The organism is Sinorhizobium fredii, from assembly GCF_002944405.1.
In the GTDB taxonomy this organism is placed as follows: Bacteria; Pseudomonadota; Alphaproteobacteria; order Rhizobiales; family Rhizobiaceae; genus Sinorhizobium; species Sinorhizobium fredii_C.
Genome location: NZ_CP024307.1, coordinates 2,556,438 through 2,667,868, shown reverse-complemented (window position 1 = coordinate 2,667,868; position 111,431 = coordinate 2,556,438). Strand labels below are relative to the sequence as shown.

Annotated in this window: 110 protein-coding genes, 1 tRNA gene, 1 pseudogene and 1 riboswitch (2 of these 113 cut by a window edge); of the genes and pseudogenes, 62 read left to right on the top strand and 50 right to left on the bottom strand. The window is 63.0% G+C overall.

The window, feature by feature from the left end; genetic code table 11:
* Window positions 1-336 carry the 3' portion of an aldehyde dehydrogenase gene (gene adh, locus NXT3_RS13145; protein ID WP_097525248.1) on the top strand. Its footprint begins 1,173 nt before the window's first position, so only the last 336 of its 1,509 coding nucleotides appear in the window; its start codon lies beyond the left edge, outside the window; the stop codon is at window positions 334-336.
* 123 nt (window positions 337-459) lie between these two features.
* Window positions 460-831, top strand: coding sequence for a DUF779 domain-containing protein (locus NXT3_RS13140; RefSeq protein WP_423827922.1), 372 nt, complete (start codon window positions 460-462; stop codon window positions 829-831).
* A 63-nt stretch (window positions 832-894) separates the two neighbouring features.
* Here NXT3_RS13140 and NXT3_RS13135 read toward each other — a convergent pair whose 3' ends face one another.
* From NXT3_RS13135 to lgt, 6 genes are all read right to left on the bottom strand, one after another.
* On the bottom strand, window positions 895-1,827 hold the full coding sequence (locus NXT3_RS13135) for a ribose-phosphate pyrophosphokinase (protein WP_037415037.1): 933 nt from the start codon (window positions 1,825-1,827) through the stop codon (window positions 895-897).
* A gap of 203 nt (window positions 1,828-2,030) precedes the next feature.
* The gene (locus tag NXT3_RS13130) at window positions 2,031-2,939 is read right to left on the bottom strand and encodes a hypothetical protein (protein ID WP_097525249.1); all 909 of its coding nucleotides are present in this window, start codon (window positions 2,937-2,939) and stop codon (window positions 2,031-2,033) included.
* Window positions 2,940-3,038: 99 nt separating this feature from the next.
* The gene (locus tag NXT3_RS13125) at window positions 3,039-4,190 is read right to left on the bottom strand and encodes a M24 family metallopeptidase (RefSeq protein WP_037415040.1); all 1,152 of its coding nucleotides are present in this window, start codon (window positions 4,188-4,190) and stop codon (window positions 3,039-3,041) included.
* 1 nt (window position 4,191) lies between these two features.
* A complete protein-coding gene (gene pgeF, locus NXT3_RS13120) occupies window positions 4,192-4,986 on the bottom strand; it encodes a peptidoglycan editing factor PgeF (protein ID WP_037415042.1) in 795 nt (264 codons plus the stop codon).
* Between the two features lie 219 nt (window positions 4,987-5,205).
* Window positions 5,206-6,309, bottom strand: coding sequence for a class I SAM-dependent methyltransferase (locus NXT3_RS13115; protein ID WP_097525250.1), 1,104 nt, complete (start codon window positions 6,307-6,309; stop codon window positions 5,206-5,208).
* Window positions 6,310-6,321: 12 nt separating this feature from the next.
* The gene (gene lgt / locus NXT3_RS13110) at window positions 6,322-7,167 is read right to left on the bottom strand and encodes a prolipoprotein diacylglyceryl transferase (RefSeq protein WP_097538026.1); all 846 of its coding nucleotides are present in this window, start codon (window positions 7,165-7,167) and stop codon (window positions 6,322-6,324) included.
* Between the two features lie 183 nt (window positions 7,168-7,350).
* Here lgt and NXT3_RS13105 point away from each other — a divergent pair, with 183 nt between their 5' ends.
* The 4 genes from NXT3_RS13105 to NXT3_RS13090 all read left to right on the top strand — a co-directional run bounded on the left by NXT3_RS13105 (window position 7,351) and on the right by NXT3_RS13090 (window position 9,756).
* Window positions 7,351-7,635 (top strand): accessory factor UbiK family protein, encoded by a 285-nt coding sequence (locus tag NXT3_RS13105; RefSeq protein WP_037415293.1) that lies wholly within the window; start codon window positions 7,351-7,353, stop codon window positions 7,633-7,635.
* 428 nt (window positions 7,636-8,063) lie between these two features.
* Window positions 8,064-8,564: a type III secretion system chaperone family protein gene (locus tag NXT3_RS13100; RefSeq protein ID WP_037415051.1), complete on the top strand. Its 501-nt coding sequence runs from the start codon at window positions 8,064-8,066 to the stop codon at window positions 8,562-8,564.
* 1 nt (window position 8,565) lies between these two features.
* The gene (gene proC, locus NXT3_RS13095) at window positions 8,566-9,384 is read left to right on the top strand and encodes a pyrroline-5-carboxylate reductase (protein WP_037415054.1); all 819 of its coding nucleotides are present in this window, start codon (window positions 8,566-8,568) and stop codon (window positions 9,382-9,384) included.
* Window positions 9,385-9,414: 30 nt separating this feature from the next.
* Window positions 9,415-9,756, top strand: coding sequence for a tRNA-binding protein (locus NXT3_RS13090; protein WP_037415057.1), 342 nt, complete (start codon window positions 9,415-9,417; stop codon window positions 9,754-9,756).
* 155 nt (window positions 9,757-9,911) lie between these two features.
* On the opposite strand, the gene NXT3_RS13085 is transcribed toward NXT3_RS13090, so the two are convergent.
* The 4 genes from NXT3_RS13085 to NXT3_RS13070 all read right to left on the bottom strand — a co-directional run bounded on the left by NXT3_RS13085 (window position 9,912) and on the right by NXT3_RS13070 (window position 13,701).
* Window positions 9,912-11,291 (bottom strand): ATP-binding protein, encoded by a 1,380-nt coding sequence (locus tag NXT3_RS13085; RefSeq protein WP_037415061.1) that lies wholly within the window; start codon window positions 11,289-11,291, stop codon window positions 9,912-9,914.
* Window positions 11,292-11,362: 71 nt separating this feature from the next.
* Entirely contained in the window at window positions 11,363-12,064 is a 702-nt protein-coding gene (locus tag NXT3_RS13080) for a response regulator (protein WP_037387345.1), read from the bottom strand.
* A gap of 200 nt (window positions 12,065-12,264) precedes the next feature.
* Window positions 12,265-12,747: a MarR family winged helix-turn-helix transcriptional regulator gene (locus NXT3_RS13075; RefSeq protein ID WP_037415064.1), complete on the bottom strand. Its 483-nt coding sequence runs from the start codon at window positions 12,745-12,747 to the stop codon at window positions 12,265-12,267.
* 330 nt (window positions 12,748-13,077) lie between these two features.
* The gene (locus NXT3_RS13070; protein ID WP_097525253.1) at window positions 13,078-13,701 is read right to left on the bottom strand and encodes a DUF1236 domain-containing protein; all 624 of its coding nucleotides are present in this window, start codon (window positions 13,699-13,701) and stop codon (window positions 13,078-13,080) included.
* Between the two features lie 216 nt (window positions 13,702-13,917).
* Here NXT3_RS13070 and NXT3_RS31985 point away from each other — a divergent pair, with 216 nt between their 5' ends.
* Complete coding sequence (locus NXT3_RS31985) at window positions 13,918-14,079, top strand: hypothetical protein (protein WP_097525254.1); 162 nt, start codon at window positions 13,918-13,920, stop codon at window positions 14,077-14,079.
* An 87-nt stretch (window positions 14,080-14,166) separates the two neighbouring features.
* Window positions 14,167-14,808 carry an MBL fold metallo-hydrolase gene (locus NXT3_RS13065; RefSeq protein ID WP_037415069.1) on the top strand — a complete coding sequence of 214 codons (642 nt, stop codon included), beginning with the start codon at window positions 14,167-14,169 and terminating at the stop codon, window positions 14,806-14,808.
* A gap of 179 nt (window positions 14,809-14,987) precedes the next feature.
* Here NXT3_RS13065 and NXT3_RS13060 read toward each other — a convergent pair whose 3' ends face one another.
* From NXT3_RS13060 to NXT3_RS13050, 3 genes are all read right to left on the bottom strand, one after another.
* Complete coding sequence (locus NXT3_RS13060) at window positions 14,988-15,401, bottom strand: BA14K family protein (protein ID WP_037415071.1); 414 nt, start codon at window positions 15,399-15,401, stop codon at window positions 14,988-14,990.
* Between the two features lie 150 nt (window positions 15,402-15,551).
* Window positions 15,552-15,767, bottom strand: a complete 216-nt coding sequence (locus NXT3_RS13055) for a cold-shock protein (protein ID WP_037415073.1) — start codon at window positions 15,765-15,767, stop codon at window positions 15,552-15,554.
* 652 nt (window positions 15,768-16,419) lie between these two features.
* A complete protein-coding gene (locus tag NXT3_RS13050; protein WP_097538029.1) occupies window positions 16,420-17,322 on the bottom strand; it encodes a DMT family transporter in 903 nt (300 codons plus the stop codon).
* A gap of 132 nt (window positions 17,323-17,454) precedes the next feature.
* On the opposite strand from NXT3_RS13050, the gene NXT3_RS13045 reads away from it, so the two are divergent.
* The gene (locus NXT3_RS13045; RefSeq protein ID WP_104839481.1) at window positions 17,455-17,919 is read left to right on the top strand and encodes a hypothetical protein; all 465 of its coding nucleotides are present in this window, start codon (window positions 17,455-17,457) and stop codon (window positions 17,917-17,919) included.
* 9 nt (window positions 17,920-17,928) lie between these two features.
* On the opposite strand, the gene NXT3_RS13040 is transcribed toward NXT3_RS13045, so the two are convergent.
* From NXT3_RS13040 to NXT3_RS13030, 3 genes are all read right to left on the bottom strand, one after another.
* The gene (locus NXT3_RS13040) at window positions 17,929-19,113 is read right to left on the bottom strand and encodes a PQQ-dependent sugar dehydrogenase (RefSeq protein ID WP_104839480.1); all 1,185 of its coding nucleotides are present in this window, start codon (window positions 19,111-19,113) and stop codon (window positions 17,929-17,931) included.
* A gap of 133 nt (window positions 19,114-19,246) precedes the next feature.
* Complete coding sequence (locus tag NXT3_RS13035; RefSeq protein WP_104839479.1) at window positions 19,247-19,486, bottom strand: hypothetical protein; 240 nt, start codon at window positions 19,484-19,486, stop codon at window positions 19,247-19,249.
* Window positions 19,476-19,808 carry a hypothetical protein gene (locus NXT3_RS13030; protein WP_104839478.1) on the bottom strand — a complete coding sequence of 111 codons (333 nt, stop codon included), beginning with the start codon at window positions 19,806-19,808 and terminating at the stop codon, window positions 19,476-19,478. Before NXT3_RS13030 ends, NXT3_RS13035 begins: the two co-directional genes overlap by 11 nt.
* 390 nt (window positions 19,809-20,198) lie before the next feature.
* On the opposite strand from NXT3_RS13030, the gene NXT3_RS13025 reads away from it, so the two are divergent.
* Window positions 20,199-21,401 (top strand): pyridoxal phosphate-dependent aminotransferase, encoded by a 1,203-nt coding sequence (locus NXT3_RS13025; protein ID WP_104839477.1) that lies wholly within the window; start codon window positions 20,199-20,201, stop codon window positions 21,399-21,401.
* 370 nt (window positions 21,402-21,771) lie between these two features.
* Here the strand turns inward: NXT3_RS13025 and NXT3_RS13015 are convergent, their stop codons facing one another.
* Window positions 21,772-22,533: an SDR family oxidoreductase gene (locus NXT3_RS13015; protein ID WP_104839476.1), complete on the bottom strand. Its 762-nt coding sequence runs from the start codon at window positions 22,531-22,533 to the stop codon at window positions 21,772-21,774.
* A 114-nt stretch (window positions 22,534-22,647) separates the two neighbouring features.
* Here NXT3_RS13015 and NXT3_RS13010 point away from each other — a divergent pair, with 114 nt between their 5' ends.
* Window positions 22,648-23,538: a LysR substrate-binding domain-containing protein gene (locus tag NXT3_RS13010; RefSeq protein ID WP_097538586.1), complete on the top strand. Its 891-nt coding sequence runs from the start codon at window positions 22,648-22,650 to the stop codon at window positions 23,536-23,538.
* 47 nt (window positions 23,539-23,585) lie between these two features.
* Here the strand turns inward: NXT3_RS13010 and carA are convergent, their stop codons facing one another.
* A complete protein-coding gene (gene carA, locus NXT3_RS13005) occupies window positions 23,586-24,791 on the bottom strand; it encodes a glutamine-hydrolyzing carbamoyl-phosphate synthase small subunit (protein WP_037415095.1) in 1,206 nt (401 codons plus the stop codon).
* Between the two features lie 328 nt (window positions 24,792-25,119).
* Between carA and NXT3_RS13000 the strand changes: the two genes are divergently transcribed.
* The 13 genes from NXT3_RS13000 to NXT3_RS12930 all read left to right on the top strand — a co-directional run bounded on the left by NXT3_RS13000 (window position 25,120) and on the right by NXT3_RS12930 (window position 38,960).
* Window positions 25,120-25,569 (top strand): GatB/YqeY domain-containing protein, encoded by a 450-nt coding sequence (locus tag NXT3_RS13000; protein WP_104839475.1) that lies wholly within the window; start codon window positions 25,120-25,122, stop codon window positions 25,567-25,569.
* A 143-nt stretch (window positions 25,570-25,712) separates the two neighbouring features.
* The gene (dnaG, locus tag NXT3_RS12995) at window positions 25,713-27,692 is read left to right on the top strand and encodes a DNA primase (protein ID WP_037415099.1); all 1,980 of its coding nucleotides are present in this window, start codon (window positions 25,713-25,715) and stop codon (window positions 27,690-27,692) included.
* Window positions 27,693-27,929: 237 nt separating this feature from the next.
* Window positions 27,930-29,798 carry a DNA helicase RecQ gene (gene recQ, locus NXT3_RS12990; protein ID WP_104839998.1) on the top strand — a complete coding sequence of 623 codons (1,869 nt, stop codon included), beginning with the start codon at window positions 27,930-27,932 and terminating at the stop codon, window positions 29,796-29,798.
* 283 nt (window positions 29,799-30,081) lie between these two features.
* Complete coding sequence (locus NXT3_RS12980; RefSeq protein ID WP_104839474.1) at window positions 30,082-30,387, top strand: GIY-YIG nuclease family protein; 306 nt, start codon at window positions 30,082-30,084, stop codon at window positions 30,385-30,387.
* 326 nt (window positions 30,388-30,713) lie between these two features.
* Complete coding sequence (locus NXT3_RS12975; RefSeq protein ID WP_104839473.1) at window positions 30,714-31,901, top strand: glycine C-acetyltransferase; 1,188 nt, start codon at window positions 30,714-30,716, stop codon at window positions 31,899-31,901.
* Between the two features lie 43 nt (window positions 31,902-31,944).
* The gene (gene tdh, locus NXT3_RS12970; protein WP_037415106.1) at window positions 31,945-32,982 is read left to right on the top strand and encodes an L-threonine 3-dehydrogenase; all 1,038 of its coding nucleotides are present in this window, start codon (window positions 31,945-31,947) and stop codon (window positions 32,980-32,982) included.
* 443 nt (window positions 32,983-33,425) lie between these two features.
* Window positions 33,426-35,480, top strand: coding sequence for an RNA polymerase sigma factor RpoD (rpoD, locus tag NXT3_RS12960; protein WP_104839471.1), 2,055 nt, complete (start codon window positions 33,426-33,428; stop codon window positions 35,478-35,480).
* A gap of 313 nt (window positions 35,481-35,793) precedes the next feature.
* Window positions 35,794-36,087 carry a GYD domain-containing protein gene (locus NXT3_RS12955; protein ID WP_037387241.1) on the top strand — a complete coding sequence of 98 codons (294 nt, stop codon included), beginning with the start codon at window positions 35,794-35,796 and terminating at the stop codon, window positions 36,085-36,087.
* 175 nt (window positions 36,088-36,262) lie between these two features.
* Complete coding sequence (locus NXT3_RS12950; RefSeq protein ID WP_037415112.1) at window positions 36,263-36,832, top strand: transglycosylase SLT domain-containing protein; 570 nt, start codon at window positions 36,263-36,265, stop codon at window positions 36,830-36,832.
* Window positions 36,833-36,947: 115 nt separating this feature from the next.
* On the top strand, window positions 36,948-37,301 hold the full coding sequence (locus tag NXT3_RS12945) for a DUF1428 domain-containing protein (protein ID WP_037415115.1): 354 nt from the start codon (window positions 36,948-36,950) through the stop codon (window positions 37,299-37,301).
* Window positions 37,302-37,438: 137 nt separating this feature from the next.
* Complete coding sequence (locus NXT3_RS12940; protein ID WP_037415118.1) at window positions 37,439-37,861, top strand: secondary thiamine-phosphate synthase enzyme YjbQ; 423 nt, start codon at window positions 37,439-37,441, stop codon at window positions 37,859-37,861.
* A gap of 15 nt (window positions 37,862-37,876) precedes the next feature.
* Window positions 37,877-38,281, top strand: coding sequence for a ketosteroid isomerase-related protein (locus NXT3_RS12935; RefSeq protein WP_037415121.1), 405 nt, complete (start codon window positions 37,877-37,879; stop codon window positions 38,279-38,281).
* A gap of 310 nt (window positions 38,282-38,591) precedes the next feature.
* Entirely contained in the window at window positions 38,592-38,960 is a 369-nt protein-coding gene (locus tag NXT3_RS12930) for a hypothetical protein (protein WP_037387227.1), read from the top strand.
* 119 nt (window positions 38,961-39,079) lie between these two features.
* Here NXT3_RS12930 and NXT3_RS12925 read toward each other — a convergent pair whose 3' ends face one another.
* A complete protein-coding gene (locus NXT3_RS12925; protein WP_104839470.1) occupies window positions 39,080-39,865 on the bottom strand; it encodes an SIMPL domain-containing protein in 786 nt (261 codons plus the stop codon).
* A gap of 149 nt (window positions 39,866-40,014) precedes the next feature.
* Here NXT3_RS12925 and NXT3_RS12920 point away from each other — a divergent pair.
* Window positions 40,015-40,090, top strand: a tRNA-Ile gene (locus NXT3_RS12920).
* A 15-nt stretch (window positions 40,091-40,105) separates the two neighbouring features.
* On the opposite strand, the gene NXT3_RS12915 is transcribed toward NXT3_RS12920, so the two are convergent.
* On the bottom strand, window positions 40,106-40,990 hold the full coding sequence (locus NXT3_RS12915) for a helix-turn-helix domain-containing protein (protein ID WP_104839469.1): 885 nt from the start codon (window positions 40,988-40,990) through the stop codon (window positions 40,106-40,108).
* Window positions 40,991-41,061: 71 nt separating this feature from the next.
* Here NXT3_RS12915 and NXT3_RS12910 point away from each other — a divergent pair, with 71 nt between their 5' ends.
* The 17 genes from NXT3_RS12910 to nuoG all read left to right on the top strand — a co-directional run bounded on the left by NXT3_RS12910 (window position 41,062) and on the right by nuoG (window position 58,867).
* Window positions 41,062-41,283, top strand: a complete 222-nt coding sequence (locus NXT3_RS12910; RefSeq protein WP_104839468.1) for a hypothetical protein — start codon at window positions 41,062-41,064, stop codon at window positions 41,281-41,283.
* Window positions 41,265-43,268: an aldo/keto reductase gene (locus tag NXT3_RS12905; protein WP_104839467.1), complete on the top strand. Its 2,004-nt coding sequence runs from the start codon at window positions 41,265-41,267 to the stop codon at window positions 43,266-43,268. The genes NXT3_RS12910 and NXT3_RS12905 overlap by 19 nt, the downstream gene beginning before the upstream one ends.
* Window positions 43,269-43,406: 138 nt before the next feature.
* Complete coding sequence (locus NXT3_RS12900) at window positions 43,407-44,291, top strand: hypothetical protein (protein WP_037415138.1); 885 nt, start codon at window positions 43,407-43,409, stop codon at window positions 44,289-44,291.
* 217 nt (window positions 44,292-44,508) lie between these two features.
* Complete coding sequence (locus tag NXT3_RS12895; RefSeq protein ID WP_097525268.1) at window positions 44,509-45,009, top strand: NADH-quinone oxidoreductase subunit J; 501 nt, start codon at window positions 44,509-44,511, stop codon at window positions 45,007-45,009.
* Window positions 45,009-45,311 (top strand): NADH-quinone oxidoreductase subunit NuoK, encoded by a 303-nt coding sequence (gene nuoK, locus NXT3_RS12890; RefSeq protein ID WP_037415142.1) that lies wholly within the window; start codon window positions 45,009-45,011, stop codon window positions 45,309-45,311. Before NXT3_RS12895 ends, nuoK begins: the two co-directional genes overlap by 1 nt.
* Before the next feature lie 4 nt (window positions 45,312-45,315).
* Complete coding sequence (locus tag NXT3_RS12885) at window positions 45,316-46,779, top strand: monovalent cation/H+ antiporter subunit D family protein (RefSeq protein ID WP_104839466.1); 1,464 nt, start codon at window positions 45,316-45,318, stop codon at window positions 46,777-46,779.
* Window positions 46,776-47,030: a hypothetical protein gene (locus tag NXT3_RS12880; RefSeq protein ID WP_037415146.1), complete on the top strand. Its 255-nt coding sequence runs from the start codon at window positions 46,776-46,778 to the stop codon at window positions 47,028-47,030. Before NXT3_RS12885 ends, NXT3_RS12880 begins: the two co-directional genes overlap by 4 nt.
* Window positions 47,023-48,783, top strand: coding sequence for a Na(+)/H(+) antiporter subunit D (locus tag NXT3_RS12875; RefSeq protein WP_104839465.1), 1,761 nt, complete (start codon window positions 47,023-47,025; stop codon window positions 48,781-48,783). The genes NXT3_RS12880 and NXT3_RS12875 overlap by 8 nt, the downstream gene beginning before the upstream one ends.
* Before the next feature lie 8 nt (window positions 48,784-48,791).
* A complete protein-coding gene (locus NXT3_RS12870; protein ID WP_104839464.1) occupies window positions 48,792-50,267 on the top strand; it encodes an NADH-quinone oxidoreductase subunit M in 1,476 nt (491 codons plus the stop codon).
* On the top strand, window positions 50,264-51,697 hold the full coding sequence (locus NXT3_RS12865) for an NADH-quinone oxidoreductase subunit N (RefSeq protein WP_104839463.1): 1,434 nt from the start codon (window positions 50,264-50,266) through the stop codon (window positions 51,695-51,697). The genes NXT3_RS12870 and NXT3_RS12865 overlap by 4 nt, the downstream gene beginning before the upstream one ends.
* Before the next feature lie 145 nt (window positions 51,698-51,842).
* Complete coding sequence (locus tag NXT3_RS12860) at window positions 51,843-52,208, top strand: NADH-quinone oxidoreductase subunit A (RefSeq protein WP_037415296.1); 366 nt, start codon at window positions 51,843-51,845, stop codon at window positions 52,206-52,208.
* The gene (nuoB, locus tag NXT3_RS12855) at window positions 52,196-52,699 is read left to right on the top strand and encodes an NADH-quinone oxidoreductase subunit NuoB (protein ID WP_037415152.1); all 504 of its coding nucleotides are present in this window, start codon (window positions 52,196-52,198) and stop codon (window positions 52,697-52,699) included. Before NXT3_RS12860 ends, nuoB begins: the two co-directional genes overlap by 13 nt.
* The gene (locus NXT3_RS12850) at window positions 52,696-53,259 is read left to right on the top strand and encodes an NADH-quinone oxidoreductase subunit C (protein WP_104839462.1); all 564 of its coding nucleotides are present in this window, start codon (window positions 52,696-52,698) and stop codon (window positions 53,257-53,259) included. Before nuoB ends, NXT3_RS12850 begins: the two co-directional genes overlap by 4 nt.
* Window position 53,260: 1 nt before the next feature.
* A complete protein-coding gene (gene nuoD / locus NXT3_RS12845; protein ID WP_104839461.1) occupies window positions 53,261-54,475 on the top strand; it encodes an NADH dehydrogenase (quinone) subunit D in 1,215 nt (404 codons plus the stop codon).
* Between the two features lie 16 nt (window positions 54,476-54,491).
* Window positions 54,492-55,007 (top strand): NADH-quinone oxidoreductase subunit NuoE, encoded by a 516-nt coding sequence (nuoE, locus tag NXT3_RS12840; protein WP_104839460.1) that lies wholly within the window; start codon window positions 54,492-54,494, stop codon window positions 55,005-55,007.
* 4 nt (window positions 55,008-55,011) lie between these two features.
* On the top strand, window positions 55,012-56,277 hold the full coding sequence (gene nuoF / locus NXT3_RS12835) for an NADH-quinone oxidoreductase subunit NuoF (RefSeq protein ID WP_104839459.1): 1,266 nt from the start codon (window positions 55,012-55,014) through the stop codon (window positions 56,275-56,277).
* A gap of 19 nt (window positions 56,278-56,296) precedes the next feature.
* Window positions 56,297-58,867, top strand: coding sequence for an NADH-quinone oxidoreductase subunit NuoG (nuoG, locus tag NXT3_RS12830; protein ID WP_104839458.1), 2,571 nt, complete (start codon window positions 56,297-56,299; stop codon window positions 58,865-58,867).
* Window positions 58,868-58,898: 31 nt separating this feature from the next.
* Here nuoG and NXT3_RS12825 read toward each other — a convergent pair whose 3' ends face one another.
* Genes NXT3_RS12825 through nuoH form a run of 3 tightly spaced genes read right to left on the bottom strand, consistent with a single transcriptional unit; the run spans window position 58,899 to window position 60,970 of the window.
* Window positions 58,899-59,339 (bottom strand): CBS domain-containing protein, encoded by a 441-nt coding sequence (locus NXT3_RS12825; protein ID WP_037415170.1) that lies wholly within the window; start codon window positions 59,337-59,339, stop codon window positions 58,899-58,901.
* A 45-nt stretch (window positions 59,340-59,384) separates the two neighbouring features.
* Window positions 59,385-59,951: an NADH-quinone oxidoreductase subunit I gene (locus NXT3_RS12820; RefSeq protein WP_104839457.1), complete on the bottom strand. Its 567-nt coding sequence runs from the start codon at window positions 59,949-59,951 to the stop codon at window positions 59,385-59,387.
* A 32-nt stretch (window positions 59,952-59,983) separates the two neighbouring features.
* On the bottom strand, window positions 59,984-60,970 hold the full coding sequence (nuoH, locus tag NXT3_RS12815; RefSeq protein WP_037415175.1) for an NADH-quinone oxidoreductase subunit NuoH: 987 nt from the start codon (window positions 60,968-60,970) through the stop codon (window positions 59,984-59,986).
* 338 nt (window positions 60,971-61,308) lie between these two features.
* Here nuoH and NXT3_RS12810 point away from each other — a divergent pair, with 338 nt between their 5' ends.
* The 6 genes from NXT3_RS12810 to NXT3_RS12785 all read left to right on the top strand — a co-directional run bounded on the left by NXT3_RS12810 (window position 61,309) and on the right by NXT3_RS12785 (window position 65,788).
* Window positions 61,309-61,515 (top strand): CsbD family protein, encoded by a 207-nt coding sequence (locus tag NXT3_RS12810; protein ID WP_037387172.1) that lies wholly within the window; start codon window positions 61,309-61,311, stop codon window positions 61,513-61,515.
* Between the two features lie 136 nt (window positions 61,516-61,651).
* Window positions 61,652-62,092, top strand: a complete 441-nt coding sequence (locus tag NXT3_RS12805) for a helix-turn-helix domain-containing protein (RefSeq protein ID WP_234819727.1) — start codon at window positions 61,652-61,654, stop codon at window positions 62,090-62,092.
* 7 nt (window positions 62,093-62,099) lie between these two features.
* Complete coding sequence (locus NXT3_RS12800) at window positions 62,100-63,920, top strand: AfsR/SARP family transcriptional regulator (protein WP_176536492.1); 1,821 nt, start codon at window positions 62,100-62,102, stop codon at window positions 63,918-63,920.
* Between the two features lie 20 nt (window positions 63,921-63,940).
* On the top strand, window positions 63,941-64,165 hold the full coding sequence (locus tag NXT3_RS12795) for a hypothetical protein (protein WP_037415181.1): 225 nt from the start codon (window positions 63,941-63,943) through the stop codon (window positions 64,163-64,165).
* On the top strand, window positions 64,128-65,366 hold the full coding sequence (locus tag NXT3_RS12790) for a YcaO-like family protein (RefSeq protein ID WP_104839997.1): 1,239 nt from the start codon (window positions 64,128-64,130) through the stop codon (window positions 65,364-65,366). Before NXT3_RS12795 ends, NXT3_RS12790 begins: the two co-directional genes overlap by 38 nt.
* Window positions 65,367-65,554: 188 nt before the next feature.
* A complete protein-coding gene (locus tag NXT3_RS12785) occupies window positions 65,555-65,788 on the top strand; it encodes a hypothetical protein (protein WP_037415184.1) in 234 nt (77 codons plus the stop codon).
* 116 nt (window positions 65,789-65,904) lie between these two features.
* On the opposite strand, the gene NXT3_RS12780 is transcribed toward NXT3_RS12785, so the two are convergent.
* Complete coding sequence (locus tag NXT3_RS12780) at window positions 65,905-66,699, bottom strand: DUF1194 domain-containing protein (protein ID WP_037415187.1); 795 nt, start codon at window positions 66,697-66,699, stop codon at window positions 65,905-65,907.
* A 241-nt stretch (window positions 66,700-66,940) separates the two neighbouring features.
* Between NXT3_RS12780 and NXT3_RS12775 the strand changes: the two genes are divergently transcribed.
* Both NXT3_RS12775 and NXT3_RS12770 read left to right on the top strand, forming a co-directional pair.
* Window positions 66,941-68,269, top strand: coding sequence for a glucoamylase family protein (locus NXT3_RS12775; protein WP_104839996.1), 1,329 nt, complete (start codon window positions 66,941-66,943; stop codon window positions 68,267-68,269).
* A gap of 11 nt (window positions 68,270-68,280) precedes the next feature.
* Window positions 68,281-69,117, top strand: coding sequence for a ferric iron reductase (locus NXT3_RS12770; protein WP_234828042.1), 837 nt, complete (start codon window positions 68,281-68,283; stop codon window positions 69,115-69,117).
* A 70-nt stretch (window positions 69,118-69,187) separates the two neighbouring features.
* Here NXT3_RS12770 and NXT3_RS12765 read toward each other — a convergent pair whose 3' ends face one another.
* Together NXT3_RS12765 and NXT3_RS12760 are read right to left on the bottom strand one after the other, a co-directional pair.
* Window positions 69,188-69,973, bottom strand: a complete 786-nt coding sequence (locus NXT3_RS12765) for a CbtA family protein (RefSeq protein ID WP_104839455.1) — start codon at window positions 69,971-69,973, stop codon at window positions 69,188-69,190.
* A 177-nt stretch (window positions 69,974-70,150) separates the two neighbouring features.
* Window positions 70,151-70,327, bottom strand: coding sequence for a CbtB domain-containing protein (locus NXT3_RS12760; protein WP_014329031.1), 177 nt, complete (start codon window positions 70,325-70,327; stop codon window positions 70,151-70,153).
* Between the two features lie 40 nt (window positions 70,328-70,367).
* Window positions 70,368-70,644: riboswitch (cobalamin riboswitch) on the bottom strand.
* Between the two features lie 178 nt (window positions 70,645-70,822).
* Here NXT3_RS12760 and NXT3_RS12755 point away from each other — a divergent pair.
* Together NXT3_RS12755 and NXT3_RS12750 are read left to right on the top strand one after the other, a co-directional pair.
* Entirely contained in the window at window positions 70,823-71,302 is a 480-nt protein-coding gene (locus NXT3_RS12755; protein WP_097525282.1) for an anthrone oxygenase family protein, read from the top strand.
* Window positions 71,303-71,340: 38 nt separating this feature from the next.
* Window positions 71,341-71,691, top strand: a complete 351-nt coding sequence (locus NXT3_RS12750; protein WP_104839454.1) for a glyoxalase superfamily protein — start codon at window positions 71,341-71,343, stop codon at window positions 71,689-71,691.
* 26 nt (window positions 71,692-71,717) lie between these two features.
* Here NXT3_RS12750 and NXT3_RS12745 read toward each other — a convergent pair whose 3' ends face one another.
* A complete protein-coding gene (locus tag NXT3_RS12745) occupies window positions 71,718-73,001 on the bottom strand; it encodes a cystathionine gamma-synthase family protein (protein WP_037415202.1) in 1,284 nt (427 codons plus the stop codon).
* A 128-nt stretch (window positions 73,002-73,129) separates the two neighbouring features.
* Between NXT3_RS12745 and NXT3_RS12740 the strand changes: the two genes are divergently transcribed.
* On the top strand, window positions 73,130-73,588 hold the full coding sequence (locus NXT3_RS12740; RefSeq protein ID WP_097525283.1) for an Lrp/AsnC family transcriptional regulator: 459 nt from the start codon (window positions 73,130-73,132) through the stop codon (window positions 73,586-73,588).
* A 126-nt stretch (window positions 73,589-73,714) separates the two neighbouring features.
* Window positions 73,715-75,406 (top strand): alpha/beta hydrolase, encoded by a 1,692-nt coding sequence (locus tag NXT3_RS12735; RefSeq protein ID WP_104839453.1) that lies wholly within the window; start codon window positions 73,715-73,717, stop codon window positions 75,404-75,406.
* Window positions 75,407-75,412: 6 nt separating this feature from the next.
* Here the strand turns inward: NXT3_RS12735 and NXT3_RS12730 are convergent, their stop codons facing one another.
* Complete coding sequence (locus tag NXT3_RS12730) at window positions 75,413-76,273, bottom strand: LysR family transcriptional regulator (RefSeq protein ID WP_037415210.1); 861 nt, start codon at window positions 76,271-76,273, stop codon at window positions 75,413-75,415.
* 126 nt (window positions 76,274-76,399) lie between these two features.
* On the opposite strand from NXT3_RS12730, the gene NXT3_RS12725 reads away from it, so the two are divergent.
* From NXT3_RS12725 to NXT3_RS12715, 3 genes are all read left to right on the top strand, one after another.
* Window positions 76,400-78,847 (top strand): GcvT family protein, encoded by a 2,448-nt coding sequence (locus NXT3_RS12725; protein ID WP_104839452.1) that lies wholly within the window; start codon window positions 76,400-76,402, stop codon window positions 78,845-78,847.
* Window positions 78,844-81,291 carry a GcvT family protein gene (locus NXT3_RS12720; RefSeq protein WP_104839451.1) on the top strand — a complete coding sequence of 816 codons (2,448 nt, stop codon included), beginning with the start codon at window positions 78,844-78,846 and terminating at the stop codon, window positions 81,289-81,291. Before NXT3_RS12725 ends, NXT3_RS12720 begins: the two co-directional genes overlap by 4 nt.
* 184 nt (window positions 81,292-81,475) lie before the next feature.
* Window positions 81,476-83,020, top strand: a complete 1,545-nt coding sequence (locus tag NXT3_RS12715) for a trimethylamine methyltransferase family protein (protein ID WP_176536493.1) — start codon at window positions 81,476-81,478, stop codon at window positions 83,018-83,020.
* A gap of 7 nt (window positions 83,021-83,027) precedes the next feature.
* Here the strand turns inward: NXT3_RS12715 and NXT3_RS12710 are convergent, their stop codons facing one another.
* Window positions 83,028-83,471, bottom strand: a complete 444-nt coding sequence (locus tag NXT3_RS12710) for an Lrp/AsnC family transcriptional regulator (protein WP_234819730.1) — start codon at window positions 83,469-83,471, stop codon at window positions 83,028-83,030.
* A gap of 113 nt (window positions 83,472-83,584) precedes the next feature.
* Here NXT3_RS12710 and NXT3_RS12705 point away from each other — a divergent pair, with 113 nt between their 5' ends.
* Window positions 83,585-84,169: a cysteine hydrolase family protein gene (locus tag NXT3_RS12705; RefSeq protein ID WP_104839450.1), complete on the top strand. Its 585-nt coding sequence runs from the start codon at window positions 83,585-83,587 to the stop codon at window positions 84,167-84,169.
* On the opposite strand, the gene NXT3_RS12700 is transcribed toward NXT3_RS12705, so the two are convergent.
* The 8 genes from NXT3_RS12700 to NXT3_RS12670 form a co-directional block, all read right to left on the bottom strand.
* A complete protein-coding gene (locus NXT3_RS12700; RefSeq protein ID WP_097525289.1) occupies window positions 84,170-84,688 on the bottom strand; it encodes a hypothetical protein in 519 nt (172 codons plus the stop codon).
* 175 nt (window positions 84,689-84,863) lie between these two features.
* Window positions 84,864-85,016 (bottom strand): hypothetical protein, encoded by a 153-nt coding sequence (locus NXT3_RS31660; RefSeq protein WP_157213155.1) that lies wholly within the window; start codon window positions 85,014-85,016, stop codon window positions 84,864-84,866.
* Between the two features lie 356 nt (window positions 85,017-85,372).
* A complete protein-coding gene (locus NXT3_RS12695; protein WP_097525290.1) occupies window positions 85,373-86,800 on the bottom strand; it encodes a gamma-aminobutyraldehyde dehydrogenase in 1,428 nt (475 codons plus the stop codon).
* Window positions 86,801-86,825: 25 nt separating this feature from the next.
* Entirely contained in the window at window positions 86,826-87,641 is an 816-nt protein-coding gene (locus NXT3_RS12690) for an ABC transporter permease (RefSeq protein ID WP_037415236.1), read from the bottom strand.
* Complete coding sequence (locus NXT3_RS12685; RefSeq protein ID WP_037415239.1) at window positions 87,631-88,581, bottom strand: ABC transporter permease; 951 nt, start codon at window positions 88,579-88,581, stop codon at window positions 87,631-87,633. The genes NXT3_RS12690 and NXT3_RS12685 overlap by 11 nt, the downstream gene beginning before the upstream one ends.
* Complete coding sequence (locus NXT3_RS12680; protein ID WP_037415242.1) at window positions 88,578-89,576, bottom strand: ABC transporter ATP-binding protein; 999 nt, start codon at window positions 89,574-89,576, stop codon at window positions 88,578-88,580. Before NXT3_RS12680 ends, NXT3_RS12685 begins: the two co-directional genes overlap by 4 nt.
* 201 nt (window positions 89,577-89,777) lie before the next feature.
* Window positions 89,778-90,938, bottom strand: coding sequence for an ABC transporter substrate-binding protein (locus NXT3_RS12675; protein WP_097525292.1), 1,161 nt, complete (start codon window positions 90,936-90,938; stop codon window positions 89,778-89,780).
* A gap of 121 nt (window positions 90,939-91,059) precedes the next feature.
* Window positions 91,060-91,968, bottom strand: coding sequence for a LysR family transcriptional regulator (locus NXT3_RS12670; protein ID WP_037415247.1), 909 nt, complete (start codon window positions 91,966-91,968; stop codon window positions 91,060-91,062).
* 120 nt (window positions 91,969-92,088) lie between these two features.
* Here NXT3_RS12670 and NXT3_RS12665 point away from each other — a divergent pair, with 120 nt between their 5' ends.
* Window positions 92,089-93,024 (top strand): alpha/beta hydrolase, encoded by a 936-nt coding sequence (locus tag NXT3_RS12665; protein WP_097525293.1) that lies wholly within the window; start codon window positions 92,089-92,091, stop codon window positions 93,022-93,024.
* Window positions 93,021-93,434 carry an ACT domain-containing protein gene (locus NXT3_RS12660; RefSeq protein WP_097525294.1) on the top strand — a complete coding sequence of 138 codons (414 nt, stop codon included), beginning with the start codon at window positions 93,021-93,023 and terminating at the stop codon, window positions 93,432-93,434. Before NXT3_RS12665 ends, NXT3_RS12660 begins: the two co-directional genes overlap by 4 nt.
* 175 nt (window positions 93,435-93,609) lie before the next feature.
* Here the strand turns inward: NXT3_RS12660 and NXT3_RS12655 are convergent, their stop codons facing one another.
* From NXT3_RS12655 to NXT3_RS12605, 10 genes are all read right to left on the bottom strand, one after another.
* The gene (locus tag NXT3_RS12655) at window positions 93,610-95,607 is read right to left on the bottom strand and encodes a CocE/NonD family hydrolase (protein WP_104839449.1); all 1,998 of its coding nucleotides are present in this window, start codon (window positions 95,605-95,607) and stop codon (window positions 93,610-93,612) included.
* 86 nt (window positions 95,608-95,693) lie between these two features.
* Window positions 95,694-97,325: an ABC transporter ATP-binding protein gene (locus NXT3_RS12650; RefSeq protein ID WP_097538054.1), complete on the bottom strand. Its 1,632-nt coding sequence runs from the start codon at window positions 97,323-97,325 to the stop codon at window positions 95,694-95,696.
* Complete coding sequence (locus tag NXT3_RS12645; protein WP_037415257.1) at window positions 97,318-98,145, bottom strand: ABC transporter permease; 828 nt, start codon at window positions 98,143-98,145, stop codon at window positions 97,318-97,320. The genes NXT3_RS12650 and NXT3_RS12645 overlap by 8 nt, the downstream gene beginning before the upstream one ends.
* Entirely contained in the window at window positions 98,142-99,254 is a 1,113-nt protein-coding gene (locus tag NXT3_RS12640; protein WP_037415259.1) for an ABC transporter permease, read from the bottom strand. The genes NXT3_RS12645 and NXT3_RS12640 overlap by 4 nt, the downstream gene beginning before the upstream one ends.
* A gap of 2 nt (window positions 99,255-99,256) precedes the next feature.
* A complete protein-coding gene (locus NXT3_RS12635) occupies window positions 99,257-100,846 on the bottom strand; it encodes an ABC transporter substrate-binding protein (RefSeq protein ID WP_037415261.1) in 1,590 nt (529 codons plus the stop codon).
* A 211-nt stretch (window positions 100,847-101,057) separates the two neighbouring features.
* Window positions 101,058-101,840 (bottom strand): carnitinyl-CoA dehydratase, encoded by a 783-nt coding sequence (locus NXT3_RS12630; RefSeq protein ID WP_104839448.1) that lies wholly within the window; start codon window positions 101,838-101,840, stop codon window positions 101,058-101,060.
* A gap of 5 nt (window positions 101,841-101,845) precedes the next feature.
* Window positions 101,846-103,909: an acetate--CoA ligase family protein gene (locus NXT3_RS12625; RefSeq protein ID WP_104839447.1), complete on the bottom strand. Its 2,064-nt coding sequence runs from the start codon at window positions 103,907-103,909 to the stop codon at window positions 101,846-101,848.
* Window positions 103,910-104,188: 279 nt separating this feature from the next.
* Window positions 104,189-105,349, bottom strand: coding sequence for an acyl-CoA dehydrogenase family protein (locus tag NXT3_RS12615; protein ID WP_104839446.1), 1,161 nt, complete (start codon window positions 105,347-105,349; stop codon window positions 104,189-104,191).
* 244 nt (window positions 105,350-105,593) lie between these two features.
* Entirely contained in the window at window positions 105,594-107,084 is a 1,491-nt protein-coding gene (locus tag NXT3_RS12610) for a carnitine 3-dehydrogenase (RefSeq protein WP_104839445.1), read from the bottom strand.
* A gap of 231 nt (window positions 107,085-107,315) precedes the next feature.
* Window positions 107,316-108,218: a 3-dehydrocarnitine:acetyl-CoA trimethylamine transferase BcoG gene (locus NXT3_RS12605; protein WP_097538058.1), complete on the bottom strand. Its 903-nt coding sequence runs from the start codon at window positions 108,216-108,218 to the stop codon at window positions 107,316-107,318.
* Window positions 108,219-108,327: 109 nt separating this feature from the next.
* Between NXT3_RS12605 and NXT3_RS12600 the strand changes: the two genes are divergently transcribed.
* Together NXT3_RS12600 and NXT3_RS12595 are read left to right on the top strand one after the other, a co-directional pair.
* The gene (locus NXT3_RS12600) at window positions 108,328-109,299 is read left to right on the top strand and encodes a GlxA family transcriptional regulator (RefSeq protein WP_104839444.1); all 972 of its coding nucleotides are present in this window, start codon (window positions 108,328-108,330) and stop codon (window positions 109,297-109,299) included.
* 128 nt (window positions 109,300-109,427) lie between these two features.
* Window positions 109,428-109,754, top strand: coding sequence for a TfoX/Sxy family protein (locus NXT3_RS12595; RefSeq protein ID WP_097525303.1), 327 nt, complete (start codon window positions 109,428-109,430; stop codon window positions 109,752-109,754).
* Between the two features lie 50 nt (window positions 109,755-109,804).
* Here the strand turns inward: NXT3_RS12595 and NXT3_RS12590 are convergent, their stop codons facing one another.
* From NXT3_RS12590 to NXT3_RS12580, 3 genes and pseudogenes are all read right to left on the bottom strand, one after another.
* Window positions 109,805-110,566, bottom strand: a complete 762-nt coding sequence (locus NXT3_RS12590; RefSeq protein WP_104839443.1) for an SDR family NAD(P)-dependent oxidoreductase — start codon at window positions 110,564-110,566, stop codon at window positions 109,805-109,807.
* A gap of 4 nt (window positions 110,567-110,570) precedes the next feature.
* On the bottom strand, window positions 110,571-111,389 hold the full coding sequence (locus NXT3_RS12585; RefSeq protein ID WP_037415291.1) for an ABC transporter permease: 819 nt from the start codon (window positions 111,387-111,389) through the stop codon (window positions 110,571-110,573).
* Window positions 111,389-111,431: pseudogene (locus tag NXT3_RS12580) on the bottom strand (ABC transporter permease) (it continues 824 nt past the right edge of the window). The gene NXT3_RS12585 and the pseudogene NXT3_RS12580 overlap by 1 nt, the downstream one beginning before the upstream one ends.

Genomic DNA, 111,431 nt, shown 5'->3' with positions numbered 1-111,431 from the left:
ATGCGCATCTTCCAGGAGGAAATCTTCGGCCCGGTCGTGTCGGTGACGACCTTCAAGACCGAGGAGGAGGCGCTCGCGATCGCCAACGACACGCTCTATGGCCTCGGCGCCGGCGTATGGAGCCGCGATGCCAACCGCTGCTACCGCTTCGGCCGCGAGATCCAGGCCGGCCGTGTCTGGACCAACTGCTACCATGCCTATCCTGCGCATGCCGCCTTCGGCGGCTACAAGCAATCGGGCATCGGCCGCGAGACGCACAAGATGATGCTCGACCATTACCAGCAGACGAAGAACCTGCTGGTAAGCTACAGCCCCGAGGCGCTCGGCTTCTTCTGATCCCCGCCCCAGAATTGGAGCGGGAAGGCGGTAAACCGCTCGTCCCGCTGGTGCCGGCGATCCTCCCGGCATGCTCCCGGTGGCGTTCCACCGGGAGCATGCTGGCTTTTCAGGAAGGAGAGAATGATGACGGAAACAATCGGCGAGCCGCGCGTGCTTGCGACCGACGCGGCGATCGAACTCATCCGCGAAATCCGCGCCGATCATCCGGAGATCCTGTTCCATCAGTCAGGCGGCTGCTGCGACGGCTCGTCCCCGATGTGCTACCCGGCAGACGACTACATCGTCGGCGACAACGACGTGAAGCTCGGCGAGATCGACCGCGTGCCGGTCTATATCAGCGCCAGTCAGCATGAGGTCTGGAAGCACACCCAACTGATCATCGATGTGGTGCCGGGCAGGGGCGGGATGTTCTCGCTCGACAATGGCCGCGAGAAGCGCTTCCTCACCCGCTCGCGGCTCTTTGGAGGCGGCGAGGCCTGCGCCGTTCCGTAGTCAAAAACAAACGCCGGCAGTTAGAGCCGGCGTTGTGATTGGCTGAAGTCGGACGTTCCGCTCTCAGTCGAAAAGGCTCGACACCGATTCTTCCTGGCTGGTGCGGCTGATGGCTTCGCCGATTAGGCCGGCGGTCGAGATCACGCGGATATTGTGGGCCGATTGCACCGCCGTCGTCGGCTGGATGGAATCGGTGATCACCAGTTCCTTCAGCATCGATGAGGTGACGCGGGCGACCGCGCCGCCGGAAAGCACGCCGTGCGTGATATAGGCGGTGACGCTTGTGGCGCCGTTCTTGAGCAGCGCCTCGGCGGCGTTGCAGAGCGTGCCGCCGGAATCGACGATGTCGTCGATCAGGATGCAATCCTTGCCATGAACGTCACCGATGACGTTCATGACCTCCGATTCGCCGGGGCGATCGCGACGCTTGTCGACGATCGCCAGCAGACAGTCGAGGCGCTTGGCAAGCGCCCGGGCGCGCACGACGCCGCCGACGTCCGGCGAAACGACCGTGACGTTCTTGAGGTCGTAGTGCTCCTTGACGTCGCGGGCCAGGATCGGAACCGCATAGAGGTTGTCGGTCGGGATGTCGAAGAAGCCCTGGATCTGGCCGGCGTGGAGATCGAGGGTGAGGACGCGGTCGGCGCCGGCTTCGGTGATCAGATTGGCGACTAGCTTGGCGGAGATCGGGGTGCGCGGTCCGGGCTTGCGGTCCTGGCGGGCATACCCGAAATAGGGAAGCACGGCGGTGATGCGGCGGGCGGAGGAGCGGCGGACCGCGTCGATCATGATGAGCAGTTCCATCAGATGATCGTTGGTGGGGAAGGAGGTCGACTGGACGATGAACACATCCTCGCCGCGCACGTTCTCGCCGATCTCGACGAAGATTTCCTGGTCGGCGAAGCGCCGTACGGTGGCTCTGCCGAGCGGCAGGTTGAGATAGTTGCAGATCGCTTCGGCCAGCAGCCGGTTCGAATTGCCTGCGAAAACCTTCATAGACGGTCCGCCTTGAGCTGGCGCGGCCACCGTCCGGTCCAGTCCGGGGCAGGATCGTCCGCGCAAAATCCCTGAGCCATTCCGATCGCGGGCAATCGCTGCGATGGCCGCTGTCAGAGCTGATCGGCCGCTTTTTAGCGTCCTTGAAGGTGAATGCAAGGGGATTGCTGCGGCGCAGCGCCTATTATCCTAAAATCTTTGCGTCAACCGCGTTGGGACTGACGCCATTCGAGATAGGCGTCGATCGTCTTTTCGGCGATCGCCTGCATTGTTTCCGGCGGAATGGCGCTCCAGGGTTCGGCAGCGCTGCTTTCCACCGTGTCCTGCCCCTGGATGCGGTGCAGGCGATTGCCGCCGCCGTCGAGAATGTCCCAAACATAGACGACCGTCGTCTTGCCGCTGTCGTTGAGCGCCGAGAAATAGCCCTTGAGAATATGGTCGCTCGACGTGTCGGTGGAGCTCTTGATGGTGATCCCCTGCGCCCGGGCCGAGGCGCCGAGCTGCTTCGAGAGGGGCGTGACGGCCTGAACCGGAGCGCCGATGATCGGCAGGAAGCGGATGCCGCCGGCACCGGTCGCCGCCGGAGCCGGCGAAGCGGCAGCCTGCTGCGTCTTCTCCGCTGCGGCCGCGACGTCAGGCTGCGCCGGCTGCTCTGCGCTTTCTTCCTCCGGCGGCGCCACGTTTCTCGCCTGCGCCCGCTGACTTTCGACCTGGGGCGGCGGATTTTCTGCCTGCGGCGGCAGATTTTCTGGCACCGGCGGTTGGGGCTGCATGGTCTGCACCGGTGCCACGCCTTCGGCGAGGCGGCTGGCTTGCGCCTCGAGCGTGCCGGCGGGATCCGTGTAGTCGGTGTGGCTCGTCGCGTAGTGGGTCGGCGGGACGGAAATGTTCGGCTGCGCTGCGAAGGCTGCGGTGCGGCTTGGCGGCACGCTTTCGACCGGCATCACGGCGGTCTGCGTGGACATGGCTTCGAGATCGGACTGGGTCACCGGCGGCGAGCGGAAGGTTCCTCCGCCGACGTCCACTTGCGGGATCAGGGCGTCGGTGGTGTTGCAGCCGGCAATGGCTGCGGCAAGACCAAGGCTTGCGATAGGCATGATCTGCTTGCGCATCGTTCCCACCGTCTGGCTCGAACTCGGCGAGGCCGGCGGCCGGAAACCCGACTGCCGTGCTGCCTTTCATTTCTCGCCGGAAAGCATAGGACGATTTCCTTACGCAGATATGAAGTCCAGTCCGTAGCGCGACAGCGGCCTCGGGCTCTCGGTGGTTGTCAGATAGGTCTGGCCGAGCGTCATGGCGGTGCCGCTGTCGGAATCCATGATGATCATGTGCACGAAGAGCGACATGTCCGGCTCGATCTCCTGCGGGTTTCCGACATGGAACATCTGGTGCTCCATCCAGGAGGGCGAGAAGCGGGCACCGAGCGAATAACCGCAGGCGTTCAGGCGGTGGCGGGCGAGGCCGCGCTCGTCCATGATCCTCGCATGCACGTCGAAGACGGTGCCGAAGGTATTGCCGGGCCTCAGCACCATTTCGATTGCCTGGATCGTCTCGCGGCAGGCGCTGTAAAGTTCGCGATGGCGGTTGGTGGGCTCGCCGACGACGATCGTGCGCATCATTGCCGCATGGTAGTGGGCGCTGACGCCGGCCCATTCGAGGGTCAACTGGTCACTGGCATCGAGACTGCGCCGGCCGGCCTTGTAGCGGCAGAGCAGCGCGTCGGCGCCCGAGCCGATGATGAATTCATTGGCCGGATAGTCGCCGCCGCCGGCAAAGACGGCGCCCTGCATGGCGGCGAGGATATCGGCCTCGCTGCCGCCGGGGCGGATCAGCGGCAAGGCCGCGTCGAGTGCGTCGTCGGCAAGGCTCGCGGCCTTTTCGACATGAACGATTTCGGCCGGGCTCTTGACGAGGCGCAGGCGGCTGACGAGCATCGATGCGTCGATCAGCTCGCCGAAGGTCGACAGCTGGTTGTCGACGAGACGGGCCGTCCTGCCGGTCATGCCATGCGTGTCGTATTCGACGCCGATGCGGCAGCCGAGCAGGTCGAGCTCGCTGAGCAGGTTCTTGAGGTCCATGGCGGGATCGGCATTGACGCGATCCACCCAGATCTCGATGCGCTCGATATTCGACGTGTGGCGCGCCTGGCGCAGATCGGCCGACCGGGTTAGCAGCACCATCGAGCCGTCCTGCTTGACGACCAGCGTCTGGAAGAAGCAATAGCCGAAAGTGTCGTAGCCGGTGAGCCAATACATGCTCTCCTGCGCGAAGAGAAGGACGGCATCGAGCCGCTCTTCCTGCATCTTGGCCGTGAGCCGTCTCAGGCGCGATGCATATTCCTCTTCGGCGAAGTGAAGCGCCATCTCAAGCCTCCCGTATGCAAATTGCGGATATCTGCCGCCCGTAGTCGGGCTCCTGGCGGTGCGTGGTGCGGCGATAGGAGAAGAAGCGGTCCTCGTCGGCATAGGTGCAGATATCGAGGTTTTCCGCCGTCACACCGGCCGCGACGAGCCGGCGGACCGTGAGCCCGGGCAGGTCGAACATCGCATGACCGTTGCGGCCGGACGGCCTGAAGAACGCCGCGTAGCTGTCGTCGGTGGACATGAAACGTTCGACGAATTCCGGGCCGACCTCGTAATGCTGGCGGCTGATCGACGGTCCGAGACAGGCGACGATGCGCTCCCGGCGCGCGCCGAGCGAGACCATTGCATCGATCGTGCTTTCGAGAACGCCGCCGAGCGCGCCCTTCCAACCGGCATGGGCGGCGCCGATGACGCGCGCCCTCGGGTCGGCGAAGAGCACGGGTCCGCAATCGGCCGAAAGCACGCCGAGGACGATGCCCGGCGTCGCCGTCACCAGCGCATCGGCGTCCGGACGCGCGCCGTCGTAGCTGTCGTCGACGATGATCGCATCGGGGGAATGGATCTGGTGAACCGTTGCAAGACGTCGCGGCTCGGCATCGAACCAGCTGGCGACTCGGGCCCGGTTTTCGGCGACGCGCTCGCGATCGTCATGGGAGCCGAGGCCGACATTGAGGCCGCGATAGATGCCTTCGGAAACGCCGCCCTTGCGGGTGAAGTAGCCATGGGCGATCTCTGGCCCCGCCTCGGCGCCGAAGAGCGGGCTCTGCACGGGTGAGAGCGAGGCATCGTCCTGCATTCGGTGTTCTCGCCCTCGAATCTTCGTGGTTTCGCGTTGGGGTGAGGGCGCGTCTGGCCCGATGATTTGCGGCTGATTTGCCGGGCGATGTTGGCCCGGCAGGCCAGAACTGTCAATTGCGGAACGTCGAGACGAGGTCCTGATCCCTCCCGGCCATTCCCTCTCGCGACCAGAAAGCGAAGAGCCTGCACCGGCTGGAAATGTGCGTTTTCCCGCGCGTCAGCGCGCCTTTTTGCGGAACGGCACCAGGGCGACTTCAGGGCTGCTGACGACCAGCACCTTGAACAGTTCGCCCATCTTTGCGGCACCGGCACCGGCAAGCCGCTCGACATCGTCGCGGATGCTTTCCTGAGTCGCCGCATCCTTGTCGCGGCCGAGGGCCGCCGCCCGATCGAGCAGGCCCAGACCGACCAGAAAGTCACCCTGATGCGCGAGGCCGTTCACCTGCACGCTCTCCGCCTTGGCGCGCAGCGCCAGTTGTTCGAAATCCACATGGCTGGTGAGGTCGGCAAGTCCCGGGTTGGCGAGCGGAGGATCGTACCGGTGGTTGCGGACGGCCTGCAGCGTGTCGCCGTAGCCGGTCGAGAGATGACCATAGTCGATGAGGACCGCCGTCCCGCCGTTCGCACGCAGGCGCTCGCAAAGCGCGGCCATCACCGCGTCTCGCGCCGGGGCGGCCTCGAAGATCGTGCCTTCGGCGACCGATTGCACCGGCGTCGGCAGCAGGGAGGGATCGATGCCCGCCACACCGGCGGCAAAGGCCAGCTCATCGTCGGCATCAAGCCCGACCATGCGTTCGCGGAACCCCTGTGCGGTTCTCACAAACTGGCGAATCGGGATCGCATCGAAAAGCTCGTTTGCGGCGAGAAGCAGGAAGCCCGCGGGCAAGCTGTCGAAGCTTGCATGCCAATGGACTTTGCCTTCATAACCGGCGAGCGTTTCGGCCTGCACCTTGCGCAGCCTTTCGCTGGTTTCGACGAGATGAACCTCGGCGGTCTGGTAAAGCTCCGGCGCTAGGCGGCGGAGGACGCGCAGCATATCCGCCATCATCGTGCCGCGGCCCGGCCCAATCTCGGCGATGATCGGCTCGCTGGGAGAACCGTGCTCCTGCCAGGCGTGAACCAGGAATATGCCGATCATTTCCCCGAAGAGCTGGCTGATTTCCGGTGCCGTCGTGAAATCGCCCTCCCGTCCGAACGGCTCGCGAACGCGGTAGTAACCGTATTGCGGGTCCGCCAGGCAGAGGGAAAAAAAGTCGGTGACGCTGATCGGCCCATTGGTCCTGATCAGCGCCTTGATCTTGTCGGCGAGAGGATTCGTCATGCACCAGTCCAGTTATGCGGCTGCGGTTGCCGCCCTGCGCGCCCGCGCCATCGCCCAGATCCCGGCGAGAGCCAGCGGCAGCGAGAGCACCATGCCCATGGTCAGCCAGCCGCCGGCAAGATAGCCGATCTGCGCGTCCGGTTCGCGGAAGAATTCGACGAAAATGCGGCTTAAGGCGTAACCGCAGGCAAAGGCGCCGGTGACGAAGCCGGGCGTCTTCAGGGCTTTGCTGCGATAGACGAAATAGGCGAGGGCGACGAGAAGCAGGACGCCCTCGAGAAGAGCCTCGTAAAGTTGGCTCGGGTGGCGCGGGAACGGCCCTCCGGTCGGGAAGACGACCGCCCACGGCATGGACGAAAGCCGGCCCCAGAGCTCGCCGTTGATGAAATTGGCAATGCGACCGAAGAGAAGGCCGATCGGCACGACGGCGGCGACGACGTCGAACAGGCTCCAGACGGGAATGGCGTTCCTACGGGCAAACACGATCATCGCCAGCGTCGTGCCCAGAAGACCGCCATGGAAGGACATGCCGCCGTTCCAGATTTCGACGGCCCGAATCGGGTCCTGCAGCACCGAGCCGAGATCGTAGAAGAGAATGTAGCCAAGGCGCCCGCCAAGCACGATGCCGCCGGCTGCCCAGAGCAGGAAATCATCAAGCTGCGCCAGAGTGAGAGGGGCGGTATCGTTGCGCCAGAGCGGGGCATTCTGGACCAGGCGTCGGGCATAGAACCAGCCGAGCAGGATCCCGGCGACATAGGCCAGCCCATACCAGTGGACGGCGAGGGGCCCGATCGTGAAGATGACGGGATCGATTTCGGGAAAGGGGAGAATGGCGAGGCGGGTAGCAAGTGTTTCCAAGGTCTTCTCTCATGCCGGGCCTATCGGTTGGGCGGAACATGGCGATCGAAGCAGGCGGGGTCAAGCGGCTCTCCCGTTCTTCCCGTCGCAGGCTCTGATTTTCCTTGCATCCTCGTGCGCGCGACCCTACCTGAAAATGACAGGGCTCGCCCATGGGGCGCGAGCGAAATGGAGACGAATACGATGAGCACAGGGGCCAACCGCATTCTCGATGATCTTGCGAGATTGATGACGGATGCTGCCGGTGCGGCCCAGGGCGTACGGCGGGAGGTCGAGACGGCCTTTCGCGCCCAGGCCGAAGGCTGGCTGAATTCGCTCGACGTGGTGAAGCGCGAGGAGTTCGAGGCCGTCAAGGAGATGGCTGCCAGGGCGCGCGACGAAAACGACGCCCTGCTCGCCCGGATCGCAGCGCTCGAAGCGCGCCTTGCCGCGACAGAACCGGTCGGCGACATCACCACCGGCAAGTAATTTCCGGCCAGCATACGATTGGATGCCGCCTTCGAGCTGCTTCTCCGCAGCCGAGTCGCCTTTTCACGCGGCAGTCGCTGCGTCAGCTTCAGGGTTAATGAAAGCTGAAAAGTTTTCCACCTGTGGACACTGCCAAAAAACCCTTATCGCAGAGTCGTTTAAGCATCCCCGCTGAATCGAAATCCTAACGCGACGAGAGGTCTTCCCTGCAATTTTTCGGCTCAGGGGCTGGCAGGGTGACTCTGCCGTTATACACTGATTTTAAATGATGATTCGAAACGGGCCACGCAAGCTCCGGGCAGGGTAAGTAAGCCAGGATAACCGCAGGTCCAGCAATCAGAGTGTGTCGGTATCCGGTGTCGGGTTTGCAGCGTTGCGTCTTGTGAACGTGACCTCGCGCGCCTTGCGCCGTGCCTTTAGGGTGATGCATGAGCCTTTTGGAAATGGAAGTCGAGCGCCAGTCCAACCCGGTCGATATGATCGAGTTCGTCGCCGCCAACAATGACTGGTCCTTCGAGCGGTCGGGCGAGGACGAGATCGCCATGACGGTCGAGGGCCGGTGGGCGGACTATCACGTTTCCTTTTCCTGGATGGAGGAGTTCGAGGCGCTGCATCTTGCCTGCGCCTTCGACATCAAGGTTCCGGATAGCCGCGTCAACGAGGTGATCCGCCTGCTCTCCCAGATCAACGGCCAGGTCCTGATGGGACATTTCGATCTCTGGCGCCAAGAAGAGGTCATCATCTTCCGGCAATCTCTGTTGCTTGCCGGAGGCGCCGAGCCGACAAACCGGCAGGTGGAAGTGCTTTTGTCGAGCGCGCTCGACGCCTGCGAAACCTATTTCCAGGCGTTCCAATTCGTCGTCTGGTCCGGGATGGACGCGCAGCGCGCCGTCGATACTGTCCTGTTCGCGACTGTTGGGGAGGCATGAGATGAGCATCGCCGTTTCCGGTCCCATCGTCCTGGTCGGCGCCGGCAACATGGGCGGCGCCATGCTCGGCGGCTGGATCAAGAGCGGTGTCAGCGGCGGCGATGTTCTCGTGGTCGATCCGGGCCCACCCCCGGCCATGCAAAAACTCATCGCCGAAAACGGCGTGGCTCATGCGGCCGCCGTCCCGCAGGGCGTCAAGGCAAGTGTGATCTTTCTCGCCGTCAAACCGCAAGTCATGGAAGCGGCACTCCCGCCGCTGAAGGGGCTCGTCGGATCCGGCACAGTGATCGTCTCCGTCGCGGCCGGCAAGACGCTTGCTTTCATCGAGCGCCATCTCGGCGAAGCGGCGACCGTGCGGGCGATGCCGAACACGCCGGCCATGATAGGTCGCGGCGTCACGGGCGCTTTCGCCAATGCCCGCGTGACCGAAAAGCAACGCGGGCTGGTTCATGATCTCCTGAAGGTCAGCGGGCCGGTCGAATGGGTTGCCAGCGAAGCCGACATCGATACAGTGACTGCGGTTTCCGGCAGCGGACCGGCCTACGTCTTCTATCTCGTCGAGTGCATGGCGGAGGCTGGGCGTAAGCTCGGCCTCCAGGCGGACCTTGCCATGCGGCTCGCTCGGGAAACCGTCGCGGGGGCTGGTGAACTCCTACATCAGTCCCCCGACGACGCCGCACGCCTTCGCCAGAACGTCACGTCGCCGGGCGGCACGACCGCCGCCGCACTCGCCGTCCTGATGGCGGACGACGGCATGCAGCCGCTTTTCGACAAGGCCATCGCGGCAGCGCGCAAGCGCGCCGAAGAACTGGCCGGTTAAGCGGCCGGCCGGATTTCCAAAGGTATTTTGATGGCGGACCTCATTGAATTTTGCGATTTCGAGCGCGTGGATATCCGCGTCGGCACGATCATCGAGGCCGAGGTCTTTCCCGAGGCGCGCAAGCCCGCCTACAAGCTTAGAATCGATTTCGGTGCCGAGATCGGCATAAAAAGGTCGTCTGCACAGATCACTGTGCACTACAAGCCGGAAGATCTCGTCGGCCGGCAGGTGCTGGGCGTAGTCAATTTCCCCCCGCGTCAGATCGGGCCCGTCCGCTCCGAGGTCCTGACGCTCGGCTTTGCAGACGAAGAGGGCGCGATCGTGCTGGCCGCGACCGACAAGCCCGTTCCGAACGGCAGAAAGCTGATGTGACGAGGCATGGCGTTTGAGATAGAACTTGGCGGCGTTTCAACGAACGGCGCGGTCTGACCTACAGCAATTCAAAGTGTTACAGCGACCTTTGCGCGTCTGATAAGACGCGCGGCGCTGTAGACTATTCGCGCTAATTTTAGCAGCTCCGGGAGGGTTCACGTCGGGACGCGCACTGTGGCGCGCAGCCCTCCAAGCGGGCTGTCGCCGAGGGTGACGTTGCCGCCATGGCTTCGGGCGATGTCGCGCGCAATGGCGAGGCCAAGGCCAGTGCCGGAACTGTCGAGATTGCGCGCCTCGTCCAGGCGGAAGAACGGCTTGAAGACATCCTCGCGCGAGGGCTCCGGAATGCCGGGACCGTCATCGTCGATGGTGATCGTCAGCCATTTGGCGGTATGGCGGGCGTCGATCCGAACCGTGTCGGCATAGCGGTAGGCGTTCGATACCAGGTTGGCGACGAGACGCGTGAAGGCGTTCGGCCGGACGCGAATGTTGTCCTCTCCCTCGATCGAGGTGGTCAGGGTCTTGCCGTAAAGCTCGGCCTCTGCCAAGAGCCGCGCCATCAGGTCGCTGAGCTTCAACTCGCCGACGTCTTCCTCCGCCTCGCCGCGGGCAAAGGCGAGATAGCCTTCCAGCATGTTCTGCATGTCCTCGACGTCCTGGTTGAGGCTGGGGTCCGGAGTGTCGCCGGCGAGCGCCAGTTGCAGCTTGAAGCGCGTCAGGATGGTGCGCAGATCGTGACTGACACCGGTCAGCATCGCGGTGCGCTGTTCGATCTGGCGTTCGATGCGTTCGCGCATCAGGATGAAGGCCAGGCCGGCGCGGCGGATCTCTTCGGCGCCGCGTGGGGCGAAGTCATCGATCTTCTGTCCCTTGCCGAAACTTTCGGCGGCATTGGCGAGCGCCAGGATCGGGCGGATTTGTCCACGCAGGAACAGGATTGCGATCGCCAGCAGGACGAGCGACGCGCCGACCATCCAGACGAGAAAGATATGGGTGTTCGACGCATAGGCCTGGTTGCGCCGCGCATAGACACGGAGGATACGGCCGTCTTCGAGCTTGATGCGGATCTCGACGATCTTCGAGTTGCCGACCGTATCGATCCAGAAGGGAAGGCGGATCTGGTTCGAAATCTCCTCGCTGAGGATCTGGTCGAGGATCTCGAAGAAGGGTTTGGGCCGGGGTGGCGGCAGTTCTCCGCCCGGCTCGACGGCGATGTTGAGGTCGAGCTCGTCGCGGGCGATCCGGACGATCCGATCTATGTCGCCGTCCTGCGGGAAGGTCGTGATCAGGTCGACGATAGCCGCGATGTCGTTGGTGACCGCGGCCGAGAGACGCTGCGTGACGAGCTGCCAGTGCCGCTCCATGAAGACGAAGGCGACGACCGACTGCAGCAACACCATGGGAATCACGACAATGAGCAGCGAGCGGGCGTAGAGACCCATCGGCAGGCGGCGACGCAGCCAGCGGATGAGGCGCTTCCAGGCGCTGTCGGCGCTGTTCGATCTTGTGCGCCTGAGGCTGTCGAGGCTTACCATCGTCGTCTCAGTCGTTGCCGAAGCGGTCCTTTGTTGAACAGGTGTGGCATCCCGCTCGTCTTGAACCTAGACTAGTCCACACTCAAACGATAGCCGATGCCGCGCACCGTCTGCAGCCAGACGGGATTGGAGGGATCGTCCTCGATTTTGCGCCTCAGCCGGTTGATCTGCACGTCGATCGTCCGTTCGCCGACCTCGGCGTCGTCGCCGATCAATTCGTGGCGTGGAATGGTTTCGCCGGCGCGTTGCGAAAACAGGGTCATGATCTCCTGTTCGCGGTCGGTCAGCCGGATGTGCTCGGCGCCGCGGCGAAGCTCCTTGCGCACCACCGAAAACGTATAGGGGCCGAAGATGACCTGATCGACCTTCGGCGCCTGTGTGGGCTGGTTCCGACGCAATATGTTATTGATCCTGAGCACGAGCTCACGCGGCTCGAAGGGTTTCGGCAAGTAGTCGTCGGCGCCCGCCTCAAGACCTTCGATGCGGGAATTCGCTTCTGCGAGTGCCGTCAGCATGATGATCGGTACGGTCTTGATGTGTCTCAAGCTCTGGGTCAGCGAGATGCCGCTTTCGCCGGGCATCATCACGTCGACGATCAGGAGATCGAAATCGAGCCCGATGAGCTTTCGCCTCGCTTCGCCGGCATCGGCCGCCGTTGTCACGCGAAACCCCTGTTCCACCAGAAAGCGGTTCAGCAGGTCGCGAATGCGTCGGTCGTCATCCACGATCAGAAGGTGCGCCGCGTCATCGGCCACTTTCGCTTTGGCAATCATGCTTGGCAAACCCTTTTCTCGGCAGAGCCTTATTTCCCCTGCGGTGCGCGACTGCGATCGAACCGAACCGGATCACAGCCGCGTCCTCCTCCCGAATTTGAGTGACCGCGCATTGAAGCAGATGCGCCGCGGTCGCCCCATTCCCTGATTCCAGGGGTTTATCCGTTAATCCTAATAAAATCCTAGGCGGAGCCCCGGTATCAGTCCGCGGCGCTGTTCTTCATGTTGACGAGAAACCGCTTGACGATTTCCCGCGCGCCGGGACCCGTCTTCGCCAATGCATCCGCTATGCGGCGGGACTGTGGCTCGGCGAGTGCTCGCGCCAGTGCCTGGCCCTCTTTCGTCGTATAGAGCATGCGTTGGCGCCTGTCCTCCGGACCGGCCACCTGACGAATATAGCCTGAGTCGATCAGTTGCTTGAGGACACGGGCAAGGCTCTGCTTGGTGATCTTCAACGTGTCGAGAAGATCGGCCACGGTCATGCCCGGCTCTCGATTGACGAAGTGCACGACGCGGTGGTGGGCGCGCCCGAAACCGCTCTTTTCGAGAATGGCGTCCGGATCGCCGGTGAAGTCGCGATAGGCGAAAAACAGCAGCTCGATAATCTCAAAATCGATCGTGTCTTCCTCCTTGCGGGTGACATCTGTCATGTACTGGCTGTTGTCCCTAGTTTGGCCGGCCACGCGGTCACTTTCCTTTCCCGGCAGATTGCACCTCCAGCGCCGTGCGTCTTATAGGACGCGCAAAGCTCGCTGTGGCACTTTGAAGGCTGCATGCTCTTAATCCTTAAATCGACTGGGATTTAAGAAAACGTCCACTAGCGACATAATAGAAAGAAGTGTCAGCTTTGTTGACACAATTCTACCGGCGAGTCGAACCGTCTGCGGCAGAATAGGTCGATGCGCACCGTGAGGTTGGGAGATTGTTGAGGCTCGGCGGGAGACTGACACGGAAATGCGTCGCAGCGCGTTCACGACGCGCTGCGACTTAATCACGTCCACTACGATTGAACGTCAGCGATAGATGTAGACTATCCGACGTGTCGAGGGTTCAACAAGCACAGGCTGCCCGTTTACCATCACGTATTCGTAGTTGTACTCCGGGATCGGCCGGACGGCCACGGTGCTCGGCAGCGTCGCGCCGAGAACCACCTCGCCATCGAGATAGACCGGGTCCACCGGGTTGGAAGTGATGTAGGTGCCTACTGCCGGAGGCGGGGTGATGGCATCGACCTCTTCGACCGGCCCGATCAACTCAAGCGGTTCGGTCGGGGTGGCCACCGTGCTGCCGGTCGCCTCGTAGGTCACGACCGGGACGCCGAGTTCAGCGCGCCGCTCGGAAATTACCACCGTCGAGCCGCTCTGGGCCATTGCGAGATATTTGGCATAGGCCCAGCCGCTGACGCCGCCGACATTGACCCGGCACCACAGGCTGCCTTCGATGCAGCCCTCGAGCACGGTCGTGCTGCCGCGCGCCGCCAGGCCAACGACCGGATATTGCGGGCCGGGGCCGGCGCGTACGTTGAGATCGGTCACTGCCGTCGCGCTCATTGCCGCAGCGGCGGCGGAGACGCCCGCAGCGAGGATCAAACCCGCTGCCGCGACCGCTTTCAACAGGTGGGGGGAGAGGGTCTTCATTGTCTTGCTCCTCTTCTATGATGCGGGCCAAACGCCCCGTACGCCTCGGATGTTCCCGGCGTGACATCAGGAAATGTGAACATGAAACATATTGCTGCCGCCGAGCGTTGCTTCGGCCGACGGTGGAGCGCTTCGACTGAGAGATCGCCGCGCCCGCTGAAGGTTGGACGAAGTCACGCCTTCTGACCAAGGGCGTTCTCACCGGGAGTCCGGACCATGCAGCATGAGACCATCGACGAGGCCGAACTCACTGCACAGCGGCTGCGTCCGCTGGTCTTTGTTGTCGTGGCGGCGAAACTTGCCGTATCCATTCTGTTGCTCACAACCGTGCAATTGCCGACCGAGTCGAACAGAACGGAAATTGTCGCGCTTCGCTGATTTGCGCTGTCTCCGGCCTCATATCCCGCTATAGGTGACCTGGCGGCGACACCGCCCACAGCTAAGGAAGAACGAGGCACGGTCGGCATGTTACAGGCGGGCATCATCCCGGTTACGCATTTTCAGCAGAACTGCACGGTGCTGTTCGACAGCGAGACGAAGGAAGGCGTGATTGTCGATCCCGGTGGCGACGTCGACGTCATCCTGCAGACGATCCGCGAAAACGGCATCGAGCTGCAGGCGATCTGGCTCACACACGGTCATATCGATCATGCCGGCGGCGCCAAGGAATTGAAGGAGGCGCTGGAGCTCAAGATCATCGGTCCGCACAAGGACGACCGGCCGCTGCTCGAACGGCTGGAGGGCCAGGCGGAGCGTTTCGGCCTGGCGATGAAGGTGCAGAACGTCCTGCCGGACCAATGGCTGGAAGACGGGGACACGGTCTCCTTCGGCAATCACGTCTTCGAAGTGCTGCACGTCCCCGGCCATGCGCCCGGCCATGTCGTCTACTTCAACCGTGCGCAGAGCTTCGCCCATGTCGGCGACGTGCTGTTCCACGGCTCGATCGGCCGCACCGACCTGCCCGGCGGCGACCATCAACAACTTCTCGATTCCATCCGCGACAAGATCCTGCCGCTCGGCGATGACGTCGGTTTCATCTGCGGCCACGGACCGGGCGGCCGGATCGGCGAGGAGCGCCGTAGCAACCCATATCTGCGCGGGCTCTGATCGGATTACAGGCTTACAGCGCCGCGCGTCTTTTCAGACGCGCAAAGGACGCTGTAACACTCTGAATCTACATATCGTGCTTTCCGAAAATCGATTCCGATTTTCGGGCCGATGCGCTAGAAAACCCCGTGACTCGTATGAGGCACGGGGTTCTCGTCTAAAATTGGGCGACGCTCTGATCAGCCGGCCGTGCAGAAATGGCTGCGGCCGTCGTAACCGACGAAGGTGCCGCTCTCCGGATCGAAGGAGCGGTAGCGCTGCGAGCAATAGCGGTACCAAGCCGGAGTCCAGGGCTCAAGATCGTAGCTGTCGACAACAACCTGACGATAGACCGGGCGGGCCCGGTAGACGGGGCGGGGCTGGTAAACCGGACGCGGCTCGTAATATTCCGGCTCCGGATCGATATAAACCGGTTCGCTGTAGCGGGGCTGTGAACCGATCGCGGTTCCGATAAGCGTGCCTGTCACCAGACCCACTGCGCCTGCTGCCCACGCATCATCGTGATCGTCGCCTGCCTGGGCCGTGCCGAACGTTGGGAGGACCATGGCGGCCGCGGCGAGCGAGAGAACGGTTGCTTTGAGGAACTTGTTCATGGGCTTCAATCCTGTGCATGGAGGAACCGGACTGAAGGCCCGGCTTTCATGATGAGCAAGACTGTATATAGCCCAAACTGAACGGAGCCTGAACGAAAAAACCCGGCAAAAATGCCGGGCTACAAATGCAATTATTGACAGAGCGCGGCGTTAGCCGACGATCTGCAGGTTGACCGCCTTCGGTCCCTTGCCGCGGCGATCCGGCTCGGTATCGAAGGAGACTTTCTGGTTCTCGCTGAGACCGCTCAGGCCCGAGGCCTGTACGGCTGAAATATGTACGAAGATATCTGCACCACCATTTTCCGGCTTGATGAAGCCAAAGCCTTTGTCGGTGTTGAAGAATTTAACAGTGCCAGTTTCGGCCATGCGTCAGGTCCTTTTCTCTCCACCCGGTCGAAGGGTGGCATTACAGTTTTGCCCAGAAGGGCGTGGGGCAGGCAGTTCTCGACAATTGAGGAAAGGGTCCTGTTATCGCGACGGACCTGGTGGGCCCAGATTCACCGCCCGGAGTGGCTTGCGTCTCCGGCTCGCATTTATTTCAAGATCTTCCCGCGTTCGCAAATTGCCCGAACACAGTAAGAGTGATCAGTTTATTTTGAATTGGCAAGCAAAACTTTTCCGGCGAGGTATTGAGTCTTCTCATTGCTCAAAAACAGATCAATTCGACCGGCGGCGGAAGATATTCGGGAGGCGCTGCAAGCCGTTGAATCCACAGCTTTTTGATGGGCCGTTGCAGGCAGTGGATTTTTTGCGCCATATCATGTCGCTTGCAAGCATGCCTCTATGTTGGGCAGTTCGTCATGGGAGTCGCAACCCTCTGATAAGGCTCATCCTTCAAGGAGAGCCGACGCTCGGGCAGGCCGACGAATAATCTTGCAGAAAAAATGCAAAGAACTTTGGCCGTTGCTCGGCTCCACCGCATGCTGATTCATTTTGGGGCAAAGTAGAGCGGTTGTGTACAGTAATAAGTAATATAGTAAGTCCAGCTTGGCTCCCAATGTAGCTAAATCTTGCTGGTCTAAGCGGCGGCCCCTGCCGCCCGGCGGCGCCGCTTCGCCAATTCCGGCACGAGTTCGACGACGAGCATCGCCGCGAAGATGACGATACAGCCGAGATAGCCGCTCGGGGTGATGACCTCGTCCAGCAGCAGCACGCCGAAAAGCGCCGCGAAAAGCGCTTCGCTGGACAGGAAGATCGCCGCTTGCGGTGCCGACGTATAGCGCTGGCCGACCACCTGGCAAATGAAGGCGATGCCGCTCGAAAACACACCCGCATAGAGAATCTGCGGCAGGGCGGCCGCGATGCGATCGAGACTCAAGGGCTCGAAGGCGGCGGCGAGCAGGATTCCTGAAACGGCACATACGGCAAATTGCGTCATCGACAGCAGCATCGGCCGCCCGGTGGCTGCGGCGAAGACGCCGATCAGCAAAACTTGAATCGCCCAGAAGAAGGCACAGACGATGGTCAGCAGATCTCCGCGGTTCAGTCCCGACAGGGTGCCGCCGCTCAAGAGAAAAATGCCGAAACTCGCCATCAGCGCCGCCGGCCAGATGATCCAGTGCGGCCGTCGGCGCAGGAAGACGACCGTCAGGACAGGCACGAAGATGACGTAGAGGCCGGTCAAGAAGCCGGAATTGGTGACGGTGGTTGTGAGCAGCCCGTATTGTTGCGTCACCGCTCCGCCGAACAGCGCCAGCCCGACAAGGATGAAGTTGCGCATGGCCGCATGCGGCAGCGGCGCCGTGGCGCGTCGGGCCTCGACCAGTGCCAGGGGCAAGGCCACCAGGGTGGCAATTGCGAAACGCAAGCCGATGAACGAGAGCGGTCCGATCGCCTGCATCGCGGTAGACTGGGCTACGAATCCTGCGCCCCAGATCGCGCCGGACAGCAACAGGAAAAGGTTGGCCTGGATGCGAGTCACGGAGGGCTCCCGGGGCGAGACTGGGCGGAAAGCAATAAAGGCAACTTCGCCTCTTGATTGCGCCGCCGCTCTATCAGTTGCGTTTTCCTGGCGCAAGTCTCATCCTCGACGCCCAGAGCTGGCACGACGACGATGCGACGCGACGATGCCGAACGGATTGAAACGCATATGCACGCGGCGGGCTATTCGGGCACGCCGCTTCAAAAGAAGCTCGGCCTGCGCGGCGGGCAGGCGGCGCTGCTTCTCTATGTGCCTGAGCATCTGCAGGAGATTGCCGCTTTTCCCGGGTTTGCCCATCTCGTCACCTCGATTGAGGGGACGGTCTCGCGCCGGTTCGATTACATTCACAGCTTCGATACGAAGAGGGCGGGACTCGAAGCACGGGCGACTGCCCTGGCTCGCCGGCTAAAGCCCGACGGCATGCTTTGGGTATCCTGGCCCAAGCGTGCCTCAGGCGTTGCGACGACGCTGACCGAGGATGCGCTTCGGGACATCTTTCTGCCGCTCGGCCTCGTCGACGTGAAGGTCTGCGCCGTGGACGCGGTGTGGTCCGGGCTGAAGTTTATGTTCCGAAAGGAGATCAGGGCCTCGCTCTGAAGCGCGCCCTCATTGGGTCGGGACCTTAGAGACCCTGAGGACCGCGCCATTCTGCTCGTCGGTCACCATCAGCAGGGCGCCGTCCGGCGCGACGATCACATCGCGGATGCGGCCGAACTCGCCGTCGAACAGCCGCTCCTCGGACGTGATCGCCCCGGTGTCGTCGCGCTCGAGCCGGGCCAGCAACTGGTATTTCAGCGCCGCGACCAGCAGGTCGCCGTTCCATTCCGGAAACATGGTGCCGCGATAGACCGCGAGCGCGCCGGGGGCGATCGAAGGATCCCAGTAGTAAAGCGGCTGCTCCAAGCCTTCCTTGGCGGTACCTTCGCCGATTTCTGCGCCGGAATAGTCTTTACCGTAGGTGATCACCGGCCAGCCATAGTTCTTGCCCGGCTGCGGGTTGTTCACTTCATCGCCGCCGCGCGCCCCGTGCTCGACGGTCAAGAGCTTGCCGTCGGCCGTATCGAAGGTGAGGCCCTGGGGATTGCGGTGGCCCTTCGACCAGATTTCCGGCAGGCCCTCGGTACCGCCGCGATAGGGGTTGGAGGAGGGGACGGAGCCATCGGCGTTGATGTGCAGGAGGGCGCCGGCATGGTCGCGCGGGTCCTGAGCCCGCTCGCCATCGCCGCGGTCGCCGATGCCGAAGAACAGGCTGCCGTCGCGGTCGATGGCGATGCGGGAGCCGAAATGCTGGCCAGCCCGCGTGAACCGGTTCATCCGAAAGATCTCCTTGACGTCCGTCAGCCTTCGCTCGTCGTCGGAGAGCGTCGCTCGCGCCAGAGCGGTGCCATAACCGTCGTCGCCTCGGGCCGCGAAAGTGAGGTAAAGGGTGCGGTTGGCGGAAAATTGCGGGTCGAGCGCGACGTCGAGCAGGCCTCCCTGGCCATGTTCGGCGACATCAGGAAGGCCTTCGACCGCGGACGAGAGCTTGCCGTCGCGCAGGATGCGGAGCCGGCCCGGCCGCTCGGTGACGATAAGCGCCCCATCGGGCAGGACTTCGACCGCCCAGGGATGCTGGAGGCCGTGCGCGAGTGTCTCGACAAGGACGGTCCCCGTCTGTGTCTGGAATTCCCGGGCCTCTTGTGCAGCGGCAGGCAGAGCGGCGGAAAGGAACAGAGCCGCGGCCAGAGGCAGGGCGGCCGAAAGGAGCGTCACGGGGATTTCGCTCGGTTTGATTTTTGCCCAGTGCCACATGCGATTCGACGCTCCCAAGCTCCTGCATGACCGCCATTACAGGTCAGGAGAGAAACTGGTGCCCAGTCGCCTTAGCTTCAAGTCAAATCCGATCAAAACGGCTTTATCGGACGTGCGCGCTGCAGCGACCCCTTTACAAGCTCTCGAAAAAGGGCTGCAGCGACCGGCTGGTGCCAATCAAGGACTGATTTGCCATCTGCCTTTCCAAGGCAAAAAGCTCGGCGGTCGCTTTCATGTAAAAGCCCTTGCCGATCAGCATCAGGCCGGCAAGGGCAATCATGGCGATGATCGCGACGATGATCGTCTCGATCGCCGACAGCCGGGCAAGGAAGCCGGTACGTTGCTCGGGCAGATCGTCTTCGTTATCGGCCATGGCGCCTGCTTCTCGCCCTGCTTAAGGCGGCGATCCGGTTGCTGACGACGAAAGCGGTGCCGGCCGTGAGCGCGGCGGCAAGCAGCGTTGCGCCGACGGCAATCTGCCGCTCGCCCAGCACCGCCGCGGGGGCGGGTTCGGAGACGACGAGCATCGCCGATTGCTGGTCCGGCTCGGCGGAAGCCGCCTGGGCCTTCGTCTCGACCACGAGGCCGAAGATCATCACCATGCAGACCGCGAGCGCCGCGAGCGCCAGATAAAACCCCCAGCGCGCCTCGTTTCGGCCGGTTCGCGTCGAAGCGATCTCTTCATCGAGAAACATAGCACACCCCCACGATGCCAATGCGTTCGCATCACACGACATGACGCCTGGATATCGGCTCTTGAAGGACGGAATTGCGGCGCTCTGCGACAGTTATTGTGGCGAAATATGGGCCGTGGGAAAACGCGTGAAGAGGGGCGGTCTTCTGGGGCACGGAGGGGCGGTGAGATTGCGGACGGAGGTTCCGGATTGCCCGTCATCCATTGCGGCCGTGATCGCTTTGATGAAACTTTGTCATGGTGACGCATTTTGCGAGGTTTGGCCGCCGTTTTTCTCGATCGAGCGCTTGCAAGACCGGGCGTCTTTCGACATAGACCTAACCGCTATGGAGGCCGGTCTTCCGTTCCGTAGCGTCTCACGCCCGTTTCGAAACGATCAGGACCTCACACCATGGCCTTCCTTGCCGATGCCCTTTCTCGTGTAAAGCCCTCCGCCACCATCGCCGTTTCGCAGAAAGCCCGCGAATTGAAGGCGAAAGGCCGCGATGTCATCGGTCTTGGAGCAGGCGAGCCGGATTTCGATACGCCGGACAACATCAAGAAGGCGGCGATCGACGCGATCAACCGCGGCGAGACGAAGTACACGCCGGTTTCGGGCATTCCGGAACTGCGCGAGGCGATCGCCAAGAAATTCAAGCGCGAGAACAACCTCGACTACACCGCCGCCCAGACGATCGTCGGCACCGGCGGAAAGCAGATTCTTTTCAACGCCTTCATGGCGACGCTCAACCCAGGCGACGAAGTCGTGATCCCGGCTCCCTACTGGGTCTCCTATCCGGAGATGGTGGCGCTTTGCGGCGGCACGCCGGTCTTCGTCGCGACGGCCCAGGAAAACAACTTCAAGCTCAAGGCCGAGGATCTCGACAAGTCGATCACGCCCAAGACCAAGTGGTTCGTCTTCAACTCGCCCTCGAACCCGTCGGGCGCTGCCTATTCGCATGACGAACTGAAGGCGCTGACGGATGTGCTGATGAAACATCCGCATGTCTGGGTGCTGACGGACGACATGTACGAGCACCTGACTTATGGTGACTTCAAGTTCGCGACGCCGGTCGAGGTCGAGCCCGGCCTCTACGACCGCACCCTGACGATGAACGGCGTCTCCAAGGCCTATGCGATGACCGGCTGGCGCATCGGCTATGCCGCCGGACCCTTGCCGCTGATCAAGGCGATGGACATGATCCAGGGCCAGCAGACCTCGGGCGCCACCTCGATCGCGCAATGGGCAGCCGTCGAAGCGCTGAACGGCTCGCAGGATTTCATTCCGCGCAACAAGGAAATCTTCCAGGGCCGCCGCGACCTCGTCGTGTCGATGCTGAACCAGGCGAAGGGCATTTCCTGCCCGACGCCGGAAGGCGCCTTCTACGTCTATCCGTCCTGCGCCGGTCTCATCGGCAAGACCGCCCCGTCGGGTAAGGTCATCGAGACCGACGAGGACTTCGTCTCCGAGCTCCTCGAGGTCGAAGGCGTGGCGGTGGTGCATGGTTCGGCCTTCGGCCTGGGCCCGAACTTCCGCATCTCCTATGCGACCTCCGAGGCGCTGCTGGAAGAGGCTTGCCGGCGCATCCAGCGTTTCTGCGCCGCTTGCAAGTAAAGCCCCGGACAGAGCAACAAACATCAAGCCCGCCGGACACGGCGGGCTTTTTCGTGCTCAGATTTCGATTCAACGACCGGACAACCCATCTCAGGCAGCAGTCCTATCTCTTTGAAATTCGATTCATTCCCGCCTTCGGATCAGTTCGATCACGCCGGAGATGCGGCGCCGCTTTGGCCTCTGTCGACTCGCATGGTGGCAAGCCTTCGCATGGCATCGATGAAGTCCGGGGCGAGGTCCTGCTCGCGGCTCCCACGGACTATAGTGTCAACGGGATGGTCTGCATTGCCGCGTCGGAGACGACGTTGCGGTGGTGCTGACCGCTGTCGATCGAAAATCCTGGTGATGCTTTTTCCTTTCCTGTTTCGCTTCAACCGGCCGTTGAGAGCTTCTGGCCGAGGCCGCCGTCGACGGCGAGCTTTGCCCCCGTTGTGAAGGTGGCCTCGAAGGCGAGGAACAGCACGGCGCGGGCCACCTCGTCGGCAGTGCCGTTGCGCTTCATCGGCGTGATAGCATCGCCCAGCGCTTTGAACTCGGCGCGTTCCGCATCGGTAAGGCCGGCTGCACCCTTGGTCGGCGTGTCGACGAAGCCGGGACTCACCGTGTTGACCCGGATGCGGCGCGGCAGGAGCTCTGCCGCCAGCACCGAGGCGAAGGAGACGAGTGCGGCCTTGGTGGCGCTGTAGACGCTCATGCCCGGATGCCCACCCTCGTCTGCAACCGAGGAGGTGAAGACGATCGAGCCGCCCTCGCGGATCAGCGGCGCCAGCCGCTGGACGGTGAAGAAGGCGCCCTTGGTGTTGACCGCGAACTGGCGATCGTAAGAGGCTTCGCTGACCTGATCGAAGGGCTCAAGCTCGGAAATGCCGGCATTGACGTGGAGGAGGTCGATGGCCCCGAGCTTCTGGCCGGCGGAGGCGCCAAGGACCGCGATATCGCTGAGATCGGCGATATCCGAGCGCACGGCGTGCACGCGCGGACCGAACTCCTCTCTGACTTTGGCGACATTCTCCTCGTTGCGCCCGGTCAGGAGCACTTCAGCGCCGCCATTGACGAGCCGCCTGACCGTTGCCAGCCCCATGCCGTGGGTGCCGCCGACCACGATCGCCTTCTTACCCTGATAAATCGCCATTATGTCTTCCTCTTCGGTTCGATTGAATGATGAGAAAGAGATGCATTCGTGGACGGTCTTGTGGTAGACGGCTGGTCGTGGACATATCGTCCACAATTGCAGACAATGACGGCCATGGCGAATCTCAATGACTTCACTTTCTTTGTCCACGTCGTGGACCACGGAGGTTTTGCGCCGGCGGCGCGTGCGCTCAACGTGCCGAAATCGACGCTCAGCAAGCGGGTGGCGGTGCTCGAGAAGAACCTCGGCGTCCGCCTCATAAACCGGACCTCGCGCCGGTTCGCGGTGACTGAAACGGGGGAAGATTTCTACCGCCACGCGGCGGCGATGCTGGTGGAGGCCGAAGCGGCGGAAAATGTCGTCAAAGGCAGGCTTGCCGAACCGAGCGGCGCTGTCAGGATCACGGCCTCCGTTCCGACGGCGCAGCTTTCGCTAGCCCCGCTATTGCCCGAACTCGCTCTCGCCTATCCCAAGCTTCGCGTCGTCCTGCACGCGACTGACCGCTTCGTCGATATCGTCCAGGAAGGCTTCGATATGGCTGTGCGCGATCATTTCGCGCCCCTGCCGGACTCTGGTCTCGTGCAGCGTCGCGTCGGCTCACAGAGCAAACTTCTCGTCGCCGCGCCTGCTTATTTGCAAGAGCGCGGAGTGCCTGCACGAGCAGAGGCGTTGCAGGAGCACGATGGGCTGATGACGTCACTTACCTCGCAGGGCTGGACGGTCGAGCACCAAGACGGCACGAGCGTGCAGATCTCACTCAATCCGCGCTTTGTGGCGGACGAATCCCGGGTCCTGCTGGCGGCAGCGCTGGCAGGACTTGGGATAACCGCGCTGCCTGGCACGCTCTGTCAGGAGGAAATTGCAAGCGGTGCACTCGTCCACATCCTCCCGGAGTGGACTGCAGGCAAGGTGACGACGACGATCCTGATGCCACATCGTCGCGGCCAATTGCCTTCGGTGCGTGCGACGATCGACTTCATAGCGGAGCGGCTCGGCGACGGCTGAAGTAAAAGGCCCGCGTAAGCGGGCCTTCATTCGTTCTCTTCGGCTTTCTAGCGTTCGGCGAGCGCCGGTTCTCCCTTCTTCTCACGGATCAGGTTGAGGAACCGGCGGAAGAGATAGTGGCTGTCCTGCGGGCCCGGGGAGGCTTCCGGGTGGTGCTGGACGGAGAAGACCGGCTTGCCGCTCAAGCGCAGGCCGCAATTGGTGCCGTCGAAGAGCGAAATGTGAGTCTCTTCAACACCTTCCGGCAGCGACTTGGAATCGACCGCGAAGCCGTGGTTCATCGAGACGATCTCGACCTTACCGGTCGTGTGGTCCTTGACCGGATGGTTGGCGCCGTGGTGGCCCTGATGCATCTTCTCGGTTTTCGCGCCGAGCGCCAGCGCCAGCATCTGGTGGCCGAGGCAGATGCCGAAGACAGGGATGTCGCTCTGCAGCAGGCTCTTGATCACCGGCACGGCATATTCGCCGGTGGCGGCCGGGTCGCCCGGGCCGTTCGACAGGAAAATGCCGTCCGGCTTGAGCGCCAGTACTTCCTCGGCGCTTGTGTCGGCCGGGACGACCGTGACGCGGCAATCAAGACCGGCGAAGAGGCGCAGAATGTTGCGCTTCACGCCATAGTCGAGGGCGACGACATGATAGGCGGCTTCGGTCTCGCCGAGCGTGGAGTAGCCGTCGTTCCAAACCCAGGGCTTCTCGTTCCAGCGGTAGGACTGGCCGGAGGTCGCGACCTTCGCAAGGTCGAGCCCCTCGAGGCCGCTCCAGGCTTTGGCTTCCGCCTTCAGCGTCTCGACGTCGAAAACGCCGGCCGGATCATGGGCGATCACGGCGTTCGGCATGCCGTTTTCGCGGATCCAGGCGGTCAGCGCCCGGGTATCGATGCCGCAGAGCCCGATGACGCCGCGTGCCTTCAACCACGCGTCGAGGTGCTTGGCGGCGCGATAGTTTGAAGGATCGGTGATGTCGGCCTTGAAGATCACCCCGACGGCGCCGTGGCGGGCGGCGGGGGTCAGGTCCTCGATGTCCTCGTCATTGGCACCGATATTGCCGATATGCGGGAAGGTGAAGGTGACGATCTGGCCGAGATAGGAGGGGTCCGTGAGGATTTCCTGATACCCCGTCAGCGCCGTGTTGAAACAGACCTCGGCCTGAACCTTGCCGGTCGCGCCGATGCCCTTGCCTTCGATCACCGTGCCGTCGGCCAGAACGAGCAGGGCAGTGGGTTTCTGGGTTGTCCATGCGGGTGTCGCGGTCATCGTTCCTATCCCGTTGCGGCGGAAGGCGCGGCTTTAAAGCCGGTCGGTTCAGCCCCATTTCAAAATTGCATGCGGCATTGGCGCGCGGAAGCCCCGCGAGAAAGAGGTTCATGCCGATGTTCGTGCAGGTGCCGGAAAATAGACAAAGGCTTTAGCCGGGTCAACCGGGCGCCCGTGAATTGTCCGGAAATAAAGTCCCTTACAATTCAACCGGTTGCGCGAAGGGTTTGATTGTGGCTGCCGCCGTGGTTTAAGAGAACGACCATAACGAGGCAATAGCAGTCGTCCGGCGCCGTCGACGCGGGGCCGTTTCTGCATGGAGAAAGAGATGCGCGAGCAATTCGCAAACGCCCTGAAGGAAGCGCTGAAAGCCAAGGATACCCGGCGGACTTCGACCGTTCGGCTGATCCAGGCGGCTATCAAGGACCGCGACATCGCCAATCGCGGCCAGGGCAAGGACCAGGCCGGCGATGACGAGATCATGCAGATCCTCGCCAAGATGATCAAGCAGCGCGAGGAATCGGCCCGCATCTACGACGAGGGCGGCCGCCCGGAGCTCGCCGAGCAGGAGCGGCAGGAAATCAGCATCATCAACGGATTTTTACCCGAGCAGTTCTCCGAGGAGAAGGTGAACGAGCTTTGCGCCGCAGTCATCGCGGAACTCGGCGCTCAGGGCCTGCGCGACATGGGCAAGGTGATGAATGCTTTGAAGGAGCGCTATTCCGGCCAGATGGATTTCGCCAAGGCTTCCAGCATCGTCAAGGAGCTGTTGAAGTAAGCCGCTGCGCCGGCGCCTGATCTCCGGCGGCGCCTCAGTTTCCCGCCTCTTTTGATGGCCGCCTGTGAAAAGCGGGCAAGACCGAGAGGAACGGTGGCTTCCTCCGGCCAGGCCGCTTATATGGAAGCTGGCCAGAGGTATCCATGCGCTTTTCACCGTCCTTCCTTGACGAGATCCGCGACCGCGTTCCGATTTCGGACGTGGTTGGCAAGCGCGTCACCTGGGACCGGCGCAAGACCAATGTGTCGCGCGGCGACTACTGGGCCTGCTGCCCCTTCCACGGCGAAAAGTCGCCGAGCTTCCACTGCGAGGACCGCAAGGGCCGCTACCATTGTTTCGGCTGCAATGTCTCCGGCGACCATTTTCGCTTTCTGACCGACCTCGAGGGCCTGAGCTTTCCCGAAGCGGTGCAGCAGATCGCCGATATGGCGGGTGTTCCCATGCCGCAGCCCGATCCGCAGGCCGAGCGGCGGGAGAAGGAACGCACGAGCCTGCTCGACGTCATGGAACTGGCGACGCAGTTCTTTCAGGACCAGCTTCAGACCGCGTCCGGCGCCAAGGCGCGCGCCTATCTGCGCGAACGGGGCCTCACCGGCCGCACGATCGAGACCTTCCGGCTCGGCTATGCGCCGGATAGCCGAAATGCGTTGAAGGAATTTCTCGCCGGCAAGGGGGTCGGCAAGGAGCAGATCGAGGCCTGCGGCCTCGTCGTCTATGGGCCGGACGTTCCGGTCTCGTACGACCGCTTTCGCGACCGGATCATGTTTCCGATCCTCTCGGCGCGCGAAAAAGTTATCGCCTTCGGCGGCCGGGCGATGTCTGCCGATGCGCCCGCCAAATATCTGAACTCCAACGAGACCGAGCTCTTCCACAAGGGCAATGTGCTCTTCAATTTCGCGCGCGCCCGGCGCGCTTCCCAGGGCGCCGACGGCGCGGGCACGATCGTCGCCGTCGAAGGCTATATGGACGTGATCGCGCTGCATCAGGCAGGCATCGAAAATGCCGTGGCGCCGCTCGGCACGGCGCTGACCGAGAACCAGCTCGATCTCCTCTGGAAGATGACGCCCCAGCCGGTGCTTTGCTTCGACGGCGACGGGGCCGGCATCCGCGCGGCCAACCGTGCCGTCGACCTGGCGCTGCCGCATCTGAAGCCCGGCCGTTCGGTGCGCTTCGCCATGCTGCCGGACGGTAAGGACCCGGACGACCTCGTCCGTCACGATGGGCGAGAGCCTTTCGACAAGGTGCTTGCCAATGCCCGTTCGCTCGCCGAGATGGTTTGGATGCGCGAGGTGCAGGGCGGCGGCTTCGATACGCCGGAAAAGCGCGCCGAGCTTGAGGCCCGGCTGAGGCAGGTGACCTCCGTCATCGCCGACGAGAGCGTGCGCCGCCACTACGGCCAGGACATGCGCGACCGGCTGAACGCCTTTCTGCAGGTGAGCGCGCCGTTCAGGGGCGAGCGGCGGCCGTTCGAGCGCGGTGGGCGCGAGCGCGGCGGTCCGCGAAACTATGGCGGTGCGCGCAACGCTGCCGGCCCGACCTCGATTTCCGACCGGCTGGCGCGCTCGTCGCTGGTCAGCGGTCAGCAGGCGGCGCCGATGCTGCGCGAGAGCGTCCTTGCGCTCACGATCGTCAACCACCCGCAACTGCTTTTCGACGAATATGACGAGATCTCGACGATCGAGTTCGATCATCGTGAGCTGCAGCGTTGCTGGGCAGCGGTTCTGAACGCCGCGGCGGCAAACGGCCCGCGGCTGACGCGGGAAGGGCTGGTCGAGCAATTGGAGGCTGAAGGTTTTGCCCCGTTGATCAGCGCGCTCGACCAGCAGATTCGCTATGCGCGGCTATGGACCGCGACGACGGCGGCTGCGCCAGAAGATGCGCGCGAGGGTTACCTGCAGGCCCTGGCGCTGCACAAGCGCACCAAGGCGCTCAATTGGCAGCGCCGCGAGCTCGAAAGGGAATTGGCGCATGCCACGGAAGAAGGGGATCTCGAGGTCGTGCCGCAGCTGTTGCGGACGCTTCAGGAGGTTCAGTTGGAAGTCACCCGGCTGGAGAACCAGGAAGCGATCATCGAAGGCTTCGGAGTGCTTTCCGGACGGGTCAAGGGGCCGGCGGCGCGGTGATGCCCTGCTTCTGGCGGCCCCTGATCTCGCTGCCGCGACCCTTTCCCTGCAGGTGGGGAGAAGGGAATGCCGCGCCAGCTCAGCAAACGTCCTTGCAGTTGGTGCACGACACGAGCCTCAGATGCGACGCAACCTCGCCCCGCCTGCGGGGAGAGGGCAGGGTGAGGGGCATCTCTCTACCCGCCTTCGCGTCCGATTTTCGTGAGCCGCATACTGCCCGCCGACGAAAGCGATTTCATGCCATACAATGACGACGCCTCCACCATCCTCCTCTTCGGAAACGACGGCGCCCGCAATCCCCTCGATGTCCTCAAGCGCGTCTACGGCTATTCCGCCTTCCGCGGTCAGCAGCAGGCCGTCGTCGAGCACGTCGTGGCGGGTGGCGATGCTGTGGTGCTGTTCCCGACCGGCGCTGGCAAGTCGCTCTGCTTCCAGATCCCGGCGCTTTGCCGCAAGGGCGTCGGCATCGTCGTCTCGCCGCTGATCGCGTTGATGCGCGACCAGGTGGAGGCGCTGAAGCAGGCCGGCATTCGCGCTGCGGCGCTCAACTCCTCGCTCAGCCGCGACGAGGCGATCGCCGTCCGCCGGGCTCTCTCGGCGGATACGCTCGACCTGCTCTACGTCACGCCGGAGCGCGCGGTCACCGACGGTTTCGCCGAAATGATCGGCGACATGGACATCGCCCTCTTTGCGATCGACGAGGCGCACTGCGTCTCGCAATGGGGTCACGATTTCCGGCCCGAATATCGCGGCCTCGATTGTCTTGCCTCGCGTTTCCCGGGCGTGCCGCGCATTGCTCTGACGGCCACCGCCGACCCACACACGCGCGACGACATCATCGAGCGGCTGGCGCTTCGCGGCGCGCGGGTGTTTTCCTCCAGCTTCGACCGGCCGAACATCGCCTACGAAATCGTCGAGCGCGACCAGCCGCGCCAGCAGCTCTTGCGCTTCCTGTCGCGCTTCAAGGATTCGAGCGGCATCGTCTATTGCCTGTCGCGCGCCAAGGTCGAGGACACGGCCGAATGGCTGAACGGACAGGGCATCCGCGCTCTCCCCTATCACGCCGGAATGGACCGCGCCTTGCGCGATCGGCATCAGGACGCCTTCCTGAAGGAGGAGAACCTCTGCTTGGTGGCGACAGTCGCCTTCGGCATGGGGATCGACAAGCCGGATGTCCGTTATGTCGCGCATCTCGACCTGCCCGGTTCGGTCGAGGCCTACTATCAGGAGACTGGCAGGGCCGGTCGCGACGGATTGCCGTCGGAAGTGTGGATGGCCTATGGCATGGCCGACGTCATCCAGCGCCGGCGCATGATCGACGAGGGCGGCGCGCCGGACGAGATCAAGCGCATCGAACGGTCAAAGCTCAATTCCCTGCTGGCGATCTGCGAGACGGCAGGCTGCCGGCGGCAGGCGATCCTCGCGCATTTCGGCGAGGCGCATCCCGGCCGTTGCGGCCACTGCGACACCTGCCTGAAGCCGGTCGAGACCTGGGATGGTACGGAGGCGGCGATCAAGGCACTCGCCGCCGTCTACCGGACCGGCGAGCGGTTCGGCACCGGCCATGTCATCGATGTTTTGATCGGGGCCGTCAACGAGAAGACCGAGCGCTTCGGCCATGTCGACATGCCGGTCTTCGGCGCCGGCAAGGACCTGCCGGCGCGAACCTGGCAATCGGTTTTCCGGCAATTGCTCGCAATGGGGTTGATCACAGTCGACCACGCTGCCTACGGCGCCCTGAAACTCGAGCCGGAAGCGCGGGCGGTGTTCAAGCGCGAGCGGCAGGTGCTCTTCCGCAAGGATCGGCCGAGTTCCGGCAAGGCGGCACGCGGGCAGAAATCGGCCTCGGCCCGCGAGCGTTCGGATCTTGCCGGCTCCGATCTCGAGCTTTTCGAGAAGCTGCGGGCCGAGCGGTTTTCGATCGCCAAGGAATTGAACGTCCCGCCCTATGTCGTCTTCCCGGACACGACCTTGATCGCGCTCGCCAAGCAGCGTCCGCGCGACTTTGACGATCTCATCGGCATTCCCGGCATCGGCGAGAGCAAGCGGGAGAGATATGGCGAGGCTTTCCTGGCGGTGATCGATGCATTCGAGGAGGGGGGCTGAGAAGGGCAGGTCCACAAGGTCGCGGGGGCGTCAACTTGCATTCCCTCATTCCTGTGCTTGTCACACGAATCCGGCACGCCCAAGTCCTTGGGCGCTGAAAGTGTCTCAATATTCGGTTGGAGTCTCCACCGCTTTCCTTCTTATCTGGCTCATTCACGGCGCGGACGCGCCGTGGCTGGATCCCTGTGACGAGCACAGGGATGAGGGAGGGTGAGTGTAGGCTTTTCGCCAATTAAGCAACCTTGGTTGCATAATTGCAGCTGATCATGCACGTTGTGACTGCATGAGGGGCTATGTCTATACTCTCGCATCCAAGCGAAACGGGACGCTCTATACCGGCGTCACCCGTGATTTGCCTCGCCGCCTCTTTGAACACCAGAACGACCTAACCCCGGGCTTCACTTCCAAATACGGCGTAAAAACGCTTGTCTGCTTCGAGGATTTCGATCTGTTGACGACCGATATCACGCGGGAAAAGACGATCAAGAAGTGGCCGAGGCAGTGGAAGCTGAACCTCATAGAGCAGATGAACCCGGAGTGGGAGGATATTCCCACTACCTCCACGGGATATAGTGTGCATCGACAGTAAGGCCCACGCCTCCCTCATCCCTGTGCTTGTCACAGGGATCCACCAGCGCCGTGTCCACGGCGCGGAAGAGTCTTTCACCCCAAGGACTGGGCTGACTGGCCTCCTGTGACAAGCACAGGAATGAGGCGGGGAGGTGAAGCCTTTGCCGTACCGTAGCCGATGAGGCTGCACGCTGCCTGTGCGTACTGTGGCGACGCCGTGTCCACGGCGCGGAAGGTGCTTGAATCCCGCGCGTTTCACCTCAACAATGCGGTAAGAAATTGCTGTGCGTCGCCAGCCATCGTGTTATTTGTCTATACAAACTCCTTTGTTCGAAAGCGGCTGCCATGACCTCTGCCTTCCTCTCCCACCTGCGTTCGGAGCTTGATGGCCTGAAGCAGGCCGGGCTCTACAAGTCCGAGCGCGTCATCACCTCCAAGCAGGCGGGCGAGATCGAAGTCGCGTCCGGCGATAGGGTCCTGAACTTCTGCGCCAACAACTATCTGGGCCTTGCCGACAACGAGGAACTTGCCGATGCCGGCAAGAAGGCGCTCGACCGTTACGGCTACGGCATGGCCTCGGTGCGTTTCATCTGCGGCACGCAGGAGGAGCACAAGCAGCTCGAGGCGCGCATTTCCTCCTTTCTCCGCATGGAGGACACGATCCTCTATTCCTCCTGCTTCGATGCCAATGGCGGTCTGTTCGAGACGCTGCTCGGCGAGGAAGATGCGATCATCTCGGACGCGCTGAACCACGCCTCGATCATCGACGGCGTCCGGCTCTCCAAGGCGAAGCGATTCCGTTACGCCAACAACGACATGGCGGCGCTGGAGGAGGAGTTGAAGAAGGCCGAGGGCAGCCGCTTCAAGCTGATTGCTACCGACGGCGTCTTCTCCATGGACGGCATCATCGCCAACCTCGAGGGCGTCTGCGACCTGGCGGAGAAATATGGTGCGATGGTCATGGTCGACGACAGCCACGCGGTCGGCTTCGTAGGCAAGCATGGCCGCGGATCCGCCGAACATTGCGGAATCGAGGGCCGCGTCGACATCATCACCGGCACCCTCGGCAAGGCGCTGGGCGGTGCCTCGGGGGGCTACACGTCGGCAAAGGCCGAGGTCGTCGACTGGCTGCGCCAGCGCTCGCGACCCTACCTCTTTTCCAATACGCTTGCTCCGGTGATCGCCGCGGCCTCGCTCAAGGTCTTCGAACTGATCGAGAACGGCGATGCGCTTCGCGAGCGGCTCTATGCGAACTCGGCACTCTTCCGGGCCGAGATGTCGAAGCTCGGCTTCCGGCTCGCCGGCGAGGGGCACCCGATCATTCCCGTCATGCTGGGCGATGCGGCGCTGGCGCAGGAAATGGCGGCGCGCATGCTGGAGAAAGGCGTCTACGTCATCGGCTTTTCCTTCCCCGTAGTGCCGAGAGGACAGGCACGCATCCGCACTCAGATGTCGGCGGCGCACAGCGAGAAGGATGTGCGGCGTGCGATTGCGGTGTTCGAGGAAGTGGGCCGCGAGCTGGGCGTGATTTGAGGAGCTAAGCTATGCGAGACGCGGAGGGAGTGAGGATCCTGCAATGACCAACATGATGAAGGCGCTGGTCAAGACGAAGCCCGAGGTTGGGCTGTGGATGGAACGCGTGCCGGTGCCGGAGGTCGGGCCGAACGATGTGCTGATCCGCGTCAAGAAATCGGCGATCTGCGGCACCGACGTCCATATCTGGAACTGGGACCAGTGGGCGCAGAAGACCATTCCCGTCCCGATGGTCGTCGGCCACGAGTTCATGGGCGAAATCGCCGAGGTCGGCTCGGCGGTCACCAAGCACCATGTCGGCGAGCGGGTTTCCGGCGAGGGCCATATCGTCTGCGGCAAGTGCCGCAATTGCCGGGCGGGCAGGGGACATCTCTGCCGCAATACGCTCGGCGTCGGCGTCAACCGGCCGGGCTCCTTCGCCGAGTTCGTCTGCCTGCCGGAATATAATGTCGTGACGATCCCGGACGACGTGCCGGACGAGATCGCCGCGATCTTCGATCCCTTCGGCAATGCGGTGCATACGGCGCTTTCCTTCGATCTCGTCGGTGAGGATGTGCTCGTCACCGGCGCCGGACCGATCGGCATCATGGGCGCGTTGGTCGCCAAGCGCTCAGGCGCCCGAAAGGTGGTGATCACCGACATCAATCCGGTACGCCTCGATCTCGCCCGCAAGCTTGGGATCGACTACGTCGTCGATGCCTCGAAAGAGAATCTCGCCGATGTGATGCGCTCGATCGGGATGACCGAAGGCTTCGACGTCGGCCTCGAAATGTCGGGCGCTGCACCGGCGTTCCGCGACATGATCGACAAGATGAACAATGGCGGCAAGATCGCCATTCTCGGCATTGCGCCGGCCGGCTTCGAGATCGACTGGAACAAGGTGATCTTCAAGATGCTCAACCTGAAAGGCATCTATGGCCGTGAAATGTTCGAGACCTGGTACAAGATGATCGCCTTCGTCCAGGGCGGGCTCGACCTTTCGCCGGTCATCACCCACCGCATTCGTATCGACGAGTTCCGCGACGGTTTCGAGGCGATGCGCTCTGGCAATTCGGGCAAGGTGGTGATGGATTGGCTGTGATGTGACTGCGGGTTACATTCGAAATGGAACGACGCGGCGATCCCGGAAAAAGCCCGCGCCTCTTGTCTTTTAAAAGGGCGCTCCTACATCTTGAGCAACCCTGGTGAACGGCGAGATAGTCCCGTCGATATGCGTTTTTTGCCGATTTGCGCGGTTTTTCACCGGAAAAGCTTGACGGGATGAAAAATTCTGGGAATCACCATTTCAAGCAGAAATGGCGACATGGTACGGCGGATAGGAAATCATGCCAGAGACGATTCAGTGGCAGGACTGTCGGAGCTTGCCCGCTCAGCCGCGATCGCTGTCGTGGTTAATCAGGAATTAAACATCATCCCGTTACGTCAGGGGAAATGAATCGGTGGCGGGTGCGCGGCGCGCCCGAACCCCGAGCGGCATTGGGCACCGGGTGCAGGCCGGTTGCGACAAGGAAAGCGACGAAATAAATGGCAACAAAAGTCAAAGAAAACGAAGAAGCAGACGTTGAACGCGAAGGCACTCCGGACGGTCCGCTTCTCGATCTTTCCGACGACGCTGTCAAGAAGATGATCAAGGCCGCCAAGAAGCGCGGCTATGTGACGATGGACGAATTGAATTCCGTCCTGCCTTCCGAGGAAGTCACCTCCGAGCAGATCGAAGACACGATGGCGATGCTCTCCGACATGGGCATCAACGTCATCGAGGACGAGGAAGCCGAAGAGGCGGCCGGCGGCGACGACGAGGACGCTGGCGACGACAGCGAGAGCGAAGGCGGCGAACTGGCGACGGTCAGCGGGACGGCGCTTGCCACCGGCAAGAAGAAGGAGCCGACAGACCGCACCGACGACCCGGTGCGCATGTATCTGCGCGAGATGGGCTCGGTGGAGCTGCTCTCCCGCGAAGGCGAAATCGCCATCGCCAAGCGCATCGAGGCCGGCCGCGAAACGATGATCGCCGGTCTCTGCGAGAGCCCGCTGACCTTCCAGGCGCTGATCATCTGGCGCGACGAGCTGAACGAGGGCCAGACGCTGCTGCGCGAGATCATTGATCTCGAGACCACCTATTCCGGCCCCGAGGCCAAGGCTGCCCCGCAGTTCCAGAGCCCGGAAAAGATCGAGGCCGACCGCAAGGCGGCCGAGGAGAAGGAAAAGACCCGCAAGTCACGCGTTGCGGCCAATGACGACGACATCACCAATGTCGGCGGCGAGGGCCAGCCGGTCGAGGAAGAGGAAGAGGACGACGACGAGTCGAACCTCTCGCTGGCCGCGATGGAGGCGGAGCTGCGCCCGCAGGTGATGGAGACGCTCGACATCATCGCCGAGACCTACAAGAAGCTCCGTAAGCTGCAGGACCAGCAGGTGGAAGCACGGCTCGCCGCGACCGGCACGCTCTCGCCGGCGCAGGAGCGTCGCTACAAGGAGTTGAAGGACGAACTGATCAAGGCGGTGAAGTCGCTGTCGCTCAACCAGAACCGCATCGATGCGCTGGTCGAGCAACTCTACGACATTTCCAAGCGCCTCATGCAGAACGAGGGCAGGCTGCTGCGCCTTGCCGAATCCTACGGCGTCAAGCGCGACTCCTTCCTCGAGCAATATTCCGGCGCCGAGCTCGATCCGAACTGGATGAAGTCGATCAGCAATCTTGCCGGCAAGGGCTGGAAGGAATTTGCCAGGGCCGAGAACCAGACGATCCGCGACATCCGCCAGGAGATCCAGAATCTCGCGACCGAGACCGGCATTTCGATTGCCGAGTTCCGCCGCATCGTCTCGATGGTCCAGAAGGGCGAGCGCGAGGCGCGGATCGCCAAGAAGGAGATGGTCGAGGCAAACCTGCGCCTGGTGATCTCCATCGCCAAGAAGTACACGAACCGCGGCCTGCAGTTCCTGGACCTCATTCAGGAGGGCAATATTGGCCTGATGAAGGCGGTCGACAAGTTCGAATACCGCCGCGGCTACAAGTTCTCGACCTATGCGACCTGGTGGATCCGGCAGGCGATCACCCGCTCGATCGCCGACCAGGCCCGCACCATCCGCATTCCGGTGCACATGATCGAGACGATCAACAAGATCGTCCGCACTTCGCGCCAGATGTTGCACGAGATCGGCCGCGAGCCGACGCCGGAAGAACTGGCGGAAAAGCTCGCTATGCCGCTCGAGAAGGTGCGCAAGGTCCTGAAGATCGCCAAGGAACCGATCTCGCTCGAAACCCCGGTCGGCGACGAGGAAGATTCCCATCTCGGCGATTTCATCGAGGACAAGAACGCACTGCTACCGATCGACGCTGCCATCCAGGCGAATCTGCGCGAGACGACGACGCGCGTCCTCGCCTCGCTGACCCCGCGCGAGGAACGCGTCTTGCGCATGCGCTTCGGCATCGGCATGAACACCGACCACACGCTCGAGGAAGTCGGCCAGCAGTTCTCGGTCACCCGCGAGCGCATCCGCCAGATCGAGGCGAAGGCCTTGCGCAAGCTCAAGCATCCGAGCCGTTCGCGCAAGCTGCGCTCGTTCCTGGACAGCTGAGCAGAGAACAACGACCTGAACGAACTTGAAAAGCCGGGCCCAGCGTCCGGCTTTTTCGTCTTCGTCAACGCCTGCCATGCCATGGTCTTTTGGGCGCTGAACTTGTTCGGATTTCATCCCGGGATTATACTTCTAAGCTTGCAGCGAAAGGGGGCACTGGTTGCAGTGCGAGAGAAGTAGTTGCACCGCAGGCGTCCGCCCGTGCATTGGAGCGCCGGCACTTGAACCCGGAAAAAGCGCTCTGCCCCTTCTAAATTCGGAGCATCTTTAGGCGCTTTCCGTCGAAGGCGGGATGCTCTGCGGGAGGTGTGAGATGACCACTTACGTCGTGCTCCTCAATTGGACCGATCAGGGTATCAGAAGCGTGCGTGAGTCCCCCAAGCGGCTCGATGCAGCCAGGAAGGTCCTTGAAGAAATGGGCGGATCGTTCAAGGACTTCTATCTCACCATGGGCGAATACGACATGGTGGCAATCTGCGAGGCACCGGACGATGCGGTGGCCGCGCGGTTCTCGCTGACACTCGGCACCTACGGCAATGTGCGCACCCGCACGTTGAAGGCGTTCCCGGAGGCTGCCTATCGCGAACTGATCGGCACGCTCGGCTAACAAGATTGTAAGCGACTGTTATTGCCGCGGCGCACCTTTTCAGAAGATTTGCGCTGCGCCGCGGATGGTATTGCCGCCTGAAACGCGCGGCGACGCAGAAGTCCTTCAACTTCGCTTCAAAACCGTTCCTTAACATTTACCCTTTATCAATCTCTCGCATATGAGAGGTTCCGCGATGCGTTGCGTTTTTGTCGCCGTCCTCCTGTTGCTGGCCGGCTGCGGAACGGTGCCGAGAGATACCCGGAACGCCTGCGCGGTTTTCGAGCAGCGAGATGGCCTTTTCAACAATTGGCGCCGGGCCGCCTATGCGGCCGAGCGCGAATATGGCGTGCCCGTACCGGTGCTGATGGCGACGATCTACACGGAGTCTGGCTATCGCCACAATGCACGGCCGCCGCGCACCAAGCTCTTCGGCTTCATTCCCTGGACGCGCGTATCCACGGCTTACGGTTATTCGCAAGCGCTCGACGGCACCTGGGCGCGCTACCAGGCCGAAACCGGGCGCTGGATGGCACGCCGGACCGATTTCGCCGACGCCATCCGCTTCATCGCCTGGTACCACAATCAAAGCCACCAGCAGAACGGCATCGCGCTCAACGATCCCTATCGGCTCTACATCGCCTATTACCACGGCCAGGGCGGCTATCAGCGCGGCAACTGGAGCGAAACGGCGAAGACGGGCGCCAAGCGCGCCAGCAACGTTGCCGCGCTTTATGCGCGGCAGCTGCAGGGCTGCGGCGGCTGAGGGCCGTTCAAGTCTCTTTCGAGGATCAGTCACCCCGCCGTGAAAAATTGCCTTCCGCTGTCGGAACCTTTCCGCTCCGGCCGTCCTTTGTCGACTTTCAACGGAGGAGACGGACATGGCCTATGTGGATGGTTTTCTGATTGCGCTGCCCAAGCAAAACGTCGAGGCCTACAAGGATCTGGCCCGCAAGGCCGGCGAGGTCTGGAAGGAGCACGGTGCCCTGAATTACGTCGAATGCCTGGGCGACGACGTGCCCTATGGCGAGCTCACCTCCTTTCCGCGGGCCGTGCAGGCCAAGGAAGACGAGACCGTCGTTTTCTCCTGGGTCGCATACCGGTCGCGCGAGGACCGCGACGTGATCGTCGCCAAGGTGATGACCGATCCGCGGCTTCAGGGCGATGAATGGAAATCCATTTTTGACGGCAAGCGGATGATCTATGGCGGCTTCCAGGCCTTCCTGGAACTTTGACCAGCCGCTGGGTGTCGGGCCTGCTCTGCGCAAGCTGATGCTGAGCAGTTCTTTCAATTCGGACGGGCTTCGCAGTACAGTCCTTTGGAGACGGGTGCCGGCGAAGGTGCGGCGCCCGGCCATGCAGGACGACAGCCATGCCGCAGACCGTCATCACCATCACTACCAAGGGGCAGGGGCTCTACGAGTTCACTCGCGAGGCGGCGGATTTCGTGCGGGAGTGCGGGGTCTCGGAGGGGCTTCTTACCGTTTTCGTGCGTCACACCTCCGCCTCGCTCATCATTCAGGAAAACGCCGATCCGGACGTTCGACGCGATCTGCGCGAATTCTTCCATCGTCTGGTGCCCCCGTCGTCGGCGCCTTCGATGGGCTGGATCATCCATACCCAGGAAGGGCCTGACGATATGCCCGCCCATATCAAGGCGGCGTTGACCCAGGTCTCGGTCGGCGTACCGGTCATCGACGGGCGCATGGCGCTCGGCACCTGGCAGGGGATCTATCTCTTCGAGCACCGCGACCGGCCGCATCGCCGCGAAATTATCCTGCATCTCACCAGCTGACCTCAGGAGGAAACGATGACGGACGCCCAGACTATTGCCGGACGTTTCATCGAGGCCGTGAACGACCGGGATTTCGAAGCGCTTGCCGGCCTCCTCGACGACGATGTCGCCTTCGATTCGCTGACCGGACAGCGCACGCTCGGGATCGGGCCGCTCAGAACCTGGGTGATGAGCTACCTGCGCCATTTCGACGAGAGCTTCGGCGACGTCGTGCTGATGCGCGATGCCTTCGGGCAGCGGGTGGCGGCGGATACGACCGCGCGCGGCACGTACCGCGAGACAATGGTCGGCTTCCCAGAGGCGTCCGGTCAGAGCTATGCCGTCCCGAGCGTCTTCATCTTCGAGGTCGAGGAGGGTGTCATCACCCGACTCAGCCACTATCGCAACCTGCGCTTGTTCGAACGGGAACTCGGCGGCTGAATGGAGCAGAATGAAACGCGTCGCGTTTCAATGCGTTAGCACTCCCCCTGCACAGCTGGAAGGAACGATTCCGTTCATTCTTCGTTTCCCCTCGAACGGGAAGAGGAAAGCGCGAGCGGTCGTCCGTTCACGTCCCCCGCTGACCACCTGCCGCAAATCCGGCCGAATCGCCTGAGATGCGCGCGGTGGGGTGGGACTCATCCTGAACGCCGCATGAACGAAGGGTTCCGGTGCCGTTCAGCTTGTCCGGTCTAGATTTGGATCATCGATGAGAGAGTGACCGCAACCCTTTCGCTAACGGAGAAATGTCATGAGGAAGTTTCTTGTCAATGCAGCCGTCGCCGCCGTTGTCGGACTGACCGGCCTTGTCGGCACCACCACCACGGCTTCGGCCGATGCGCTGGTCTTCGAATTCGGCCAGGGAGGCGGCGTACAATACCGCGAACGCGACTATGACCGCTGGGACGACCGTCGCGACTGGCGCCGCGACCGCTGGGAACGCCGTGGCCGTTGTGAACCGTGGCTCGCCGTCGACAAGGCACGTGACCGTGGTCTGCGCCGCGCCCATGTAGCCGACGTTTCGCGCCGCCAGGTCGTCGTCCAGGGCCGCCGTCATGGCGATCGCCAGGCGATCATCTTCGCCAATGTCCGCGGCTGCCCGATCATCGGTCGCTGGTAAGGACGGTTTTCCGTCTTGTCTCCCCGGCTGACGGAAAACAGCCCGGCGCCTGGCGCCGGGCTCTTCTTTTTTACGTTCAATGAGAGACCAGCCTGGGTTTTCAGGCTTGATTGTCACCGTTACGGATTGACCGCGAAGGTGACGTTGACCGTGACGCTATAGGCCTGCTCGCCGGTTGCGATCGGCACCTGATCGGCGGCGAATTCCTTGGCCATGCTGCGCATCGGCACCGGCGGCTCGTCGCGGGCCGGTTGTTCGGAAAGCTCGATCAGCCGGCCGAGCGAGACGCCGGCCGCTTCCGCCAGCACTCTTGCCTTGTTGATCGCATCGGCCACAGCGGCCTTGCGGGCCTCGGTAATCACCGTCTCCGGCTTGTCGTTGGAAAATTCGATGCCGCCGCCCTGATTGACGCCGAGCGTCACGGATTTGTCGAGGACTTCGCCGAGCTTCGCCAGATCGCGCACGCGCACGCTGACGCCGTTGACGACCTGGTAGCCGACGAGCTCCGGCGGGCGGGCGCTGCCGTCGCTGTTCTGGGGATAGTTGTATTGCGGCATGATCGAGAAGCCGCTTGTCTGCAGGTCGCGTTCGGCAATGCCGGACTGCTTGAGTGCTGCCAGCACCTCGGCCATTGCCTTGTTGTTGGCGTCGAGCGCCTCGCGAGCGGTCTTGGCGTCCTTGACGACGCTCAGCTGTACGATCGCCATGTCGGGCGCCGTCGTCGCCTGTCCTTCGCCCGAAACCTTGATCAGCGCCTGGCGCCCTCTCGGGGCATCAGGGCGCCCCTTGCCCTCTGCCTTGCCGGCACCGCTGTCCTGCGCCGCCGCTGCCGCCGCAAACGCACCGGCAAAGGCGGCGGCGATCGCCGCGACATGGACCGAGCGGGCAATGCGTGTGGAAATCATGGATGTTACTCTCCGGTTGTTATTCGCCAAATCCATGCTTATCGATTGTGTAGGCATTGCGGCAATGGCTTGTCGGCAAAAAGGTTTTCCGCTAGAGCCATTTGCAGCTTCGAACTGCCATTGGTTCGCGGCGGCCGGACTACCCGGCAGGGCCTGTAGCTCAATGGTTAGAGCCGGCGGCTCATAACCGCTTGGTTGGGGGTTCGAGTCCCTCCGGGCCCACCACTTAGCTCTAGCCCATCACCTCGCCACAGCGCGAACCTCGCGGCGGAATTCCGAGGGCGGCATGCCGGCGATCTGGCGGAAGGCCTTGTTGAAGGCGCTTACCGAGCCGAAGCCGCTGTCCATCGCCACCTGCAGGATGCTGTCGGCACCGTTCATCAGCATGGCTTGCGCCCGCGAAAGGCGCAGCAGCGTCAGATATTTGATCAGCGTCATGCCCGTCGACTTGCGAAACAGGTTCATGGCGTATTTCGGGTGCAATCCGGCTGCCGCGGCGATGTCGACCGCGTCGATCTCCTCGAGAAAATTGGCGGCGATGAAATCGCACATGCGCACGACGCCGGGCGAGGGCGGGGCCGAGGCGGTTTCGGTCTGGCGTTCCTTGCCGGGTGCAACGATCGTGTAGGGTTCCATGAACATGCGCTCGACGCGCAGCAGCAGTTCTTCGACGGCGTGCTGGGCCTTCACCTCGTCGCCGGAATTTGCCCAGTTGCGCCAGCGCGGAAAGTTCCGGTCGTCGGCGCCGTCCGTCTCTGAGGTCAGCATCGTGGCCCCGCCCATGAGCATGGCCGAGATTTCCGGCGGCAGCCGCATGCGGAAGAAGTGCACGAGCGGCAGATGCGCGCCGGCATAGATGGAATCGTCGGAGGATTCGTCCATCCGGTGCGGCTGCCCGCCCCAGAAGAGGCACATCTGTCCGGGGCCGAGCCTCAGGTCATGGCCAGCCATGCGATAATGCACCGAGCCCCGCATCACGTAGTTTACCTCGACCTGCGCATGCCAGTGCGCGCGCAGCATGATCGGGGGATGGGCGTGGAAGAAATGCAACCGGGTCGGCATGCCCTCGATGCCGCAGGCACCCGGCTGGTAGACCGGTCGCTCGACAATCTTACTTTCCGCCAAATCCGCATTCCCTTCGTACGAGACAGATTTCCGCGCGGCGTTAATGTGCCCTTGTTTGCTGAGGACTGCACTTGAAAAGCGAGGTTTTCAAGGTGTTTCAAGCATTTCAGGGCTCTGGCATTTACCCCGGTTCCATCGATCTTCCATCCGTATGGCTGTCCTGCACAATCGCCTACGGCAAGCGCCTGATCCTCCGCCAGACACCCGCGTCCCGTTTGATGCCGAAGGCAAGCGACGGCGCTGATCAACCCATCACCCTCCAAAAGGAAGTTCCATGCGCCCAGAACAGCTGATCCGTTGGGGTATCATCGGCCCCGGCACCATCGCGCGGACATTCGCCGCGGGGATTGCCCGGTCCAGGACGGGCCACCTTGTGGCTATCGGCAGCCGCGATCCGGACAGGCCTGGCCTCGCTGACGGCTTTCCCGGCGCGCGCATTGTCGAGGGTTACGAAATGCTGCTTAAGGATCCGGAGATCGACGCGGTCTATATCGCCACGCCGCATCCCAGCCATGCAGAATGGGCGATCAAGGCGGTGCGCGCCGGCAAGCATGTGCTGGTCGAAAAGCCGATGGCGCTTTCCGCCTTCGAGGCGCAGTCGATCTTCCACGAGGCGAAAAAGGCCGGCGTTTTCGCCGGCGAAGCCTATATGTACCGGTTCCATCCGCAGACGGCCCGGCTGGTCGAACTCGTGCGGGAGGGCGCGATCGGCGACGTGCGGATCATCCGCTCGAGTTTCGGCTTCGACATGGGCGGCTATCGCCCGGAGCACCGCCTCTTTGCCAATGATCTCGCCGGCGGCGGCATTCTCGATGTCGGCGGCTACCCGGTCTCTATGGTTTGCATGCTCGCCGGTGCCGCAGAGGAAAAGACCTTCCTCGAACCGCAGACGGTATCCGGTGCGGCGCGTCTGGGGCCATCCGGGGTCGACGAGTGGGCCTCGGCGGTCCTCAAGTTCCCGAACGACATTGTCGCGGAAGTGTCCTGCTCGATCATGGCACAGCAGGACAACGTGTTGCGCATCATCGGTTCGAAAGGCCGCATCGAGGTGAAGGACTTCTGGTTCGCCTCCGGCACCGAGGGCGGGATAGGGCGCATCGAGATCATCAGGGGCGACGGACAGCGGACGATCGAGGTCGAGGAGAAGCGCCATCTCTATTCGTTCGAGGTCGATGCGGTGGGCGAGGCGATCCGTGCCGGCCGCGCCGAGTTCTCTTTCCCCGGTATGAGCGCCGAAGATACCCGCGCCAATCTACGCGTTCTCGATCGCTGGCGCGCATCCGTCGGCCTCGAATATGCGATCGAGACGGCCGCCAAACGGACCACCAATCTCGCAGGTGCGGCCGTCGTCGCCGGGAGCAATGTGCCCAAACGGCAGATTCCGGGCGTCGCCAAGCCGGCCTCAAATGTTGCGCTGGGTTTCGAGTTTTTTCCGAGTTTCGCCTCCGCCTCGCTGACGCTCGACGCTTTCTACGAGGCCGGAGGAAACGTCTTTGACACTGCATTCGTCTACCGTGCCGGCAAGACCGAGAGCATTTTCGGCGACTGGCACACGAGCCGAAAGGTCGATCGTGAGGACATCATCCTGATCGGCAAGGGCGCCCATTCGCCGCTCTGCTATCCCGACGTGATTGCCAAGCAATTGGATCAGTCGCTGGAGCGGCTGAGGATCGACTATGTCGATGTCTATTTCATGCATCGCGACAATCCGGATGTCCCGGTCGGCGAATTCGTCGATGCCATGGATGCCGAGGTCCGGCGGGGCCGTATCCGGGGTATCTTCGGCGGATCAAACTGGACGCGCGAGCGCATGGACGAGGCGATCGCCTATGCCGAGAGAAACGGCAAGGCGGCCCCGGCCGCGCTTTCCAACAATTTCTCGCTGGCGGAGATGCTCGATCCCATCTGGCCCGGCTGTGTCGCGGCGTCCGACGACGGCTGGAAAGACTGGCTGGCGAAGCGGCAGATTCCGAATTTTGCCTGGTCGAGCCAGGGGCGGGGGTTTTTCACCGACAGGGCCGGGCGCGACAAGCGGGAGGACGAGGAAATCGTCCGGGTCTGGTATTCCGAGCGCAATTTCCAACGCCGCGACCGGGCAATCGAACTCGCGAGGAAGCACGGCTGCAGCCCGATCCACATCGCGCTTGCCTATGTCATTGCCCAGCCGTTTCCCGTCATCCCGCTGATCGGCCCGCGGACCGTGGCGGAACTGGATGATAGTCTCTCGGCCCTGCAGATCACGCTTGCTCCGGAAGAGTTGCGTTGGCTGGAAGGCTGATCGCCGGGGTTTCGGGACCCGTCGGTGATCTAGAGGATGCTTATCCGGGGTTGTGTGGTTCAATACAGCCTGCAGACTAAAGTTATGGTTAACCAATAGTGGATAGGGTGACGATATTCTCTTTCTAGGAATATCGTCATGAAACAAACCCTGTTCGCAACGACTGCGATCTTGATTTCAGCAATGAGTGCTGAAGCTGCCGACATGGATGGGCCGCTGGTTGGCGATTTTGCCGACAGTGGCGCGTCCTATGAAGAAGCCTCGCCTGCTGTAGCAAGTCCCGTGGTTGGCTATGTCGAGGGCGAGCTTCATGCCGGAAAGACGTCGGACTCCGATCTGGACAGCAAGGGCTGGGCTCTGCGCGGCGCAGTCAATTTCGACGCCGGCTCCGGCCTCAACCTCCAGGCTGACGGCGGGTATGGCCAGACGGATATCGATGACGCCGATTATGACAACGCCTATGGCGCAGCGCACGTCTATTATCGCCCAACCCAGGATTATGCATTGGGCGCATTCTTTCAAAGCTCGCGGCTCGGAACTGGTTTTGCGTCGGGGCTGGCGGGAGGAAGCGACGATGTCACCGACAATTCCGGTGGCATCGAAGCTGCCTATTTCGACGCCGTGGGCACGGCCTATACTCAACTGGGCTACGGCAAGTCCGACATCGTCGGCCTCGATGCCGACCACTATTTCGGAAAGATCGGCGCTCGACTCTATCTTACCGACAACATGCGGATCGACGGCGAACTCGGGCTGCACAACTTCGACTTCGACGTCGCCGATGCGAAGCTCGATCTGACGACGGCCTCGATCATCGGCAATTACCGTCCGGAGGCCATGCCCTTCACGGTGTTCGCCGGATACCGCTACGACCGCGCGAGCCTCGAAAGCGGCGGCATCGATTTCGAACCGGAAAATAGCCACACGCTGACAACGGGATTGCGCTACAACTTCGGCTCTTCGACGCTCAAGCAGGAAGAGCGTAGCGGTCCGGCCTGGACCACTACCACCCTGCTGCCTTGATCCGCTGACCTCGCCCTCCAGGATCGAGTTCAAGAACGCAGTGACGTTCCGGGACGGCACGTCACTGCGGCGCGCGGGCTTTACTTCTCCGCCGACAATATTCTTGTGAAAAATCCGAGACTAGGGCACAATTTGTAAACGCATCTGAAGTGCGGCGCTACCCCAAATCTGGCCATCTCGCGCCGAGTGACAGTTCGCGTGTGAGGGGTCGGCGTCGATGGATCAGGGCTTCTTTCTTCTGTTCGCCACTGTAGCTGTGATCACCGCCCTGATTGTGGTGCTGGCCCGCAATCCGGTTCACAGCGCCCTGGCCCTGATGGCCTGTTTCCTGCAGATTTCGGCCGTCTTCGTGCTGCTCGAGGCACCCTTGCTCGCGGTCGTCCAGATCTTCGTCTATGTCGGCGCGATCATGGTGCTGTTCCTCTTCGTGATCATGATGATCGATGTGCGCGAGGCGGTGTTGCAGCGGTTCGTGCCGGGTGGAAACCTGCCGGCCCTGGCGCTGCTCGTGCTGCTCGGGGCCGAGATGCTCGTGCTGGTGCTGTCGAGCGACCGCTTTTCGGCCACGGAACCCGCCGCCATGGCGGAGGGCGACCAGATCCGAGCACTCAGCACGACCCTGTTTGCCGATTATCTCCTGCCGTTTGAAGCCGCCTCCGTCATCCTGCTGGCGGCGCTCGTGGGCGCGATCGTGCTGGCACGGAAGGAGTCGGGGTGATGGTTCCGCTCTGGTGGCACATTTCGCTCGGCGTGATCCTCTTCGTGATCGGGGCGGCGGGTGTGCTCCTGAGGCGCAATATCCTCGTCGTGCTGATGTCGCTGGAGCTGCTGCTCAACTCGGTCAATATCAACTTCATCGCTTTCGGGCGTTACTATGCCGATTTCCGCGGCCAGATCTTCGCGATCTTCGTCATCGCGATCACCGCCGCGGAGGTTGCCGTCGCCCTCGGTATCCTGGTTGCCCTCGTGCGGAACAAGTCGACCCTCAAGGTCGACGACGTCACCGTGATGAAAGGATAGCCGCTTGGATCCGGTGATCTCCATCCGGCCCCTGCTTGCCGTCGCCGTCGCGGGCCTGGCGGCTCTGGCAGTTCTCTTTCTCCACAAGCGTGAAAATGTCCGCGATCTCGTCTCGCCGCTCGCCGCGGTCGTCATGTTCGCGATCGTCGCTTCAATGGCGCCGACGGTGCTTTCGGGCGGCACGGTCGAGTTGCGGCTGTTCGAGATCCTGCCCGGGATCGACTTCGCGTTCCGGGTCGATGCGCTCGGCATGGTGTTTGCCACCGTCTCGTCGCTCTTATGGATCGTGGCGGCGATCTATTCCATCGGCTATATGCGGCATTTGCACGAGCACGCGCAGACCCGCTTCTTCGCCTGCTTCGCCACCAGCCTCGCGGCCGCCGTCGGCGGCGCCTTCGCCGCCAATCTGTTCACGCTGGTGATCTTCTACGAGGTGCTGAGCCTCGTCACCTATCCGCTCGTCTACCACCACGAAGACGAAGCGGGCTGGGCGGGCAGCCGCAAGTATCTCGTCTATCTGATGGGCGCCTCGAAGAGCGTGCTGCTGGCGGCGCTGGCGCTCACCTATCACATCTCCGGGTCGCTCGACTTCGCGCCCGGGGGACTGTTGGCGAAGGCCGATGCCTCGGCGGCACTGCTGACGGTCGTCTATTTCTGCTATCTGTTCGGCTTCGCCAAGGCGGCCGTGATGCCGATGCATGCCTGGCTGCCTGCCGCAATGGTGGCGCCGACCCCGGTCAGCGCGCTCCTGCATGCGGTGGCCGTCGTCAAGATGGGCGTGTTCTGCGTGCTCAGGATAGTGTTCCACGTCTTCGGCACGGGGCTGATGGGCGGCTTGGGTCTCGGCATCGCGACCGCCTACCTGGTCTCCTTCACGATCCTGATGGCGTCGATCTATGCGCTCACGCGCGACGATCTAAAGGCGCGGCTCGCCTATTCGACGGTCAGCCAGCTCTCCTACGTGGTGCTGGGCGCGGTTCTGCTCTCGCCGGTCGCGATGGTCGGCGGGATCATCCACATCGCTGCGCACGCCTTCTCCAAGATCACCCTCTTTTTCTGCGCCGGGTCGATCTATTGCGCTTCGGGAAAACGCAACATCAGCGACATGGCCGGTATCGGCCGGAGGCTGCCCTGGACGATGGGAGCGTTCCTCGTCGCCTCGCTCAGCATGATCGGCGTGCCGCCGACCGCGGGCTTCGTCAGCAAATGGTACCTGACGCTCGGTTCCGTCCAGGCGGGGGAGATCGCGTTCCTGATCGTGCTTCTGGCAAGCTCGGTGCTGAACGCCGCCTATTTCCTACCGGTCAGCTATGTCGCCTTTTTTGGCGGAGAGGGGCCCGAGGGGCTATCGAAGGTCCGTGAAATTCCGCTGGTGACTGTCCCTCTGGTTGCGACGGCGGTCCTGTCGGTGCTGATGGGCATCTTCCCCGGCTATTTCCTCGCCCTGGCGGAAGGAGTGGTTCGATGATCAAGAGCATCGTCGATTTCTTTGGCGATGAAGCCTATGCGCGGTACCGGCACCGGCTGTTCTATCTGGTGCTCGCGCTGATCGTCGTCGCCGACTTCGTCGTCCCGCGCGACCATGTCGAATATCTGTGGGAGCGGCTGCCTGGCTGGTCGGCCGTCTACGGCTTCGTCTCCTGCGTGCTGCTGATTTTCGTTTCCAAGTTCCTCGGCCATCAGGGCGGGCTCATGCGGCGCGAGGACTATTATGATTGAGTTCGTCCATCCCGCTCTGCTGTTCGTTCTCGGTGCCGTGCCGATCCCTTTCCTTCCGCGATCGATCCGCAAGGCCTATCTGTTGCTGATCCCGGTGCTGGCGATCTTCGCCGTGCTCGCTCTCCAGCCGGGAAGCTATGGCGCGGCACAGTTTCTCGGCCAGGAGATCCTGATCGCCAAGGTCGACAAGCTGAGCATCGTCTTTGCCACGGTCTTCACCATCATGGCGCTGATCGGCACGGTCTATGCGCTGCACCTGACCGAGGCCGGCCAGCATGTGGCGGCCTTCGTCTATGTCGGCAGCGCGCTCGGCGTGGTGTTCGCCGGCGACTACCTGACGCTCTATCTCTTCTGGGAGGGCATGGCTTTTGCCTCCGCCTACCTGGTTTTCGCCCAGGGAGGCGAGAAGGCGATCGGCGCCGCGTTCCGCTACCTCATGGTCCACGTCACCGGCGGCGTCGTGCTGCTCGGCGGTGTCGTCCTTCACGCGCTTGCCAGCGGATCGCTGCTTTTCGGCCCGATCGAGGGCAATATCGGTGCCGGCGCCTATCTGATCCTTGCCGGCTTCCTGCTTAATGCCGCCGTGCCGCCGCTCAATGCCTGGCTGACCGATGCCTATCCGGAGGCGACGGTTACCGGGGCGGTTTTCATGAGCGCCTTTACCACCAAGACTGCCGTCTATGTGCTGGCGCGGGCCTTTCCGGGGACCGAACTCCTGGTCTGGCTCGGCACGGCGATGGCGCTCTACGGGGTCGTCTACGCCGTGCTGGAAAACGACTGCCGGCGCCTGCTCGCCTATCATATCGTCAGCCAGGTGGGCTACATGGTGGCCGGCGTTGGCATCGGCACCGAGGTGGCCGTGAACGGTGCGACCAGCCATGCCTTCGCGCATATCCTCTATAAGGCGCTGCTGTTCATGGGGGCAGGGGCGGTGATCTACGTCACCGGACGGCGCAAGCTCACCGAACTCGGCGGTCTCTACCGGACCATGCCGTTGACGGTGGCGCTCTACATGATCGGCGCCTTCGCGATCTCGGCCTTTCCGTTCTTCTCGGGCTTCGTCACCAAGTCGATGGTGGTGGCCGCCGCCGGAGAGGATCACCGTGCGCTGGTGATGCTGGCGCTGACGATGGCCTCGTCGGGGACGTTCCTGCATACCGGGCTCAAGCTGCCCTACTACATGTTCTTCGGCACCGACCGCGGCCTTCAGGCGCGGGAGCCGCCCGGCAACATGCTGGTGGCGATGGCCATGGCGGCGACGCTCTGCGTTGCGATCGGGGTTTTCCCAGGGCCACTCTACGCGCTTCTTCCTTATCAGGTTGCCTTCGAACCCTATACCGGCGCTCACATCACCGAGAGCCTCGGCGTGTTGATGTTCACCGCCCTGGGCTTTGTGCTGTTCCTCAGGGCGCTCGACCCGGAGAACACGATCAGCATCGACACCGACTGGTTCTACCGCAAGGGGGCGCGGGCCTTCATGTGGTTCGCCGAGCGGCCGCTGGCCCGCTACGAGAAGGCGGTCAGCGACGTCTCCGAGACGGCGGCGCTGCCCTTGCTGCACGGGACGGCACGGACCGGGCTTCGGATCGACATCCACGGCGTGGATGCCATCGTCAATGGCGTGGCGCATGCGATCCTTGACGGCGGCGGGGTGTTGCGGCGGCTGCAGACCGGCGTCGTGACGCATTATGCGCTGGCGATGATTGCCGGTCTGATCGCGGCCATTGCCGTCTTCGCCGTCGTGTGGCGATAGGGGGTGCGATGACATTCCCGCTGCTCAGCCTTATCGTCTTCCTGCCCGCTGCCGGGGCAGCGGTGTTGATGTGCCTGCGCAACGACGACGCGGTGCGCTGGACGGCGCTCGGTTTCACGGTGGCCGACCTCGCGCTCGCGGTGGCGATGCTGGCCGCTTTCGACACCACGACCCACGAGATGCAGTTCACCGAGAGGCACCCCTGGGTGCCGGCAATCGGGATCACCTATGCGCTCGGCGTCGACGGCATCAGCGCTCTCTTCGTGTTCCTGACGGCGCTACTCGGCTGGATCTGCGTCCTCGCCTCGTGGGTGGCGATCGACCGCAAGGTCAAGGAGTTCATGGTCGCCCTGCTTTCGATGCAGACGCTGATGCTGGGAGTGTTCTCGGCGCTCGACCTGTTCCTGTTCTACGTCTGCTGGGAGGCGATGCTGATCCCGATGTATCTGATCATCGGCGTCTGGGGGGGCGACGGCCGGGTCTATGCGGCGTTCAAGTTCTTCCTCTACACGCTGGCCGGCAGCCTGCTGTTCCTGATTGGCGTCATCGTGCTTTATTTCCACGGCGGCCGGACCTTCGATATTCTTGCTTTGAGCGCGCAGGATCTGCCGTTCGATGTCCAGGCCTGGCTGTTCTTCGCCTTCCTGATCGCCTTCGCGGTAAAAGTACCGATGGTTCCGGTCCACACCTGGCTGCCGGACGCGCATGTCCAGGCGCCGACGGCGGGCAGCATCATTCTCGCCGGCGTACTTCTGAAGATGGGCGCCTACGGCTTCCTGCGCTTCTCGCTGCCGATGCTGCCGGAGGCATCGGTCTATTATTCGACGCTGATGCTGGCCCTTTCGGCGCTCGCCATCGTCTATGGCGGTCTGCTTGCGCTCGCGCAGGACGATCTGAAGAAGCTGGTCGCCTATTCCAGCATCAGCCACATGGGCTTTGTAACGATGGGGATTTTCGCCCTCAATCTGCGCGGGCTCGAAGGCGGCATCCTGCAGATGTTCAATCATGGCGTGACGACGGGCGCGCTGTTCCTGTTCGTCGGCGTGATCTACGAACGGACCCATACGCGCAGCATCGCCAATTATGGCGGGCTGATGAAGGTTGCGCCGGTCTATACCGGATTTCTTGCGCTGTTCACCCTCTCGTCGATGGCGCTGCCGGGCACCAATTCGTTCGTCGGCGAGCTGCTGGTGCTGTCGGGCAGCTTTGCCGCCAACATGGCCGTCGGTACGGCGGCGGTTCTGGGGGCATTGCTGAGCGCCGCCTATCTGCTTGGAATGTATCGCAAGGTCGCACTCGGTCCGGCGAGCGTCGGCACCCGGTATCAGATCCGCGATGTGAACGGCCGCGAGATCGCGGCGATAGTGCCGCTCGCGGTTTTCGTGCTCTGGGTGGGGCTTTATCCGAAACCCTTCCTCAACGTCATCGACGCCTCGGTGAAGCATCTGCTGACCGAGGTGCAAGGCCAGGAGAGCGGACAATGACCGCCGCCGTGCTTTTCCAATGGATGCTGGCAAGCCTGCCGGAAATCATCGTGATCACCGGCGCTTGCATCCTGTTGATCCTGGGGCAGTTGGTACGGCGGGAACAGCTGCTCTTCTGGGCCTCCGTCGCGGTCGTACTGATCGCCGCTCTCGCGACGTTTCTGCTGGCGGGCGAGGTGCGGCCGGCCTATTCGGGCATGTTCGTTGCCGATCGCTTCGCGGTCTTCTTCAAGTTTGTCTTCTATCTGGCCACGGTCCTGACGTTCCTGCTTTCGCGGAAATATGCCGATATCGAAGGGATCGGCAGCAGCGAATACTATGTCATGCTGCTCTTCGCGCTGTCGGGCATGATGATCATGGCCTCGGCGACCGATCTCCTGTCGATTTATGTGGGCCTCGAACTGATGGTGCTCTGCACCTATGTGCTGACCGGCTTCCTCCGGCATGAGCGGCGGTCGAACGAGGCGGCGCTGAAATATGTGATCCTCGGCGCCGTTTCGACCGGCATTTTCCTTTATGGCGTTTCGCTTGTCTATGGGCTCACTGGGACGACGCAGCTGGATGCCATGGCCGCTGCGGTGAGCGGCGATCCGCTCGATCCGGGCTTGCTGCTGGCGGTGGTTTTCATCGTCGCGGGGCTGGTCTTCAAGGTCGGCGCGGTGCCGTTCCATATGTGGGTGCCGGACGTCTATGAAGGCGCGCCGACGACGGTCACCGCCTTCATGTCGGTGGGGCCGAAGGCGGCGGGGTTCGCGGTGATCCTTCGGGTGTTCCTCAATCCGCTGGTCGCAGCCTCGGACGTCTGGATCATAGTCGCGGTCATTGCGGTGGTGACGGCGGCGCTCGGCAGCTTTGTGGCGCTGGTGCAGGACAATTTCAAGCGGCTGCTCGCCTATTCGAGTATCGCCCATGCGGGGTTCGCCACGTTCGGCGTGGTGGCCGGCGGGGTGGACGGGGTCGCCAGCGTGATGCTCTATCTGCTGATCTACGCCTTCATGAATCTCGGCATTTTTGGCGCCGTTATCATGATGCGGAGCGGTGATTTTTCCGGCGAGGTCATCGAAGACTATGCCGGCTTCGCCAAGGCGCACCCGGGGCTGGCGCTTCTCATGCTCATCTATCTGTTTTCGCTTGCCGGCATCCCGCCGACTGCCGGGTTTTTCGCCAAGTTCTACGTGCTCACCGCGCTCGTCGAGCGCGGTTTCGTCTTCCTGGCGGTGGTCGCGGTGCTGTTGAGTGCCGTCGCCGCCTATTTTTACATCCGCATCGTCATGGTGATCTACATGCGCGAGCCGGAGCGGGCCTTCGAACCGGCACTGACGCCCTTTGTCCGCGCCACGCTCGCCTGCACCGCCGCCGGCACCATCGGCATCGGCCTTTTTCCGGAGTGGTTCCTGAGGCTTGCCCAACACTCGGCTTTTGGCGGCTGATGGATTGGATTTGCAATGGTCCGTTCGACGGAATAGACTGCAAGTTCAAGAAAGAATTGCTCAAATTCGCTTCCAGGGCGAGCGCTTTTTTGACCCGGCATGGGGTCGGCCCTGACGAAAGCCCTCGATGAACGGGGCATGCGAGATGACTGCGATCGAATTCCTGCCGGTTCTTGTGATGATCGCCGGAGTTGTTCTGGTGGTCGGGGCGACTTTGTTTGTCTCATCGCTGCTGCGTCCCTCCAATCCCTATCCCGAAAAGAACATGCCCTATGAGTGCGGCATGGACCCAGCCGGCGAGGCCGCCGGGGGCCGCTTCCGGGTGCAGTTCTATATTCTCGCGATCCTGCTGGTCGTCTTTGACGTCGAGACGATGTTCCTGTTTCCCTGGGCCGTCGTGCTGAAGGAGATCGGCCTGATTGGCTTTGTCGAGATGTTCGTCTTCATCGTTCTGCTTCTCGTGGGCTTCGCCTACGCCTGGTTGAAGGGGGCGCTCGAATGGGAGGCTTGAACAACGCATTCCGCGACAGCGTGCTCTTCACCACGGCCGACAGCGTCATCAGCTGGAGCCGCCGGTCGGCGCTGTGGCCCGAGACTTTCGGTATCGCCTGCTGCGCCATCGAGATGATCTCGGCAGGCTGCGCCCGCTATGATCTCGACCGGTTCGGGGTGGTGTTCCGGCCGTCGCCCCGGCAGTCCGACGTGATGATCATCGCTGGTACCGTGACGCGGAAGTTTGCGCCCGTGGTGCGCCGGCTCTATGACCAGATGCCGGAGCCCCGCTGGGTAATCGCCATGGGCACCTGCGCCATTTCCGGCGGGGTCTACAACACCTATGCGGTGGTGCAGGGGGCGGAAACTTTCGTGCCGGTGGACGTTCACGTGCCGGGCTGTCCGCCACGGCCTGAGGCGCTGATGCACGGTTTCCTGCTGCTTCAGGAGAAGATCAAGAAGACCAGGGCGCTCGCCGGGACGCCATTGGACCGGATCGCCGCATCATGAGCGTAACGACGTCCGTTATCAGCACCCTTATCGCGGAACGTTTCGGAGAGGCCATCGAGGACCTTGGCTTCTCGCTTGGGGTTCACGCTTTTGCTGCTCCGCCAGACAGGATCGTCGAGCTTTGCCGGTTGCTGAAGGAGCACCCGGAACTGCGCTTCGGTTTCCTGTCAGACGTCTGCGGTGTCGACCACTATCCCGAGCAGCCGCGCTACGAGGCCGTCTATCACCTCTATTCGCTGCCGAACAAATGGCGCGTCCGGATCAAATGCCGCCTCGGCGATCCGCCGCGGGTGCCCTCGGTGACGGGCGTCTGGCGCACGGCCAACTGGCATGAGCGCGAGGCCTGGGACATGTACGGGATCACGTTCGAGGGACATCCCGACTTGCGCCGCATCTATATGTGGGAAGGCTTCGAGGGCTTCCCGCAACGCAAGGACTTTCCACTTCGAGGCTACAGGGACGAACTGAACCCGTTCGGCGCCGAAGGGCCGGCGCCGAACCAGCCGGACCTTGCCACCAGGGACATTCCATCGGGGGGCCGTACGACACCGGGAAAGTGAGATGACCGAAGTCACTCAGCTCATGAGGCCTGAGGGCGAAGCGCTCGACACCAAGGAGGTGCTTCTCAATCTCGGCCCGCAGCATCCGAGCACTCACGGGGTGCTGCGGCTCGTGCTCGAGCTCGACGGCGAATATGTCGCCCGCGTCGATCCGCATATCGGCTATCTGCACCGCGGCACCGAGAAACTCGCCGAGAGCTTCACCTACACGCAGATCTTTCCGCTCACCGACCGGCTCGACTATGTCTGTCCGCCCTCGAACAACCTCGCCTTCGCGCTGGCAGTCGAGAAGCTGCTGGGCATCGAAGCGCCGATCCGCGCGCAATATATCCGCGTGCTGATGGCCGAGCTGGCGCGGATCTCCGGCCATCTGCTGATCACCGGCGCGCTGCCGATGGATCTCGGTGCCATGACCGCGCTGCTTTACGCCATGCGCGAGCGCGAAATGATCATGGACCTCCTGGAAATGGTCACCGGCGCGCGCATGCACACTTCCTTTTGCCGGGTGGGCGGCGTGCGCGAGGACCTGCCGGACGGCTTCCTCCCCAAGGTCCGGGAGTTCTGCGACATCTTCCCGCACCGGATCCGCGACTACGAACGGCTGATCGAGGACAATCGGGTGTTCCTGAAGCGGACCCAAGGCGTCGGTATAATTTCGCCCGAGGACGGCATCGACCTCGGCTTGAGCGGTCCCAACTTGCGCGCGTCCGGCGTCGACTGGGACATTCGCCGCGACGAGCCTTACGAGATCTACGACCGGCTCGATTTCAACGTCATTACCCGCGACGAGGGCGACTGCTATGCGCGCTGGCAGTGCCGGGTCGAGGAAATGCGGGAGAGCGTGCGGATCATCGAGCAATGTCTCGACCAGATGCCGGACGGGCCGTTCCAGGTCGACATGCCGACGATCGCCTTTCCCATGGACAAGGATCGCGTGCACTGTTCGATGGAGGCGCTGATCCAGCATTTCGACCTGTCGGCCTACGGCTTCAAGGTGCCGAAGGGCGAGGTCTATTCGGCGATCGAGGCGCCAAAGGGCGAGCTCGGCTTCTACATCGTCAGCGACGGGTCGGAAAAGCCGTTCCGCATGAAGGTGCGGGCACCGTCCTTCGTCAACCTCCAGGCGCTCTTCGGGGTCAGCAACGCCCGCTATCTGGCGGACATGATCGCCGTGCTCGGCAGCCTCGACCCCGTGATGGCGGAGGTGGACAAGTAGCAGGAGTTTGAACCCGATGAGCATGCGCGAAAAGATCGAGGAAGCGGCGGCGCGGTATCCCGACCAGCGCTCGGCAATCATGCCCGCACTGCTCATCGCGCAGCAGGAACATGGCCATCTGCCCGGTCCGATACTGGAGGAAATCGCCGACATACTCGGCGTCGAGCGGATCTGGGTCTACGAGTTGGCGACCTTTTACACGCTCTTCCATACGGAGCCCATCGGAGCCTTCCACCTGCAGCTCTGCGACAATGTCTCCTGCATGCTCTGCGGATCCGAGGCGCTTTTGAAGCATCTGGAAGCGGTGCTGGCGATCAAGACGGGCGAGACCTCTCCGGACCGCGTGTTCACGCTTTCGACCGTCGAGTGCCTCGGTGCCTGCGAGATGGCTCCGGTAATGCAGGTCGGCGACGACTATTACGGCGACCTCGATATCGGCCGGATCGATACGCTTCTCGCCAGGCTGCGGGCCGAGGCGGGGCAAGTGATAGGCGGCGCCGATACCGCCGCCGCGGCACCGCCGGGAGAATAGAGTCATGTTCGAACCGGTTCTCCTCAAGAATATCGATGCGCCGGATGGCCATCTGCTCGCTACCTACGAGGCCGGCGGCGGCTACCAGGCTCTAGCCAAGGTGCTGCGTGAGCACACGCCCGACGAGGTCATCGAGCTCGTCAAACAGTCCAATCTGCGCGGTCGCGGCGGCGCCGGATTCCCGACGGGGATGAAGTGGGGGTTCGTGCCGAAGCGGGCCGACAAGCCGAAATATCTCTGCTGCAATGCCGACGAGGGCGAGCCGGGAACCTTCAAGGACCGGATCATCATGGAACGCGACCCGCATCAACTCGTCGAGGGGCTGGCGGTCAGCGCCTATGCGATCGGGGCGGAAACCGCCTATGTCTACGTCCGCGGCGAATATGTGAAGGCCATTCGTCGCCTGGAACAGGCGATCGCCGAGGCGCGGGAAAAGGGCTATCTCGGAGAGGGAGTCCTCGGATCGGATTTCAATTTCACGATCCACATTCACTGCGGCGCCGGCGCCTATATCTGCGGCGAGGAAACCGCAATGCTCGAATCGCTCGAGGGCAGGCGGGCGCAACCGCGATTGAAGCCGCCCTTTCCGGCAGTTGCCGGGCTCTACGCCAGCCCTACGGTGATCAACAACGTCGAAACGCTCGCCTGCGTGCCGCATATCGTGATGCGGGGGCCTCACTGGTTCCGGAGTATCGGCCCGGACAAGAGCCCCGGTCCGAAGCTCTACTGTATCAGCGGTCATGTGAAGAAACCCGGGCTCTACGAGCTGCCGATGGGCATACCGCTGCGCGAACTGGTCGAGGACCATGCCGGCGGACCGCTGCCGGGGCGCCGGATCAAGGCGGTGATCCCGGGCGGGGTCTCGGCCCCGGTTATCCCTCGGGAAGGCCTGGATGTCGGCATGGACTTCGACTCGCTGGCGGCCGCCGGCTCGATGCTCGGCTCGGCCGGGGTGATCGTGGTGGACGACTCGACCTGCATGGTCAAGGTCGCCACCCGCATCATCGAATTCTTCCATCACGAATCCTGCGGCAAGTGCACGCCATGCCGCGAGGGATTGAATTGGGTCGTCAAGGTGCTGCGCCGGATCGAGGCGGGGGAGGGCGCCCCCGGCGATCTCGAGCAGTTGGACAAGCTCTGCAAGGGCATATTCGGCAACACCTTTTGTGCCTTGGGCGACGGCGCGGCGATGGGCCTGCGGGCGGCACTCGCGCATTTCCGCGATGAGTTCGTCGCCCATATCGAAGAGCGGCGGTGCCCGTTCCACTGAAGGCGGGCCGGGAGGGAATATGGTTAGGATCACGATCGATGGGCAAATGCTGGATGTGGAGCCCGGTTCCACAATACTGCAGGCCGCCCAGCGTCTGGGCACCGAAATCCCGACATTCTGCTATCTGAAGCGACTGCCGCCGCTCGCGTCATGCCGCATGTGTCTGGTGGAGATCGAGGGACTGCGGCGGCTGCAGCCCTCCTGCGCGACGGCGGTCACTGATGGCATGGTCGTGCGGACGAACACGCCGCTGATCGAGGAAACGCGGTCCTCAATGCTCGACATGCTGCTCGCCAACCATCCCCTCGACTGTCCGATCTGCGACAAGGGCGGCGAGTGTGAACTGCAGGACATGGTGATGGACTACGGGCCCCGCAGAAGCGAGTTCCGCGATCCCAAGCGCGTCTTTCACTCCCGGGACATTCGCCTCAGCCCGGTGATCATCATGAACGTCAACCGCTGCATCCAGTGCCAGCGCTGCGTGCGGATCTGCGAGGAAGTGGTTGGCGCGGTCGCCCTGGGCACCGTCGAAAAAGGCATGGATACTGCCGTCACCGGCTTTGAGGGCAGCCTCGCGAGTTGCGACCAGTGCGGCAATTGCGTCGAAGTCTGTCCGGTCGGCGCGCTGATGAGCTTCCCCTACCGCTACAAGGCGCGCCCGTGGGACCTGGTCGAGACCGATACGGTCTGCCCGCATTGCGGTACGGGCTGCCAGCTCACCGTTGGCGCGAGAAAGGGCGAGTTCATGCGGGTCCGCTCGAAGGAAGAGCACGGGGTGAACCGCGAAACGCTCTGCGTGCGGGGACGTTTCGGCCTTGACTTCGTCGAGAGCCGAGACCGGATCAGGCGACCGATGATCCGTCGTGATGGCGCCCTGGTGCCGGTTTCATGGAGTGAGGCCGGTGACTACCTGCGCCTACGCCTGTCGGCCGTCGAGAACAAGGCAGCGGGCGGGCTCGCCTCTGCGCGCCTGCCCAATGAGGTGCTCTACCAGTTCCAGAAGCTGATGCGGACGGTATTCCGGACCAACAACATCGACTGCTCGGCGCGCTGGCCCGCCCCCTTCGATGCGCTCGGCCCGCTGCTGGCAAGCTTCTACACGCGTGCCTCCCTGCACGAAGTGATCGGCAAGGACTGTGTGCTGGTGATCGGCGGCAACGTAACGGAGGAAAACCCGGTTACCGAATACCTGCTGCGCGATGCGGCGAGGCGGCGGCAGACCGGATTGCTCATGCTCTCGGCGCGGCCCTCCCGTCTCGACGCCGATGCCCGGGCGGTGCTTCGCGTGCCGCCGGGCGGAGAAGCGGCGAGCCTTGCGGCAGTGGTGGCAGGACTCCTGCCGAGCGAGGCCTTTGCGGACATCGGCGCCACGACGGTCGGTGAAGGGCCGGACCGTTTTGTTGCCGCTCTCAAGGAAGTCCGCAGCGTCAGCGTGCTTGTCAGCGTCGGCCTCCTCAGATCATCCGAAGCGCGCGCGACGCTACAGCAAGTCAACAACCTGCTGCAGGCTCTCCGCCTGCTCGGTAAGGACGTGGCGATGCAGTTTCTCTTCGACAGGGCCAATCAGCTGGGCGCCTGGGACATGGGGGTTCTGCCGGAAAGTCTGCCGGGACTTTCGGCCATCGACGACGATGTTGCGCGTGCAGCTCTCGGACGGGCCTGGGGCGCCGAGATCCCGTCTGCACCGAGCGCGAGTTTCGACGCCATGCTGGAACTCTGCGATATTGGGCGAATGGGTGCGCTCTATATCGTCGGAAGCGATCCCGTGATGACCTATCCCGATCGAAGGATCGCGCAGATGGCGCTTGGCGCCGCCGATTTTTTGATCGTGCAGGACGCGTTTCTCACGGATACGGCCGGCGTTGCCGATGTGGTGCTGCCCGCTGCAAGTTATGGAGAGGAAGCGGGCACTTTTACCAACAACGAGGGCCGGATCCAGAAGCTGCGCAAGTTCCGCGAACCCGCCTTCGAGGCCCGGGGCAATCTGGAGATATTCGACTTCGTCGCGCAGCTCCGTGATCATGCGGTGCAGCCATCGTCGCAAGGCGAGATTTTCGACGAGATTGCCCGGCTTGTCCCAGCCTATCACGGATTGACGCAGGACGGGCTTGGTTCCGATGGCGCGTTCACAAGTGCGATTCCGACGCCACCGTCAGGCGTGTTCTTCGCGGCGCCGCCGAGACCGAAGGTCGACGTCGGGCTGATGCTGATGACTGGCGATTGCCTGTTCCACAATGGATACCATTCCGAGCGCTCGGAGATCCTGAATACGGTCGCGGATGACCCCTATGTCGAGTTGAGCGAGCAGGATGCCGTGCGACTCGGCCTTTCGGATGGCGATCAGGTCGTCGTGCGATCCGCCCGGGGCGAATTGACCGCGAAGCTGAAGGTCAACAGGCGCTTTCCGCGCGGCCTCGTCTTTGTTCCCGAGAACTACCGGGCCCTGCGCCTCAACAGTCTGATGCAGCGGGGTGAGTATCCTTGTCCGGTGGAGGTTCAAAGGGCGCCTGCGCCATTCGAGATCGGTTCCCATGCCGAACCCGCGATGAGCGCTGGGGATCTCGGCCAAGGCATTGCCGGCTTGCCCTGACCCCGTTTCTCACCCGCAGTCGGTGATCTCTTTAGTGATAGTGGGTTCCGCTAATATAGTCGTACAGATCCTGCTCGGTGCGCTGCGCTTCGTCGAGCCTGTGCTTGACCACGTCGCCGATGCTGACCACGCCGACGACGTCGTCGCCCTCCATGACCAGCACGTGGCGGGTGCGCCGCTGCGTCATGATCGCCATTACAAAGGGCAGCAGATCCTCAGTCGAACAGATCGCCACGCTGCGGTTCATGATGTCGGCGACAGGCATCATGGTCGCCTCGCCGCCGTACTCGGCCATGGCATTGCAGCAATCTCGTTCCGAGAGCGTTCCAAGGAACTCCCCCGGCGACTGACTGACGACCACGAAGCCGATATTGTTATCGCGAAACAGCCGCAGGACTTCCACCATAGGTTGATCAGGGGTGACCGCGATCACTCCGACGCCTTTGTTTTTCACGATTTCGCCGACAAACATCTGAGCCTCCTTTCCAAGCACGTCGGTTTGGCAACGAGCGCGCTTTCACCGTCTCCGGATATTTCGCCACCAGTTGTAGCCCTGCGGCTCGTTCGTCTCGACCAGCACGTCTCTTTCCGTGTTCAGGCGCGCGGCGACCACGCCGCCGCCGGTCGCCGCCTTGCCGGGCTTGGCGAGCAGGTCGTCGCGTCCGATCACCAAATCGCGCGAGGAAAAACTCGAGAATTCATACTGTTGGCCGAGCGCGATTGCATCCGCCGGGCAGGCGTCCTCGCACAGGCCGCAGAACAGGCAGCGGGCAGTGTCGATCTCGAACTTGATCGGGCGCCGGTTGCCCTTCTCATCTTCGTAAGGAACGACCTCGATGCAGTAGCAGGGACAGATCCGCGCGCAGAGCTCGCAGGCCACGCACTTGATCTCGCCCTCTTCGTCACGCTTCAGGAAATGGTGGCCGCGATAACGCGAATAGGGCAGCCATTTCTCCTTATCCGGATACTGCATGGTCACGGTCTTGGAGAACATGTAGCCGAAGGTCAGCCCCAGACCCTTCGCCAGGTCGGCAAGGAACGTCCAGCCGATCCATGTTCCGATCATGTCCTGTGCGCGCGACATCGCCGCCCCGCTATGGAGCCGCCAGGGCCCCTCTAAGAGAAAGCAATCCCAGTAATAATTATGTTCGCCATCGACAAAGGAAGCAAGACTTTCCATCCGATCGCCATCAGCTGGTCGTAGCGGTAGCGGGGGAAAGTAAAGCGGAACCACATGAACAGATAGACGAAGAAAGCGACCTTGAGCGCGAACCAGAGGAGCGGCGGCAACGGGATCAGCACGCCGTTCCAGCCGCCGAAGAACAGGATCACCGTCAGGACCGACACCAAAAGCATGATGACGTATTCGCTGACCATGAAGAAGGCGAAACGGATGCCGCTATATTCGGTATGAAAGCCCGCCCCGAGATCGCCTTCCGCTTCCGCCAGGTCGAAGGGGATACGCTGAGCTTCAGCGAGCCCGGCGACGAAGAAGACGAAGAAGCCGATCGGCTGGTAAACGATGTTCCAGACATCGGCCTGGGCCCGCACGATTTCGAGCAGGCTCATGGATTGCGCGAGCATGACGACGCCGATCACCGCAAAGCCCATCGGGATTTCGTAGCTGATCATCTGCGCGCAGGTCCTGAGGCTGCCGAGGACCGCGTATTTGCTGTTCGCCGCCCAGCCGCCGATGATGACGCCATAGACCTCAAGGCCGATCACCGCGAAGACGAAGAGCAGCGCCACGTTCATGTTGGATACGTAGAGGGTGATTTCGTTGCCGAGCACCGAAACGCTCTCCCCGAAGGGGATCGCGACGAACACGACAAAGGGCGGGGCGAGCGCCAGGATCGGCGCCAGCTTGAACAGGAAGCGGTCGGCCTCGGTGGGGATGTGGTCTTCCTTGGTGAGGAGCTTGATGCCGTCCGCCACCGGCTGCAGCAGTCCGTGCCAGCCCACGCGCATCGGCCCCATTCGCTGCTGGATGTGCCCGGCAATCTTCCGCTCTACCCAGGTCAGTGGCAGGGGCAACAGCAAGAGGATCGCAATCAGCAGCGCGACCTTGAAGACGATCAAGCCAAGGGCAACGACAAGCTCCATGATCCGCAGCTACTTATCCAACAGTTGAAACACGCGACCGGACTTTCCCCTTGACTATACACTAGCCTCGCGTCGTCTGTCTCTGAGCTGGTGGGTGTACTGGCTCTTCGATGGGAGTAATGCGGAGGTCGACCCAACGACATGACGCCGGGGCCGAGGCGGCTGCCCACCCGGAGGAGGCCCGGGACTGGATGGGCGACTTCGACTTGGACCTCCGTACTTGTCCGGTAAATGCATGGAAATGCGGATTCGTTCCGCCTTCCTCCAAGCGGAAATGAACCATTGCCGCCGTCATGAGTTTTCCTGACAGGACTGTCACAAGCCAGGAGGAAAACGGCATGGATTGGAATCGAGTCGAAGGTAACTGGAAACAGGTGAAGGGCAAGATCAAGGAGCAGTGGGGCAAATTGACCGACGATGATCTTGACCAGATCAACGGCAACATGGATCAGCTGGAGGGCAAGATTCAGGAGCGGTACGGCATCGAAAAGGACCGTGTGCATCGGGATCTCGATGATTGGTACAATCGACAAACCTGGAACTGACCCCCAAAACTAGCCCCGCTTCGTGCGGGGTTTTCTTTGCGTCGGAGGAGGCACGTTCCGGTGCTGCACTGCGGTGAGGGCGTGCAGTGCATCCAAAACGCAAACGAGAACCTTGTGCATCACACGAAGCCCCGAGTTGCATCGCTTCCGCTTTTCAAGCATCCTTGAAAATAAGCAGCTCAGCCAGCTCGCGCGGAGGCGAAAAGTGCCCGATCAGGCCAATGCAGTTGACGCTTTCGTCGGCCAACGTATCCGAATGCGCCGCGAGGGATTGAGAATGGACGAGAAGAATTTCGGCGCGGCGCTCGGTGTGTCGGTAGCGCAAGTCCGAAGCTACGAACAGGGGACAGGCCGCGTGTGCGCGACCCAGTTGCTGACGATGGCGGACGTTCTGCAGGTGCATTTTTCTTTTTTCTTCGAGGATGCGCTGGGGGCGACGGATGGCGGGGTGCCGAAGACGGTTGGAGGGAAGGACGTGAGCACATCGATGGTTTTCCGATCGCGGATCGTCAGGCGGTGGCGTATTATCCGGCCCGGTCTCTGGGGCGGCAGGACCTTGGTTCTATCGGTCGGTTGAGGTGGTCTTGACGGGGGCTGGCTATCACCTCAGGACCTTCGGCGAATTGCGGCTGAGCGATGCGGCCGGCGGCGCTGTCGCGTGTCCCGAGCGCGGCCTGTTGATCCTCGCCTATCTCTCGGCGTCCGGGCAAAAAGTCGCGACCCGCGACAAGCTCGCGACCATGGTCTGGCCGGACAGGGAAAAAAGCGTCGCGTTCAAGAACCTGCGCTCGACCTTGTGGCGCATGCAACACCTGGTGACGCCCGCCGGTGCGGTTCTGTCTGCCACGGAGACGGAGGTGGCGTTGGGGCCGATCTCCTGCGATGTCTCCGGCTTCGAGGAGTTAGACGGCTCCGAAGAGAGCTTCCGCAACGGCCTTTCGCTCTGGCGCGATACGTTCCTGTCTTCGGCGGATCTGCCGCCCGGACGCTACGCGGACTGGGCGATGGAAAAGCGACGCAGCTTCACGGAGGTACTGCGGAGCGCACTCATCGATGTGGAACGACGGTCCGCGGACCGGCCGACGTTGCGCGCCGCCTGTGCGCATCTGCTGGAGCTCGACCCCTCGGATGGAGCCGTTCGCGAGATCCTCCAGCGCGTAAGCCACGGTCAGTTTCTAAGTATCAGAACTCCGAGCGCAGCAACTTTGCAGCAAGCCGAATTCTCTGAATGGGGGACGCAAGCGGGTGGGTCGGAAACCGTGCGCTTGCCGCGTGTCGCGCTGCTTCCGCCGGCCGCCTTCGGTAGCGATCCGATGCTTCATGCGGTCAGCGTGGCGGTGATCGAGGACATAACGATCGGGCTCTGTTCGCTGAGGTCGATGACGGTCGTCGCACCCTATACCGCCGAGCGCATCCGAGAAGCGGCGGACAAGGCGGCGTTTCTCGAGCGGCACGGCGTCACCTACGCGCTCGATTGCCGCATGTCGGACCAGGGGCTCTTCACGCAGCTCATTTTCCTGCCCACCGACCAGATCGTCTGGGCCGATCGCTTTCCAATCTCGCCCGCGGGCCTCGTCAAGCAGCGGCAGGATATCGCTTACCATGTTGCCCGGGCGGTGACAGAGCAGGTGGAGACGAGACAGGCAGACCACTTCGATTTCGTGACGCATCCGGAGGCTTACTATGCCTATCTCGGGGGATTGCGACATCTTTCCGGACTCGGCCTCCCAGATGTTCGCAGGGCGCGCCGCGATTTCCGCGAGGCATTGAAGTATAGGCAGGACTTTGCACCGGCGCTGAGCGGCATTGCCCGAACCTACGTCAATGAATGGCTTCTAACCGCCCGCGGCGACAATGAGCTCCTTTCGACAGCGGAGCGCCATGTGAAGGACGCCATTGCGAGCAACGATCATCTCCCTGCGGCTCACCGCGAAGCAGGGGTCGTAAAACTCTACCAAGGCGATCTGGACGAAAGCCTTGATTCCCTCGACCGGGCAGAGCAGTTGAGCCCGCACTATGCCGACGTTCTTTACAGCCACGCGGATACGCTGGTCCACGTCGCGCGTCCGGCCGAAGCTCTTGACAAGCTCGGTAAGGCGCTGGCGCTCAATCCACTAGCACCGGATGCCTATCTGTGGAGTGCCGCGGGTGCCAGCTATTTCCTAGGACAGTACGAGGACTGCATTGGTTTCGTTCAAAGGATGAAGGACAAGACGCCGGCTGACAGAATCGTCGCTGCAAGTTGGGCGATGCTTGGCGACCGAAAGAAGGCGCGGCAGCACAGGATGCGGGCTTTGAAGGCAAACCCGTCTTTCGACTTGGACAAATGGTTGGCCGTCGTTCCGATGAAGGAGCAATGGCAGAAAGATCTTTATCGAGAAGGGCTGAAGAAGGCGGGTTTTTAACAGGGGCTTAAGGGGGAAATATGGCCAAAGTCGTTGTGATCGGGATTCCGGGGGAGTCGGGCCTTTGGGTGGCAGATCTTGGAAACCGAACAGTCACGCCGCTTAACTCGGTGACGGGCGATCTAGCGGTCGTGAACGGGTTCCGAAAGCCGGGCGCCGTCATCGCCAAGAATGTCGATCTCGCGGTCGCCGTATCGTCAGTCGATGATGTCTTTGCCGGCCACTTTGACGGCGACCGAACCTGATATCGACGGTTTGGCGAACCCTGGGGATGGCTATTCCGACAGGGTATGCACGCCGGACGAAACTTTTCATCGCGTTCGACCCTGTCTCGCCGCCTTCGGCGTGACGAGGGTCGCCCGGCACACGGGGCTCGACAAGATCGGGATCCCGGTCTGGTGCGCCTATACGCCGAACTCGCAGTCGATCGTAGTCGCGCAGGGCAAGGGGCGGACGGATGCGGAGGCGCGTGTATCCGCGGTCATGGAGGCGCTTGAGCGGGCAGTCGCCGGCGAGCCGGACGTCGAGGTGGTCGTGGAGACGCCCGACAATCTGCGTGCCTCCGGCCGGGCGTACGATAGCCTCGGCGCGCTGATCGCGGCGGGGTGGGACGATATCCGGCAGGACGAGGCGATCGAATGGGCCGGCGGCACCGATCTGATCTCCGGCCGCGAGGTCCTCGTCCCGCTCGAAGCGGTGCGCCTCGATCGCACGAGGCCTTCGCGTTTCTGGATGTCGTCGGATGGGCTGGCATCGGGCAACACCATGCCGGAGGCAATCCTGCATGGCTTGCTCGAGCGGGTCGAGCGTGACGCGCATGTCTTGTGGCGCGTCTCCGGCGAGGAGGCCCGCCACCGGGCATGCGTGGCCCCGGAGGATCTTGACGACCCGGCCCTCGACGCGCTCATCGGCCGCATCGAGGCGGCGGAGCTCGAGTTGCGGCTTTTCGACATCACCAGCGACACCGGCATTCCGTGCTTGCTGGCGCTGCTCGGCCCGCGCGGCACGGCGACTGCCGGAAATCTCCGCTTCGTCGAGGTCACGAGCGGTTGCGGCGCGCATCCGTCCGCCGTCCGGGCTGCGATCCGCGCGGTGACGGAGGCAGCGCAGTCGCGGCTCACCTATATCGGCGGCGCTCGCGACGACGTTTACCCCGAGACCTTCAGCCGGCCCTTGCCGGAGTCGACGCGGCGCGCCTTTCTCGCAACGCCGCGGCCGATGACGACACCGGTCGCCCACACGGTCACGCCTGTCGAGGAATTGCTAAGCTACACGATCTCCTGTGTGAAGAAGGCGGGTGTGCGGTCTGTCATCGCGGTCACGCTCTCTCGTGACGATCTGCCCTTCGCTGTCGTCAAAGTGCTCGTGCCGGACCTTGAGAGTCCCGACGGCGAGCGGGCGCGCCGCTTCGGGTCGCGTGCGCTGTCGAGGGCGATTTCGTCGTGAGGCGGTGCGGCCGCGCCCGGAGCTTCCTGTGCCAAATGGAACTGCAAGAGGCAGGCGAGCGCGCGTAAATTACCCCGGCGCGGATTGGCGAAACTGGCGCGTAACACCACTGAAGGGTGTGCAACGCTCGTGCAACGCGCGCGAACGGGAAATTCCTTTATAGTCCCTTCGCGAGGGTAGTGCAGGCTATGGGGGTTCGGATGACTAACTCTATTTCGGCAGCGGCGGACCATGAAGCGGAACTTGCGAGCATTGCCAGAATGCTGGCCCATATCCGCGACAGCGCCCGCGCCTTGGACGCGCAGGCGCTGGAATATTGCATCGACATGGCGCTTCAGGCTGTCACCAGCGAACTGCGCGATCGGCGTGAGTTCGCAGCCGCAGGAGCCGATTTCGCGGGCGGCGTTCGCCTGCTGCAGTGAGCGCCCCGGGCTGTGCTTATAGCGCCGGTCACATTTTCGCGCCCCAATCCTTGTGCTTGTCACAGGGATCCAGCAGCGCCGCCTCCGCGGCGCGGCAGAGTCTTTCAGCCAAAGGCTTACCGGTCGAGTTCCGGATAGACCCTGTCGAGAAAGCCTGGCCGTAGCTTTTCACCGATCATGCAATCCGTTGCCGTCTCGGTCGCAGCGAAGCTGAGCCTAAGGGGAGGCGCCACCCCGCTCACCTCGAGGATCAGCTTCTGACGGATGGCGATTGCGAAATCCTCTGCCTCGTGCACCGGAAGAACGAAGGAGCCGGGCCCGCCGATCACGCATTCCGCATAATACTGATCGAGCGGACCGGTCGACACGGACGGGCGGATCAGGATCGAGAGACCGTTGATGACAATGCCTCGCGCAACCGCGTCGTTGCGGGCAGGGGCGACGGGCGGCCCGGTATTGTTGGGGCCATCGCCGGAAATGTCGATGACGCGGCGCACGCCCGAAAAGGCATTGGTATCGATCAGACTCGTGCCGAAGATGATCGCGTTCGAAATCGAGGTGCCGCGCCGCGTTCCGATCGGCCGGGCCTCGAGCTTGGCCGCGAAGGCTTCGGCATCCTCGGCACCTTCGATCACCTGCCACGTGACGACAGAAGCCTCGTTCACCATGCCCGCCCATTCGAAATAGCCGATGGCAATGCGGCCGAGATATCCCCCCTTTACCGCGTTGATGAAATCCGGATGCCTAAGCGCCTGCACATAGCCGGAACGCTGCACCCGCGCTTCCTCCATGTCCATCGAGCCGGACATGTCGACAGCGAGAACCAGCTCCACATCGACATTCGGGGGCGTGGCGGCCGTCTGCATCGGGCTGCCACTGAGCGCCATGATCAATGCCAGCATGCTCAACATCGCATCCGCCAATCGTCATGATCTACAGTCGGACTTCCGAGCCCGCGTCTCAAAACCGTCGAGCTTCAAAACAGAATGTACCACAGGATTGCAAATCGGCGACTGTCCCGGTCGGCCGCGATCTCAATATTATTTGATTGGCGTCTGAGAGAGGGAAGCGGCTCGAACGGTCACTTTGAAAAAAGGGGCCAATTCGCATCTTCCAACGCTGTCGCCGGCGCCGCTTGCACCCAATCTGGCCATGATCGTCCAACAGAACCTCGCCATGCTTCATTTCCCGCCGGAGAACATCGCCCTCGCCGATCGGCTGCAACGCGCCGCCTTTGAGTATTTCCTTGATTACACCGATGCGCGAACGGGGCTCGTCGCCGACACCTCGCGGGCGGGGTCGCCATCGAGTATCGCGGCCACCGGCTTCGGACTGTCCTGCTATCCGGTCGCCGTCGAGCGCGGTTGGATGCGGCGGGGGGATGCAGGTCACCGCGTACTCACGACCTTGCGCTTTCTTGATGGCAGCCGGCAGGGGAGCGATAGGCTCGCAACGGGATACCGCGGCTTCTACTTTCATTTTCTGGACATGCGAACGGGCGAGCGCGCCTGGAACAGCGAACTCTCGACCATCGACACGGCGCTGCTTCTGGCCGGCGCACTGACGGCCGCGGCCTATTTCTCGGGGCCAGATCCGAACGAAACGGAAATCCGCAGTCTTGCAGCGCGACTATATGAGCGGGCGGATTGGGCCTGGGCGCTCAACCGCGGCGATACTCTGACGATGGGCTGGATGCCGCCGGGGCGTTTCCTGAAGCACCGTTGGCGCGGCTATAGCGAGGCGCTGCTCCTCTATGTCCTGGCGCTAGGCTCCACTAGCCTACCCATTGCGCCGGAGAACTACGGCGCCTATTCGGTGGCACATGAATGGCTGACGATTGGCGGGATGTCGCACCTGCACGCGGGCGCGTTGTTCATCCACCTCTTTCCCCATGCCTGGATCGACTTCCGAGGCATAGGCGATACGGGAATGCGGGCGGCAAGCAGCGACTATTTCGCGAACAGCTGCCGAGCGATCGCGCTTCAGCGGGCGCATGCGGAAGAGAATCCTCATGGCTTTTCCGGCTATTGCCGCAACCTCTGGGGCTTCAGCGCCTGCCATGCGCCGAAGGGCTGGATGCGGCTGCGTGACGGCCGGCGGCAGAGGCTTCTGGGCTATGCGGCACGAGGCGCTCCGTTCGGCGCCGATGACGGGACCCTGGTCCCTTGGGCTCCGCTTGCCGGACTGCCCTTCGCACCGGACGACTGCCTGGATAGCCTTTCGCATCTGCTCGCGCATTATCCGGCACTGCTTCGCGACGGCCGCCTTCCCGGCGGCTTCAATCCGAGCCTGCCGGGCGCAGGGCGCGAGGGCTGGGTCGACGACAGGATTGTCGGGCTTGACCAGGGGCTGTCCGTCATGATGATCGAGAACTGGAGAAGCGGCCTCATCTGGGAACTGACGCGCAGTATCCCGGTCTTCAGCCGGGGGCTGAAAAGGGCTGGATTCGAAGGGGGCTGGCTGACACCCGGCGCGGCTTGATGGGACGGAGCATGGGGCAGGGGCATCGGCAGCGGGAAAGCAGAGCGGTCATGGAGGCGGCTGCCGCTATCGAATGGCTGGCGGCCTCCATTCCGGAGGTCGCCTGTTCGGTCGCGACCTCTGACGCACATTTCCAATCGCCAGACGCTTTCTGGTCGAAGCCGGCAAACCTCGAGACCTGCCTGGCCTATCAGGACCGTTTCGCGTCCGGCATGGACGATAAGATTCGAGCGGCGCACCTGGTCGCCTTCTACAGCCATCAGCTGAGCCTTGCGGCGGGCGCGATCTATCTTGTGAGCGGCCTTGTTCCGGTGGTCGCGGGCCTGCGTTTCGAAACCTATTTGCGTGCCCGCGACGGGAGGTCGCTTGTGGCCGGCCGCTTTCATTTCCTCGTCGACCTTCCGCGGAGCGAGAGTGAGATCGAGCCGGACGAGCCGACTCGACGCTTTCACGATGCCTTCGTTGCGCATCTGAAGCCGGTGATCGCGCTGCTGAAACGCCGCTGCGGCCTGTCAGCGCGCGCGCAATGGCGGTTGGCCGCGGACAGTCTCGCCGGCGCTTTCCTGGAGATCGGGCGGCGGCGGCAACGGGAGGACAGGGCGACGGGGCAGGCGCTGGCGATCGTCAAAAGGGCCCACTCGCCGCTTGCCTCGCGGCAGCTTCACTACGAAAAGATCGAAGCGGCCTCCGGCAGTGGGGGAGAGCTTCGCTCCAGGACCTACCGGATCCGCGGCGGTTGTTGCCTTTTCTATCGTGCCGAGGGCGGCAGCTTCTGCGACACCTGCGTGCTGCTCGAGCCCGAGCTTCGACGAGAGATGCTGCGGGCCCACCTGCTCGATAGCAAATGAGACCCTTGCCTTCTCCCCGCGTGCTGCCCGCAGGCGGGGAGAGGACAAGCGGCGAAGGCGCGGGGGCCGGTTAGTGCGCCCGGAGAAACCGGTCGTTGATGAAACCGGAGACGATGCCGAGCACCAGCCAGAAGGCGAGCGTCGTCGCAAGCGCGGCGACGGCGAACTCGGCGCCGAGCACAGCCGGCACGTTGCTGGAAATGTCGAGCGGCTGCGGCGCACCATAAAGATGGGGAGCGGCGACTAGGACGAGACCCGCGAGCTTGGCGACGATTTCCGGGCGGAGTGCCAGCAGATAGAGTCCCACGGCCGAGAGTAGCACCGTCGCCCCCCACCAGAGCTGCCGGTCGCCAAGCTCGGCCGCCGGAAAGCCCGGCAGTTCCGGCGGCAGGCCTACGGCCGGAAGCAGGTGCACGGCGAGCCAGCCGAAGGCGCCCCAGAGCGCGCCATTGGCAAGCGTGATCGGGTAGCCGATCATCAGGCTGATGCCTGCAAGCAGCAACGAGAAGCCGGCGCCGGTGACGAGATTGGCGGCAAGCGTGCCGGAAAAGCGGCTCATGCCGAACATGATGCCGCCTTCCTCGTGTTCTTCGCCCTCATGGGCATAGGCGGGGGTGACCGGCGAAAGTGCTGCGAGCATCTCGCCTAACATCTGGGATCCTTTCAGCGACGAATGCTGCTGATGATCCGTGGCCGGCTGCTCGCCGGCGGGCTGCCCGGTTGCAGCCGGCGCTTCGCCCTCGAATTCTTCCGCATGCAGGATAAGCGGCGTGATCCGCAATTCCTGGGCGCCGGTCATGAAGACGCCGGCGATCAGCCCGGCCACGACCGCGGCCAGAAGTGTCTTGACGATCATTGTCGATTTTCCTCAGCGGGCGTGGCCGCCTTGCGGTAAGCCGGCCCGATTCCATCGACGCAAGCCGGCGCTTGAAGGCGCGGGCGCGTGCCAGACGCACGACGCGCGCTCCGAGCACCGGAGGGTCGATTGTTGTATCGTTTGGTATGGAACGCGGCAGGCGCTCCATGACTTCGCTTAGTGGCAGGGGAAGCCGTAGGAATGGCGCGTGTCGTGTGCCGTGTCGTGCAGCACGGCCGAATTCGCCAGGCCGGCACCGAAAACGAGGAAGCCACCGATCATGAGGGCGATGATGCCCGCGGTCAGACGGTCGCTGAGGGAGAGCGGAATGCTCGAAACTGTAGACGTAGCCATGACAACCTCCGTGATGGCAATGGGATATTCCCCTTGGGCACTATGCCCGTATCGCTTGGCAGGTTTCCTGGCTCGCAGCGTCAGGTGCCCAGGCTAGCCTAGTCACCAAGGATTTGCCTCGCCTTCCCAGAACCGAACCGCCCTCTCGCGGCTGTTCCAGTGGCTTCTTCCGGATTGCTCCGGAACGGCAAATTCACGCTGCTCTACAGTCGCGGGGTCGGCAGTGATTGAGATGCCCAGCTTGGGTCCATCCGTCACATTCCCGTTTACTCCCGAAACACGTTCGCATTCCGGGAACCAACCGATCAGCGATGATTAGGTGTGGCCGACAATGATGTCAATCGCGCCGCGGTGGAAAGTGGAGGAGAGGGTTGCGCGCATTTCGCGTTGCCCGCCACATGGGGAACAACTCCTGATGACTATATCGCATTGGTCGGTTATCTCTTGGGCAGCGCGTGCGGCCGCAGGCCGCGCGATCGACCCGGGGTCCGTGCGATGCTTGCCCTTGTTCCTGCCCTGTCCTTTGCCGCCGTCATCGGATCCGGACTTATGGCCGGGCTCTTCTTCGTCTTTTCCGTCTGCATCATGCAGGCGCTGCGGCGATTGCCGGCGGAGCAGGGCGTTGCTGCCATGAACGCGATCAACGTCGTGATCCAGAATCCGTTGTTCTTCGCCGCCTTCATGGGCACGGCGCTGCTCGGCGTGATCCTCATAGCTGCCGCTTTCATCTGGGGCGGGGAGGGGAGCTATCTCCTGGCGGCGGGCGGACTCGTCTACCTCGCCGGCACATTCGCGGTGACGATGGTCTTTAACGTTCCGCTCAACAACGCGCTGGCGAATGCCACTTCGGTCGAGGCCGCCACCGAAGTCTGGCAGCAGCGCTACTTGACCGATTGGGTCTGGTGGAACCATGTCCGCACGATCGCTTCGATAGCTTCGCTCGCCCTTTTCACGCTTGGCTTTCAACGCGGCTGAAGCCTAGGAAAGAGGACGATGAAACTGGGGAGGGTCCAATGGCAGTCCGACGCATCGTGCCCAATCTTCAAGTATCCGATCCGCAACGCGCGCGCAGTTTCTATACGGATCTGCTTGGCCTCAACGTGGTGATGGATCACGGCTGGCTGGTCACCTTTGCGGCGGAAGGCGGATCGGCAATGCCGCAGGTCAGCTTTGCCATTGAAGGCGGATCGGGAACGCCGGTGCCGGCGCTCTCGATCGAGGTGGACGATGTCGACGAAGTCTATCGGCGCGCGAAGGCGGCCGGCATCGAAATCGTCTATGACATCACTGACGAACCCTGGGGTGTGCGACGCTTCTTCGTGCGCGATCCGTTCGGCAACGTAGTCAATATTCTGACGCATTGATCGGGGGACGGCCCCCGCTCAATGGATCAGACGGTCGTCAGAGCGTTCGCGACGTCGGCGACGAGGTCGTCCGGATGCTCGATGCCGATCGACAGGCGGATAGTCGATTCGAGCACGCCGATCCGGCGCCGCACCTCGATCGGCACGCCCGAATGAGTCATCGCCGCCGGGTGGCTCGCAAGGGATTCCGTGCCCCCGAGGCTGACGGCGAGCTTGAAGATCTGCAGGGCGTTCAAGAAACGGAAGGCTGCCTCCTGGCCGCCGGCGATGTCGAAGGAGAAGGTCGAGCCGGCGCCGGTGCATTGCGCGGCAAAGGTCCGCCCGACCGGCGAGGCTTCGTCGTGGAAGGGCAGATAGTGGATCCCTTCGACCTTCGGGTGGTCGCGCAGGAACTCGGCGACGATCCGGGCATTCTCGTTCGCCTTCTCCATCCGGACCGACAGCGTTTCGAGCGACCGGCCGAGCATCCAGCAGGAATGCGGGTCGAGCTGCGTGCCGATCGAGCCGCGCAGCGCCTTCACCTGTTTGATCAGCGCCTTCGAGCCGAGCACGGCGCCGGCGATCAGGTCGGAGTGGCCGCCGACATACTTGGTGAGCGAATAGAGCGACAGGTCCGCGCCGTGGTCGATCGGGTGCTGGAAGACCGGGCCGAGCAGGGTGTTGTCGCAGGCGACGATCGGCCTTTGCCCCTGTCTTTCGCCGATCTTTTCGGCAATGCGGCGGATCATCGCGACGTCGACGAGGCTGTTGGTGGGATTGGCCGGCGTTTCGACGAGGACCGCGGCGACCCGGCCCCTGCTCATGGCCTCCTCGGCGGCGGCGCTGACGGCCGCTTCATCGACGCCGTCGGCAAAGCCGACTGCGTGGATGCCGAGATTGAGAAAGGTCTTGGCGAGCAGCGTCTCGGTGCCGCCGTATAGCGGCTGTGAATGCAGGATTGCGTCGCCGGGCCGCACGAAGGCAAGCAGGGTCGTGGCGATTGCCGACATGCCGGAGGAGAAGAGCGCGCCGGCCTCGGCGCGTTCGTATATGGCAAGCCGATCCTCGACGATCTCGCTGTTCGGGTGATTGAAACGGGAATAGACGAGCCCGGCACCGACGCCCGCCGGCGGTTCGCGCCGTCCCGAGACGAAATCGAAGAAGTCGCGGCCTTCCTCGGCGGAGTGGAACACGAAGGTGGAAGTCAGGAACACCGGGGGCTTGACGGCGCCTTCCGAGAGCTCGGGATCGTAACCGTAGTTCAGCATCAGCGTCTCGGGATGCAGTTTGTGGTTGCCGATATGGGTCTTCGACGGATGCGGCGCGGTCATGGTTTCTCTCCCTGGGCGCTAGCGGACTCCACTATCCGCCAATTTATATCAAACGGCCGGGGCTGATCCTTGCTATTTGCGATCACTTCGTTTTGATGAGCGCAAGTTTTTGCCGAGGTTACAGCAAGATGACGCAGAAAATTGCCGACGAGATGGATCGCCGCATCCTGAAGGAACTGGTCGCCGATGCCCGGATCACCAACAACGAACTGGCCGAGCGCGTCGGCCTTTCTGCGTCTCCCTGCCTCAGGCGGATCAGGCGTCTGGAGGAAACCGGCGTCATCCGCGGCTATACGGCGCTCGTCGATCCGGTCATCGAAGGCTGGACGATGACGGCGATCGCCACGGTCCGCCTCAGCCGCCAGCACGAGGACGAGATCGTCATGTTCGAAGAGGCGATCCGCGACTGGGACGAGGTGCTCGAATGCCACCTCGTCACCGGCTCGCGCGACTACGTGCTGAAGGTGATGAGTTCCGGCCTCGATCACTATGAGCGCTTCATCAAGGAGAAGATCGCCCGGCTGAAATGCGTCGCCTCGATCGAGACGAGCTTCGTGATGAACACGATCAAGGAAAGGAGGATCTAGCGCGTGACTGCCGCTCATCGTCGGGTTGTGCCGATTGACTGTGCGGGAGCGGAAGGCGACATTGCCGTAATGCGTCGCTTGGCTATCGCGCGACAAAGTGACAATGCCGCAGCGTGGAGGCCCGCCATGGAACACCTTCAACAGACGGACCTGTCGACGGCGACGCGGCCTGCCCCGCGCTATCTGGCAAACCTCTTGCGGTCCTTTTCGACGAGCGGCCTGCTTGTCGGCGTGATCTTTTTCGCGGTCTCGTTGACCCCGAGCCTCATTCCTCATCCCTATCTGATTCAGGCGGTGATTTCCGGCGCTTCGCTCGCCGCCGGCTACGCAATCGGGACATTCCTGCGCTGGCTCTGGTCCTTTTTCGAACTGCCCGAGCCAACGACGCGGCGGGCGCGCACGCTGAAGATCGCTGCCGCCATCGTCTGCATAGCGGCAGCTGCCGTGTTTCTCTGGCAGGCAGCCGGGTGGCAAAATACCGTCCGTGGCATCATGGGGCTTGAGCGCATCGAAAGCGCCGAGCCCATCAAACTCGGCCTCATAGCCTCCATGGTGTTCGCCGCTCTCATCTTCCTGGCACGGCTCTTCCGGTTCACCTTCAGCGTTCTTTCTCGCTGGCTGCAAGTTTTCCTGACGCGACCGATCGCCAACGCCCTTGGTGGGCTGGTCGCCCTCGCGCTCTTTTGGTCGCTGGCAAATGGCGTGATCTTCGAGTTAGCGCTTCGTGCCGCCGACAGTTCGTTCCAGCAGCTCGATGCGCTGATCGATCCCGACGTCGCGCCCCCGACCGATCCCGCCAAGACCGGCAGCGACGCGTCGCTGGTGCGCTGGGACGAGCTTGGGCGGCAGGGGCGGCAGTTTGTCGCCTCGGGGCCGACAGGCGCCCAGATCGGCGACTTCTACGACGGCGCGGCGTCAAACCCCGTGCGCGTCTATGTCGGGCTGAACTCCGCCGACACGGCGCCGGAAAGAGCGAAGCTGGCTTTGGAAGAACTGAAGCGCGCCGGAGGCTTCGAGCGCAAGTCGCTGATCGTCGTCGTTCCGACGGGCACCGGCTGGATCGATCCGGCAGCGCTCGATCCGCTCGAATATCTGCTGCATGGTGACGTTGCGAGCGTCGCGGTGCAATATTCCTACCTCACGAGTTGGCTGTCGCTGCTCGTCGAGCCGGGCTATGGCGCCGATGCGGCGAACGCGCTCTTCGACGAGGTCTACCGCTACTGGACCACGCTGCCGAAGGACCGGCGCCCCAAGCTCTATCTGCATGGATTGAGTCTCGGGGCAATGAATTCACAAGGGTCTGTCGATCTCTTCGATGTCATCAGCGACCCGTTCCAGGGTGCGCTCTGGAGCGGCCCGCCGTTTCAGAGCGGGCTGTGGCGCTCGGTAACGGCGGACCGCGTCGCCGGTTCGCCCGCCTGGCTTCCGCGCTACCGGGACAGTTCCATCATCCGCTTCACCAACCAGGAGAACGCGCTCGATATTCCCGGTGCGCACTGGGGCGCGATGCGGATCGTCTATCTGCAATATGCCAGCGATCCGGTGACCTTCTTCGATCCGCACGCCTTGTACCGCGAGCCGGACTGGATGAAGGCGCCGCGCGGGCCGGATGTTTCTCCGGCCTTGAATTGGTTTCCCGTCGTCACCGGCCTGCAGCTCCTCGCCGACATGGCTTTGGCCACGACCTCGCCGATCGGTTACGGCCACGTCTACGCGCCGGAACATTATATCGACGCCTGGGTGGCGGTGACCGATCCGCAAGGGGTGTCGGGAGAGGATGTCGCGCGGTTGAAGGCGGAGTTCAAGGGCAGGTTCTGATCTGCATTACGGCGTCGCCGAATTGGCGAGCAGCCCTTCCATCGCGCCGATGATCTTGCGGTGCTGGTGCGCGTGGCGGGTGCGAAGGCTCGTTGCGGCGTAGATGGCCTGCGGGATGACCGGCGCATCGGCGACCACGACCGCGGCCCCGTCGTTGGAAAGCCGCTCGGCTGTGGCGATTGTCAGATAGGCGGCGCCCCCGAGAGTGCGCAGCAGCCCGGTGATCGCCATGCTCTGCCCGGCGGCGAGCGAGGCAGCCGAGAGGTGCGGCAGCGCCAGCCGATGGGCGCGGTCGAAGGCGGGCGAATAGCTGGAGCGGATATAGGTCTCGGGCTTCACGCCGGCCAGGTCGCCGGCCTCGGTGCTGACCAGCACGTAATGCAGTTCGCCGATCCGTTCGTAATGAAGGTCAGGCAAATAATGCGGTGTAAAGAGAAGCGCCAGGTCGAGTTCCCCGGCGGCAAGATCGCGATTCATCTGGTTCGAGTAATCCGCCTCCATATAGATTTCCGTTGCAGGCAATTCGCGCCGGATGGCCGCCACCCATTGGCCGGCAAATGCTTCCGCGAGATCGTGCTGGATGCCGAGCCGCATCGAGCGCTCCAAGGCGCCGGCGCTCGCGACTGCGCGCGTTGCCTCATGCCATTGATTCTGCAGGGCCTTCGCATAGTCGAGAAAGCGCAGGCCCGAGGCGGTCGGGACCGTGCCGCCCTTGTTGCGGGTAAAGAGCTTGCGGCTGAACTGGGCCTCGAGCGCCTTGATGCGGTGGGAAACCGTCGACTGGGTGATGTTCAGCCGCTCGGCGGTGCGGTTGAAATTCCGCGTCTCCATCAGATCCAGAAAGGTTTCGATCAGATCGACTTGCATCTTGGGGCTGCTCCTCACGCATGCTGCAATCAATCTAATCGAAAATGTCAATTAATAAAGCCGATTCTCCCTGCTTGATGGCCTCGGACTCCTCGTCAAATATCCGGTCAAAAGAGGGAATTACGCATGTCGAATTTGCCGTCTCACGCGCGTGTCGTCATTATAGGCGGAGGAGCGGTCGGCGCGTCCTCGCTTTACCATCTTGCCAGGGCCGGCTGGACCGATTGCGTGCTGCTGGAGAAGAACGAGCTCACCGCCGGCTCGACCTGGCATGCGGCCGGAAATGTTCCGACCTTCTCCTCCTCCTGGTCGATCATGAACATGCAGCGCTATTCGGCGTCGCTCTATCGCGAGCTTGGGCAGCTGATCGACTACCCGATGAACTACCACGTCACCGGGTCGATCCGTCTCGGTCATTCGAAGGAGCGGTTGCAGGAATTCAAGCGCGTCGTCGGCATGGGCCGCTACCAGGGCATGGACCTCGACATCCTGACGCCCGATGAGATGCGCAGCCGCTATCCCTTCCTCGAGACGCACCAACTGACGGGGGCGCTCTATGATCCCTATGACGGTGATATCGACCCGGCGCAGCTTACCCAGGCGCTGGCCAAGGGTGCGCGCGACATGGGCGCGAAAATCATCCGCTTCTGTCCGGCGACGGCGGCACGGCGCGAGAGCGACGAATGGGTGATCACCACGCCGCAAGGAGAAATCCGCTGCGAATATGTGGTGAACGCTGCCGGCTACTACGCGCGCGAGGTCGGCAAAATGTTCGGCCGCGACGTGCCTATGATGGTGATGAGCCATCAGTACATCCTCTTCGACGAGATCCCGGAACTTGCCGCCTGGTCGAAGGAGGCCGGGCGCAAGCTGCCGCTGCTCCGCGACGTCGACTCCTCCTACTATCTCCGGCAGGAGAAATTCGGCATGAATCTAGGGCCTTACGAGCGGAATTGCCGTGCCCACTGGACGGCGCCCGACGATCCGATGCCGGAGGATTTTTCCTTCCAGCTCTTCCCGGACGATCTGGAAAGGTTGGAATGGTATCTGAACGATGCGGTCGAGCGAGTGCCGATCCTCGGGACCGCCGGGCTTTCCCGGGTGATCAACGGACCGATCCCCTATGCGCCGGACGGAAATCCGCTGATCGGGCCGATGCCGGGCGTGCCGAACGCCTTCGAGGCCTGCGTCTTCACTTTCGGCATCTGCCAGGCGGGCGGCGCCGGCAAGGTGCTGGCCGAATGGGTGACGGAGGGCCAGACGGAATGGGACATGTGGTCCTGCGATCCGCGGCGCTACACCGACTATACCGATCAAGACTATTGCATCGCCAAGGGCAAGGAGATCTACGGCCATGAATACGCGATGCATTTCCCAAAACACTACTGGCAGGCCGGGCGTAACAAGAAGCTGTCGCCTATCCACGACCGCATCGCCGCGCTTGGCGCGCAGTTCAAGCCCTATAACGGCTGGGAGCGGGCCATGTGGTACGCGAAGCCCGGCGACGATATCTCCGACGCGGCGACGCAGACCTGGGGCCGCGAGGGCCCCTGGGCGAAGCGCATCGAGGAGGAGTGTTTGGCGGTGCGCGATGCTGCGGGTATTCTCGACCTGCCGGGTTTCTCGCGCTTTCGGCTGAAAGGTGAGGGTGCCCGCAAGTGGCTGTCCGAGCTCATCACCGGCCGCGTGCCGAAACCGGGGCGCATCGGCCTTGCCTATTTCGCCGATGAGAAGGGCCGCATCATCACGGAAATGTCGGTGATGGCGATCGAGGAGGATTTCTTCTTCCTGATCACCGCGGCGACGGCGCAGTGGCATGATTTCGAGTGGCTGCAGAAGCACCGTTCGGCCGATGCCCCCTTCGCGCTTGACGATGTGACCGCGAATTTCTCCTGCCAGATCCTCACCGGTCCGAAATCGCGCGACATCCTTGCCGAGGTTTCCGGTGGCGACCTTTCGAAGGGATGGCTGACGCATCAGACGGCTGAGATCGCCGGGCGCTATTGCCAACTCGTGCGAGTCTCCTTTGCCGGCGAGCTCGGCTGGGAAATCCACACCAAGGTCGAGGACACCGCAGCGATCTTCAATGCCGTCTGGGAGGCCGGCCAGAAACACGGCCTCAAGCCCTTCGGCATGGAGGCGCTCGACAGCCTACGCATCGAAAAGGGCTACCGCGCCTGGAAGGGCGACCTTTCGACCGACTACACCGTCCTTCAGGGCGGGCTCGAACGCTTCGTCGACTGGTCGAAGCCGAGCTTCAAGGGCAAGGCGGCGCTCGAGCGCGAGAAGCAGCGGGGTGCCACCAAGCGCTTCGTCACGCTGACGGTCGAGGCCAGCGAGTGCGATGCGCCCTATATGTCGTCGCTCTGGTCGGGCGGCGAAGTGGTCGGCGAGACCACTTCCGGAAACTGGGGCTATCGCGTCAGCAAATCGATCGCGCTCGGCATGCTGCGTGCCGATCTAGCCGCGCCCGGCCAGGAAATCGAGGTCGAGATTTTCGGAGAGCGTTTCAAGGCAATCGTTCAGCCGGATCAGCCGCTCTGGGATCCCTCGAATGAAAGACTGAAAGCATGACGAAGCCCATCCCTGAAAAGGCCCGCGTGGTCATAATCGGCGGCGGCGTTTCCGGCTGTTCGGTCGCCTATCACCTGTCGAAGCTCGGCTGGACGGACGTCGTGCTGCTCGAACGCAAGCAGCTGACCTCGGGCACAACCTGGCACGCAGCCGGGCTGATCGGCCAGCTTCGCGCCTCGCAAAACATGACGCGGCTCGCGAAATATTCGGCCGACCTTTACGTCAAGCTGGAGGCAGAAACGGGCATCGCCACCGGCATGCGCCAGAACGGCTCTATCACCGTGGCGCTCACCGATGAGCGCAAGGAAGAAATCTACCGCCAGGCTTCGCTCGCCCGCGCCTTCGACGTCGATGTTCGCGAGATCACGTCCAGAGAGGTGAAGGAGATGTATCCTCACCTCAACGTTTCCGACATCAAGGCGGCGGTGCACCTTCCGCTCGACGGGCAGTGCGACCCGGCCAACATCGCCATGGCGCTGGCCAAAGGCGCGCGGCAGCACGGCGCGACGATCATCGAAGGCGTGAAGGTCACGTCGGTGACGACGAAGGATGGCCGTGTGACCGGCGTCACCTGCGAGCAGAACGGCGAGAGCTTCACGATCGAGACGGAAACTGTCGTCAACTGCGGCGGAATGTGGGGCAGGGAACTGGCCCGCCAATTGGGCGTCACCGTTCCGCTGCACGCCTGCGAGCATTTCTACATCGTCACCGAGGCCATTCCGGGCCTCGCTCGCCTGCCGGTCCTGCGCGTCCCGGACGAGTGCACCTATTACAAGGAGGACGCCGGCAAGATGCTGGTCGGTGCCTTCGAGCTCAAGGCAAAGCCCTGGGGCATGGACGGCATCCGCGAGGACTTCTGCTTCGACCAGTTGCCGGAGGATTTCGACCATTTTGCCCCTATCCTCGAAATGGCCGTCAACCGGATGCCGATGCTGGAGACCGCGGGCATTCACACCTTCTTCAACGGTCCGGAGAGCTTTACGCCCGACGACCGCTACTATCTCGGCGAGGCGCCGGAGCTTAAAGGCTATTGGGTGGCCGCGGGCTACAACTCGATCGGCATCGTTTCGTCCGGCGGCGCCGGCATGGCGCTGGCGCAATGGATGAACGACGGCGAGCCGCCCTTTGATCTCTGGGAGGTCGATATCCGCCGCGCCCAGCCATTCCAGAAAAACCGCGCCTATCTCAAGGAGCGGGTGTCGGAGACGCTCGGGCTGCTCTATGCCGATCACTTCCCCTATCGGCAGATGGCGACGGCGCGCGGTGTCCGCCGCTCGCCGCTGCACGAGCATCTGAAGGCGCGCGGCGCCGTCTTCGGCGAGGTTGCCGGATGGGAGCGCGCCAATTGGTTTGCGAAAGACGGCCAGGAGCGCGAGTATCGCTATTCCTGGAAACGGCAGAACTGGTTCGATAACCAGCGGGCCGAGCATCTCGCCGTCCGCAATGGAGTCGGTCTCTTCGACATGACGTCGTTCGGCAAGATCCGGGTGGAGGGCCGTGATGCGCTTTCGTTCCTGCAGCGCCTCTGCGCCAATGAGCTGAATGTCGAAGCCGGTCGCATCATCTACACGCAGATGCTCAACGCCCGCGGCGGCATCGAGAGCGACCTGACCGTCACCCGGCTTTCGGAAACCGCCTTCCTGCTCGTCGTACCGGGCTCGACGCTGCAGCGCGATCTCGCCTGGCTGCGCAGGCATCTTCGCGACGAGTTCGTGGTTATTACCGATGTGACGGCTGCCGAATGCGTGCTCTGTATCATGGGGCCGAAAGCGCGCGAACTGATGCAGAAGGTGAGCCCGAACGATTTCTCCAATCAGGCGCATCCTTTCGGAACGGCGCGCGAGATCGAGATCGGCATGGGCCTCGCCCGCGCCCACCGCGTCACCTATGTCGGCGAGCTTGGCTGGGAGCTCTACGTGTCGACCGATCAGGCGGCCCATGCCTTCGAGGCGTTGGAGGCCGCGGGGCAAGATGTCGGCCTTAAGCTCTGTGGCCTTCACACGCTCGACAGCTGCCGCATCGAGAAGGCGTTCCGTCATTTCGGCCATGACATCACCGACGAGGATCATGTGCTCGAAGCCGGTCTCGGCTTTGCCGTGAAGGCCGACAAGGGCGAATTCATCGGCCGTGAGGCGGTGCTCGCCAAGCAGGAGAAGGGCCTATCCCGCCGGCTGGTGCAATTCCGGCTCGCCGAACCGGAGCCGCTTCTCTTCCACAACGAAGCGATCGTTCGCGATGGCGAGATTGCCGGGACGATCACGTCCGGCAATTACGGCCACCACCTCGGCGGCGCGGTCGGCCTTGGTTACGTGCCCTGTAGCGGCGAGAGCGCCGCGGATGTGCTGGCGTCCAATTACGAGATCGAGATCGCTGGAACGCGGGTGAAAGCCGAGGCGTCGCTGAAGCCGATGTACGATCCGAAGGCGGAGCGGGTGCGGATGTAAGCGGCTTACTGCTAGATCAGGCGAAAAAGGATGGCCCCTTATCCGCCTGCTGGCACCTTCTCCCCGTCGTGACGGGGAGAAGGGACAAGCCGCGACGCCTCACCCTGACCCTCTCCCCGCGTGCGGGGAGAGGGTCAGGGTGAGGCGCAACGAGTAAGACGACGAACGCCATTGGGAGATGATGATGGCTGACGAATGCGCAGTTGCGGTTTCGAGACGGTCCGGCGGACGGGCGGCGCGTGTGGCGCTGCGCTCGTCACCGCTTGCGGAAAACATCCGACCGGTGCGCCCGGGTCTTTCCGGCGGCCAGTACAAACCGCTGACCGAGGCGGGTGTGAAGCGCATTCATGAGGCGGCGCTCGATGCGCTGGAGCAGATCGGCCTGGCCAATGCGCCGAAATCCGGCATCGAGATCATGACCGGCGCCGGCGCCATTCTCGGCGACGACGGGCGCATCCGCTTCCCGCGTGCGCTGGTCGAGGACATGCTGGCGATTGCCGCGCGTGACATTACGCTATACGCCCGCGATCCGAAGCAGGATCTCGAGCTCACCGGCACGCGTGTCTATTACGGCACGGCCGGGGCGGCGGTGCACGTTGTCGATGTCGAAAAGCGCGAATATCGCGAGTCGACCACCAAGGACCTCTTGAACGCCGCCCAACTCGTCCATCATCTCGACAATGTGCACTTCTTCCAGCGCGCCATGGTCTGCCGGGACATTCCCGACAATTTCCTGATGGACATCAACACGCTCTATGCCTGCTGCGCCGGCACCACCAAGCATGTCGGTACCAGCTTTTCCGATCCGTCGCATGTGGAGGGCTGCTTCGATCTGATCCACATGATCGCCGGCGGAGAGGACAAGTGGCGCGCGCGGCCCTTCGTCTCGAATTCCAACTGCTTCGTCGTGCCGCCGATGAAATTTGCGGAAGAGAGCTGCACCACGATGGAGAAGTGCATCCGCGGCGGCATGCCCATCCTACTGCTTTCGGCCGGGCAGGCGGGGGCAACCGCGCCGGCACCGCTCGCAACCGCGATCGTCCAGGCGGTCGCCGAATGCCTGGCGGGCGTCGTCTATGTCAATGCAATGTCGCCCGGTCATCCGGCCGTCTTCGGAACCTGGCCGTTCGTTTCAGACTTGAGAACGGGTGCGATGTCCGGCGGCTCCGGCGAGCAGGCGCTGCTGACGGCCGGCTGCGCCCAGATGCACCAGTTCTATCGCTTGCCGGGCGGCGCCGCCGCCGGCATTGCGGATGCGAAGCTTCCCGACATGCAGGCTGGCTGGGAACAGGCGATCTCCAACGTCATGGCGGGGCTCTCGGGCCTCAATATGGTCTATGAAGCGGTCGGCATGCATGCTTCGCTGCTCGGCTTCTGCCTGGAATCGCTGGTCCTCGGCGACGATCTGCTCGGCCAGGTGCAGCGCTGCATCCGCGGCATAGATGTGACCGAGGATTCCGTCTCGCTCGACACCATGCGTTCCGTCTGCCTCGACGGCCCAGGCCACTATCTCGGTCATTCCCAGACGCTGGGGCTGATGCAGACGGAGTACATCTATCCGGCGGTGGCCGACCGAACGAGCCCGAAGGAATGGGTGGAGATCGGCCGACCGGATCTCGTCGCCCGCGCCATCGAGAGGAAGAATCGCATTCTCGGCGAGGCCGCGCCGTCCGTCATTGCGCCCGAAATTGACCGTGCCATCCGCGAAAAATTCAGGATCTATTGCTGAAGAAGGCTCAGCCGCGCCGGTCGAAGTGCGTCCTGAGCGTCACATGTGTCTGGACGGTTGCGACACCCGGAATGATGGCGATCCGCCGCCGGATCATGTCGAGGTCATCGTTCGAATCGCATTCGACGAGCAGCATCAGGTCCGTCGCGCCGGCAAGTGACCAGCAACTGACGACGTGCGGCATGCCCGAAAGGTGCGGCACGACATGGTCGCAATTCTTACCGGGATGGAAGGCGACGGCAACAAGTGCGCGCACCATCGGGGCCTTCTGCTCTGCGCCGAGCCGGATCGTATAGGCGGCGATGGCGCCCCTGGTTTCAAGCCGGCGCAGCCGTTCATGCGTCGCACTGCGCGAAAGGCCGGCATGACGGGCAAGCGCCACCAGGCTCTGGCGAGAATCCTTGTGCAATGCCGCAAGCAGCAGGCGATCCTTCTCATCAAGTTCGGTCAATTCGTCGTCCTCGGCCGCCTGTGCCGGACAAATGTCCGGCGGGACGGCATCATGCCCAATGAAACCGCACGATAAGGCAGTTAGCGTCTCCGGACAACGAAGGAGCCGATCTCATGAACAGCTTGAAACTGCCGGAAAATGCCGTCCTGATCCCGATCGACATGCAGCGCGCCTTTGATGCGGTGCCCTGGCCGCCGCGCTGGAATGGACGCGTCGATGAAAACGGGCTGACAGTTCTCGCCGCCTGGCGCGCGGCGAAGCGGCCGATCATTCATGTGCGGCACGACAGCATCAAGGAAGGCTCGACGTTGCATCCAGAGCAGCCGGGCAACGCCTTTCGCCCAGGCTTCGGCCCGATGGGAGGGGAAAGCCTCGTCACCAAGAGCGTCAACGCGGCCTTCATCGGCACGGATCTCGATCTGAGGCTCAGGCGCCTTGGAGCCGATACCGTCGTGATGTTCGGCATCTCGACCGACATGTGTGTCTCGACCTCGGTGCGGGTCGCTGCCAATCTCGGCTATCGCGTGTTCCTCGTCGAAGACGCTTGCGATTGTTTCGATGTGGCGGATGGCGCGGGCGGCGTGATTGCGGCGCGGGAAATCCACCGTGCGCATGTGGCGACACTCAGGGCCGAGTTTGCCGACGTCGTGACGACTGGCGAATTGCTGAGCGCGCTCGGAGCTATAAAGGCGGCGTGATCATCGCGCCGTAGCACTCTTCGCCTCCACGATCCGATAGCTCCATCTGGGTGCCTTTGGGATCTCGTCCGGGCGGAAGGGAAAGGTGAGAAACGTCTCGAAGGGGCGGGTCTCGCCGCCGGGCACGCGCACCAGCACCAGCGCCGTGTCGTCGCCGACCCGCCTGCAGGCGCCTGCCGAGCAATCCTCGAGCGTGACCGTCAGGCGGAAATATTCCAGCGTGATTGCCGAGGTGTTTCTGGCCGTCCCATGCAGTCGATAGCTGCGCTCCGACTGGTTTCGCTCGAAGGCGAGGTTCTCGAGGACGATGTCTGAAGGAACGATCCCGGCCGGGGGCGGGGAGGGGGCGGGTGCAGCCGGTTCGGGTGTGCTTTCACTCAGCCAGATCAGAAAGGCGGCGGCAAGCCCCACGGCGACCGCAATGGAGAGGACGGGCTCTACCCAACTCCGAAAGCGGCCATAGCGGGCCGCGAGATACACGATCACCAGGCCCAGGAGTAACGCAATCACCCACAGCATAAAGACCCTCCTACAGCGGCGGCCGTCCACCAGGACGCGCAAGGGGTCGCTGTAGCGCTTTGAATTACTGCATGCTTTTTCCGCTAAATCGAATCCGATTTACATACTGTTCGAGCAAAGCTGGCATTGCCGCCCCGACCGAGCGGGGAAATCGCTACGACGCGCCTGCGTTCGTTCATTTCTTCAGGCTGATCCAGTAGGCCCCGTCGAAGGGAACAGCCGCAAAGCGCATCTTTTCGTTGCACCAGGCATGCGGACCGGCAAAGGCCGCCGACAGGCCCTTCGCCCCCGCGGCCTCCGGCATGCTGATGGAGCTGCCCGTCGTCACGGCGTCACCCGTCGTGGCGCCGTGAGCTTATCCATTGGGCGCTCGATGTCGCGCTTTTAGAAGCAGCGGTGGTTGGCTTGGCTGGGCATTGCAACTGCAGCCTTCTGGACAGTGAGCTTGTAAGATGAGCTATTCACTCATGATTATTGCGCGCGCAACAGGATTTTGTGAGAATCCACTCATGTTTTTGCGCTTGTGGGAAATGTGCAACAACACGCTGCGCGGGTGGCAAAGACGCTACCGCAGGGTACGGGCAATTAGCCGATCGGGGAAAACGCCCGCCGCCGGAGAGTGGCGACGGGCGGCGAGCATTTTCATCTGGTCTTGCTTGCCTACGACACGGGCGACAAGCGGCCTTATCCGTGGTTGATCATGATATGCCGAACGGCGGTGTAGTCCTCCAGCGCGTAAACCGACATGTCCTTGCCATAGCCTGACTGCTTGACGCCTCCATGCGGCATCTCGTTGGTCAGCATGAAATGCGTGTTGATCCAGGTGCAGCCATATTGCAGGCGGGAGGCGGCCCTCATCGCCTTGCTGATATCCTTCGTCCAGACGGAGGAGGCGAGGCCGTAATCGCTGTCGTTTGCCCAGGCGACGACATCGTCCGTGCCGGAGAAACGGGTGACCGACACGACCGGACCAAAAACCTCGCGGCGAACGATCTCGTCCTCCTGGGTGGCACCGGCGACGACCGTCGGCTGAAAGAAGAAACCGTCGTCGCTGCCCGTGCCGCCGCCGGTGGTGATCTCGATATGCTTCTGGTCTGATGCCCGCTCGACGAAGCTCGCGACGCGATCGCGTTGCCGCTTGGAGATCAGCGGTCCGATCTCGTTCTCGGTATCGTCGGCAAGGTTGTAGCGGATGGTCGATACGGCAGATGTCAGATCGGCGACGAGCTTGTCGTAGATACCGGCCTCCGCATAGATGCGGCAGGCGGCGGTGCAGTCCTGGCCGGCATTGTAATAGCCGAAGGTGCGGATGCCGTTCACGACCGCTTCCAGATCGGCGTCGTCATAGACGATGACCGGCGCCTTGCCGCCGAGTTCGAGATGGGTGCGCTTGACCGTCTTGGCGGCGGCGGTGAGCACCTTCTTGCCGGTGGCGATATCGCCGGTGATCGACACCATCGAGATCTTGGGATGGTTGATCAGCGCATTGCCGACCGTCTCGCCGCGGCCAGCGATGACATTGACGACACCCTCGGGAAGAATATCGGCCAGCAGCCGCGCAAGCTTCAGCGCCGTCAGCGGCGTCTGTTCCGACGGCTTGAAGACGACGGTGTTGCCACCGCCGATTGCCGGCGCCAACTTCCAGGCCATCATCATCAGCGGATAGTTCCAGGGGGCGATCGAGCCGACGATGCCGATTGGGTCGCGGCGGATCATCGAGGTATGGCCCGGAAGATATTCACCCGCCGTGGGCGCGTGCAGGTTGCGAACCGCGCCCGCGAAGAATCGCCAGCAATCGATGATCGCCGGTAGTTCGTCATTCTTCACCGCGTTGATCGGCTTGCCGCAGTTCAAGGCTTCGAGTGCTGCGAAGTCGTCGGCGTTCCTCTCGATCGCGTCGGCGATCTTCAGCAGATGGTTCGAGCGTTCCGCAGGCGTCGTCTGCGACCAGGTAACGAAGGCGCGTTCGGCCGCGTCGACGGCGGCGTCGATCTGCGCATGGGAGGCTTCGGCGAGGTCGATGATCCTGGCGCCCGTCCGCGGGTTCAGGATGTGCTCCTCGGCCTCGGTCCCGGCTTCGAAACGAGATCCGATCAGGAGTTGGGTGTCCATGTCTGTTCTCCCTTTATGTTCGATATTATTTGCCGGCGCCGGCGATCTGGTCGCCGTCGCGGGTGAGGTAATAGGCGCCGAGGATCGGCAGGAAGGTGACGATGACGACGATCATCGCGACGACGTTGGTCACCGGCCGCTGGCGCGGGCGGATCAGCTCTTCGAGCATCCAGATCGGCAGGGTTGATTGCTGGCCGGCGGTGAAGGTCGTCACGATCACCTCGTCGAAGGAAAGCGCGAAGGCGAGCATGCCGCCGGCAAGCAGCGCCGTGCCGATGTTCGGCAGGATCACGTAGCGGAACGTCTGGAAGCCGTCGGCGCCGAGATCCATCGAGGCCTCGATCAGCGAGCCGGAAATCCGCCGGAAGCGGGCGATCGCGTTGTTGTAAACGACGACGATGCAGAAGGTGGCGTGGCCGAGCACGATCGTCCAGAACGAGAACGGGATGTCCGCGATCGAGAAGGCCGAGCGCAGCGCAATGCCGGTGATGATGCCGGGAAGCGCGATCGGCAGGATGACCAGCAGCGACACGGTTTCGCGGCCGAAGAAGCGCGTCTGGCTGACCGCGGCGGCGCAAAGGGTGCCGAGGACGAGTGCCGCGGCGGTGGCGACCGCGGCGACCTTGACGGAGAGGGTGAGAGCCGCCCAGACATCCGGCCGGTTCCAGGCGACGGCAAACCATTGCGTCGTCAGCCCCGGCGGCGGGAACTGATAGGTCTTTTCTTCCGTCGTGAAGGCATAGAGGAAGATCAACAGGATCGGCAGGTGCATGAAGGCAAGGCCGGCGGCTGCGGCAATCTTCAGGCCAAGGGGCGCGCGATTCATCTTCTCAGAGCGCATCGAAGGCCCCCATGCGTCTGGCCATCCAGAGATAGGCGCCCATGATGACGATCGGCACGACCGTGAAGGCGGCGGCGAGGGGGATGTTGCCGGCCGTGCCCTGCTGGGCGTAGACCGCCTGGCCGATGAAGAGCCGCGACGAACCGACGATCTGCGGGATGATGTAGTCGCCGAGAGTCAGCGAGAAGGTGAAGATGGAGCCGGCGACTATGCCTGGCAGTGCCAGCGGAAAGAGCACATGGCGGAAAGTCTGCGCCGGCGTACCGCCGAGGTCGGACGAGGCTTCGACTAGGTTGGCCGGCACGCGCTCCAGCGCCGCCTGGATCGGCAGGATCATGAAAGGCATCCAGACATAGACGAAGACGATGAAGGTGCCCGTGTAACTGACCGACAGCGAATTGCCGCCGACGACCGGCAGCGAAAGCCAGGCATCGAGCAGCCAGAGAAGGTTCAGCTTCTCGAAAAACCAGGTGAGGATACCTTCTTTCGCAAGGATCAGCTTCCAGGCGTAGACCTTTACGAGATAGCTCGACCAGAGCGGCAGCATGACCGCCAGATAGAAAAGCGCCTTCCATTTGCCGCGCGCGTAGCGGGCCGCATAATAGGCGATTGGAAAAGCGATGAACGCCGAGACGAGCGTCACCAGTGCCGCCATCGAAACGGTGCGCAGGATGATGTCGAGATTGGCTTCGCTGAACAGCTGCCGGTAGGTCGCAAGCGTGAACTCGTAATTGATGAGTCCGGAAAACTCGTCGATCGAGAAGAAGCTCTGGAGAAGCAGCGCGAAAAGCGAGCCGAGATAGCCGATGCCGAGCCACAGCAAAGGCGGCCCGAGCAGCACCGTCAGGAGCAGAGGCGGGTGCCGCCAGAAGAAGTCCGAGAGACGGCCGGTTGTGCTGCGGCGCTCCGGAAGGACGAAGCTTTCGGCAACAATCGTCATGCGTCCTCCATCGGGTGAAGGTCGCGGGCGGCGAAGCTGATCGTGACCGGGCTGCCCATCGCGGGCACGCTCTGCGCCGCGGGACTGGCGACGGCAATGCGGTTGCCGTCGACATCGACGACAATCCGGTTGGTCGCGCCGAGAAAGCTGCGGCCGGCGACGATGCCGGAGAGGCTGAGGGCGCCGTCCGCCGCCGGCGCGAGCGCAACCGACTCCGGCCGAAGGCTCGCGAAGGAGGATTTCAGACCGAGCCTCTGGCAGAGCTTGGCAGAGAGCACGTTCGACGAGCCGACGAAATCGGCGACGAAGCGGGTCTTCGGCTGGTTGTAGACCTCTTCCGGCCGCCCGAGCTGCTGGATCCGGCCTTCGTTGAAGACGGCGATCCGATCGGCCATCGACAATGCCTCGCCCTGGTCGTGGGTGACGAAGACGAAGGTGATGCCGAGCGATTTCTGCAGGCTCTTCAACTCCTCCTGCATCTGCTCGCGCAGCTTCAGATCGAGCGCGCCGAGCGGCTCGTCGAGAAGCAGCACCTTGGGGTTGTTGACGAGGGCGCGGGCGAGTGCCACCCGCTGGCGCTGGCCTCCGGAAAGCTGACCGGACCGGCGCGCGCCGTAGCCGGGCAGCTTGACCATGGCGAGCGCATCTTCCGCGGCTTTGCGTCTTTCCTCGCGGCCGACTCCTTTGACCATCAGCCCGTAGGCGACGTTGTCGAGAATCGAGAGATGCGGGAAGAGGGCATAGTCCTGGAAGACGGTATTGACGCTGCGGCGGTAGGGCGGCACGCCCTCGGCGGTTTCGCCGAAGATCTCGATATGGCCCGTCTTCGGCTGCTCGAAGCCGGCCATCAGTCTCAGGCAGGTCGTCTTGCCCGAGCCGGAGGGCCCGAGCATCGCGAAGAATTCGCCCTCGGCGATCGAGAGGTTGACGCAATCGACGGCGCGCACCGCACCAAAATGGCGGGAAACATTGTCGAAGAGAACGGCGGTGGTCATGGAAATGCTCCGGGATTCTGGCCCCTCATCCCGCTGCCGCGACCTTCTCCCCCGCGAGCGGGGAGAAGGGACCTGCGGTCGGTGCGGCATGCAGGATCGACTCCCTCCCCCTTGTGGGGAGAGTTGGGGAGGGGACTTTGAGACGAACCTCTCCCGGCCCTTTGGGCCACCCTCCCCACAAGGGGGAGGGAAAGCGGCGGTTTACCGGCCGCCGATCACGCCGATATAGTCGGACACCCAGCGGTGATAGGGCACGCATTCGCTCTGGCTTGCGCACCTGGCCACGGGCGTCTTCCAGAACTTGACCTTCTCAAAGTCGTTGTAGCCGTTGGTGGCGCAGCCCTCGTCGGTCAGGAGCTCGTTGCCCTTGCAGGCGGCGCCAACGGAGGGGTTGGCGCCGAACCAGGCGGACACGTCGCCCTGGACCTTCGGCGAGAGCGTGTGCTCCATCCACATATAGGCGCAGTTCGGATGCTCGCTCTCGGCATGCAGCATGGTCGTATCCGCCCAGCCGGTTACTCCTTCTTCCGGAATGACCGAGGAGATCGGCAGCTTCTCGGCCTGCATCAGGTTGACCTGGAACGGCCAGGAGCCGGACGCGACCACGCCTTCGTTCTTGAAGTCGTCTATCTGGATCATCGCATCGTGCCAATAGCGGCCGACTAGCGTGCGCTGCACGCGAAGCAGGTCGAGGGCCGCCTTGTACTGGTCCTCATTGAGCTCATAGGGATCCTTGATGCCGAGCTCCGGCTTGTGGGCCATCAAGTAGTTGGCCGCGTCGGCGACGTGGATCGGACCGTCATAGGCCTGGATGCGGCCCTTGTTGGACTTGCCGTCAGGCAGCGTCATCTCCTCGAAGACGACATTCCAGCTTTTCGGCGGCTGACCCTTGAAGGCTTCCGTGTTGTACATCAGCACGTTCGGGCCCCAGACATAGGGCGTGCCGTAATGGACGTCGTTGACCGTGTGCCAGGGCGCGTTCTGCATGCGCTCGTCGATGGTCTTCCAGCTCGGAATGAGGCTGGTATTGATCGGCTGGACGCGCTTGCCGGCCACCAGCCGAAGCGAGGCGTCGCCGGAGGCGGTGACGAGGTCAAAGCCGCCCTCGTTCATCAGCGCCACCATTTCGTCGGAAGTGGCGGCGGTCTTGACGCTGACCTTGCAGCCGGTCTTCTTCTCGAATTCGGTGACCCAGTCGAAGTTCTTGTCGGTCTCGCCGCGCTCGATATAGCCGGGCCAGGCTACGATAGAGAGCTCGCCCTCACCCTGGCCGAGCTCCTTTTGCGGCTCCAGGGCAAGTGCCGGGGCAACGAGGCCGAGCGTAAGGGTAAGCGCCGTGCAGGATTTCAACATCTGCTTCATTGAAGTCTCCCCAGTTATGCCGCGTCCGCGGCCTTGTTCCCTGGGATGAAGCGTGCCTCTATTTCTCCGTATTCGCAAATTCATTAATCAGAATGGCGTTATCGGTTTTCCCGATATCAATTCACCGTGGACGGGCACTGCGAAGGGCTTCGGCGATGCCGACGAAATCGCGCGCCGATTGCGGCAGGCTTGACCCTTTGCGCCACACCATGCCGACCTGCACGACCGGCAAGGCGCCGGAAACGTCGCGGCTCTCGATACGGTCTCCTTCGAGCGACCAGGGGCGATAGACGAGGTCCGGCAAAAGCGCGATGCCGGCGCCGGTGGCGACCAGGCTTCTGACCGCCTCGACCGAGCGGGTGCGGAAGGCGACATGCGGCCGGGCGCCGAGCGCCGTCAGCAGCTTGCCGGTGTTTTCCTCGATTTCGTCGACCGTCAGCATGATCAGCGGCTCCCTGGCGATATCCTCGACCGAGATGATGTCGGCGCTGACGAGCGGATGGCCGATCGGCAGCCAGAGCCGGTAAGGCGAGGTTTCGAGGATTTCCGCCTGCAGCGCCATCCGGTCGCGCAGGTTGGAGATCACCATCACGGCGACATCCAGCTCGCCGCCGACCAGCAGGTGCTCGAGATAGGAGCCGTTGTCCTCGATGGCACTCACCTCGACTCCGGGGCAGGCGCGGCGATAGCGGGCCAGCAGGTCGGAGAGCACGTAGCCGGCGACGAGCGAGGTGACGCCGAGATTAAGCCTGCCGCCGCGCTCCTCGCGGCTATCGGAGAAGCTGCGCCGCGCATCGGACACATCGGCGAGAATCTTCGTCGCATGACGGAGGAACTGGTGACCGTTATGGGTGATCGACAGGCCGCGCGGATGCCGGTCGAAGAGCTCGACGCCAAGATCTGTCTCCAACTCCTTGATCGCTTCGGTGATCGATGACTGCGAGATCGACAGGTTCTGCGCTGCGCGGGTGACCGTGCCCTGTTCGGCGACAGCGACGAAATATTGCAATTGCCTGAGTGTGAATGCCATGAGCGAATTAACACCGGGCGACAAGCGGATGGCAAGCCGGCCGATGCAGCGCCACGATTTGGCGCAGCTGGTCGTGCATGGCGGCAGGCCGGTGCTAAGGTGGGCTCAAGGGAGCGCAGGATGGATTCGAGACGATCAAGACCGATGCCGACGGAGCGCGAAATCCTGGCATTCCACGAGCGCTGTGAGGCGTTCTACCCGGCCGATGCCGTGACCGCTTCGATCTCACAACAGCGACAATGGTACGACGCTCTGTGTGCGGAGTTCGACGCGCCGTCGCCGGAGGGGCTGACAAGGCGCGATGCGCTTGTAGCCAGGCGGATTCCGATCCGGCACTATCGGCCGGCGGAGGTCGCGACCGCGGTGCGCGTGCTCTATATCCATGGTGGCGGCTTTGTCGTCGGCTCGCTCGAGAGCCATGATGCGATCTGTGCCGAGCTTGCGCATGGAGTGCGGGCTGAGCTGATTTCGGTGGACTATCGGCTCGCGCCGGAGCATGTCTGGCCGGCGGCTTTCGATGACTGTTCCGCCGTGCTCGAAAGCCTGCTTGCCGATGGTCGGCCGCTCGTCGCTGTCGGCGACAGCGCCGGCGGCAATCTGGTTGCGGGCATCGTGCTCAAGGCGAGGGCCAGAGGGCTATCCGGCATTATCGGCCAGGCGCTGGTCTATCCCGGCCTCGGCGGCGATCTCGTTAGCGGTTCCTATGCCGAGATGGCGGAGGCGCCGGGCCTGTCGACGACCGACGTGGCCTATTATCGCGAGGTACTGAAGGCCCCGGCCGACGATGTGTTCGCCTACCCGTTGAAAGCGGCCGAACTGTTCGATCTGCCGCCCACCTATATCACCGGGGCGCACTTCGATCCCTTGCGGGACGATGCGCGAGGCTATGCGGTGCGCCTTGCGCAGGCAGGCGTGGACGTCACCTATCGCGAAGAGCCGCAGATGATCCATGCCTGGCTCCGGGCACGGCACATGAGTCCAGGCGCCCGCGAAGGGTTTGACCATCTGGTTCGTGGTGTGGCACGGCTGGTTGGGGCCCCTCTGAGGCAACCATGAGCGGAGACACCGATCTGCGGCACCTGCTCGGCGGGATGAACCCGATCCTGGGCGAAGGCGAGTATGTCTACTGCACGGTCGAGGGCGATGCCGCGTTCTGGTTTGCCCTTGAACCGATCGGCACCTTCCGCGAGGTGGAGGGGTTGACGCTGATACTCGAACGCTCGAAGGCCGATGCGGCCAGACTTTCCTACGGCCCGGTGCTGCGACAGATAACGCTCAGCGTTCATTCCGCACTTGAGGCGGTGGGTTTGACGGCGGCTGTTTCAGCGGCACTCACTCGGGCCGGCATCAGTGCCAATGTCGTGGCCGCGTATTATCACGACCACATCTTCGTGCCGGCGGCGGATGCGGAGCGGGCGCTGGAGGCGTTGCAGGAATTGAGCCGCGAGACCAACGGAATTCAGTGACTTTGCCCCTCACCCGAGCCCGGTCACGACGGGGGAGGAGACACCGTCGCGGGCGCCGCACTTTCCATCTTCACAGGCGCGGAATGGTGGTCGAGCGATCTGCGAGTCCCTTCTCTTCGCGTGCGGGGAGAAAGTCGCGGCAGCAGGATGATGGCCGCATGCGCTCAGCGGTCCCTTACATGAAATCCCGCTTAATCCGCTTCTCGAAGATCTTCTCGAAGATCTTCTCTTCGCCCTCGAAAGCCTCGATCTTGGCCGATGTGACCCACTCGCTTTCCGTGCAGCCGAGCCGGGAGGTCGAAACGGTCTTCAGCGACTGCTCGCCGCGCCTGGCGATGCAGGTCCAGGTCGAGAGGCCCGTCATCGAATGCGGATCACTGGGGGCGATCGACCAAACCTCGTCGCGGATGTCACGCGTGGCGTTGCCGGTATCGGGGTGTTCGACGAGGCCGGTGTCTTCGTAGATCCGATAATGCGTTACACCCTTGGCCATATCGCGCTCGACGCTGCGGCGGGTTTGCGCCGGCGAATGCTCGATATAGGTGGGTAGAGGGTTGGGATTGGTCGGCTGCGGCACGACGATCTCGCGGTGCTCGCCGAGGAGCGGCAGCGACAGCGAGAGGCTCGCGGTATCGATGGTCAGGCCGGGATCGGTGGGCGGCGGCAGGATCATCGGCCAGTAGGATGTCGAGAGCGACAGGCGGATGCGATGACCCGCGCGAAAGCGATAGCCGCAGGCATCGAGCACCAGCGTGATGCGTGTCTTGTGGTTCTTTTGCATCGGCATCGGCTTTGCGTTGCCGTTGCGGTGGGCCAGGTTGAGGACGCCGAAGGCGACGCGGGTTGCCGTGCCGTCCGGATGAATGTCGACGAGACGGGCGACAAGATTGGCCGTCTCCGCGCTGCAGGCGACCTCCAGAGTGAGGGCCGGTTCTCCGAGGTAGTCCTCCGCTTCGAGCAGGGGATGGCTATCGAAGGTGAGGGAACCCGCATCGTCGATACGCTGGTCGCCGGCCATCTCGGCATCCGGCTTCAAGGTGAAATATTCGCCGGCGGCCGTGCCGGTATCGAGCGGCGAGCGGAGATAGATGTCGCCGATCCCCTTCTTGGCAGCGGCCCCGGTCACGAGGCTGCCGTCGCTCGATACCGTGAAGCTGCGCGCGTCGGGGGTGTTCCAGACGTCCTTGGCAATCCAGCGGCCGGGATCTTCGTTGCGTCTCAGCGCCGGCTTCGGGCCATCGAGAATATAGGCGCGGATCTGCGGTAACCTTTCGGCACCGTTTCTCTCATCGCGCAGCCAGCGGTTCCACCAGCGGATCGCCTCGCTGTGAAAATCCGCCCGCGGCTTCGGCCAGGCGAAATGCGGGTATTTGTGAACCCATGGTCCGATCAGCGCCTTGGCCCTGTCGCCGAGCCCCTCGATCGCCTTGATCGGCGTATTGCGGTAGCCGTCGGCCCAGCCGGCGATCACGAGAGCGGGTACCGGGAAGCCTTCGAAATCCTCGGCTATGGAGCCGTGGCGCCAAAAATCGTCGCGGCGCTGGTGCTCGAGCCATTCCTCCAGGAAGAAGGGCTCGTTCTCCAGCCGCTCCAGCCACATTTCCTTCCAGCGCTCGCCGACGAGCTCCGGATCGGGCGAGCGCGACTGGTAGGCGAGCATGGTCGCGGCCCAGGAAAGCTGCGCCGAAAGATGGCAGCCGTTCTTGTAGTGGATGTCGTCATTGTAGCGGTCGACGGTCGAGGCGATCGAGATGACGGCCTTGAGCGCCGGCGGTTTCAGAGCGGCCACCTGCAGGCAGTTGAAGCCGCCCCAGGAGATGCCCATCATGCCGACCTTGCCGTTTGACCAGGGCTGCGTCGCGATCCATTCGATGATTTCGCAGCCGTCGGAGAGTTCGCGCGGCGTATATTCGCCGTCGATCACCCCTTCGGATTCGCCGCAGCCGCGGATGTCGACGCGAACGCCGGCAATGCCGGCCGCGGCGAAGACCGGATAGGTGGATTCGTCGCGGGCGCAGGTGCCGTCGCGCTTGCGATAGGGCAGGTATTCGAGCACCGCCGGGACCGGATTCTGCTCGGTTCCCTCCGGCATCCAGATGCGCGCCGCCAGCCGGGTCCCGTCCTTGAGGGTGATCCATTCGTTTTCGATGACGGTGAAGTTGCGATCGGACACGTTTATATTCTCCCGATTTTCTGCGCGTGAGCGATCTACAGCGGATCGGAGTGAGTGTGCGGGACGGAGGCGCCCCGCTCTCCGGGTCAATTCCCCGCACTCTCCATGCGTCTGGTCTTAAGCACCCGTTCGAGCCAGCCGATTTCCATTTCCGGCACCGACTTCAGGAGGAGGTCGGTGTAGTCGTCGAAGGGCGCCGAGAGCACCTTCGACTTCGGCCCGAAGCGCACCAGCCGGCCGCGATGCATCACGGCCACGCTGTCGGCGATCGCCCGGACGATGGCGATGTCGTGGGTGATAAACAGATAGGAAACAGCGGTTTCCTCCTGAAGCTTCATAAGCAGATTCAGGATGCCTTCGGCGACCAGCGGGTCGAGCGCCGAGGTCGGCTCGTCGCAGAGGATGAGCTCCGGCCTGGCGGCGAGCGCCCGGGCAATCGCGACGCGTTGCTTCTGGCCACCGGAGAGTTCGGCCGGGTAGCGATCGAGGAAGCGTGAGCCCATCTCGATCTGATCGAGCAGTTCCCCGACGCGCTCGGTCTTCTTCGCACCGTGCATGCCGAAATAGAAGGAGAGCGGCCGGCCGACGATGTCGCGCACCGTCTGGCGCGGATTCATGGCCGTGTCCGCCATCTGGTAGATCATCTGGATACGGCGCAGTTCCTCGTTCCTGCGGCCCTTCAGCGCCTTCGGCAGTTCCTTGCCGTCGAAGGTGATGCGGCCCTCCGTCGGCGGCAACAGCCCGGTGATGACGCGGGCGAGGGTGGATTTGCCTGAGCCGGATTCGCCGACGATCGCCAGCGTCTGGCCCTTCGACAGGTGCATCGAGACGTCGTGCAGCACCTTAAAGCCGTTGCCGTAAGCGGCATGGACATGCTCGATCTTGAGCAGCGTGCCGGTCTGGTCCGGAGCTTCGTCGCGTTTTGCCTGCCGGACGCTGACGAGCGCTCTCGTATAGTCCTCCTTCGGCGCCTCGATCACCTGCTTGGTCGTGCCGTATTCGACGGTCTTGCCGTGGCGGAGCACCATGATGTCGTCGGAGATTTGGGCGACCACGGCGAGATCGTGGGTGATATAGAGCGCCGCCGTATGGGTCTCTTCGATGGCGTGCTTGATCGCCGCGAGAACGTCGATCTGGGTCGTCACGTCGAGCGCCGTCGTCGGCTCGTCGAAGACGATCAGTTCCGGATTGGGGCAGAGGGCCATGGCGGTCATGGCGCGCTGCAATTGTCCGCCCGACACCTGATGCGGGTAGCGCTCGCCGAAACTCTCGGGATTGGGAAGTCCCAGCACCCGGAAGAGATAGAGTGCGCGTTTCTTCGCGTCCTCTTTCGACATGATGCCGTGGCGGAGCGACGCCTCGATCACCTGGTCGCCGAGCTTGTGCGCCGGGTTGAAGGCAGCCGCGGCGGATTGAGCGACATAGCAGACATGGCATCCGCGAACCGAATTGATGCCGCTGCGGTCGAGCTTCAGGATATCTCGGCCATTGAGCAGCACCTCGCCGCCGGTGATCCGCACGCCGCCGCGGCCATAGGCAAGCGCCGAAAGGCCGATCGTCGATTTGCCGGCGCCGGACTCTCCGATGAGGCCCAGCACCTTGCCCTTTTCGAGATTGAAGGAGACGCCCTCGACGAGCGTCACCACCTTCGGCGGCTCGCCCGGCGGATAGCTTGTCGCCTCGATCTTCAGGTTCTTGACGGAAAGCAGATCAGGCATCGCCGCGCCCTCCTTTCAGGCTCGAGGTGCGCTTCATCAGCCAGTCGACGACGAGGTTGACGCAGATGGCGAGCGTTGCGATCGCGGCGCCCGGCACGAGAGCGGCCGAGATGCCGAAGATGATCCCGTCCTTGTTGTCCTTGACCATGCCGCCCCAGTCGGCAGCCGGCGGCTGAATGCCGAGACCCAGGAAGGAGAGGGTGGAGAGGAACAGGATCGAGAAGGCGAAGCGCAGGCCGAATTCGGCCAAGAGCGGCGACAGCGTGTTCGGCAGGATTTCCCGGAAGATGATCCACAGCGAGCCCTCCCCGCGAAGCCTGGCCGCCTCGACGAATTCCATCACCGCGACGTCGAGAGCGACGGCGCGGCCGATGCGGAAGACGCGGGTGGAATCGAGCACCGCCATTACCAGGATCAGGATCCAGAGATGCTGCGGCAGGACCGCGAGCACGACGAGTGCGAAGATCAGCGTCGGGACTGCCATCATCAGGTCGTTGAAGCGCGAGAACAGCTGGTCGACGAAGCCGCCGGTGACGGCCGCCGTGAAGCTCAGGATCATGCCGAGTGCGAAGGAGATCAGGGTCGCCGCCAGCGCCACAAAGATGGTGGTGCGGGCGCCATAGATCAGACGCGACAGCAGGTCGCGTCCGAGATTGTCGGTGCCGAGCAGGAAATCGCCGCCGGCCGGCATCCAGATCTCGCCGACAACGTCGCGTTCGCCGAAGGGGGCAAGAATGGGGGCAAAGAGCGCGCAGACAATTGCCAGCGCAATGCCGGCGATGCCGATCCAGGCGCTGATGGGGATAGATCTGAAATTCATCGCGGGTGCCTCAGTCTCGGGTTGGCGAGAATGGCGAGGATGTCGGCCGCCATGTTGAGGAAGATGTAGAAGGCCGCGAAGATCAGCCCGCAGGCCTGCACGACGGGCATGTCGCGCACCGTCACCGCGTCCACCATGTACTGCCCCATGCCGGGATAGACGAAGACGACCTCGACGACGACGACGCCGACGACCAGATAGGCGAGGTTCAGCGCGATGACGTTGATGACCGGTGCCACGGCGTTGGGTGCCGCATGGCGGGCGATGATGCGGAAAGTGCCGAGACCCTTGAGCTCGGCGGTCTCGACATAGGCCGAGGACATGACGTTGAGGATCGCCGCCCGCGTCATGCGCATCATGTGGGCGAGAACGACGAGCACGAGGGTTGCGACGGGCAGGGCGATCGCCGAGAGCCGTTCGCTGAAGGTCATGCTGTCATAGACCGTCGCCGGGAATGTGGCGACCCCCAGTTGGACCGCGAAGAACATGATCAGCAGATAGCCGATGAAGAATTCCGGCAGCGATATCGCCGCCAGCGATATCACATTGATGATCTTGTCCGGCAGTCGATTGCGGAACTGCACCGCGAGCATGCCGAGACCGACGGCGAGCGGCACGGAGATGAGAGCCGCGAAAAAGGCGAGGAAGAGCGAATTGCCGAGCCTATTGCCGATCTGCTCGCTGACCGAATTCTTGCTCGCCCAGGAGGTGCCGAAATCGCCCTTCACCGCGCCGCCGAGCCAGTTCAGATAGCGCTCGCTCCAGGGCCGGTCGAGGCCGAGATCCTTGCGGATGTTCTCGACCGCCTGCGGCGTCGCCGACTGGCCGAGATAGGTGGTGGCGAAATCGCCGGGCAGCGCCTCGATGCCGCCGAAAATCATCAGCGACACGGCAAAAAGCAGGCCGACGCTGAGGCCGAGGCGCTGAAGGATCAGCGCCGCGAGAGGGCGGCGAAACACGAAACGCCGCCAGAACGATCCACCGATCTCGCCCGTGGCGGCGGCGGGGTTGGGCTTTGCTGGCACTCCGGAAAGATCGGCGGAGCGCGGGACTGTTTCACCCGCGACCCCATCGGTCAGGACCGGACCAGTGATCGGTCCGCTCTCCATGGTCAGGCGTCCAGCCAGACCCGGGTTGCGACATAGCCGTTCGACATGTCGTTGCCGATGTCGTGGACGTAGCCCTTCACCTGTTTAGTCGATGCGTTCACGAAATCGTTGAACATCGGCAGGATAACGCCACCTTCGTCCCGCACCATCATCGCTAGGGTACGATACATGTCCTTGCGCTTGGCCTCGTCTAGTTCGGAACGCGCTTCGAGCAGGAGCTTGTCGAAGTCCTCACGCTGGAAGCGGGTGTCGTTCCAGTCGGCGTTCGACAGATAAGCCGTCGAATACATCTGATCCTGGGTCGGACGGCCGCCCCAATACGACGTGCAGAACGGTTGGGCGTTCCAGACATTGGTCCAGTAGCCGTCGCCCGGCTCGCGCTTGACCTCGATCTCGATGCCGGCCTTCTTGGCACTCTCCTGGTAGAGGACCGCCGCATCCACCGCGCCTGGGAAGGCGACGTCGGAGGTGCGCAGCAATACCGGCCCGCTGTGGCCGGACTTCTTGTAATGGAAGGCTGCCTTGTCCGGATCATAGACGCGCTGCTCGATACCCTCCGGGAAGAGCGCATACGTGTCGTTGATCGGGAAGTCGTTGCCGATCTTGCCGTAACCGCCGAGGATGCGCTGGACCATGGTCTCGCGGTCCATGGCCAGCTTCAGCGCCATCCGAAGGTCGTTGTTGTCGAACGGCGCGGTGTTGCAATGCATGATGAAGACGTAATGGCCGCGGCCGGACGTGTTGAGGATTTCGACGGTCGGCGCGCGCTTCAAGAGGTTGACTGTCTTCGGATCGACGCGGTTGATGAAATGCACCTGACCCGAGGAGAGCGCCGCGATGCGTGCAGTCGCATCGTTCATGGCGATCAGTTCGATCGAATCCACATAACCTCTGTCCGTACGCCAGTCGTCCTGGTTCCTTTCGAAAGTGGCGCGCACGCCCGGTTCGAAGCTGGCGACTTTATAGGGGCCGGTGCCGATCATGGCGTCGGGGTTGTCCATGCCGCCGTTCGGTTGGATGACGAGGTGATAATCCGAAAGCAGCAGCGGCAGGTCGGCGTTGCCTTCCGTCAGCGTCAGCACGAGCTTGCCGCCGTCGGCCTTGATTTCCTTGATGGATTTCATCACGCCAAGGGCGCCCGACTCCGACTTATCGTCCGTGTGTCGCTGCAGCGTCTTGACGACGTCCTCTACCGTCAGTTCCTTGCCATCATGGAATTTGACGCCCTTGCGGATCGTGAAGGTCCAAGTGGCCGCGTCGGCGGAAGGCTCCCAGGACTCGGCAAGCGCCGGTACGGCCGCGCCGGTCGTCGGATGGCTCTCCACCAGCAGGTCGCCCCAGGTCCGAACGACGACGAACAGAAATTGCGAGAGTGCCTTTGCCGGGTCTTTCGAATCGGTTGCGGCCGCGCCTTCGAGACCGAGTTTCAGATGGCCGCCGCGCTTCGGCTCTTGCGCCGCGGCACTCGCCGCAAACAGCGTGTTGGCCGTCGATGCGGCAATGCCGAGGGCGGCAGCGCGCCCGAGAAATTCGCGGCGGTTCATTTTGCCCAGCATGATCTGTCGTGTCAGATAATCCTTGTAATCGCTCATTCCCCTGTTCCCTTTCGTTGCCGGCATTCGCCGTTCATTGTGGTTGGTAGAGACTGCGTATCGCCATCGTGAGATGGCCCAAGGCACTGTTCCGCTTGATGTCCTTCCTCCGTCCTCCCTCACCTGGGGGCGCTATGAGCTTCAACCATAAGGCTATCCTCTCGGCCGAAGCTTGTAACGTCCTAAATCATCATTTCCTTCCGCCGGTAAGCTATCGCCCCTTCCAGATGGGATCGCGCTTTTCGGAGAAGGCGCGCGCGCCCTCCAATTGGTCCTCGCTGGAATAGAGCACGTCGACCGTCTTGAGCTGGCGACGGGTGATCTTGTTCATCGTGGTCTGGAAGTCGCGGCCCTCGGCTTCGCGCACGACCTCCTTGATTGCCGCATAGACGAGCGGCGGGCCGCTCTCGAGAAGGCGCGCCAGTTCCCAGGCACGCTCCATCAGCCGGCCTGCGGGCAGGATCTCGTTGACGAAGCCCCAGCGATGGGCCTCCGCGGCCTCGAGCCAGCGCCCGGTCAGGAGCATGTCCATGGCAATGTGGTAGGGGATACGCTTCGGCAGCTTGATCGAGGCGGCGTCGGCAACGGTGCCCGAGCGGATCTCCGGCAGCGCGAAGGTCGCGTGTTCGGCGGCGAGGATGAGGTCGGTCGAAAGGGCGATCTCCAACCCGCCGCCGCAGCAGATGCCGTTGACGGCGGCAATGATCGGCTTGTTGAGGTCGCGAAGCTCCTGCATGCCGCCGAACCCCCCGACACCATAGTCGCCGTCGACCGGATCGCCGTCCGCCGCCGCCTTCAGGTCCCAGCCGGGACAGAAGAATTTTTCGCCGGCGCCGGTGACGATCGCGACCCGGAGCGCCGGATCGTCGCGAAAATCGCGGAAGATCTCACCCATCAGCCGGCTGGTCTTCAGGTCGATGGCGTTCGCCTTCGGCCGGTCGATCGTGACTTCGAGAATGCCACCTTCGCGGCGGGTGAGGATCGGTCCGGTCATAGGCGTCATTTCCTCCGGCGGATCAAGGCATCGGCGGCGACAACTCCATGGCCGTCCGGCAATACCATAATAGGATTGATATCGAGTTCTTCGAGTTTGGAAGCGTTTGCAACGACATAGGATGCCGCGGCTGCGACAGTCCTTGTCAACGCCGCGACATCGCCCTTCGGGCTGCCGCGGTAGCCGCCGAGCAGCTTCCTGACCTTCAGACCGTCGATCGCTGCTTCGATCATCTCTTCGGTGGCGGGTAGCGTCACGATCGCGGAATCATCGAGCAGTTCCACGAGAATACCGCCGGCGCCAATGGTCAGCACCGGACCGGCCACGGGATCGCGCATGGCGCCGATGATCACTTCGGCGACCGGCTTGGCGATCATTTTCTCCACCAGATAGCCGGAGGCGACGGAGGCCATCCCTTCCGCGGCGGCGACGACCTCTTCCCTTTTTGCGAGATTGAGCCTGACGGCACCGGCTTCGGTCTTGTGGGCAACACCGAGGCCCTTGAGCGCGACCGGGAAGCCAAGGGTTTCGGCGACTTCCGCCGCTTCTTTAGGCGTCCGGGCGGTCTTGCCGTTCGGGACCGACACGCCGGCCGCGGCGAGCTCCGCCTTCGCTTCGGCCTCCGTCAACGTCTCGGGATCTCCGCCGCCCATTGCCATCTTGACGAGCGGCGGTGGCGCCGGATTTGCCCAGACGGTGCCGATCGCGGCGGCCGTTTCGGCCGCCGCGAGGGCCTCGTCCAAGCCGAAGAAGGGCACGACGCCGGCTGCCATCAGGGAGAGAGCCGTTTCTTCCGGCATGTTCTCGCCGAGGCTGGCGACGATGCCGGCGACGGCGCCCGTCGCATTGGCGGAGTCGATGACCGCATCGCAGGTCGTTACCCAGTCGGCGGCATCGCAGCGGTCGAGGCGGGGGAAATCGAGCACGACCAGGTTCAGCGCGTAGCCGCCCTGCATCATGGCGGTGAAGGCGGCGGTCTGCTTTTCGCGGTTGCCCCAGACGAAGGTGTGGTAGTCGAGCGGATTGGCGATCGTCACCATCTCGCCGAGGCTTTCCCTGAGCGGCTGGCGCTGCTCCTCCTTGAGCGGTCGGAAGTTCACCCTGCGCCGGACGCCGGCATCCGCCATCAGCGACGCTTCGCCGCCGGAGCAGCTCATCGACGAAATGTCGGCGCTGGGGAGGGTGCCGTGGAGATGCAGGAGCTTCAATGTTTCGAGCAGCTCCGGCAGGGTATCGACGCGGCCGATGCCGAGGCGGGCAAGCAACGCCGAAGAGACGCGGTCGTTACCGGCAAGCGAAGCGGTGTGGGAGACCGTTGCCAGACGAGCGGCCTCCGACTTGCCGACCTTCAGCGTCACGACCGGCTTACGAAGTTCGCGGGCGCGGTGTGCGAGCCTTTCCAAGGCCTCGATGCTGTCGAAGCCTTCGATATGCAGCCCGACGGCGGTGACGCGCGGATCCTCGAGAACGGCGCAGGCGATGTCCGAAAGGCCGGTCTGCGCCTGGTTGCCGGCGGTCATCACATAGGCGAGCGGCAGGCCGCGCTTCTGCATCGAGATGTTGCAGGCGATGTTCGAGGATTGGGTAAGGATCGCGACGCCGCGTTCGACGCGGAGCATGCCGTGCTGATCCGGCCAGAGCAGCGCGCCGTCCAACATGTTGATGAAGCCGTAACAATTGGGTCCGACGATCGGCATGTCGCCGGCCGCCGCGACCAGCGCCTCCTGGAGGTCGTTGCCATCGGCAAGTTCGCTCGCCGCCTCGCGGAAACCGGAGGCGTAGCAGACGGTGCCACCGGCGCCACGCGCCGCGAGATCGCGGATGATCTCTATGGTGAGCGCCCGGTTGACGCCGACGAAGGAAGCATCCGGCGCTTCCGGCAGGTCGGCGACGGAGCGGTAGCAGCGGCGGCCGAGGATTTCATCCTCGCGCGGATGGACCGGCCAGATCTTGCCGGCGAAGCCCATCCTGTCGCATTGCTCGATGACGCGCCGCGCTTCCTTGCCGCCGAAGACGGCGATGGATTGCGGGCGGATGAGGCGATCGAGAGAGCGGGGAGAGGTGGTCATGCGGCGCCCTCGTTGAACGCCTCAAGGGTGCGCGATCCGCGGAATACCCCCCTCTGCCCTGCCGGGCATCTCCCCCGCAAGGGGGGAGATTGGACGGCGCAATGTTTTCGCGAGTCAGTGGCCGTCGAGGAGTGCTTATAGACTATCAATGGGCGGCGGGTCGCCCAGACGGTTGTCTGAAAAAGAAACGGGGTGGTCGCGTCTTGCCGATCTCCCCCCTTGTGGGGGAGATGCCCGGCAGGGCAGAGGGGGGTGACTTGCGGAACGACGACCATTCCCTCACGCCCCCAGCGGCCGCAGCAGATCGCGGCTGATAATGTGCCGCTGAATTTCGGATGTGCCGTCCCAGATGCGCTCGACGCGGGCGTCGCGCCAGAAGCGGGCGAGCGGCAGGTCGTCCATCAGGCCCATGCCGCCATAGATCTGGATCGCCTCGTCGGTGACGCGGGCAAGCATTTCCGTCGCAAAAACCTTGGCTGAGGCGATTTCGCGGTTCGACGGCAGGCCCTGGTCGAGACGCCAGGCGGCAGACAAAGTCAGTAGGTCCGCGGCATCGATCTCGGTTATCATGTCGGCGAGCTTAAAGGAGACGCCCTGATTGGCGCCGATCGGCTTGCCGAACTGCTTGCGCTCGGCGGCGTAGGAGCGCGCGTAGTCGAAGGCGCGGCGGGCCCGGCCGACGGAGGTGGCGGCAACCGTCAGACGGGTGGCATAGAGCCAGTCATTGGCGAGATCGAAGCCCTTGTGGAGTTCGCCGAGAATCTGGGAGGAGGGCAGGCGGCAGTCGTCGAAAGTGAGGATGCAGTTCTTGTAGCCGCGATGTGAAACGGAATTGTAACCGTCGCGGATTTCGAAACCGGGCGTGCCGCGGTCGACGAGGAAGCAGGTGATCTTCTTCTTCGGCCCGCGCGGCGTCTGCTCCTCGCCGGTGGCGATGAAGACGATGACAAAATCGGCGATGTCGGCATGGCTGATGAAGTGCTTGGTGCCATTCACGATCCAGTCGTCGCCGTCGTGCCGGGCGAAGCATTTCATGCCGCGCACATCGGAGCCCGCATCCGGCTCGGTCATCGCAAGCGCATCGAACTTGTCGCCGCGCACGGCGGGCAGCAGATAGCGCTGGCGCTGTTCCTCGTTGCAGGCCATCAGGATGCCGGAGGGGCGGCCAAAGAAGACGGTAAGGCCCATCGAGCCGCGGCCGAGCTCGCGCTCGACGAGCGTGAAGGTGAGGTGATCAAGACCGGCGCCGCCGACCTCTTCGGGAAAATTGCAGGCGAAAAAGCCGAGCTCCTTGCATTTGCGGGCGATCTCCTGGCCGAGCTCGCGCGGTACGGTGCCGGTACGCTCGACCTCGTTTTCATGCGGATAGATCTCGGTCTCGACGAAGCCGCGGACCGTGTCGACGATCATCTGCTGTTCTTCGGTCAGTGCGAAATTCATTGTTCTCCCTCGTCATTTTAGTCCGCCTGTCATCCGGCCGATCTCCCCATCGATCCGCAGGCTTCCCCGGTGCGGCTTTGCCCCTCACCCTAACCCTCTCCCCGCATGCGGGGAGAGGGGACTTTGGCTACCAGCATCCTCCGCCAGCAAAAAGCAGGCCGTTGCGGCATGTCCCTTCTCCCCGTCAGAACCGGGAGAAGGTGCCGGCAGGCGGATGAGGGGCAATCGTCCGCTCTCATCACCTTTACCGCTTCTGCCCCACATGCCGCCCGGCGCCCCCCGGCACCTCAAGCCTCGCATGCCCTTCCGCGATCGGCTTCAGCTTCGCCAGCACATCGGCCGGCGCCGGCGCCGACTTGCCGGCCTTGGCATCGACATGCAGCATTATCTGCTCGGCGGTGGCGATCACGTCGTCCGAGGCGGCATCGTGGATCCGCGTGAAGAAGTGGATGCGCTTTTCGTCGGAGGCGAGAATTTGCAGGGTCGTATAGAGCGCCTGGCCAAGCTTCGCCTCACCGAGATGGCGGATATGGGTCTCCACCGTGTAGTAGCTGTGGCCGGCCTCGACATAGGCGAAGTCGACGCCGATCAATCGCAGCAGCGCATCCGACGTATCGCCGAAGAGCTGCAGATAGCGGTGCTCGGTCATGTGGCCGTTATAGTCGACCCAGGCGGCGTTGACCTTGGTTTCGACGAGGCGCAGCGGGCCGGAGGCGTCATAAGACTTCGATTGATTGCCGCCCTTTGCCCAGAGGCGCGCCTCGAAATCGGCGAGCAGCTTGCCGGCACCCCAGCCTTCACCGCCATTGCCGGCTTTCAGCGCCTGCATGATGCCAACGAGGTTTTCGTCGCGGATGCGTTCCAGTTCGCGGATCGAGCGGCCGGCGGCCTGGGCGTCGGACTGCGCGCCGATCTTCTCGACCAGCGCGTCGTCGAGATCGACGACATCAGTGAACTTCGTCCAGGGCCATTTGAGGCAGGGGCCGAACTGGGCGAGGAAGTGGCGCATGCCGGCTTCGCCGCCGGCGATGCGATAGGTCTCGAAGAGACCCATCTGCGCCCAGCGCATGCCGAAGGAATAGCGCATGACATTATCGAGCGTCTCGGTATCGCAGATGTCGTCCTGGATCAGCCAGAGCGCTTCGCGCCAGAGCGCTTCGAGCAGGCGGTCGCCGACGAAGGCCTCGATCTCCTTGGCGATGACGACGCCCTTCATGCCGATCTCTGCGATGGCTTCCTCGGCGCGCCTGATCGTCTCGGGGGATGTCTTCCTGCCGCCGACGAGCTCGACCAGTGGCAGCAGGTAGACCGGGTTATAAGGGTGGGCGACGAACATGCGCTCGGGATGCTTCATCTCGGCCTGGAGGTCGGACGGCAGCAGGCCCGAGGTCGACGAGCCGATCAACGCGTCGGGGCGGGCGGCTGCGTCGATCTCGGTGATGACGCCGCGCTTCAGCGGCAGCCGTTCGGGCACGCTTTCCTGAATCCAGTCAACATCGTGGACGGCTTCCTCAATGCTCTTGCAGAAGGTGAGATTGCCGCGCGGCGGCAGCGGCGCCATGGTTAGCATGCCATAGGCGCGCTCTGCATTGGCCATGACCTCGCCGATGATGCGCTCGGCTTCTGGATGCGGATCGAAAATGTTGACGTCGATGCCGGCGAGCGCGAAACGCGCCGCCCAGGCCCCGCCGATGACGCCGCCGCCAACGCAGGCGGCCTTGGTGATGATGGTCATTGCCTCTCCATCCAAATCGTTCCGTGGGAGCCCCTCCCGGCCCTTTGGGCCACCCTCCCCACAAGGGGGAGGGGTGGGTGGCTCCGGATCCTCTGCGGCCCTCTCTCCGGCGACTAACCGCGCCGGGGGCCGGCCTTCTTGCGAACATCTCCGCGGAAACATGCGCTTCGTTCGGAGTTCGGCGCCGACGCATGTCGAGCCCTCCCCTTGTGGGGAGGGTTGGGAGGGGTCTTATCTCTTCGTCAGCTTCAGCTTCTCGCGAACCTCCTTGGGCCCGATGATCTTCGCCCCCATGCCCTCGATCACCGACACCGCCTTTTCGACGAGCTGGCCGTTGGTCGCGAGCTGGCCCTTGCCGACATAGAGGTTGTCCTCCAGTCCGACGCGGACATTGCCGCCGGCAAGGATCGCCGCCGCCGGATATGCGAGCGCGTTGCGGCCGATCGAGAAGGCCGAGAAGGTCCAGTTCGCCGGCACGTTGTTGACCATCGCCATGAAGGTGTTGAGGTCGTCGGGTGCGCCCCAGGGAATGCCCATGCAGAGCTGGATCAGCACCGGATCCTCGATCAGACCTTCCTCGACGAGCTGTTTGGCGAACCAGAGATGGCCGGTGTCGAAGGCCTCGATCTCGGGACGCACGCCGAGTGCGGTCATCTGGCGCGCCATCTCGCGCAGCATAGACGGCGTGTTGGTCATCACGTAGTCGCCGAGCGAGAAGTTCATCGTGCCGCAGTCGAGCGTGCAGATCTCCGGCAGACATTCGGCGACATGGGCGACGCGCTCGGTGGCGCCGGCCATGTCGGTGCCTTTCTCGTTGAGCGGGAGAGGGCTTTCGACATTGCCGAAGATCAGGTCTCCGCCCATGCCGGCGGTCAGGTTGAGAACGACGTCGATATCGGCGGAGCGAATGCGGTCGGTCACTTCCCTGTAGAGGTCGAGGCGGCGGGCCGGCGCGCCGGTCTCCGGGTCGCGGACATGGCAATGGACGATCGCAGCACCCGCCTTGGCCGCTTCGACTGCCGCTTCGGCGATCTGTTTCGGCGTGATCGGAACATGGCTGGATTTCGAAACGGTGTCTCCGGAGCCGGTGACGGCGCAGGTGACGAAAACCTCGCGGTTCATGCTGAGCGGCATGGCTGTCTCCCTTTTCGTTGGACCCATTACGAGCCAGAAACGGCGAGGCTGCTTTCCAAAAGTGGAACGATCCTATACATTCTCGGAGACAGCCGGGGGAAGTTTCGCGATGGACGGCAGTGTTTCGCAGGCGCAGCATATCGATTTGCTGATCCTGCCGGAGACCAATCTCATTCTGGTCGCCTCGGTTATCGAGCCGCTGCGCGCCGCCAACCGCATCGTCGGGCGAACGCTCTACAGCTGGACAATGTTCAGCCCGGACGGCGAGGCGATCGAGACGAAAAGCGGCATCCCGATTCCGGTGTCCGGCCCCTTCCGGCCGCAACGCGAAACGGCGCCGCTCTTCGTGCTGTCGAGCTACAACTGGCGGCGCAGCGCTACCTCACAGCTCAAGATGCTGCTGTCGCAGACGGCCCGGCACCGGGAGGCGATGGCCGGCATCGAATCGGGGTCCTGGCTTCTGGCGGAGACGAGCCTGCTCGACGATTTTTCCGCCACGACCCACTGGGAAGACTTCGAGGATTTCGCCAGCGCCTATCCGCAGGTGACGATGGTTCGGGAGCGCTTCGTCATCGATGGCAAGCGCATCACCACCGGCGGCTCGCTGCCCACGCTCGACCTGATGTTGGAAGTGATCCGCCGCGCGCACGGCTATTCGCTGGCGCTCGAAGTCTCGCGTCTCTTCATCTACGAGCAGGAGCGCACGCGCGGCGACCTCTTACAGGTGCCGGCAATCGGCAATATGCGCATCCTTGACGAGCGGGTCGGTGCGGCGGTCAAGCTGATGGAGGAGACGGTCGAGGCGCCGTTGACGCTTGCACGGCTCGCGCGCCGGGTCGGCGTCAGCGCCCGCCACCTGCAGGACCTCTTCAAGGACACCATGGGCGTGGCGCCGCACGAACACTATCTGGCGCTGCGGCTCAATGCGGCGCGCCGCAAGGTGATCGAGACGCGGATGGAGTTCGCCGACATCGCGGCAATTTCCGGCTTCAACTCGTCGTCGTCGTTTTCGCGAAGCTATCGCGCACACTATCGCGAGAGCCCGAGCGAGACACGCCGGCGGCTGAAGCTCAAGAGTTGATTGAACCACTTCAAAGGGCGATTCAGCAGCGGCGTTTTGATGAATCGAATCAGCGATCTATCGCCGGCTCGTGGGAAGGTGATTCAGGCACGCGCCGCCCTGCGGCACAAGAAGGAGGAAGACGACCCATGCGCGACACGGGACTGGAGGAATTGGTAAGGCAAGAACTCGGCGACCGGCCGGGGCTTTCCGAGAAACCGATGTTCGGCGGCCTGGCTTTTCTCGTGAACGGCAATCTCGTCTGCGGCGCACGCGATGACGGGATGCTGGTGCGGCTCGGCAAGGGGAGTGACGACTGGGCGCTGGCGCTGCCCGGCGTCGCCCAGATGGTGATGGGCGAGCGGAGGATGCATGGATGGGTGCGTGCCGGCGCCGAGGCCTATGGCGACGACGCGCTGCGCAAGCGCCTGCTCGATGCGGCGCTCGGCTACGTGCTCTCGCTGCCACCGAAGTGAAAGCTCGCGCAGTTTCTTCTCATCTGCTACCGGAGCAGGATGCCAGTAGCTCAGACGACTGTCTCGCCGCCGTCGACCACAAGGACCTGGCCGGTCATATAAGAGGAACGGTCGGAGACAAGGAAGAGGATCGCTTCGGCGATCTCGTCGACGCTTGCCCACCGTCCGAGCGGCACCTTCTCGCGGATATAGGCCTCGATTGCCTTCCGACCGCCCATCTGCTTGATGAAAGGTTCGTTGAACGGCGTGTCGACCCAGCCGGGGCAGAGTGCGTTTATTCGCACCCCATGTTTCGCGTAGTCGCCGGCCATCTGCCGCGTCATGGCGATGACGGCGTGCTTTGTCGTGGTGTAGGCGATCATCTCACGGTCGTAGAGGACGCCGGAAGAGGACGAGGTGTTGACGACCACGCCGCGCCCCGCCGCCCTCATCGACGGCACGACGAGGCGAGCCGCCATGAAGTGCGCGCGAACGTTCAGGTTCCACGAGCGATCGAAACCCGCCACCTCGACTTGTTCCAGGTCGCCGGCCACCTGGGCGCCGGCATGGTTGTGCAGAATATCGATGCGGCCATGCCGTCGAAGGACGTCGGCAATGCCGTTCGACAGCGCTCCGTCGTCGGTGACGTCGATCGCTAGAGGTTCGGCGCTGCCGCCCTTGGCGGCGATCGATGTCACGGTCTCTTCCGAAGCCTTCGCGCTACGGTCGACGACCACCACATGGGCGCCTTCGCGCGCCATGATGGCGGCACCCGCCTGACCGATTCCGGAGCCGCCGCCGGTCACGATCGCGATCCGGTCTTTCAGGATCATGGTTTCACTCCCCGGATTTGCTTTTCGTCTCGCGCATCAGCACGCGCGCAGTCAGGATCAGGAGAAGCGACGCGACGAGAACCAAGGTTGCGATCGCATTGATCTCCGGCGTCACGCCGCGACGGATCGAGGCGAAGACATAGATAGGCAAGGTGGTCTTCGAGCCTGCGACGAAGAAGGCGATGATGAAATCGTCGAAGGAGAAGGTGAAGGCGAGCAGGAAGCCGGCAAGAATCGAGGGAAGGATCTGCGGCAGCACAATCAGTCGGAAGGTGGTGAGCGGCGTCGCGTAGAGATCGCTGGACGCCTCGACGATGTCACGGCCGAGACTGGCGATCCGCGCCTTCACGATCATGGCGACGAGTGCCATCGAGAACAGCCCATGGGCGGCGATGATAGAGCCGTAGCCAAGACCGAGTTGTGGCGGGTGATCGCCCGGCCAGATCGTCGCGAGCGCTGGATTAACGAAGGAGAAGACGGCGACCAGCGCCACGAGCGTGGCGATTCCGATGACGACACCCGGAACGACGATGGCAGCGGCGAAGAGGGCATCGAAGAAGGCTCGCATGCGCGGCCCGAGGCGCTCCATGCCAAGCGCCGCCATGGTCCCGAAGACCGCCGCAAGCGCAGCGCTCGTGAAGGCGATCATTAGGCTGTTCTGCAGTGCTGAAACCAGGAAGGTGTTGCTGAGAGCCTTGCCGTACCAGGCAGCGGAGAAGCCGGTGAACTCGCTCGCATTGCGCCCCGCATTGAAGGAGAACAGAACGACGAGCGCGATCGGCGCATAGAGGAAGAGATAGACGGAGGAGACGAGGGCACGCATCAGACGAGATCCACCTGTCTTGTTCCGGCGACCTTCCAGGCG

What these genes read in the sequence shown, in the direction of transcription:
- NXT3_RS13140 (WP_423827922.1), top strand. Translation starts at nt 460, where the DNA reads ATGATGACGGAAACAATCGGCGAGCCGCGCGTGCTTGCGACCGACGCG.
- NXT3_RS13135 (WP_037415037.1), bottom strand. Translation starts at nt 1,827, where the DNA reads ATGAAGGTTTTCGCAGGCAATTCGAACCGGCTGCTGGCCGAAGCGATC.
- NXT3_RS13130 (WP_097525249.1), bottom strand. Translation starts at nt 2,939, where the DNA reads ATGCGCAAGCAGATCATGCCTATCGCAAGCCTTGGTCTTGCCGCAGCC.
- NXT3_RS13125 (WP_037415040.1), bottom strand. Translation starts at nt 4,190, where the DNA reads ATGGCGCTTCACTTCGCCGAAGAGGAATATGCATCGCGCCTGAGACGG.
- pgeF (WP_037415042.1), bottom strand. Translation starts at nt 4,986, where the DNA reads ATGCAGGACGATGCCTCGCTCTCACCCGTGCAGAGCCCGCTCTTCGGC.
- NXT3_RS13115 (WP_097525250.1), bottom strand. Translation starts at nt 6,309, where the DNA reads ATGACGAATCCTCTCGCCGACAAGATCAAGGCGCTGATCAGGACCAAT.
- NXT3_RS13105 (WP_037415293.1), top strand. Translation starts at nt 7,351, where the DNA reads ATGAGCACAGGGGCCAACCGCATTCTCGATGATCTTGCGAGATTGATG.
- NXT3_RS13100 (WP_037415051.1), top strand. Translation starts at nt 8,064, where the DNA reads ATGAGCCTTTTGGAAATGGAAGTCGAGCGCCAGTCCAACCCGGTCGAT.
- proC (WP_037415054.1), top strand. Translation starts at nt 8,566, where the DNA reads ATGAGCATCGCCGTTTCCGGTCCCATCGTCCTGGTCGGCGCCGGCAAC.
- NXT3_RS13090 (WP_037415057.1), top strand. Translation starts at nt 9,415, where the DNA reads ATGGCGGACCTCATTGAATTTTGCGATTTCGAGCGCGTGGATATCCGC.
- NXT3_RS13085 (WP_037415061.1), bottom strand. Translation starts at nt 11,291, where the DNA reads ATGGTAAGCCTCGACAGCCTCAGGCGCACAAGATCGAACAGCGCCGAC.
- NXT3_RS13080 (WP_037387345.1), bottom strand. Translation starts at nt 12,064, where the DNA reads ATGATTGCCAAAGCGAAAGTGGCCGATGACGCGGCGCACCTTCTGATC.
- NXT3_RS13070 (WP_097525253.1), bottom strand. Translation starts at nt 13,701, where the DNA reads ATGAAGACCCTCTCCCCCCACCTGTTGAAAGCGGTCGCGGCAGCGGGT.
- NXT3_RS31985 (WP_097525254.1), top strand. Translation starts at nt 13,918, where the DNA reads ATGCAGCATGAGACCATCGACGAGGCCGAACTCACTGCACAGCGGCTG.
- NXT3_RS13065 (WP_037415069.1), top strand. Translation starts at nt 14,167, where the DNA reads ATGTTACAGGCGGGCATCATCCCGGTTACGCATTTTCAGCAGAACTGC.
- NXT3_RS13060 (WP_037415071.1), bottom strand. Translation starts at nt 15,401, where the DNA reads ATGAACAAGTTCCTCAAAGCAACCGTTCTCTCGCTCGCCGCGGCCGCC.
- NXT3_RS13055 (WP_037415073.1), bottom strand. Translation starts at nt 15,767, where the DNA reads ATGGCCGAAACTGGCACTGTTAAATTCTTCAACACCGACAAAGGCTTT.
- NXT3_RS13045 (WP_104839481.1), top strand. Translation starts at nt 17,455, where the DNA reads ATGCGACGCGACGATGCCGAACGGATTGAAACGCATATGCACGCGGCG.
- NXT3_RS13040 (WP_104839480.1), bottom strand. Translation starts at nt 19,113, where the DNA reads ATGTGGCACTGGGCAAAAATCAAACCGAGCGAAATCCCCGTGACGCTC.
- NXT3_RS13035 (WP_104839479.1), bottom strand. Translation starts at nt 19,486, where the DNA reads ATGGCCGATAACGAAGACGATCTGCCCGAGCAACGTACCGGCTTCCTT.
- NXT3_RS13030 (WP_104839478.1), bottom strand. Translation starts at nt 19,808, where the DNA reads ATGTTTCTCGATGAAGAGATCGCTTCGACGCGAACCGGCCGAAACGAG.
- NXT3_RS13025 (WP_104839477.1), top strand. Translation starts at nt 20,199, where the DNA reads ATGGCCTTCCTTGCCGATGCCCTTTCTCGTGTAAAGCCCTCCGCCACC.
- NXT3_RS13015 (WP_104839476.1), bottom strand. Translation starts at nt 22,533, where the DNA reads ATGGCGATTTATCAGGGTAAGAAGGCGATCGTGGTCGGCGGCACCCAC.
- NXT3_RS13010 (WP_097538586.1), top strand. Translation starts at nt 22,648, where the DNA reads ATGGCGAATCTCAATGACTTCACTTTCTTTGTCCACGTCGTGGACCAC.
- carA (WP_037415095.1), bottom strand. Translation starts at nt 24,791, where the DNA reads ATGACCGCGACACCCGCATGGACAACCCAGAAACCCACTGCCCTGCTC.
- NXT3_RS13000 (WP_104839475.1), top strand. Translation starts at nt 25,120, where the DNA reads ATGCGCGAGCAATTCGCAAACGCCCTGAAGGAAGCGCTGAAAGCCAAG.
- dnaG (WP_037415099.1), top strand. Translation starts at nt 25,713, where the DNA reads ATGCGCTTTTCACCGTCCTTCCTTGACGAGATCCGCGACCGCGTTCCG.
- recQ (WP_104839998.1), top strand. Translation starts at nt 27,930, where the DNA reads ATGCCATACAATGACGACGCCTCCACCATCCTCCTCTTCGGAAACGAC.
- NXT3_RS12980 (WP_104839474.1), top strand. Translation starts at nt 30,082, where the DNA reads ATGAGGGGCTATGTCTATACTCTCGCATCCAAGCGAAACGGGACGCTC.
- NXT3_RS12975 (WP_104839473.1), top strand. Translation starts at nt 30,714, where the DNA reads ATGACCTCTGCCTTCCTCTCCCACCTGCGTTCGGAGCTTGATGGCCTG.
- tdh (WP_037415106.1), top strand. Translation starts at nt 31,945, where the DNA reads ATGACCAACATGATGAAGGCGCTGGTCAAGACGAAGCCCGAGGTTGGG.
- rpoD (WP_104839471.1), top strand. Translation starts at nt 33,426, where the DNA reads ATGGCAACAAAAGTCAAAGAAAACGAAGAAGCAGACGTTGAACGCGAA.
- NXT3_RS12955 (WP_037387241.1), top strand. Translation starts at nt 35,794, where the DNA reads ATGACCACTTACGTCGTGCTCCTCAATTGGACCGATCAGGGTATCAGA.
- NXT3_RS12950 (WP_037415112.1), top strand. Translation starts at nt 36,263, where the DNA reads ATGCGTTGCGTTTTTGTCGCCGTCCTCCTGTTGCTGGCCGGCTGCGGA.
- NXT3_RS12945 (WP_037415115.1), top strand. Translation starts at nt 36,948, where the DNA reads ATGGCCTATGTGGATGGTTTTCTGATTGCGCTGCCCAAGCAAAACGTC.
- NXT3_RS12940 (WP_037415118.1), top strand. Translation starts at nt 37,439, where the DNA reads ATGCCGCAGACCGTCATCACCATCACTACCAAGGGGCAGGGGCTCTAC.
- NXT3_RS12935 (WP_037415121.1), top strand. Translation starts at nt 37,877, where the DNA reads ATGACGGACGCCCAGACTATTGCCGGACGTTTCATCGAGGCCGTGAAC.
- NXT3_RS12930 (WP_037387227.1), top strand. Translation starts at nt 38,592, where the DNA reads ATGAGGAAGTTTCTTGTCAATGCAGCCGTCGCCGCCGTTGTCGGACTG.
- NXT3_RS12925 (WP_104839470.1), bottom strand. Translation starts at nt 39,865, where the DNA reads ATGATTTCCACACGCATTGCCCGCTCGGTCCATGTCGCGGCGATCGCC.
- NXT3_RS12905 (WP_104839467.1), top strand. Translation starts at nt 41,265, where the DNA reads ATGCGCCCAGAACAGCTGATCCGTTGGGGTATCATCGGCCCCGGCACC.
- NXT3_RS12900 (WP_037415138.1), top strand. Translation starts at nt 43,407, where the DNA reads ATGAAACAAACCCTGTTCGCAACGACTGCGATCTTGATTTCAGCAATG.
- NXT3_RS12895 (WP_097525268.1), top strand. Translation starts at nt 44,509, where the DNA reads ATGGATCAGGGCTTCTTTCTTCTGTTCGCCACTGTAGCTGTGATCACC.
- nuoK (WP_037415142.1), top strand. Translation starts at nt 45,009, where the DNA reads ATGGTTCCGCTCTGGTGGCACATTTCGCTCGGCGTGATCCTCTTCGTG.
- NXT3_RS12880 (WP_037415146.1), top strand. Translation starts at nt 46,776, where the DNA reads ATGATCAAGAGCATCGTCGATTTCTTTGGCGATGAAGCCTATGCGCGG.
- NXT3_RS12875 (WP_104839465.1), top strand. Translation starts at nt 47,023, where the DNA reads ATGATTGAGTTCGTCCATCCCGCTCTGCTGTTCGTTCTCGGTGCCGTG.
- NXT3_RS12870 (WP_104839464.1), top strand. Translation starts at nt 48,792, where the DNA reads ATGACATTCCCGCTGCTCAGCCTTATCGTCTTCCTGCCCGCTGCCGGG.
- NXT3_RS12865 (WP_104839463.1), top strand. Translation starts at nt 50,264, where the DNA reads ATGACCGCCGCCGTGCTTTTCCAATGGATGCTGGCAAGCCTGCCGGAA.
- NXT3_RS12860 (WP_037415296.1), top strand. Translation starts at nt 51,843, where the DNA reads ATGACTGCGATCGAATTCCTGCCGGTTCTTGTGATGATCGCCGGAGTT.
- nuoB (WP_037415152.1), top strand. Translation starts at nt 52,196, where the DNA reads ATGGGAGGCTTGAACAACGCATTCCGCGACAGCGTGCTCTTCACCACG.
- NXT3_RS12850 (WP_104839462.1), top strand. Translation starts at nt 52,696, where the DNA reads ATGAGCGTAACGACGTCCGTTATCAGCACCCTTATCGCGGAACGTTTC.
- nuoD (WP_104839461.1), top strand. Translation starts at nt 53,261, where the DNA reads ATGACCGAAGTCACTCAGCTCATGAGGCCTGAGGGCGAAGCGCTCGAC.
- nuoE (WP_104839460.1), top strand. Translation starts at nt 54,492, where the DNA reads ATGAGCATGCGCGAAAAGATCGAGGAAGCGGCGGCGCGGTATCCCGAC.
- nuoF (WP_104839459.1), top strand. Translation starts at nt 55,012, where the DNA reads ATGTTCGAACCGGTTCTCCTCAAGAATATCGATGCGCCGGATGGCCAT.
- nuoG (WP_104839458.1), top strand. Translation starts at nt 56,297, where the DNA reads ATGGTTAGGATCACGATCGATGGGCAAATGCTGGATGTGGAGCCCGGT.
- NXT3_RS12825 (WP_037415170.1), bottom strand. Translation starts at nt 59,339, where the DNA reads ATGTTTGTCGGCGAAATCGTGAAAAACAAAGGCGTCGGAGTGATCGCG.
- NXT3_RS12820 (WP_104839457.1), bottom strand. Translation starts at nt 59,951, where the DNA reads ATGTCGCGCGCACAGGACATGATCGGAACATGGATCGGCTGGACGTTC.
- nuoH (WP_037415175.1), bottom strand. Translation starts at nt 60,970, where the DNA reads ATGGAGCTTGTCGTTGCCCTTGGCTTGATCGTCTTCAAGGTCGCGCTG.
- NXT3_RS12810 (WP_037387172.1), top strand. Translation starts at nt 61,309, where the DNA reads ATGGATTGGAATCGAGTCGAAGGTAACTGGAAACAGGTGAAGGGCAAG.
- NXT3_RS12795 (WP_037415181.1), top strand. Translation starts at nt 63,941, where the DNA reads ATGGCCAAAGTCGTTGTGATCGGGATTCCGGGGGAGTCGGGCCTTTGG.
- NXT3_RS12790 (WP_104839997.1), top strand. Translation starts at nt 64,128, where the DNA reads ATGTCTTTGCCGGCCACTTTGACGGCGACCGAACCTGATATCGACGGT.
- NXT3_RS12785 (WP_037415184.1), top strand. Translation starts at nt 65,555, where the DNA reads ATGGGGGTTCGGATGACTAACTCTATTTCGGCAGCGGCGGACCATGAA.
- NXT3_RS12780 (WP_037415187.1), bottom strand. Translation starts at nt 66,699, where the DNA reads ATGTTGAGCATGCTGGCATTGATCATGGCGCTCAGTGGCAGCCCGATG.
- NXT3_RS12775 (WP_104839996.1), top strand. Translation starts at nt 66,941, where the DNA reads ATGATCGTCCAACAGAACCTCGCCATGCTTCATTTCCCGCCGGAGAAC.
- NXT3_RS12770 (WP_234828042.1), top strand. Translation starts at nt 68,281, where the DNA reads ATGGGGCAGGGGCATCGGCAGCGGGAAAGCAGAGCGGTCATGGAGGCG.
- NXT3_RS12765 (WP_104839455.1), bottom strand. Translation starts at nt 69,973, where the DNA reads ATGATCGTCAAGACACTTCTGGCCGCGGTCGTGGCCGGGCTGATCGCC.
- NXT3_RS12760 (WP_014329031.1), bottom strand. Translation starts at nt 70,327, where the DNA reads ATGGCTACGTCTACAGTTTCGAGCATTCCGCTCTCCCTCAGCGACCGT.
- NXT3_RS12755 (WP_097525282.1), top strand. Translation starts at nt 70,823, where the DNA reads ATGCTTGCCCTTGTTCCTGCCCTGTCCTTTGCCGCCGTCATCGGATCC.
- NXT3_RS12750 (WP_104839454.1), top strand. Translation starts at nt 71,341, where the DNA reads ATGGCAGTCCGACGCATCGTGCCCAATCTTCAAGTATCCGATCCGCAA.
- NXT3_RS12745 (WP_037415202.1), bottom strand. Translation starts at nt 73,001, where the DNA reads ATGACCGCGCCGCATCCGTCGAAGACCCATATCGGCAACCACAAACTG.
- NXT3_RS12740 (WP_097525283.1), top strand. Translation starts at nt 73,130, where the DNA reads ATGACGCAGAAAATTGCCGACGAGATGGATCGCCGCATCCTGAAGGAA.
- NXT3_RS12735 (WP_104839453.1), top strand. Translation starts at nt 73,715, where the DNA reads ATGGAACACCTTCAACAGACGGACCTGTCGACGGCGACGCGGCCTGCC.
- NXT3_RS12730 (WP_037415210.1), bottom strand. Translation starts at nt 76,273, where the DNA reads ATGCAAGTCGATCTGATCGAAACCTTTCTGGATCTGATGGAGACGCGG.
- NXT3_RS12725 (WP_104839452.1), top strand. Translation starts at nt 76,400, where the DNA reads ATGTCGAATTTGCCGTCTCACGCGCGTGTCGTCATTATAGGCGGAGGA.
- NXT3_RS12720 (WP_104839451.1), top strand. Translation starts at nt 78,844, where the DNA reads ATGACGAAGCCCATCCCTGAAAAGGCCCGCGTGGTCATAATCGGCGGC.
- NXT3_RS12715 (WP_176536493.1), top strand. Translation starts at nt 81,476, where the DNA reads ATGGCTGACGAATGCGCAGTTGCGGTTTCGAGACGGTCCGGCGGACGG.
- NXT3_RS12705 (WP_104839450.1), top strand. Translation starts at nt 83,585, where the DNA reads ATGAACAGCTTGAAACTGCCGGAAAATGCCGTCCTGATCCCGATCGAC.
- NXT3_RS12700 (WP_097525289.1), bottom strand. Translation starts at nt 84,688, where the DNA reads ATGCTGTGGGTGATTGCGTTACTCCTGGGCCTGGTGATCGTGTATCTC.
- NXT3_RS12695 (WP_097525290.1), bottom strand. Translation starts at nt 86,800, where the DNA reads ATGGACACCCAACTCCTGATCGGATCTCGTTTCGAAGCCGGGACCGAG.
- NXT3_RS12690 (WP_037415236.1), bottom strand. Translation starts at nt 87,641, where the DNA reads ATGCGCTCTGAGAAGATGAATCGCGCGCCCCTTGGCCTGAAGATTGCC.
- NXT3_RS12685 (WP_037415239.1), bottom strand. Translation starts at nt 88,581, where the DNA reads ATGACGATTGTTGCCGAAAGCTTCGTCCTTCCGGAGCGCCGCAGCACA.
- NXT3_RS12680 (WP_037415242.1), bottom strand. Translation starts at nt 89,576, where the DNA reads ATGACCACCGCCGTTCTCTTCGACAATGTTTCCCGCCATTTTGGTGCG.
- NXT3_RS12675 (WP_097525292.1), bottom strand. Translation starts at nt 90,938, where the DNA reads ATGAAGCAGATGTTGAAATCCTGCACGGCGCTTACCCTTACGCTCGGC.
- NXT3_RS12670 (WP_037415247.1), bottom strand. Translation starts at nt 91,968, where the DNA reads ATGGCATTCACACTCAGGCAATTGCAATATTTCGTCGCTGTCGCCGAA.
- NXT3_RS12665 (WP_097525293.1), top strand. Translation starts at nt 92,089, where the DNA reads ATGGATTCGAGACGATCAAGACCGATGCCGACGGAGCGCGAAATCCTG.
- NXT3_RS12660 (WP_097525294.1), top strand. Translation starts at nt 93,021, where the DNA reads ATGAGCGGAGACACCGATCTGCGGCACCTGCTCGGCGGGATGAACCCG.
- NXT3_RS12650 (WP_097538054.1), bottom strand. Translation starts at nt 97,325, where the DNA reads ATGCCTGATCTGCTTTCCGTCAAGAACCTGAAGATCGAGGCGACAAGC.
- NXT3_RS12645 (WP_037415257.1), bottom strand. Translation starts at nt 98,145, where the DNA reads ATGAATTTCAGATCTATCCCCATCAGCGCCTGGATCGGCATCGCCGGC.
- NXT3_RS12640 (WP_037415259.1), bottom strand. Translation starts at nt 99,254, where the DNA reads ATGGAGAGCGGACCGATCACTGGTCCGGTCCTGACCGATGGGGTCGCG.
- NXT3_RS12635 (WP_037415261.1), bottom strand. Translation starts at nt 100,846, where the DNA reads ATGAGCGATTACAAGGATTATCTGACACGACAGATCATGCTGGGCAAA.
- NXT3_RS12630 (WP_104839448.1), bottom strand. Translation starts at nt 101,840, where the DNA reads ATGACCGGACCGATCCTCACCCGCCGCGAAGGTGGCATTCTCGAAGTC.
- NXT3_RS12625 (WP_104839447.1), bottom strand. Translation starts at nt 103,909, where the DNA reads ATGACCACCTCTCCCCGCTCTCTCGATCGCCTCATCCGCCCGCAATCC.
- NXT3_RS12615 (WP_104839446.1), bottom strand. Translation starts at nt 105,349, where the DNA reads ATGAATTTCGCACTGACCGAAGAACAGCAGATGATCGTCGACACGGTC.
- NXT3_RS12610 (WP_104839445.1), bottom strand. Translation starts at nt 107,084, where the DNA reads ATGACCATCATCACCAAGGCCGCCTGCGTTGGCGGCGGCGTCATCGGC.
- NXT3_RS12605 (WP_097538058.1), bottom strand. Translation starts at nt 108,218, where the DNA reads ATGCCGCTCAGCATGAACCGCGAGGTTTTCGTCACCTGCGCCGTCACC.
- NXT3_RS12600 (WP_104839444.1), top strand. Translation starts at nt 108,328, where the DNA reads ATGGACGGCAGTGTTTCGCAGGCGCAGCATATCGATTTGCTGATCCTG.
- NXT3_RS12595 (WP_097525303.1), top strand. Translation starts at nt 109,428, where the DNA reads ATGCGCGACACGGGACTGGAGGAATTGGTAAGGCAAGAACTCGGCGAC.
- NXT3_RS12590 (WP_104839443.1), bottom strand. Translation starts at nt 110,566, where the DNA reads ATGATCCTGAAAGACCGGATCGCGATCGTGACCGGCGGCGGCTCCGGA.
- NXT3_RS12585 (WP_037415291.1), bottom strand. Translation starts at nt 111,389, where the DNA reads ATGCGTGCCCTCGTCTCCTCCGTCTATCTCTTCCTCTATGCGCCGATC.